The 115,343-nt window shown below is 47.5% G+C and carries 96 protein-coding genes, 11 tRNA genes, 6 rRNA genes, 1 other RNA gene and 1 riboswitch (2 of these 115 cut by a window edge); of the genes, 13 read left to right on the top strand and 101 right to left on the bottom strand.

Translation table 11 applies throughout. The features are described from left to right. The 50 genes from MHB43_RS00845 to rpoE all read right to left on the bottom strand — a co-directional run. Positions 1 to 1,590 carry the 5' portion of a tetratricopeptide repeat protein gene (locus MHB43_RS00845; protein ID WP_405131108.1) on the bottom strand. It extends 144 nt beyond the left edge of the window, so only the first 1,590 of its 1,734 coding nucleotides appear in the window; its start codon is at positions 1,588 to 1,590; its stop codon lies beyond the left edge, outside the window. A gap of 258 nt (positions 1,591 to 1,848) precedes the next feature. Next, positions 1,849 to 3,600, bottom strand: coding sequence for a hypothetical protein (locus MHB43_RS00840; protein WP_339181116.1), 1,752 nt, complete (start codon positions 3,598 to 3,600; stop codon positions 1,849 to 1,851). 265 nt (positions 3,601 to 3,865) lie between these two features. Continuing rightward, positions 3,866 to 4,816, bottom strand: coding sequence for a TIM barrel protein (locus MHB43_RS00835; protein WP_339181113.1), 951 nt, complete (start codon positions 4,814 to 4,816; stop codon positions 3,866 to 3,868). A 58-nt stretch (positions 4,817 to 4,874) separates the two neighbouring features. Then, entirely contained in the window at positions 4,875 to 5,747 is an 873-nt protein-coding gene (locus MHB43_RS00830; protein WP_076216878.1) for a carbohydrate ABC transporter permease, read from the bottom strand. A 70-nt stretch (positions 5,748 to 5,817) separates the two neighbouring features. Further along, positions 5,818 to 6,717 carry an ABC transporter permease gene (locus MHB43_RS00825; protein WP_405131107.1) on the bottom strand — a complete coding sequence of 300 codons (900 nt, stop codon included), beginning with the start codon at positions 6,715 to 6,717 and terminating at the stop codon, positions 5,818 to 5,820. Between the two features lie 123 nt (positions 6,718 to 6,840). Continuing rightward, positions 6,841 to 8,430, bottom strand: coding sequence for an extracellular solute-binding protein (locus MHB43_RS00820; protein WP_405131106.1), 1,590 nt, complete (start codon positions 8,428 to 8,430; stop codon positions 6,841 to 6,843). Positions 8,431 to 8,877: 447 nt separating this feature from the next. Then, entirely contained in the window at positions 8,878 to 11,139 is a 2,262-nt protein-coding gene (locus MHB43_RS00815) for a helix-turn-helix domain-containing protein (protein WP_405131105.1), read from the bottom strand. A gap of 254 nt (positions 11,140 to 11,393) precedes the next feature. After that, on the bottom strand, positions 11,394 to 12,341 hold the full coding sequence (locus MHB43_RS00810) for a ribose-phosphate pyrophosphokinase (protein WP_036616184.1): 948 nt from the start codon (positions 12,339 to 12,341) through the stop codon (positions 11,394 to 11,396). Between the two features lie 264 nt (positions 12,342 to 12,605). Then, positions 12,606 to 13,430, bottom strand: a complete 825-nt coding sequence (gene hisJ, locus MHB43_RS00805) for a histidinol-phosphatase HisJ (RefSeq protein WP_074092958.1) — start codon at positions 13,428 to 13,430, stop codon at positions 12,606 to 12,608. Positions 13,431 to 13,442: 12 nt separating this feature from the next. Then, positions 13,443 to 14,177, bottom strand: a complete 735-nt coding sequence (hisIE, locus tag MHB43_RS00800; protein ID WP_127546306.1) for a bifunctional phosphoribosyl-AMP cyclohydrolase/phosphoribosyl-ATP diphosphatase HisIE — start codon at positions 14,175 to 14,177, stop codon at positions 13,443 to 13,445. Beyond that, a complete protein-coding gene (hisF, locus tag MHB43_RS00795; protein ID WP_017691268.1) occupies positions 14,170 to 14,931 on the bottom strand; it encodes an imidazole glycerol phosphate synthase subunit HisF in 762 nt (253 codons plus the stop codon). The genes hisIE and hisF overlap by 8 nt, the downstream gene beginning before the upstream one ends. Before the next feature lie 30 nt (positions 14,932 to 14,961). Next, positions 14,962 to 15,696 (bottom strand): 1-(5-phosphoribosyl)-5-[(5-phosphoribosylamino)methylideneamino]imidazole-4-carboxamide isomerase, encoded by a 735-nt coding sequence (gene hisA, locus MHB43_RS00790; protein ID WP_405131104.1) that lies wholly within the window; start codon positions 15,694 to 15,696, stop codon positions 14,962 to 14,964. A 62-nt stretch (positions 15,697 to 15,758) separates the two neighbouring features. After that, on the bottom strand, positions 15,759 to 16,385 hold the full coding sequence (hisH, locus tag MHB43_RS00785; protein ID WP_237178351.1) for an imidazole glycerol phosphate synthase subunit HisH: 627 nt from the start codon (positions 16,383 to 16,385) through the stop codon (positions 15,759 to 15,761). Positions 16,386 to 16,388: 3 nt separating this feature from the next. Continuing rightward, the gene (gene hisB, locus MHB43_RS00780) at positions 16,389 to 17,018 is read right to left on the bottom strand and encodes an imidazoleglycerol-phosphate dehydratase HisB (RefSeq protein ID WP_260632859.1); all 630 of its coding nucleotides are present in this window, start codon (positions 17,016 to 17,018) and stop codon (positions 16,389 to 16,391) included. Further along, positions 17,011 to 18,315, bottom strand: a complete 1,305-nt coding sequence (hisD, locus tag MHB43_RS00775; RefSeq protein ID WP_339181099.1) for a histidinol dehydrogenase — start codon at positions 18,313 to 18,315, stop codon at positions 17,011 to 17,013. Before hisD ends, hisB begins: the two co-directional genes overlap by 8 nt. A gap of 152 nt (positions 18,316 to 18,467) precedes the next feature. Beyond that, positions 18,468 to 19,127, bottom strand: a complete 660-nt coding sequence (hisG, locus tag MHB43_RS00770; protein WP_036674770.1) for an ATP phosphoribosyltransferase — start codon at positions 19,125 to 19,127, stop codon at positions 18,468 to 18,470. A 1-nt stretch (position 19,128) separates the two neighbouring features. Further along, positions 19,129 to 20,328: an ATP phosphoribosyltransferase regulatory subunit gene (locus tag MHB43_RS00765; protein WP_339181096.1), complete on the bottom strand. Its 1,200-nt coding sequence runs from the start codon at positions 20,326 to 20,328 to the stop codon at positions 19,129 to 19,131. A gap of 408 nt (positions 20,329 to 20,736) precedes the next feature. Further along, positions 20,737 to 21,279 (bottom strand): DapH/DapD/GlmU-related protein, encoded by a 543-nt coding sequence (locus tag MHB43_RS00760; protein ID WP_339181093.1) that lies wholly within the window; start codon positions 21,277 to 21,279, stop codon positions 20,737 to 20,739. Further along, positions 21,276 to 21,932: a pyrophosphatase PpaX gene (gene ppaX / locus MHB43_RS00755; RefSeq protein ID WP_017691276.1), complete on the bottom strand. Its 657-nt coding sequence runs from the start codon at positions 21,930 to 21,932 to the stop codon at positions 21,276 to 21,278. The genes MHB43_RS00760 and ppaX overlap by 4 nt, the downstream gene beginning before the upstream one ends. Positions 21,933 to 21,938: 6 nt before the next feature. After that, a complete protein-coding gene (lgt, locus tag MHB43_RS00750; RefSeq protein WP_339181090.1) occupies positions 21,939 to 22,964 on the bottom strand; it encodes a prolipoprotein diacylglyceryl transferase in 1,026 nt (341 codons plus the stop codon). 121 nt (positions 22,965 to 23,085) lie between these two features. After that, positions 23,086 to 24,024 (bottom strand): HPr(Ser) kinase/phosphatase, encoded by a 939-nt coding sequence (gene hprK / locus MHB43_RS00745; RefSeq protein ID WP_017691278.1) that lies wholly within the window; start codon positions 24,022 to 24,024, stop codon positions 23,086 to 23,088. Positions 24,025 to 24,442: 418 nt separating this feature from the next. Further along, complete coding sequence (locus MHB43_RS00740; protein WP_017691279.1) at positions 24,443 to 25,570, bottom strand: ABC transporter ATP-binding protein; 1,128 nt, start codon at positions 25,568 to 25,570, stop codon at positions 24,443 to 24,445. 103 nt (positions 25,571 to 25,673) lie between these two features. Beyond that, a complete protein-coding gene (locus MHB43_RS00735) occupies positions 25,674 to 26,867 on the bottom strand; it encodes a PucR family transcriptional regulator (protein ID WP_405131103.1) in 1,194 nt (397 codons plus the stop codon). A gap of 143 nt (positions 26,868 to 27,010) precedes the next feature. Continuing rightward, positions 27,011 to 27,083 (bottom strand) — tRNA-Lys (locus MHB43_RS00730). 7 nt (positions 27,084 to 27,090) lie between these two features. After that, positions 27,091 to 27,176: transfer RNA gene (locus MHB43_RS00725), tRNA-Tyr, on the bottom strand. A 12-nt stretch (positions 27,177 to 27,188) separates the two neighbouring features. Beyond that, positions 27,189 to 27,261: transfer RNA gene (locus MHB43_RS00720), tRNA-Phe, on the bottom strand. 21 nt (positions 27,262 to 27,282) lie between these two features. After that, a tRNA-Asp gene (locus tag MHB43_RS00715) sits at positions 27,283 to 27,360 on the bottom strand. A gap of 9 nt (positions 27,361 to 27,369) precedes the next feature. Then, positions 27,370 to 27,445 (bottom strand) — tRNA-Thr (locus MHB43_RS00710). 5 nt (positions 27,446 to 27,450) lie between these two features. Further along, positions 27,451 to 27,526: transfer RNA gene (locus tag MHB43_RS00705), tRNA-Val, on the bottom strand. Between the two features lie 9 nt (positions 27,527 to 27,535). Then, positions 27,536 to 27,612 (bottom strand) — tRNA-Met (locus MHB43_RS00700). Positions 27,613 to 27,655: 43 nt separating this feature from the next. After that, positions 27,656 to 27,747, bottom strand: a tRNA-Ser gene (locus tag MHB43_RS00695). An 81-nt stretch (positions 27,748 to 27,828) separates the two neighbouring features. After that, positions 27,829 to 30,756, bottom strand: a 23S ribosomal RNA gene (locus MHB43_RS00690). A gap of 206 nt (positions 30,757 to 30,962) precedes the next feature. After that, positions 30,963 to 31,038 (bottom strand) — tRNA-Ala (locus MHB43_RS00685). 22 nt (positions 31,039 to 31,060) lie between these two features. Further along, positions 31,061 to 31,137, bottom strand: a tRNA-Ile gene (locus MHB43_RS00680). Between the two features lie 36 nt (positions 31,138 to 31,173). Next, positions 31,174 to 31,290: ribosomal RNA gene (rrf, locus tag MHB43_RS00675) — 5S ribosomal RNA — on the bottom strand. Between the two features lie 156 nt (positions 31,291 to 31,446). Beyond that, a 16S ribosomal RNA gene (locus MHB43_RS00670) occupies positions 31,447 to 32,999 on the bottom strand. The 16S, 23S and 5S rRNA genes sit together here with 10 tRNA genes alongside, the layout of an rRNA operon. Positions 33,000 to 33,347: 348 nt before the next feature. After that, the gene (locus tag MHB43_RS00665; protein WP_036607241.1) at positions 33,348 to 33,617 is read right to left on the bottom strand and encodes a pro-sigmaK processing inhibitor BofA family protein; all 270 of its coding nucleotides are present in this window, start codon (positions 33,615 to 33,617) and stop codon (positions 33,348 to 33,350) included. A 32-nt stretch (positions 33,618 to 33,649) separates the two neighbouring features. Continuing rightward, positions 33,650 to 33,877, bottom strand: a complete 228-nt coding sequence (locus MHB43_RS00660; protein ID WP_083657421.1) for a DUF2508 family protein — start codon at positions 33,875 to 33,877, stop codon at positions 33,650 to 33,652. A 228-nt stretch (positions 33,878 to 34,105) separates the two neighbouring features. Continuing rightward, the gene (gene recR, locus MHB43_RS00655) at positions 34,106 to 34,705 is read right to left on the bottom strand and encodes a recombination mediator RecR (RefSeq protein ID WP_036607246.1); all 600 of its coding nucleotides are present in this window, start codon (positions 34,703 to 34,705) and stop codon (positions 34,106 to 34,108) included. Between the two features lie 35 nt (positions 34,706 to 34,740). Then, entirely contained in the window at positions 34,741 to 35,052 is a 312-nt protein-coding gene (locus tag MHB43_RS00650; protein WP_036607248.1) for a YbaB/EbfC family nucleoid-associated protein, read from the bottom strand. Positions 35,053 to 35,093: 41 nt separating this feature from the next. After that, positions 35,094 to 36,839 (bottom strand): DNA polymerase III subunit gamma/tau, encoded by a 1,746-nt coding sequence (gene dnaX, locus MHB43_RS00645; protein ID WP_339181083.1) that lies wholly within the window; start codon positions 36,837 to 36,839, stop codon positions 35,094 to 35,096. Between the two features lie 172 nt (positions 36,840 to 37,011). After that, positions 37,012 to 37,279: signal recognition particle sRNA large type (ffs, locus tag MHB43_RS00640), an RNA gene on the bottom strand. Positions 37,280 to 37,427: 148 nt separating this feature from the next. Then, a complete protein-coding gene (gene rpmE, locus MHB43_RS00635) occupies positions 37,428 to 37,625 on the bottom strand; it encodes a 50S ribosomal protein L31 (RefSeq protein WP_036607255.1) in 198 nt (65 codons plus the stop codon). A gap of 102 nt (positions 37,626 to 37,727) precedes the next feature. Further along, positions 37,728 to 39,002, bottom strand: a complete 1,275-nt coding sequence (locus tag MHB43_RS00630; protein ID WP_091039190.1) for a radical SAM protein — start codon at positions 39,000 to 39,002, stop codon at positions 37,728 to 37,730. Positions 39,003 to 39,099: 97 nt separating this feature from the next. Then, entirely contained in the window at positions 39,100 to 40,425 is a 1,326-nt protein-coding gene (gene rho / locus MHB43_RS00625) for a transcription termination factor Rho (protein ID WP_036607258.1), read from the bottom strand. Positions 40,426 to 40,889: 464 nt separating this feature from the next. Beyond that, complete coding sequence (locus MHB43_RS00620) at positions 40,890 to 42,143, bottom strand: UDP-N-acetylglucosamine 1-carboxyvinyltransferase (protein WP_405131102.1); 1,254 nt, start codon at positions 42,141 to 42,143, stop codon at positions 40,890 to 40,892. A gap of 147 nt (positions 42,144 to 42,290) precedes the next feature. Further along, on the bottom strand, positions 42,291 to 43,145 hold the full coding sequence (fba, locus tag MHB43_RS00615; protein WP_036607263.1) for a class II fructose-1,6-bisphosphate aldolase: 855 nt from the start codon (positions 43,143 to 43,145) through the stop codon (positions 42,291 to 42,293). A gap of 260 nt (positions 43,146 to 43,405) precedes the next feature. Beyond that, a complete protein-coding gene (locus MHB43_RS00610; protein ID WP_017691292.1) occupies positions 43,406 to 43,792 on the bottom strand; it encodes a response regulator in 387 nt (128 codons plus the stop codon). Between the two features lie 229 nt (positions 43,793 to 44,021). Next, positions 44,022 to 45,626 carry a CTP synthase gene (locus MHB43_RS00605; protein ID WP_076217010.1) on the bottom strand — a complete coding sequence of 535 codons (1,605 nt, stop codon included), beginning with the start codon at positions 45,624 to 45,626 and terminating at the stop codon, positions 44,022 to 44,024. A 453-nt stretch (positions 45,627 to 46,079) separates the two neighbouring features. Further along, complete coding sequence (gene rpoE, locus MHB43_RS00600) at positions 46,080 to 46,646, bottom strand: DNA-directed RNA polymerase subunit delta (RefSeq protein WP_405131101.1); 567 nt, start codon at positions 46,644 to 46,646, stop codon at positions 46,080 to 46,082. A gap of 462 nt (positions 46,647 to 47,108) precedes the next feature. On the opposite strand from rpoE, the gene MHB43_RS00595 reads away from it, so the two are divergent. Then, positions 47,109 to 48,263 carry a S8 family peptidase gene (locus tag MHB43_RS00595; protein WP_221824824.1) on the top strand — a complete coding sequence of 385 codons (1,155 nt, stop codon included), beginning with the start codon at positions 47,109 to 47,111 and terminating at the stop codon, positions 48,261 to 48,263. A gap of 288 nt (positions 48,264 to 48,551) precedes the next feature. On the opposite strand, the gene argS is transcribed toward MHB43_RS00595, so the two are convergent. The 5 genes from argS to MHB43_RS00570 form a co-directional block, all read right to left on the bottom strand. Continuing rightward, complete coding sequence (argS, locus tag MHB43_RS00590) at positions 48,552 to 50,231, bottom strand: arginine--tRNA ligase (RefSeq protein ID WP_221824822.1); 1,680 nt, start codon at positions 50,229 to 50,231, stop codon at positions 48,552 to 48,554. Next, a complete protein-coding gene (locus MHB43_RS00585) occupies positions 50,228 to 50,653 on the bottom strand; it encodes a DUF1934 domain-containing protein (protein ID WP_017691299.1) in 426 nt (141 codons plus the stop codon). The genes argS and MHB43_RS00585 overlap by 4 nt, the downstream gene beginning before the upstream one ends. Positions 50,654 to 50,918: 265 nt before the next feature. Next, positions 50,919 to 51,188: a DUF6171 family protein gene (locus MHB43_RS00580; protein ID WP_237178610.1), complete on the bottom strand. Its 270-nt coding sequence runs from the start codon at positions 51,186 to 51,188 to the stop codon at positions 50,919 to 50,921. Further along, positions 51,188 to 52,669 (bottom strand): alpha-N-arabinofuranosidase, encoded by a 1,482-nt coding sequence (locus MHB43_RS00575; protein ID WP_339181074.1) that lies wholly within the window; start codon positions 52,667 to 52,669, stop codon positions 51,188 to 51,190. The genes MHB43_RS00580 and MHB43_RS00575 overlap by 1 nt, the downstream gene beginning before the upstream one ends. 218 nt (positions 52,670 to 52,887) lie before the next feature. Next, on the bottom strand, positions 52,888 to 54,075 hold the full coding sequence (locus MHB43_RS00570) for a hypothetical protein (RefSeq protein WP_339181071.1): 1,188 nt from the start codon (positions 54,073 to 54,075) through the stop codon (positions 52,888 to 52,890). Positions 54,076 to 54,467: 392 nt separating this feature from the next. On the opposite strand from MHB43_RS00570, the gene MHB43_RS00565 reads away from it, so the two are divergent. Further along, positions 54,468 to 54,599: a hypothetical protein gene (locus tag MHB43_RS00565; RefSeq protein WP_017691304.1), complete on the top strand. Its 132-nt coding sequence runs from the start codon at positions 54,468 to 54,470 to the stop codon at positions 54,597 to 54,599. Positions 54,600 to 54,907: 308 nt separating this feature from the next. On the opposite strand, the gene speB is transcribed toward MHB43_RS00565, so the two are convergent. Together speB and speE are read right to left on the bottom strand one after the other, a co-directional pair. After that, positions 54,908 to 55,777, bottom strand: coding sequence for an agmatinase (speB, locus tag MHB43_RS00560; RefSeq protein WP_237178613.1), 870 nt, complete (start codon positions 55,775 to 55,777; stop codon positions 54,908 to 54,910). Between the two features lie 16 nt (positions 55,778 to 55,793). Next, positions 55,794 to 56,621, bottom strand: coding sequence for a polyamine aminopropyltransferase (speE, locus tag MHB43_RS00555; RefSeq protein WP_017691306.1), 828 nt, complete (start codon positions 56,619 to 56,621; stop codon positions 55,794 to 55,796). A 412-nt stretch (positions 56,622 to 57,033) separates the two neighbouring features. On the opposite strand from speE, the gene MHB43_RS00550 reads away from it, so the two are divergent. Further along, positions 57,034 to 59,112 (top strand): transglycosylase domain-containing protein, encoded by a 2,079-nt coding sequence (locus tag MHB43_RS00550; RefSeq protein ID WP_405131100.1) that lies wholly within the window; start codon positions 57,034 to 57,036, stop codon positions 59,110 to 59,112. A 198-nt stretch (positions 59,113 to 59,310) separates the two neighbouring features. Here MHB43_RS00550 and MHB43_RS00545 read toward each other — a convergent pair whose 3' ends face one another. After that, positions 59,311 to 59,814 carry a YwhD family protein gene (locus MHB43_RS00545; RefSeq protein WP_017691308.1) on the bottom strand — a complete coding sequence of 168 codons (504 nt, stop codon included), beginning with the start codon at positions 59,812 to 59,814 and terminating at the stop codon, positions 59,311 to 59,313. 101 nt (positions 59,815 to 59,915) lie between these two features. Here MHB43_RS00545 and MHB43_RS00540 point away from each other — a divergent pair, with 101 nt between their 5' ends. The 5 genes from MHB43_RS00540 (at position 59,916) to MHB43_RS00520 (ending at position 64,982) form a co-directional block, all read left to right on the top strand. Further along, positions 59,916 to 61,907 carry a M1 family metallopeptidase gene (locus MHB43_RS00540; RefSeq protein WP_405131099.1) on the top strand — a complete coding sequence of 664 codons (1,992 nt, stop codon included), beginning with the start codon at positions 59,916 to 59,918 and terminating at the stop codon, positions 61,905 to 61,907. A gap of 10 nt (positions 61,908 to 61,917) precedes the next feature. After that, complete coding sequence (locus MHB43_RS00535; RefSeq protein WP_237178616.1) at positions 61,918 to 62,769, top strand: hypothetical protein; 852 nt, start codon at positions 61,918 to 61,920, stop codon at positions 62,767 to 62,769. Positions 62,770 to 63,014: 245 nt separating this feature from the next. Next, positions 63,015 to 63,152, top strand: a riboswitch (cyclic di-AMP (ydaO/yuaA leader). Positions 63,153 to 63,155: 3 nt separating this feature from the next. Continuing rightward, positions 63,156 to 63,626, top strand: coding sequence for a C40 family peptidase (locus tag MHB43_RS00530; protein ID WP_036607285.1), 471 nt, complete (start codon positions 63,156 to 63,158; stop codon positions 63,624 to 63,626). Between the two features lie 354 nt (positions 63,627 to 63,980). Then, positions 63,981 to 64,475, top strand: a complete 495-nt coding sequence (locus MHB43_RS00525) for a GNAT family N-acetyltransferase (RefSeq protein ID WP_339181058.1) — start codon at positions 63,981 to 63,983, stop codon at positions 64,473 to 64,475. A 150-nt stretch (positions 64,476 to 64,625) separates the two neighbouring features. Beyond that, positions 64,626 to 64,982, top strand: coding sequence for a cytochrome c (locus tag MHB43_RS00520; RefSeq protein ID WP_036607288.1), 357 nt, complete (start codon positions 64,626 to 64,628; stop codon positions 64,980 to 64,982). A gap of 77 nt (positions 64,983 to 65,059) precedes the next feature. Here MHB43_RS00520 and rbsK read toward each other — a convergent pair whose 3' ends face one another. The 4 genes from rbsK to MHB43_RS00500 all read right to left on the bottom strand — a co-directional run bounded on the left by rbsK (position 65,060) and on the right by MHB43_RS00500 (position 66,928). After that, on the bottom strand, positions 65,060 to 66,043 hold the full coding sequence (gene rbsK, locus MHB43_RS00515) for a ribokinase (RefSeq protein WP_237178618.1): 984 nt from the start codon (positions 66,041 to 66,043) through the stop codon (positions 65,060 to 65,062). Between the two features lie 44 nt (positions 66,044 to 66,087). Then, positions 66,088 to 66,384 (bottom strand): 4a-hydroxytetrahydrobiopterin dehydratase, encoded by a 297-nt coding sequence (locus tag MHB43_RS00510; RefSeq protein WP_062838136.1) that lies wholly within the window; start codon positions 66,382 to 66,384, stop codon positions 66,088 to 66,090. 30 nt (positions 66,385 to 66,414) lie between these two features. Continuing rightward, entirely contained in the window at positions 66,415 to 66,540 is a 126-nt protein-coding gene (locus MHB43_RS00505) for a hypothetical protein (RefSeq protein ID WP_405131098.1), read from the bottom strand. 94 nt (positions 66,541 to 66,634) lie between these two features. Then, a complete protein-coding gene (locus MHB43_RS00500) occupies positions 66,635 to 66,928 on the bottom strand; it encodes a hypothetical protein (protein ID WP_339181053.1) in 294 nt (97 codons plus the stop codon). 233 nt (positions 66,929 to 67,161) lie between these two features. Between MHB43_RS00500 and motA the strand changes: the two genes are divergently transcribed. Both motA and motB read left to right on the top strand, forming a co-directional pair. After that, complete coding sequence (gene motA / locus MHB43_RS00495; RefSeq protein ID WP_211085594.1) at positions 67,162 to 67,962, top strand: flagellar motor stator protein MotA; 801 nt, start codon at positions 67,162 to 67,164, stop codon at positions 67,960 to 67,962. Then, positions 67,949 to 68,767: a flagellar motor protein MotB gene (gene motB / locus MHB43_RS00490; protein WP_237178619.1), complete on the top strand. Its 819-nt coding sequence runs from the start codon at positions 67,949 to 67,951 to the stop codon at positions 68,765 to 68,767. The genes motA and motB overlap by 14 nt, the downstream gene beginning before the upstream one ends. 213 nt (positions 68,768 to 68,980) lie before the next feature. On the opposite strand, the gene MHB43_RS00485 is transcribed toward motB, so the two are convergent. After that, complete coding sequence (locus tag MHB43_RS00485; RefSeq protein WP_221824808.1) at positions 68,981 to 69,682, bottom strand: pseudouridine synthase; 702 nt, start codon at positions 69,680 to 69,682, stop codon at positions 68,981 to 68,983. Between the two features lie 18 nt (positions 69,683 to 69,700). Next, positions 69,701 to 72,040, bottom strand: a complete 2,340-nt coding sequence (locus tag MHB43_RS00480; protein ID WP_339181050.1) for a PAS domain S-box protein — start codon at positions 72,038 to 72,040, stop codon at positions 69,701 to 69,703. A gap of 332 nt (positions 72,041 to 72,372) precedes the next feature. Here MHB43_RS00480 and tadA point away from each other — a divergent pair, with 332 nt between their 5' ends. Both tadA and MHB43_RS00470 read left to right on the top strand, forming a co-directional pair. Further along, positions 72,373 to 72,873, top strand: a complete 501-nt coding sequence (tadA, locus tag MHB43_RS00475; protein WP_221824806.1) for a tRNA adenosine(34) deaminase TadA — start codon at positions 72,373 to 72,375, stop codon at positions 72,871 to 72,873. Positions 72,874 to 72,922: 49 nt separating this feature from the next. Continuing rightward, the gene (locus MHB43_RS00470) at positions 72,923 to 73,414 is read left to right on the top strand and encodes a GNAT family N-acetyltransferase (RefSeq protein ID WP_405131097.1); all 492 of its coding nucleotides are present in this window, start codon (positions 72,923 to 72,925) and stop codon (positions 73,412 to 73,414) included. Positions 73,415 to 73,747: 333 nt separating this feature from the next. On the opposite strand, the gene MHB43_RS00465 is transcribed toward MHB43_RS00470, so the two are convergent. The 13 genes from MHB43_RS00465 to MHB43_RS00405 all read right to left on the bottom strand — a co-directional run bounded on the left by MHB43_RS00465 (position 73,748) and on the right by MHB43_RS00405 (position 88,162). After that, a complete protein-coding gene (locus MHB43_RS00465) occupies positions 73,748 to 74,842 on the bottom strand; it encodes a hypothetical protein (RefSeq protein WP_405131096.1) in 1,095 nt (364 codons plus the stop codon). Between the two features lie 234 nt (positions 74,843 to 75,076). Beyond that, entirely contained in the window at positions 75,077 to 75,229 is a 153-nt protein-coding gene (locus tag MHB43_RS00460) for a small acid-soluble spore protein P (protein ID WP_036607296.1), read from the bottom strand. A 21-nt stretch (positions 75,230 to 75,250) separates the two neighbouring features. Then, positions 75,251 to 75,427, bottom strand: a complete 177-nt coding sequence (locus tag MHB43_RS00455; protein WP_017691325.1) for a hypothetical protein — start codon at positions 75,425 to 75,427, stop codon at positions 75,251 to 75,253. Between the two features lie 29 nt (positions 75,428 to 75,456). Continuing rightward, on the bottom strand, positions 75,457 to 75,795 hold the full coding sequence (locus MHB43_RS00450; RefSeq protein ID WP_339181043.1) for a hypothetical protein: 339 nt from the start codon (positions 75,793 to 75,795) through the stop codon (positions 75,457 to 75,459). Between the two features lie 192 nt (positions 75,796 to 75,987). Further along, positions 75,988 to 76,076: transfer RNA gene (locus MHB43_RS00445), tRNA-Ser, on the bottom strand. A gap of 194 nt (positions 76,077 to 76,270) precedes the next feature. Then, complete coding sequence (gene serS / locus MHB43_RS00440; RefSeq protein ID WP_405131095.1) at positions 76,271 to 77,554, bottom strand: serine--tRNA ligase; 1,284 nt, start codon at positions 77,552 to 77,554, stop codon at positions 76,271 to 76,273. A 273-nt stretch (positions 77,555 to 77,827) separates the two neighbouring features. Continuing rightward, positions 77,828 to 78,418, bottom strand: coding sequence for a pyridoxal 5'-phosphate synthase glutaminase subunit PdxT (pdxT, locus tag MHB43_RS00435; RefSeq protein ID WP_036671585.1), 591 nt, complete (start codon positions 78,416 to 78,418; stop codon positions 77,828 to 77,830). Positions 78,419 to 78,563: 145 nt separating this feature from the next. Next, complete coding sequence (locus MHB43_RS00430) at positions 78,564 to 79,952, bottom strand: D-alanyl-D-alanine carboxypeptidase family protein (protein WP_405131094.1); 1,389 nt, start codon at positions 79,950 to 79,952, stop codon at positions 78,564 to 78,566. A 415-nt stretch (positions 79,953 to 80,367) separates the two neighbouring features. Beyond that, positions 80,368 to 81,825 (bottom strand): IMP dehydrogenase, encoded by a 1,458-nt coding sequence (gene guaB, locus MHB43_RS00425; protein ID WP_237178627.1) that lies wholly within the window; start codon positions 81,823 to 81,825, stop codon positions 80,368 to 80,370. A 367-nt stretch (positions 81,826 to 82,192) separates the two neighbouring features. Continuing rightward, positions 82,193 to 82,309, bottom strand: a 5S ribosomal RNA gene (rrf, locus tag MHB43_RS00420). Between the two features lie 73 nt (positions 82,310 to 82,382). Next, positions 82,383 to 85,310, bottom strand: a 23S ribosomal RNA gene (locus MHB43_RS00415). Positions 85,311 to 85,616: 306 nt separating this feature from the next. Beyond that, positions 85,617 to 87,169: ribosomal RNA gene (locus MHB43_RS00410) — 16S ribosomal RNA — on the bottom strand. A gap of 441 nt (positions 87,170 to 87,610) precedes the next feature. Continuing rightward, entirely contained in the window at positions 87,611 to 88,162 is a 552-nt protein-coding gene (locus MHB43_RS00405; protein ID WP_405131093.1) for a hypothetical protein, read from the bottom strand. Positions 88,163 to 88,248: 86 nt separating this feature from the next. Here MHB43_RS00405 and MHB43_RS00400 point away from each other — a divergent pair, with 86 nt between their 5' ends. Continuing rightward, positions 88,249 to 88,839: a TetR/AcrR family transcriptional regulator gene (locus tag MHB43_RS00400; RefSeq protein ID WP_405131092.1), complete on the top strand. Its 591-nt coding sequence runs from the start codon at positions 88,249 to 88,251 to the stop codon at positions 88,837 to 88,839. Between the two features lie 85 nt (positions 88,840 to 88,924). Here MHB43_RS00400 and MHB43_RS00395 read toward each other — a convergent pair whose 3' ends face one another. The 24 genes from MHB43_RS00395 to spoIIE all read right to left on the bottom strand — a co-directional run. Beyond that, entirely contained in the window at positions 88,925 to 90,262 is a 1,338-nt protein-coding gene (locus MHB43_RS00395; RefSeq protein WP_405131091.1) for a TrkH family potassium uptake protein, read from the bottom strand. 202 nt (positions 90,263 to 90,464) lie between these two features. Beyond that, on the bottom strand, positions 90,465 to 91,976 hold the full coding sequence (gene lysS, locus MHB43_RS00390) for a lysine--tRNA ligase (protein ID WP_047844500.1): 1,512 nt from the start codon (positions 91,974 to 91,976) through the stop codon (positions 90,465 to 90,467). Between the two features lie 115 nt (positions 91,977 to 92,091). Continuing rightward, a complete protein-coding gene (greA, locus tag MHB43_RS00385; RefSeq protein WP_036606099.1) occupies positions 92,092 to 92,571 on the bottom strand; it encodes a transcription elongation factor GreA in 480 nt (159 codons plus the stop codon). 251 nt (positions 92,572 to 92,822) lie between these two features. Further along, entirely contained in the window at positions 92,823 to 93,842 is a 1,020-nt protein-coding gene (gene dusB, locus MHB43_RS00380) for a tRNA dihydrouridine synthase DusB (RefSeq protein ID WP_237178588.1), read from the bottom strand. 96 nt (positions 93,843 to 93,938) lie between these two features. Next, complete coding sequence (locus MHB43_RS00375) at positions 93,939 to 94,133, bottom strand: helix-turn-helix transcriptional regulator (RefSeq protein WP_339242857.1); 195 nt, start codon at positions 94,131 to 94,133, stop codon at positions 93,939 to 93,941. Then, positions 94,094 to 94,642: a 2-amino-4-hydroxy-6-hydroxymethyldihydropteridine diphosphokinase gene (folK, locus tag MHB43_RS00370; RefSeq protein ID WP_221825800.1), complete on the bottom strand. Its 549-nt coding sequence runs from the start codon at positions 94,640 to 94,642 to the stop codon at positions 94,094 to 94,096. The genes MHB43_RS00375 and folK overlap by 40 nt, the downstream gene beginning before the upstream one ends. 9 nt (positions 94,643 to 94,651) lie before the next feature. Beyond that, entirely contained in the window at positions 94,652 to 95,014 is a 363-nt protein-coding gene (gene folB / locus MHB43_RS00365) for a dihydroneopterin aldolase (RefSeq protein ID WP_036606103.1), read from the bottom strand. A 117-nt stretch (positions 95,015 to 95,131) separates the two neighbouring features. Beyond that, positions 95,132 to 95,995, bottom strand: coding sequence for a dihydropteroate synthase (gene folP, locus MHB43_RS00360; RefSeq protein WP_405131090.1), 864 nt, complete (start codon positions 95,993 to 95,995; stop codon positions 95,132 to 95,134). Beyond that, positions 95,992 to 96,876, bottom strand: coding sequence for an aminotransferase class IV (locus tag MHB43_RS00355; RefSeq protein ID WP_405131089.1), 885 nt, complete (start codon positions 96,874 to 96,876; stop codon positions 95,992 to 95,994). Before MHB43_RS00355 ends, folP begins: the two co-directional genes overlap by 4 nt. A 1-nt stretch (position 96,877) precedes the next feature. Continuing rightward, positions 96,878 to 97,453: an aminodeoxychorismate/anthranilate synthase component II gene (gene pabA, locus MHB43_RS00350; RefSeq protein ID WP_405131088.1), complete on the bottom strand. Its 576-nt coding sequence runs from the start codon at positions 97,451 to 97,453 to the stop codon at positions 96,878 to 96,880. 50 nt (positions 97,454 to 97,503) lie between these two features. Beyond that, positions 97,504 to 99,075, bottom strand: a complete 1,572-nt coding sequence (locus MHB43_RS00345; protein WP_405131087.1) for an anthranilate synthase component I family protein — start codon at positions 99,073 to 99,075, stop codon at positions 97,504 to 97,506. Between the two features lie 140 nt (positions 99,076 to 99,215). Further along, positions 99,216 to 100,154 (bottom strand): cysteine synthase A, encoded by a 939-nt coding sequence (gene cysK, locus MHB43_RS00340; RefSeq protein ID WP_036668448.1) that lies wholly within the window; start codon positions 100,152 to 100,154, stop codon positions 99,216 to 99,218. Positions 100,155 to 100,497: 343 nt separating this feature from the next. Continuing rightward, on the bottom strand, positions 100,498 to 101,448 hold the full coding sequence (locus MHB43_RS00335; protein ID WP_405131086.1) for a peptidyl-prolyl cis-trans isomerase: 951 nt from the start codon (positions 101,446 to 101,448) through the stop codon (positions 100,498 to 100,500). Between the two features lie 23 nt (positions 101,449 to 101,471). Continuing rightward, a complete protein-coding gene (hslO, locus tag MHB43_RS00330; protein ID WP_405131085.1) occupies positions 101,472 to 102,392 on the bottom strand; it encodes an Hsp33 family molecular chaperone HslO in 921 nt (306 codons plus the stop codon). Between the two features lie 73 nt (positions 102,393 to 102,465). Beyond that, the gene (locus tag MHB43_RS00325) at positions 102,466 to 103,236 is read right to left on the bottom strand and encodes a type III pantothenate kinase (protein ID WP_026081372.1); all 771 of its coding nucleotides are present in this window, start codon (positions 103,234 to 103,236) and stop codon (positions 102,466 to 102,468) included. 6 nt (positions 103,237 to 103,242) lie between these two features. Continuing rightward, positions 103,243 to 104,109 (bottom strand): carboxylating nicotinate-nucleotide diphosphorylase, encoded by an 867-nt coding sequence (nadC, locus tag MHB43_RS00320; protein WP_405131084.1) that lies wholly within the window; start codon positions 104,107 to 104,109, stop codon positions 103,243 to 103,245. Further along, complete coding sequence (gene nadB / locus MHB43_RS00315) at positions 104,106 to 105,746, bottom strand: L-aspartate oxidase (RefSeq protein ID WP_405131083.1); 1,641 nt, start codon at positions 105,744 to 105,746, stop codon at positions 104,106 to 104,108. Before nadB ends, nadC begins: the two co-directional genes overlap by 4 nt. Before the next feature lie 35 nt (positions 105,747 to 105,781). Beyond that, positions 105,782 to 106,720 (bottom strand): quinolinate synthase NadA, encoded by a 939-nt coding sequence (gene nadA, locus MHB43_RS00310; protein WP_036606114.1) that lies wholly within the window; start codon positions 106,718 to 106,720, stop codon positions 105,782 to 105,784. 299 nt (positions 106,721 to 107,019) lie between these two features. Next, positions 107,020 to 109,065, bottom strand: coding sequence for an ATP-dependent zinc metalloprotease FtsH (gene ftsH, locus MHB43_RS00305; protein ID WP_405131082.1), 2,046 nt, complete (start codon positions 109,063 to 109,065; stop codon positions 107,020 to 107,022). Between the two features lie 100 nt (positions 109,066 to 109,165). Next, on the bottom strand, positions 109,166 to 109,705 hold the full coding sequence (gene hpt, locus MHB43_RS00300) for a hypoxanthine phosphoribosyltransferase (protein ID WP_017691352.1): 540 nt from the start codon (positions 109,703 to 109,705) through the stop codon (positions 109,166 to 109,168). A gap of 52 nt (positions 109,706 to 109,757) precedes the next feature. Next, on the bottom strand, positions 109,758 to 111,197 hold the full coding sequence (gene tilS, locus MHB43_RS00295) for a tRNA lysidine(34) synthetase TilS (protein ID WP_339181006.1): 1,440 nt from the start codon (positions 111,195 to 111,197) through the stop codon (positions 109,758 to 109,760). Positions 111,198 to 111,241: 44 nt separating this feature from the next. Next, positions 111,242 to 112,189, bottom strand: coding sequence for a protein kinase domain-containing protein (locus MHB43_RS00290; protein WP_036668459.1), 948 nt, complete (start codon positions 112,187 to 112,189; stop codon positions 111,242 to 111,244). Beyond that, the gene (locus tag MHB43_RS00285; RefSeq protein WP_221825814.1) at positions 112,173 to 112,925 is read right to left on the bottom strand and encodes a VWA domain-containing protein; all 753 of its coding nucleotides are present in this window, start codon (positions 112,923 to 112,925) and stop codon (positions 112,173 to 112,175) included. Before MHB43_RS00285 ends, MHB43_RS00290 begins: the two co-directional genes overlap by 17 nt. Before the next feature lie 85 nt (positions 112,926 to 113,010). Beyond that, positions 113,011 to 115,343 carry the 3' portion of a stage II sporulation protein E gene (gene spoIIE / locus MHB43_RS00280; protein ID WP_221825818.1) on the bottom strand. 175 nt of this gene lie beyond the right edge of the window, so only the last 2,333 of its 2,508 coding nucleotides appear in the window; its start codon lies off the right edge, out of view; its stop codon occupies positions 113,011 to 113,013.

The following is a 115,343-nucleotide window of genomic DNA, read 5'->3' as shown; positions in this document are numbered from 1 at the left end:
TCCTGCAGCCCAACCCTCAATCTGCTTCGTACCTGGAACCTCCGGATGTACCCGGGATACATAATCCGTCCAGAGCCGTTCCATCTCTTGCTGCAACTCAGCCTTTGCTTCAGACATCTGTAACGCACGATCAACAACAGCCTGCCAATGGGAGGTTGATCCATTGTCCGATGGCTCTGAAGTGGATTGAACCTTCCCAATAGACTTCAAGGCTACAGGAGAAAAGGGTCGAACCACCTGAGAATTCCGATCCTCTTGTTCAGCCGATTTCAATCCGTTCAGTACAGCTTGTGCTGCCTCAAGCAGATCCTGTTCTTCTCCAGGCTCTTCAATAAAGGATTGCAGAGCCTGTTGCACCTCATAGTCACCGATCATCCCAAGCGCATGTATTACCTGTAGCTTGGTTGCCCGATCACCATGACGCAATGCCCAGAAGAAAGATGAGCGAATCAGTGGATCATTTTTCATTTCTTCAGGTATGCCACTACCATAGTTCTCCCACTGTCTGAACTGCTCATCAAATGGCAGATGATAGTGATAACTCAGCTTCTCCGGTTCCTGCTCGCCTTGTCTTACAGCCTCAAGACCTGACAGATAGTACCGGGATACTTCGGAACCCAGATCAAGCTTGGACACATGATGCCATAAACGCTCAGCAGCATCATACCGTTCTGTATTATAAGCCGCCACGGCTGCATAGTGAGCAAGTGCCGGATCAGCAGCTGTCTCTTCGTCCTTGAGCAAACGCCGGAAGTGAACATAAGCCGTATCGTGTTGGCCCAGAATTCCCATCGTTGTCGCCAGTTTGTAGACTTGTTCGTGCTGAAATGGCACGATGACCCGCAATTTTTTGATCAGAAGCAGCACTTGATCAGCCCGGTTCTCATTTTGATGGAAAATGGCCAGATTACAGAGTGCATGCAGATTACCTGGTTCCTGTTCAAGCACTTCGGCAATGGTCTCTTTTGCTTTGGGAAACAGACCCATATAATAGTAGGCGAGTGCCAGATTGTTACGGGCAGCCAAGTAATCAGGATAATCAGAAGACATGCCTTCAAGCAATTCAGCAGCCTGTGCAAATTTTCCTTCTTCCAGCAGTTCCCGTGCCTGATCGTGCTCCACTACACCTTTGCGTGATTTGATTCGATTCAGTTTGGTCGGACGATCCAGCTCATAATACAGAAGCTCCATCATCTCTTCGGCTTCCGTCATGAACTGACCTTGGGTGTCCTCCTCCAAATAGGTAACAAGTGCTTGCTCGGCTTCCTCAAACCGATCCATATTTGCATAATTGTTCGCCATATAGAAATAACATTCCGTCATTGACGGATCTACCACTTCCAGCACGTTAGCCAGAATGGCATTGGAGGCTTCGTAATCCCCCTTCTCCGATAATATACCCGCCATATTGCAATGATTTACCGGATTTTCCGGTTCGTATTCAACAGCTTTGCGAAAATATTTTAATGCCTTGTCGACATGATTTCGGTCCAGCGAGCGGACAGCTCTTTCAAAGAAGAAAGAAGCATCCAAGTGAATCGGTATAATATTGGCAAGGTGTCCCTCAGCCCGCACTAGCTTGCCCTTCATCTTCCAAGGCACCTCCTCTTTGCATTTCATTCATACTCTCCAGTATACCACATCTTAAGGCCCACTTCTCAATATGTAGTTTCATGTCGTTTATGAAAAAAATGCAAATAAAGACGACATTCCATCATACACGGATGAAATGCCATCTTTATTTTTTGTAAACAGATATTACTCAGGTAACTACATCAATTGAACCTGCATTAGATCAACTAAAACGATAGACTTTGTTAACATCCGAAGAATAGAGTCTCAATCGCCTTAATTTTTCAACGCCATCGAAGGTGAAAGTGAAATATGAAGGGTCTTATAAAAAGGCGTCATGAAATTGACCAGCACAACCTTACACTTGTCCGGCAGTTTTGCCTCACGTACCGTTGCCGCCAGATGACCCAGTTCGCCCCCGGTGATCTCCAGCCAGTCTTCTCCGCAGGTATAGCGTAATGTACCGCCTTTCCACAAATAATGACCCTCACTCGTTTCAATCGAGTCTTCACAGATCAGCTCACCTTCGCTTCCGAATACAAAGGATAACTGCATCATGATGTCCGCCGGTTCCTGTCCAGATAGATGCATGCTCCATCCGTTTTCCGTTGGCAGTAATTCTGCTCCTACACGGAAGGTCTGCTCATGAGTAAGCTGACGACTCTGATGAGGTAACAAGTACCATGGACTGATGGCTGATGCAGCCGATTCTGGCAGCAGGTTTGCAGGGATTGGGCCGTAGTAACCTTTTTTCTGCTCACCAGTTAGTCGATACCCTTCGGACAACCTCGTCATTTGCTGCATAGGTACATACCCTGGATTAAAGTAAGAAGCCAGTTGCACAGCCAGCAGGCGCACCTTGCCATGACGAAGTGCGAAGAAAGAAGGAACTTCTGTCATCACAGTCACACTAGTAGCGCCATCCCGAATTCGAGCTACCGGAGCACCAAAATCCGTATGCATCCGACTGTGAGAGATACGTCCGTGATGTCCTACCAAATCCATCTGCTCCAGATATTCTCCCCGGAGAAAATGTTCATTCAGCATGACCTCATACTGTTCCGGTAATGCATCAGGTGCCTCAATTGTCTGCTGAAGCTCAGGCTCAAGCATCAACCGAATGAGCGTATTCACTGAGCAAACTCCCGGATCTGTTAATGTATCTCCCGCCCAGGCTGCCATGCCAGCAAAGAGTGGATCACCGTCCAACCGCGCCAGAATGGCATACGGCAGATAGTAAGGTGACAGATCATGAACACTGCCCAGATCCTGTCGACCTGAATAGTCCGTAACAATCTCACCTGTAGGATGCACAAGGTACACCATCATGCGAAGATTGAGCCTCACCGGTTCAAGCAGTTCAGGACGATTGAGCAGACGCGCTGCATGAATTAACATGATGTCGCTAACAGCGCTGTATATCCCATTGCTCCGCTCCGTCCACTCTCCATCGGGTGTAATATCCATGCCTTCATCCATCCACTGCTCTGCGCGCTGCACAGCTTCCTCCAGATCAAATAGTTCATGCAGGAAACCAAGCGCCGCGCATAGCACCCAGCGATGATTTGGCGTATGACAGCCTCCCGTTAGCATGGTTGGGATTGTCCGTTCCAGAAACAGCCTCATATTGTCCAATACAGGTTGCAGCGGCTCCCATTCCTGTTGCAGAAGAAGCTGATACAACTGCGAATACCCTACAACGACAAATGCAGTATCCGGAGGGGAATGGTAATTGGTCCAGCCAGGTGATATTGAGCCGTCTTCATGCTGGAAGCGAAGTACATATTCCGTAGCTAACAGCAGTCGATTTAACAATGCCTCATCCCGGTAATAGACGGAGTCCGGATTGGAGATCGCAGCTCCCCAGTAACACATATCCGTGGGCGTTCCTGTCGTATGGTTGACCCAGGCAACACCTGTGAAGGGATCAATTGTCCCTCCATAGTAACGGCTTTCCGGATCAAGCATTTGCCGGGTTATGCCTCTTTCTACCGCTCTGTCATTACTGTCCACCAGTTGTTTGTACATGTGCAGTCCCTCCATACCAATGCATTCTCCCGATGTGCAAAGTATGTTGCTTCAGCTCTTCGATTCAGACCGGGAGCTGCTTCCCATACCGCCCGTAACGTGAGTTCATTTTTTCTCGTCTGTATTTATCATATTTTTACAAAAGTCGCTAGAATTCCGTCCTTGTTTCACCAAACTTCATGTGATTTTCATCACCGAGAAAACCGCCGTTCAACACACGTTTTTTAACACGCAGAATGTTCCTAACTTCAAGGCTCCTATTCTGCTACTCTGCCAATCCAAGCTTCTTCATAAGCAAGTCATGACTCTCGTGGATCTCTTCTGGCTTACAGGCAGACTTTAACTCGTATACCTTCACCTGTGCCCGGCGAATCATAGGCAGATAGGCATCATAGAAATTCATGTCCTTACTGTGTACATAAGGGCACCAGTGGTCAGAGAGACCCAGTGTCTCATGAATATGAACACCAACGATATCATCCATCAGGCCCTGCATTTCCCCTACACTGTCATAGAGGCCCAGTCGATCCATCATGATGGCATGACCGGTATCGTACCAGATACCAACTGGAGCCCCTTTAAGGGCCGTGATGATGGTCTTCGCTTCGTCCAGGGTAGGAATCTGTTGTGGTCTGGATCTTGTCTCGATTCCGAAACGAACATCCAGACCTTTGGCTGCAGCTCGATTACAGACCTCATCCAGGCTAACAATAATCTTTTGTACATAACCGGAGCTGAGTGCCTCCCGCCGTTCCATCAGTTCTGCCCATTTGCTTTGATACTTCGGGGAATCCGGCCCTTCCTCGTGATAGAGCTTTCCAAGATCTTTGCTGATATCCTCAGGAAAAGGTACTTCCCCAGGGTGTACGACTACAGCTTTAGCACCATAACGATGGGCACATTCTGCCGACTCAACAAGTAACTCTATTGCCCGCTGACGTTTAACCTCATCCTTGAATCCAAGCAGGACTGAATCCGTACCATAATCGGGATCAGGGTCATGTGGAAACGTATTATGGACACTGGAGATACCGATGTCTCCGCGTTCAATCATGGGCTCAATCGTCGTGAGCATTTCCTTCGTTACGTTATAGTTGAGTTCGACCTGGCGAAAGCCAAGTTCGGCAATCTCCCGAATCATGGCTTCCCCGACATCATGTTTTCGGATATTCCAGCATGTGGAGAACGAATATATACCCTTATCTATGTGCTGCATCTGTTTTCCTTCTCCTTCCCTCTGGCGAAATGGCTATAACTCTTGCACCAGCCTTAACTCAACCTTTTACCGCGCCAAGCATCGCACCACTGACAAAATACTTTTGCAGCCACGGATAGACGAGCAGAATCGGTACAGTTGCGAATACCACTGTTGCTGCCTTGAGACTTTCCGGAGTCAGTGGTGTGCGGTTAGCACCTTCCATTAATGTAAGCTCACTCACCATATTGTTTTGAACCATTTGGAAGAGCTTCAGTTGTAGTGGATACAACTTGGGATCATTAATATACAAAAGTGAATCTTGGAATCCATTCCAGCGACCAACCGCATAGAATAGCGCTAATGTGGCAAGTACAGGCATGGATAATGGCAGTATGATTTTGAATAGCGTGTGTACATGCGAGCTGCCGTCAATTTCTGCTGATTCTTCCAGACTTTCAGGAATGCCTCTGAAAAATGAGATCAGGATAATGAGGTTAAATGGACTAACCAGTCCTGGCAAGATCAGTGCCCAGACTGAATTAAGCATGTTTAGATCACGAATGAGCAAATACTCGGGGATCATCCCGCCACTGAAAAACATCGTAATGATGATGACATACATAAAGAGCTTGCGCCCTTTTAATTTTTTCTTGGTTAGCGGGTATGCAGCAGCAAGTGTGAATAACATACACAACACTGTAGTAGCCACTGTCAACACAGACGTAAAGCCCAATGAGTAGAGCATAGATTGATCAGAGAATACTTGAATATACGCATCCCAGTTAAATTCTTTAGGAAAAATGGTCACTTCTCCCGAAGTAATAGCCCGGTTAGAACTTAGAGATATCGCAATGGTGTGTAAAAATGGAGCCAGACAGAATATAACAAACAAACTGATAAAGGAGATATTAACGATATCAAAAATCCGATTTGAGGTGCGTTCACTCATATGCGCACAGCTCCTTTACTGATGGTCTATACATACAAGCCGATTGGCGTATCTTTCATGCTTTGATAACTTATAAAATGCCTTCGCCGGTTGCCCTTTTTGAAATATAGTTAGAGCCAAGTACAAAGATTAGCCCTACAACAGCCTGGAATAGTCCTACGACAGTTGCAAGCGTGTATTGTCCTGATTCAAGGCCGACCCTGTATACAAAGGTACTAAGTACATCAGAATATTCACGTACCGCTGTGTTACCGATAATATAAGGTCGATCAAATCCAATGCTGACCATATGTCCGAGATTAAGAATGAGCAAGGTCACGATGGTTGGTTTGATACTTGGCAGCGTTATGTGCCAGATTCTCTTCAGCCGCGATGCTCCATCGATCTCAGCTGCTTCAAACAATTCCTTGTTGACGCCGGTTAATGCGGCCAGATATAGAATGGTTCCCCACCCTGCACTTTGCCAGACACCTGTGAATAGGTACGTCACAAGCCATGGATTTTTCTCTGTCAAAAATGGTATCGAATTAAAGCCCATACTCTCCAGTACACCGTTAACCATACCGGATTGATTACCGAACAATTGGTATACAATTCCCCCGATGATAACCCAGGAGATAAAGTGAGGAATGTACAGAATCGTTTGCGATATTTTTTTGAACCATTTGAATCGAACTTCATAGAGCATGATGGCCAATAAAATTGGAGCAGGGAACGAAACAAGCAGGTCGAGGAAATTTAGCATAAAGGTGTTTCGCAATGTGGTGTAGAAGTCCCTCATTCCAAATACTTCACGGAAAGCATCGAAACCGATCCACTCACTCCCGTTGATGCCCTGAAACAAGTTGAAATCCTTAAAAGCGATCTGAACCCCGTACATTGGGCCGTAACGAAAGATCAAGAAGTAGATCAGAGGCAGTGAGATGAGCGCATATAATTGCCAATACCTTTTCAAGTATGTGATGGTCAAGTCGGTTTCCTCCTATCAACAGAGAAACGGCTGTGCCGCCATACTGGCGGCACACGTTCCTTCCAAAGTTATGCGGTAAATTACATATTGATTTAGTAATCACAAGATGAATCTGTTTAACGCTTACTGAAGTGCTGCTTCAAGTTCTTTCTTCAGTTCTGTTCCACCGAGTGACATGAAATCATTCATTTCTTTTTCATATACAGCTTCGAAGTCTGCCGGTTTAGCCATCGCAGTTTTCACAATAAGCACTTTCAACTTATCATTTAGCGCTGTACCATATTTAGATTCTGATTCAATTGGTTTGCTGAAGATAACCGGGCCAATCGTATCCGTATTAGCGATATCAATGGACTGTCTCATCAGCTCTTGGTTACGCTCTGGGAAGCCTGCAATCCATGCGGCTTCATTGGTTGCCTGATCTCCAACAACTTTACCGTTGGCAATAATGGCCATGTCACCACCGTTGTAGATACGATCTTTGACATCCTGTGGTGCATCATCTTTAACAACTGGAACACCATCAACCATATCGTAATTTTCACCTTCGACACCGGTGTTCATCTCCAGCAAGTTCGTTCCAGAAGCCATCCAGTCTAGGTATTTCACTGCTTCAACCGAACGTTTGCTGCTTTTCGGAATCATGATGTACATACCATTGCTGCCATAACGTGATTTGATGTGTTTGTTGTCCACATTCGAATTGGTGTAAGCGTCAACTGCTACAACTTTGCTATCCGGTACATTCTTTTGCAAATTATCAAGCATACCATCTGCATATAGAATCTGACCTACGTCCTCAGACATGTAGCCAATATTACCGTTCTGGAAGTCTTTGACCAATTGCGTTTTTTCTTCATCCAGACTGAAGTCTTTGCTGATCAGACCTTCATTGTAAAGTTTGTTAAGGAACTGCATCGCATCTTTGAAGCCATCATGCAATGGTAGTTCGTAACGCTGACTGTACGTAAGCCCATCTTGTACGGGTTTGATAAAGGAGTAAATCAATGTTTCGTACTGCGCTGGGGCAAGTGCCATACCCATTGGGATGTTTTTGCTGCCCAGATTGCCCGGATCTTTCTCTTTGAATGCTTTCAGCGTTTCGTACAGCTCATCCGTTGTCGTTGGAGCCTTCATGCCGACTTTGTCTAGCCAATCCTGACGAATATAAGAATTGTAGCGGGAAGTAATGGCACGTTTACCCGGAATAGCGAATTGCTGACCTTCAAGCTGACCGAATCTCAACAGGTCTTCGCCGAGATATTCTTTTAAGTTAGGTGCATGTTCATTAAGCAGTTCACCTACTTCAGTTAGACCACCTTGCTGAGCATAACGGTAGAACACACTGGAGTCGTATACAAACACTATATCTGGAACGTCGCTTGGGCTGGCCATTAACACGTTGAGCTTGGTTGTTTCTTCTGAACGTTGAACAGGTACGAATTGCACATCAATGTTATTCGGATCGCCGAATTTCTCTTGAACAAATTTAGTTAAATAGTTGTTCGTGATCGTATGTGGAGAAGGACTGTTACCACGATCGAAAACCTCCACTTTCAAAGTAACACGCTCACCATTAGTTGTTGCCCCGCCTTCTGCTGATTCTTTTTCTGATGCAGACGAGCACCCTGCAAGTAAGGACACTCCCATTACCATCGTAAGTGCCAGACCCATCCATTTCTTCTTACTCCCCTTGGTTGCTTTTCCAATCATTTTGTCATCCCCTTTTACTTTGCGTGAATGTTAAGGCTTGCTCCGAGTATTCCACATCTTTCCGAACTCTAGCAATAAACCAATTTCGGAAGCGCTTACAAACGGAATTTAGTTTATGCATTAAGCCCATTTTCTCAGACTGATTATTTTCCCGAAGCTGTGCCGCTCTAGGCTGTAATTGCTCTCAACGCCTCACGACCTGGAAATGCCTGTCCCAAGTCGGATAAACCATTTTCACACACTGCCTATATTCGTAAACGGGAAAAAAACAGGAATATTAGCTTGCTATCCTGCGAAAACAGTTGCATCCGATCTCGGGCAGCAGAGAACTGTTCAACGAAAACAGGGCGAACCTCTGCAAACCTCTCTCCTAAGTGGAAAGTGACTGCATGAAATTCACCCTGTGTTATCCTGATGTACAATTCTCAGAATATGTTCACTTTTGCGTTACTCTTCGGGTTCTCGATGTTCACGTTTCAAACGACGATAATCTCCTGGTGTAATACCCGTTACCCGCTTAAATACACGTCCCAACGTAATTCCATTTGCATACCCAACCTTCAGGGCAATATCCTGCAAAGAGTGATCGGTATTGAGCAGAAGCTGCTCCGTCTCCTTCATGCGCAGCTCTGTAACAAAATCAACAAACTTCATGTTGAATTCTGTCTTGAACAAATAACTCGCATGTTTGCCCGTAATCTGGAATCGATCGCTCAGATGTTTCAATGAAAGATCAGGATTTGCAAACTGTTCTTCGATATAATTTTTCATTTCATTAACCATGGCTTTGTAACTCTTGGTTTCCGTTACCGCTACATACGTTCTGAACAAGTCCGTCAGACCATCAAACAAAAGACTTTTCACATCGGTAAGCGTCACTGCCTCTTCCACAGCACTCAACCATCTGTTGATGTTTTCTTCGGACAGCTCTTCCTGGAGTCCTTCCGACATCATGGCCACTTCTCGGCTAAGCATCTGTAACATGGCCTGAATCAGAGAACGAATCTCATCATCCGGCAGTTTGTTCTGTTCAAATGCCGTAAAGATCTCCTCCAACTGTTCCCGCCACTGTCCACTCGACATCCGGAATCGCTTAACAAAGTCCGCAATCATCTGCAGATAGGTATAGGTATCCAGCAAAGGATGCTGTGTTTCACCGCAGTCGGCTTGGCCGACATCTCCATTCATCAACAGTTTACGCTGCATTACCGCTTCTGCAGCTGCATAGGAATCTCGTATTGCACCGATTCCCTGAGCAATAGGTCCAATGCCAAAGCTTAAGGAAATGCGTAGATTTTGTTCTACCCAAGATTTGCATTCCTCAGCTACAACAAGAATCTGCCCAGACATATCCATGTTGTTATCATTCTGTTCTTTGAACACAAAAAGGATTGCAATTCGATCTACACTAATCCATTCCGTCCAGCATTGGACTCCCGTATTACGTGACAGCTCTTGCAAAACGTTCATCAAGGCAAACTTCAGCGTATTTTGTTCGCCTCTCGTGTATCTCTCCTGAAATCCCTTCTCATAACGGTTAATCTCTCCAACAACAACGACAAAACGCGACGAGTCACGCACTTCATTCAGTGGTGAGAGCTCTTTTAATTGCTCTGCTGCATTTTCCATGTGTTCACCATGCAACAGGGCATTGAACAACTTGCTGCGCTGCATGAGTACATTTTCCCTGCTTTTTTTGTCATAATCCATCATATGATTAATCAGATTCTCAAGCACACCGTCAATCATCTTCATCTCATCCGTGCGAGCACCTGAGTGTTCAAACGCCCGAATCTGATGAGACTCAATACGGTTCATGATGATCTGAATGGGTTTATAGTTACGGCGAGTAATGTACACGATATATACAATTGCACAGATAACAGTCACAATAGCAATGATTACCCATACATAAGATATAACAGATACCCAGCCAAATAAGTTGCCGGCCTTAATTCCACTGGATATTGTCCAGCCCAGTCTTTCTAGCGATAGCCTATTCAGTTCCTGACCGTCTATCGAGCCCTCTTGGTCCGAGTGTGCATTATACACAACCTTACCGTCCCGATCCGTAATCGTCAGGAATGAGAGCTGACCATTAACCATACTATCTACACTCTGTTCAATGCTGCTCATCTTGATATTAATGACCAATGTGCCCTGCGAGCCAAAAGGCAAAGGCATGTCCTTGTTCACGGTTAATACGCGAATAGGAGTACGTTGAACAGAATCCGCATCAAATTCCCGAACCGGCTGCCAGCCCGAACCTATAGACCCGTTAACCATTTGATCAATCCATGCGTTATCCGAGTAACTTTCTGCTTCTTTGGAACCACTTACAGTCAGAACATGTTCATTTCGCTTGTCATATAGATAGATGGACTGAATCCATGAGGACGAATTGGATAGCTCACGTAAATTCTGCGCAATTGCATACACCGTGTCCGAGCTGGTCAGGTTTGTGTTATTAAAATAGAGTTTGTATGCCTGCTGACTCTGTACCGTTTCCAGGATGGATAGTTCAATATCCCTGATTGTGCGATCCACTGTGTCGATCATATAACTGGAGGAGATCCGGTCTGCTTTTTTTGTTTCTTCTTTAGAGATGTCATTGATGAATACAAACGCGATGAAAATGAGTATGCTCACCGTAAGAAAAAAAATTGGGAAATACGAAAACAATAACCGGTAGTACCAATTACGAGACAATAGACCCCACTCCTCACTCCACGATGCCAATGTTCTCAGCCGTGGTTCTACTGTTCAGCATCCATCTCACCTTAGAGGCTGAATACTATATGATAACGCTATCATAACTGATTTTATGTTATTATAGCACAAGCCTCTGAGCAGCAAAGCAAGAATTGAATTCAAAGAGCCAAAACAAAAAAACCGTGCTGAGCAGACAACAACTCAGACACGGGACAGTTCATCTGGCAGCACACCGTTATATCCTCGATGCTCTAAATGCCAGAATCCTTAAACAATGTGGCCATGGAGCCACCATCCACAATAATGCGTACGGCGCGGGCCAGCATTGGTGCAACAGGTAACACTTTGAAGCATTCAGGGTGGTCATCTGGCAGTGCGATCGAGTCCGTAACGACCACCTCTTCAATTGACGGGTGATTCAATTTACTCACTGCCCCATCGGAGAACAATCCGTGTGTTGCACATACATATACATTTTTGGAGCCACGTTCCTTCAACCCTTCCACAACATTCAGAATGGTTGTTCCGGTGTCGATCAGATCCTCAATAATAATAGGTGTCCGTCCTTCTACATCACCAATGACATGGGTAATCACCGATTCATTATGGCTTGGACGTTTCTTGATCATAATGGCAAATGGAGAATCCAGGCGGTTCGCCAGCTTCTCTGCCATCGATGCTCGTCCCGCATCCGGGGAGACTACAACAGGGTTCTCGATTCCTTTGCTTAACAGATAATCACTAATCAGATCCAGTGATGTCATATGATCAACCGGAATGTTGAAGAATCCCTGAATGGCCGCTGCGTGCAGATCGATCGTTACCACTCGATTGGCGCCAGCTGTCGTTAATACATCTGCTACCATCTTGGCCGAGATCGGTTCCCGTGGAGCAGATTTACGCTCTTGACGAGCATAGCCATAATAAGGAACAATGATGTTCACAGTGCGTGCGGAAGCCCTCTTTGCGGCATCAATCATCACAAGCAACTCGACAAACAGCTCATTGATCGGATGAGACAACGACTGTACCAGAAACACATCACAATTACGGATCGTTTCTTCATAATGAACGTATATTTCTCCGCTCTTGAACCTGGACAGCTTGATCTTGCCCAGTTGTACACCCAGCTTGTCACATACCTGTTCTGCCAGCTTAGGGTTCGATGAACCGGAAAAAATACGTAACGAATGCTGCATAATGCCCTCCCGAGGGTTGAAATCCCTATATAATCCCTTATCTAAAAGCGAGTGTTCAAAAAGACCGGATTTCAGTACCGAGAAGATGGGATAAAGCTAGAAATGGAGTAGCGGAGCGTAGGGAAAACTACGTGAGCAACGGACATTTCGGCTGAATTCCATCTTCGATGCTGAAGATGCCATTAGGCATCCTTCGTAATCAAAGGCGGACTTTTTGAACTACCTCTAAAAGGTTATTTCCTACCCTCATTATACTCTAATGGCTTATACATTTAAAGGAATGAACGAGCGATGACGGCCTTCGAAAACAGCGACTTCCGTACAGCCCAACTCATGTAAAAGTGCTTCAGCTTCAGGCAAATAATCGCCCAGCTTCATTGGGTCATGTGCATCAGAGCCCATGGTTAATGGAATACCCAAGCGAATGGCTTCCGTCAGCATTCTGCGACTAGGGAACATCTCGGCACAAGGCTTCGATAACCCGGAGGCATTCAGCTCCATGGCGCAGCCACTTTTGGCAATAGCCTGCAGCGCTGCGTTCTCCAGTGAGATACGTTCTTCTGTCTGCTCTGTTGAAGGAACAAAACCAAACCGTTTAATGACATCCGTATGACCCATAATATCGTACATGCCCGTGGCGGCTGCTTTGCTTACGGCATCGTAGTACTGACGATATACCTCAAGGATGTCTTTGCCCTCCCAGTGATGGGTCTGGCGGAAATCCGTAATGTCCCATTCCCCGAGGAAATGAACAGAGCCAATCACATAATCCCATGGATAACGCTCAATGATTGCACGGATCTCTGTTTCCCAGCCTTCAATATAGTCACCTTCCAGACCAACACGTACGTCAATCTGCCCGCGGTAACGTTCTTTCAGGGAGAAACACTCCTCCACGTAACGCGGCAGTTCATCCATAGGCATCGCCATTTCCGGATAATATTGAGCCGGATCGACATGCAACAATGGCATGTGATCGGACAATCCAATCTGGGAGAGTCCGATCTCCACACCACGCTGCACGTACTCTTCCAGTTTGCCAACGGCATGTCCACACCGCTCATGGTGTGTATGATAGTCTATACGCACGAAACTCGCCTCCTAATCGCGGCGAGGCCGTTCATGACGGCGGCTTAGCTCTGACATAATGTCGTCCAGCGGCAGCTTGCGTTCTTGTAACAGGACGAGCAGGTGATACATCAGGTCACTGACTTCCAGACGAAGCTCGTCATTATCTTTATTTTTGGCGGCGATGATTGTCTCGGACGCTTCTTCACCGATTTTTTTCAGTATTTTGTCTACACCTTTATCAAACAGATACGTTGTATATGCACCCTCAGGACGCTCACGTTCACGCTCTGCAATAACGGATTCCAGTTCAGCCAATACCTCAAAGCGACTTTCGGAACCGGAACTTGCAGAAGCAGATGCCGCACCCGCTTCATCCGAAGCCTTGTCTGCCGATTTCTCTGGTAAGCCAATGATCTCATTATGGAAACAAGTTACCGCCCCTGTATGGCAAGCCGGACCGTTCGGTTTCACCTCAACCAACAAAGTATCGCCGTCACAATCATATTTTAGGGAAGTAATCGTCTGCACATTACCAGATGTTGCTCCTTTATGCCACAACTCCTGACGCGAGCGTGACCAGAACCACGTTTCACCGGATTCAAGCGACAACTTCAGAGATTCGCGATTCATATAAGCCATCATTAAGACTTCCCGAGTATCCACATCCTGCACAATGGCAGGAACCAAACCATCACTCCAACGAATGTGTTCCACAACCTGTTCCAAGGACAACTGTTCCTTGATTTCATCGCTCACTTTAGTCACGGATCTCCACCCCTTGTTCTCTCAAATGTTGTTTTAACGCCGGTACGGCGATTTCTTTGTAATGGAAAATTGTTGCGGCTAGCCCTGCGTCCGCTTTGCCTGTAGTAAATACATCATAGAAATGAGATTCCTTGCCCGCACCGCCCGATGCGATGACTGGAATACGCACAGATTCGGATACCGCTGCCGTCAGCTTCAGATCAAAGCCGTCTTTTGTTCCGTCCGCGTCCATACTGGTGAGAAGAATCTCCCCCGCGCCCAAGCTCTCAGCCTGTTTAACCCATTCCAGCGCCTTGATCCCGGAGGGTTTCCGTCCACCATGGGTATAGACTTCCCATTCGCCCCAAGCTTCGTTATACTTGGCGTCGATCGCTACCACGATACACTGCGAGCCAAAGCGACGTGCACCATCTGCAATCAACTGCGGGTTAAGTACCGCTGCTGTATTCACTGCAATTTTATCCGCTCCCGCACGGAGGATCCGCTTCATATCCTCTACTTTGGAGATGCCACCACCTACCGTAAAGGGAATAGCGATCTCACCCGCCGTCTGCCGCACGACTTCTTCCATCGTTTCGCGACCTTCTACCGAAGCAGAGATATCGAGAAACACCAGTTCGTCCGCGCCCTCGCGGTCATATAGTGCCGCCAGCTCTACCGGATCACCCGCATCGCGGAGATTAACGAAGTTGACGCCTTTGACGACCCGGCCGTCCTTCACGTCCAGACAGGGGATGATTCTTTTTGCCAGCATGCTACCTCTTCCTCTCTATCCGAATATCCCTTACTTATTTACCGCACGTACTGCTTCAGACAGATCAATACTTCCCGTATACAGTGCTTTACCCACGATTGCTCCACCAACACCAACATCCGCGTGGCGACTCAGACGAAGCAGATCATCCATTACACTCACACCGCCGGAAGCAATAACCGTACGTCCGCTTGCCTTGGCTAGAGACACAATCGCTTCCACATTAGGACCCTGCATCATACCATCACGGGAAATATCCGTAAAGATAAACGTTTCTGCCCCATATGCCGCCAATTCCTTCGCGAGTACCTCTGCCTGTACTTCCGATGTTTCAAGCCATCCGCGGGTTGCCACGTAACCATTACGAGCGTCGATGCCAATTGCCACTTTGTCGCCGTAACGTCCCAGTACTTCCTCTGTAAAAGCACGATCCTCAATCGCTGCTGTTCCAATGATCAGCCGGCTAACACCCAGACCCAGCAAACGTTCTACATCCGCTACCGTACGAAGTCCGCCGCCTACCTGAACGGGTACGTTCACAGCAGAGGCAATCCGTCCGATCAGCTCATCGTTAACAGGATGACCCGCTTTCGCACCATCCAGATCCACCAGATGAACGTATGTACCGCCTTGTTTCTCCCAGGATAAAGCCACTTGAACCGGGTCATCGTTATACACGGTCTCCTGATTATAATCTCCCTGCACCAGTCTTACACATTTGCCGTCCCGGATATCAATCGCCGGATATAGGATAAAAGATGACATACAAGGCCTCCTGAATATGAATTAGATTTGTACGCTTTCTATAGTTAAGAAGAGATGATATTTTACCTTTGTACAGGTGATCCTGTCAGAGCCAAAAAGTTGCCGAGCAGCTTCATACCAAGCTCTCCACTTTTCTCCGGGTGGAATTGCATGCCAAAGTTGGATCCTCTGCCTACAATGGCTGTCACCGGATGTCCGTAATCCGTTACTGCCAGCAGATCGTCCCTGTTTTCAGTAAGCGCATGATAGGAATGGACAAAATAGACGTGACCTGCCTCAAGCCCTGTAAATAGCGGATTTTCCGCGTGCAGGAATTCCAAACGGTTCCATCCCATATGAGGAACCTTCAGCTCTCCTGGTGCGAATCGCACCACTTTACCTGGCAAAATATCCAGTCCTTCATGCTCGCCATGCTCTTCACTTGAGCTGAACAACAATTGCATGCCCAGACAGATACCGAGCAGTGGCTTGGACCCGGCAGCGGCTTCCTTCACCACCGTATCCAGTCCACTCTCCCGCAGATGAACCATCGCATCACCAAAAGCACCTACGCCTGGCAGAATGACACCATCTGCGCCAAGAATCTCTTCCCGGTCACCCGTGACCAGCGCTTCGTAGCCAAGACGTTCGACCGCTTTGCCGACGCTGTGCAGGTTACCCATACCGTAATCGACAATTGCAATCGCCATCGTCTACAGCACTCCCTTCGTGGAAGGCACACCTGTTACACGTGGATCAATCATCGTTGCTTCATCCAGTGCACGTCCCAATGCTTTAAAGATCGCTTCAATCATGTGGTGGGTGTTCTGACCATAGTGCACAATGACATGTAACGTAATCCGAGCTTCCAGCGCCAATTTCCACAGGAATTCATGTACCAGTTCCGTGGAGAAACTGCCTACCTGTTGGGAAGGGTATTCTGCACGGTATTCAAAGTGAGGCCGGTTGCTCACATCAATAATGACCTGAGCGAGTGCCTCGTCCATCGGCACAAAAACACTGGCGTAACGCTTGATGCCGCGTTTGTCACCCAACGCTTCTCGCAACGTCTGTCCCAGACAGATCCCGATGTCTTCAACCGTGTGATGATCGTCGATATCAATATCTCCACGGGCCTGCACGTTCAGGTCGAATTGCCCGTGCTTTGTGAACAGATCCAGCATATGGTTCAGGAAAGGTACATCCGTTTCAATCGTGGATTGTCCTGTTCCATCTACATTAAAGGCCAATTGAATATTGGTCTCATTTGTTTTGCGGTCAACCTCTGCTTGGCGCACTGCACCTTTGGTTTCAAGTTCCACACCATTATTTTGCTTATCCATTGTCCGATTCCGCCTTTCCTTCCTGTTCTAACCGTACAGCAATTGCACGGGCATGCCCTTCAAGACCCTCATGGCGGGCCAACTCTATAATAGCCGCTCCGTTCTTCAGCAGCGCTTCTTTACTATAATAAATCAGACTCGATTTCTTGATAAAATCATCCACGTCCACTGGCGAACTGAATCGCGCAGTGCCATTGGTCGGTATAATGTGATTGGGTCCTGCAAAATAATCCCCTACCGGCTCCGAGCTGTACGGGCCGAGGAAGATCGCACCGGCATTTTCGATCCGGCCAGCGTAAGCCATCGGCTCCTGCACCATGATCTCCAGATGCTCCGGTGCAAGCCGGTTCACCACGTCGATTCCCTCATCGATGGAATCAACCACAATAATAGCGCCATACTGCTCCACGGATGCAGCAGCGATATCCCGCCGCGGCAGCACTTCAAGCTGCCGCTGCACTTCGCCCTGCACGGCTTCCGCCAGCGTGGCCGAATTCGTGACGAGAATGGCCGATGCCATCTCGTCATGTTCCGCCTGCGACAACAGGTCGGCGGCGACATACACCGGATTCGCCGTATCATCGGCGAGCACCACAATCTCACTCGGCCCGGCGATACTGTCGATATCGACCGCACCGTACACCTCGCGCTTCGCGAGCGCCACGTAAATATTGCCCGGTCCACAGATCTTGTCGACCGGTGCAATACTCTCCGTGCCGTAAGCCAGGGCGGCGATAGCTTGAGCGCCGCCAACCCGGTACATCTCGCTCACGCCTGCTTCCGCAGCAGCAACGAGGATGTACGGGTTAATACCTTCGCCACCGTTCGTAGACGGCGGCGTCACAAGAACGATCTCCGGCACGCCTGCCACCTGTGCCGGAATCACATTCATCAGCACAGACGATGGATACGCTGCTTTGCCGCCAGGTACATAGACGCCGACCCGCTTCAGCGGTCGGATGACCTGGCCCAGCAGGCTGCCGTCCGGCTGCCAATCCATCCACGAGTTGCGTTTCTGTTTCTCGTGAAACGCACGAATGTTGGCGGCGGCTTGCCGAATCGCCGTCACAAAGGATGGCTCCACGGCTGCATAAGCCGCCTGCAGCTCTTCCTGCGGCACGCGCAAATCCGCGGCCGTCAGCTTTGTGCGGTCCAGCTGCTCTGTGTAACGCAGCAGGGCCGCATCACCCTCACGGCGAATGTCGCTGACAATGCGCCGTACCGTCTCATTTTGCTCCGGCGTGCCATACTCCACTTCCCGCTTCAGATCAAACTCCCGTGCAGGTACAATTTTCATACGTACAACCTCCTCATCCTCTGTAATACCTGCCTTCTTGTGGCCGATTTGCTTCTTTATTTTGTCTCTTACTCTTTATTTTGTCTCTTACTCTTAATTTTGCTTCTGCTTCTGCTTTGTATGTTTCTCATCTATGTTTCCAACGCAGTACTTCATCCCCGAAAGCTTCCCGCAGAAATCTCATTCGATGCCGGAATGACCTGTTGAAGTGCATCACACAAAGCCTGGATTCGTGCATTTTTCATCCGATAACTTACCCGATTGGCGATAAGACGGCTAGTGATGTCCAGAATGCCTGTCATCTCCACCAGTCCGTTCTCGCGCAGCGTCTGACCTGTCTCCACCAGATCGACGATCCGGTCTGCCAGACCAATCAAAGGCGCCAGCTCAATGGAACCATTCAGCTTGATCACCTCGACCTGCTGTCCCTGCTCCCGGAAATACTGTGAAGCAATCCTTGGATACTTCGTTGCAACACGTTGCTGGATGCCTGGCTTCCAGTCTGGAAGTCCGATCACAGACATACGGCACTGAGCGATTCCCAGATTCAACAGTTCGTACACATCCCGATCTTCCTCCAGCAGCACGTCTTTACCAACAATTCCGATATCGGCAACACCGTACTCCACATATGTTGGAACATCTACTGGCTTAGCCATAATGAATTCCATTCCCGCTTCCGGTACTTCGATGACCAATCTGCGTGTATCGTCTACGTCTTCTGGAATATCCAGCCCCGCTTCACGAAACAATTTGGAGGCTTTTTTATAGATCCGGCCCTTCGGCATGGCCACCTTCAGAATATCCGACATCTCAGCGTCCTCCTTCTTCAGATCCGTAAGTAATAACCTGCTCAGCCTCAGCGGTTCTTGCTTCAACCGATACGGCACTTGCCCCAGCCCCGTCTTCAGGAAGAAGGAGTGTCACTACATTTTGTCCCATACTGCGTAATCTTGCCGCTTCTGTTAGTGCCTCAGCCCGACGTTTCGGGGTATATTGGATAAGTACCGGTTTTTTCTCTTCAATCGTAATGCCATGAACACCATCAATAATCCGGTTTGTTTTCAGTGCAAATCCTGTAGCTGGCAATGAACGACCAAACTGTTGTAACAGATTATCATACCGTCCACCGCTACATACCGGAGATCCCAGTTCGGCTGCATACCCTTCAAATGTCATGCCCGTATAATAGGAGAAATCACCGATCATCGTCAGATCAATCAGCACATGATCGGATACACCGTACGCTTCCAATACTTCGAATACGGCACACAGATGTGCAATTGACTGTGCTGCTTCAGCACTTGAACTTAGCTCTACCGCATGTGTGCATACTTCCTTGCCACCACGCAGACGAAGGATCGCTTCGAGCTGTTCTTTCAGCTTAGGCTCCAGATTCAATGCTTCAATGGACTGGCGGTAGCCGACATAATCGCGTCCGAGCAGACCTTCCTTCAATTGCTCCTGCTCAGCGGTCTGACCTGGAATCACTTCCTCCAGTAATCCGTTCAGGAATCCCATATGGCCCATCGCTATTTTAAAAGAAGACACACCCGCTGCCTGCAAAGAGGCAATTGCTAACGCAACAACTTCTGCATCCGCCTCAGGTGAGTCGTCTCCAACCAGCTCCACGCCCGTCTGGAAAAATTCAGCCTCACGCCCAGCTTCCTCTTCAATAGAACGGAATACATTCGCATGATAGGATAAACGCAGCGGCAACTGCTCATCTTTGAGCATGGATGAAACGACGCGTGCAATCGGAGCCGTTAGATCCGATCTGAGCACCAGCGTGGTTCCCCGGCTGTTTAGCAATTTAAACAATTTTCGATCTGATGTAGAGCTTGCCACACCTACCGTGTCGTAATATTCAATCGTTGGTGTGATGATCTGACGGTAACCCCAGCGTTCCATACATTCCAGTACATTGCGTTCAATCGTCCGCAGCTTGGATACTACATGTGGTGTATAGTCGCGGAATCCGGTCGGTTTTTCAAAACCTTTTGGTTTGGACATTGGTAATATTCACCCCGAGTCAGTAGTTTAAGAGTAGTGCTCGTTCTATTTCAACAGGATTTATGTAGTGTAAATCCCCATTCTATCTTGTAATCCTGAATCACCGTATTGTTGCAAAAACCTTCAACTATTGGTTTAGTTCAACCTTTATCACGTTAAATTCCCTCGAAATACTTTCACATGGTAAAGTGCTAACAAACTAAAGGATATGGGATATGATAACATGAAATCCGCACTACCGTCAACAATACCAAAGCTTGATTGCCCATGGAATGACATATCGTTTTATATACACACCGTTACGCCTATCAATCGGTATTTATATACGAAAAAAGCTGCCATAAGCAGCTTTTTACTTCAACCCATCTTCATTCCTTACTTACTTTATTGGCTCATTACTTTATTGACTCAATGCACACTACCCTGAGAAGAATCATCCGTGTTAAAGACCGTTTCTTCCGTAGAAGCTGCCGCACGGGATAAATCACGAAGTGGATTACCTCCAACAAAAGCTCCTGGTGCAACATCCTTATGTACGACTGCTCCAGCAGCCACAACGGCTCCATCTCCTATGGTTACCCCGGGAAGAATCGTTGTGTTAGCACCAATCAGTACATTTTCGCCGATATTCACCTCACCGAGCCTGTACTCCTTAATGAGATACTCATGAGCGAGAATCGTTGTGTTGTAACCGATGACCGAGTTTTCGCCGACCGTTATTTTCTCCGGAAAAAACACATCGACCATCACCATCAGGCCAAAGGCCGTGTGTTTTCCCACCTTCATACCGAGCATTCGGCGGTAAATCCAGTTCTTCACCGATAGGATCGGACAATAGCGTGACAACTGGATCCAGATAAAATTACGAACGCCCTTCCACGGACTCACTGTCTTGTAGATATGCCAAAGTGCATTCTGGTCCTCTACCGGATAGCGGGTTACTTTTCTCATGAACGTCCCGTTTCAATACGGATGAGTTTCAACAAATCTCTCATGTCGTGCAACATATGATCGGGTCCATATCCGTTCAGGATTGTTTCCCCTTTAAGGGACCATGCAACCCCCGCCGAAAGAGCGCCCGCATTTTGTGCCGATTGGATATCCACTGGACTGTCACCTACCATCAGCGTTTTAGCAGGATCTGCACCCAGTTCCGTCATCGCTTTCAGTACAGGTTCAGCGTGCGGCTTTGGATTCGTTACATCGGTCACTGTTACAATTGTCTTCATATATTTCAGTAGATCAAAACGTTCTAGCACCTTTAATGTGGATGGGCGAATTTTGGTTGTGACCACACCCATCACAATGCCGGCCTGATGCAGCGCCTCTACTACCTCAATAACATGTGGAAAAGGTCTAACCATCGCTTCATGATGGATATCATTATAAGCACGGTAACCTTTCACGTACTCGGAGACTTCCTCCTGGCCAGAGAAAGTGCGCATTTGCTGCTCCAGTGTGCCACCCATATGTGGAATGATCTGTTCCCGTGTCCATGGAGCTGAATGCTCCCATCCCCCCATGACATGCTGGAATGAGCTGATAATCAACTCATTGGTATCAATAATCGTTCCGTCCAGATCAAACAATACCGTGTCAATCATGTTGCATTACTCCTTTTTATCATCAACTTGCTTGGATTCATCTTTGGCTGGAGGTGTTATCTTGTTCTCTTTGCCAGCAACTGTTCCCGTATGCTCCATATCATCTGAGGTAACTTTGGACGATACAATCGGATCACTATAACGAACATCTGCTTTACCTGTCACTCTTCTCACCACAATGAATACAACAGCAACAATAATGATGCCAATCGCGAGCAGTTGCGAGATTCTTACGTTACCGTAAGCAGGATCAAGATATCCTTGTTCAAAGCCCATTGCAGTCATTGGAGACCACAGCCCGTTCACTAATGAAGCAACCCACTGCGGAGCCTGAAAGCCCAAACTGTCTGTACGTAAAGCTTCAATGAAGAAGCGACCGATAGAGTACCAGATGAAATAAGACATGAACAGTTCACCTGAACGCAGAAACTTCTGACGACGCAGAACCAGCAGCAAGACCAGACCAACGAGACTCCACATCGATTCATACAAAAATGCAGGATGGTGGAATACGCCTTCTACGTTCATTTGATTCACAATAAAGTCCGGCAGATGAAGCTTGTCTCTTAAAAATGATTCTTCTACAGGACCGCCGTAGGCTTCCTGATTCACAAAGTTCCCCCAACGCCCGATCAACTGTCCAACGAGCAGTCCAGGCGCACAGATATCGGCCATACGCCAGAAGTTATATCCTTTACGACGGAAGAAAATAACTGCACAGATAATAGCACCAATAAGTGCACCATAGATGGCAATACCGCCATTCCATATTTTAAAGACATCCCAGAAATTATCCCTATAATCTTCCCATTTAAATGCGACATAGTAGATGCGGGCACCAATGATGGCAGAAGGCACACCCAGCAGGACCATGTCCATGAACACTTCCTGTGGAATATTGTATCGTTTGCCCTCCCGGATCACGAGCAGGAGTCCTATAAGTGCCGCGGCACCAAGAATAAGCCCGTACCAGTGAACCTTTAACGCTCCAATAGAGAACGCAATCGGGTTCAACAGTAATAATGTATCCATTCATTCACACTCCTATTTATTCAATCAATCGCACGCATGACGAATGGTTGGCATGCCCTGCGCCTTAAGAGAAGCAGTACATGTCAACCATTTATCTTCATTTCCTTGTATAAAATATTTCTTAATCCATGTCTTCCATATCTTCCGAGATGGTTGCTGTCAGCTTGTTTGTAAACTGCAGTGCAGCATTAAGACCCATCTGTTTCAGGCGATAGTTCATACCTGCCACTTCAATAATAACTGCCAAGTTCCGTCCCGGACGAACAGGAATCGTAACGAGAGGTACATCCGTATCAATGATACGTGTAGTTTCTTCATCCAGACCCAGACGATCATATTGTTTATCCTGCTGCCATGCTTCCAGACGTACAACCAAGGTAATCCGTTTGTTATTCCGAACCGCACCAGCCCCGAACAATGTCATGACGTTGATAATACCGACACCTCGAATTTCGAGTAAGTGGCGGATCAATTCTGGTGCAGTACCGTGCAGCTGAAAATCTGACGTTTGGCGGATCTCTACCGCATCATCGGCAATCAATCGGTGTCCACGTTTCACCAGTTCAAGTGCTGTTTCACTCTTACCAATACCGCTACTACCTGTAATCAGCATACCTACACCATAGACATCACAAAGTACACCATGGATGGTTGCTGTTGGCGCCAGTTTCTTCTCTAGGAAACCGGTAATCCGGCTGGATAGAATCGTTGTTGCCATATTGCTGCGAAGTACAGCCAGATTCTGTTCTTCACTGATATCAATCAGCTCTTGCGGAACTTCCAACCCACGCGTGACAACGATACAAGGCGTCTCTTCCGTACAAAGACGTTGCATACGATCGCGCCGCTCTTGCTCAGGTAACATTGCAAAGAAAGCTAACTCCGTTCTTCCAAGCAGCTGTACCCGTTCTTGTGGATGATATTCAAAATAACCGGCCATTTCCAGACCAGGACGGTTCAGGTCATCTACCGTAATGACTCTTTTCAATCCGTGAGATCCAGAAACAACCTCCAACTGAAATTGCTGCACGAGTTCAGATACTTTCACTTTTTTCGCCATTTGTCTCTTCCTTTCAGCATTAGCTGTCCCTCTATGTACATCAGATCGTGTATCAGTTATTTCCATTATTAGCGCATTCACAACATGGGGTACAGACGCATACCCTTCCAACAGTCGATTCTCTCAAATATATGAAGACAGACCTTCAAATAATCTTAAATGAATTCCGGGATGAATGCAATCGCAGTCTCCGACGACCATTAGTAAGAAAAGTCTTCTGATCGAAGCACCTTCTAGGATACTACATTCGCAGTTTAGCGGCCGTTTTTCTTGCGGTTATTAATCCTTCAACTCCGCCGAAACTTTTAATTCCAATAATCTTAAAAAAAGCCCCTTCCAGCAATAACGGAAGGGGCTCTCATTACAATGTATAATTGCAATAACTGTCAGGTTCCATCGTCACCGAGGAATCCCAGTATTATTTGTCTTGAAGAAGTACGTTCACTTCAGTCTCTTTGTCAAAGATATGAACTTTGTTCATGTCGATGGCCATTTTAACTGTGGAACCATCACGAGTGTTAGAACGTCCGTCTACACGTGCGATTGTTGTATCATTACCAACACCGCTCAAGTAGAGGAGCATTTCGTGACCCAGGTTCTCTGTAACATCTACGTGTGTAGAGAATACGGAGTTCGGGGATGCTTCCAGGAATACTGGCTCTTCGTGAATGTCTTCTGGACGAACACCCAGAATCACTTCTTTGCCAATGTATCCTCTAGATTTCAACACTTGTGCTTTACCTTGCGGGATTTCAACATCCACACCAGGAGCTATGAAATGCATGCTAGTACCTTGCTCAGCGAGTTTACCCGAAATAAAGTTCATTGTCGGGGAACCGATGAAACCAGCTACGAACAGGTTAGCCGGCAGGTTATACAACTCTTCCGGAGAAGCTGCTTGTTGGATGATACCATCCTTCATAACAACGATCCGATCACCCATCGTCATAGCTTCGATCTGGTCATGCGTTACGTAGATAACAGTTGTTTCCAAACGTTTCGCAAGTTTAGTGATCTCTGCACGCATTTGACCACGCAGTTTGGCATCCAAGTTGGAGAGAGGCTCATCCATCAAGAACACTTGTGGATCACGGACAATCGCACGTCCCAAAGCGACACGTTGACGTTGACCACCGGACAATGCCTTAGGTTTACGCTCAAGCAAATGCTCGATATCCAGGATTTTAGCTGCTTCACGTACACGTTTGTCGATCTCATCTTTTTTAACCTTACGCAATTTCAAACCAAACGCCATGTTTTGATATACGCTCATATGCGGATACAAGGCATAGGATTGGAATACCATCGCGATATCGCGGTCTTTAGGTGCAACATCATTAACGACACGGTCACCGATATAGAGTTTACCTTCAGAAATTTCTTCAAGGCCTGCGATCATACGAAGTGTTGTTGACTTACCACAACCGGACGGACCTACCAGTACCAGAAATTCTTTATCTTTAATGTCCAGGTTAATGTCAACTACAGTTGCTTTATCAGAACCCGGGTATTTTTTGAAAATATGCTCTAAACGTACTCCAGCCATGATTGTTGCCTCCTCAGAGATCATTTTGTAATCGAATACAATTTGTATTTTTATAATACCCTATACACATGAGGTTTGACTATTCGCAAACTGCACAAAAATATCAATGCTTTTTCGTCACTTTGTACATTAGTAGTAAAAACTGCACTAGAACAGCACTTTCGAAGTGCCTCACATCATAGCCAATCTCCTGTTTGATCTTATCCAGACGGTATACCAACGTATTACGATGAATGAAAAGTCGTTTTGCGGTCTCGCTGACATTACAGTCCAGACTAAAAAAAGTCTCCAGCGTAGCAAGTGTCTCACTGTCATTGAAGATTAACGTGTCTTTGCCTGTTTCCTGTATAAAACGTGTACGCTGCTCATCTGGAATGCTCGCAACCAACCGCTCCAGGTGAAGATCCCATGGGAGATGGATATGCTGCGTAACATGGAATGCTCTCCCCAAGTGAACACTTTCTTTAAGAAGAGTTGTGACCGATACAAGTTGTTGCGCAGGAATGCATGGCAGAGATGCAGACAGATGGAACACCCCAGCCCACTCACTGGCAACCAATTCATGCAACCCCAGACAAAAAGCGTTCAGTGAATCCTTTTTGGCCTCCGTTGTATCTTCCTCGGCTTCTTCTGTAACAATTTCTTTATCACCCATGAAAATCCACTCTTGCTCCCCCAAAGGAATCAAGACAATCTCTTCACCAAAGTAACTCTCAAGCAACTTGTTGAGCTCCTTGGATCGTAAACGATGTGCATCCGGTGTATCCCCTTGCAGCAAGAACAGAATCTTCTCCGTATTCAACTCTGCTGCCACTACAAAGCGATCAGGGACCGCTTCAGATTTCTGCTTGGTTGGTTCTTCGATCTGCTCTTTAAGCCAGAGACCCAATTCAGTCAAATACTGCTCCCTATCATTCTCATATATAACAGGTTGTACCTCATCGGGTAGAGCCGTGTTAGTACGGATTACAAGCTCGATCAATTGTCGTGTTTCCAAGGTAATAGATCTTGCAGCGCATCCCCAACACACAACGTTCTCTTCTTTCTCATTCATCCGAACCTTAAAAAATATACGCTTTCCCGTATTTAAACTGATCACATCGGATGAAATTGGAGATGCAGATTGATCAGATAACTCCTGACGCTCACCTTCATCACCAAAGGTCTCTAAATTTTCATGATTACCAACTAGATTGGCAACAGATTGCATCCATTCTTCTATTGTAATTTCATATTCGTCCAAATTTGTGCCTATAATGACTTCAATTTGCTGTTTTAGATCAGGTATGAGCTTCATATAATGAACGTCACCACTCTGCATGTTTTCTATTAGTTTATCATATCTTGCCGAGTATTAATAAAAATCCATATTGAGTTAAAATCACATAACAAAAAAGAGCGACTAATCAAATTAATGATTAATCACTCTTTTTTTAAAGATGAGTCATGAAGGGCTCGAACCTTCGACACCCTGATTAAAAGTCAGGTGCTCTACCAACTGAGCTAATGACTCATAAAACTGGTGGAGGATGATGGATTCGAACCACCGAACCCGTACGGGAGCAGATTTACAGTCTGATGCGTTTGGCCACTTCGCTAATCCTCCAGGGATTAAAGGTGGCTCGGGACGGAATCGAACCGCCGACACGAGGATTTTCAGTCCTCTGCTCTACCGACTGAGCTACCGAGCCATATTTAATTTTTAGGATTAATGGCGGAACCGACGGGATTCGAACCCGCGATCTCCTGCGTGACAGGCAGGCATGTTAGGCCAACTACACCACGGTTCCAGGCATTAATGGTGCCGGCGAGAGGACTTGAACCCCCAACCTACTGATTACAAGTCAGTTGCTCTACCAGTTGAGCTACACCGGCGTATATGGTGGAGGCTGAGGGGATCGAACCCCCGACCCTCTGCTTGTAAGGCAGATGCTCTCCCAGCTGAGCTAAGCCTCCTGGGTAATATGGTAGCGGCGGAGGGGATCGAACCCCCGACCTTACGGGTATGAACCGTACGCTCTAGCCAGCTGAGCTACACCGCCATATTAATTGTGTCTTGATTGCTTGTCCACCTTTAGGTAAAGATGGCGGAGAGAGAGGGATTCGAACCCTCGCACCGCTTACGCAGTCTAACCCCTTAGCAGAGGGTCCCCTTATAGCCACTTGGGTATCTCTCCGAATAACAATCATCAACATCATTCAAGGATTGCTCCCTGAAAACTAGATTCGAAACGAAACATGCGAATTACAACTTGCTATTGGATAAGCCCTCGACCGATTAGTACTGGTCAGCTCCATGCATTGCTGCACTTCCACCCCCAGCCTATCTACCTCGTCGTCTTCAAGGGGTCTTACATACTGGGAAATCTCATCTTGAGGGGGGCTTCACGCTTAGATGCTTTCAGCGTTTATCCCGTCCGTACATAGCTACCCAGCGGTGCTCCTGGCGGAACAACTGGTACACCAGCGGTACGTCCATCCCGGTCCTCTCGTACTAAGGACAGCTCCTCTCAAATTTCCTACGCCCACGACAGATAGGGACCGAACTGTCTCACGACGTTCTGAACCCAGCTCGCGTACCGCTTTAATGGGCGAACAGCCCAACCCTTGGGACCTACTTCAGCCCCAGGATGCGATGAGCCGACATCGAGGTGCCAAACCTCCCCGTCGATGTGGACTCTTGGGGGAGATAAGCCTGTTATCCCCAGGGTAGCTTTTATCCGTTGAGCGATGGCCCTTCCATGCGGTACCACCGGATCACTAAGCCCGACTTTCGTCCCTGCTCGACTTGTAGGTCTCGCAGTCAAGCTCCCTTATGCCTTTGCACTCTTCGAATGATTTCCAACCATTCTGAGGGAACCTTTGGGCGCCTCCGTTACTCTTTAGGAGGCGACCGCCCCAGTCAAACTGCCCACCTGACACTGTCCCCGCACCGGATTACGGTACCAGGTTAGAACCTAGATACGATCAGGGTGGTATCCCAACGTTGCCTCCATGCAAGCTGGCGCTCACACTTCAAAGGCTCCCACCTATCCTGTACAGATCGTACCCAAATTCAATATCAAGCTGCAGTAAAGCTCCATGGGGTCTTTCCGTCTTGTCGCGGGTAACCTGCATCTTCACAGGTATTAAAATTTCACCGGATCTCTCGTTGAGACAGCGCCCAAGTCGTTACGCCATTCGTGCGGGTCAGAATTTACCTGACAAGGAATTTCGCTACCTTAGGACCGTTATAGTTACGGCCGCCGTTTACTGGGGCTTCGGTTCACAGCTTCGGGATTACTCCCTAACCACTCCCCTTAACCTTCCAGCACCGGGCAGGCGTCAGCCCGTATACTTCGCCTTACGGCTTCGCACAGACCTGTGTTTTTGCTAAACAGTCGCTTGGGCCTTTTCACTGCGGCCCCCTCGTGCTATTCACACTACCGGGGCACCCCTTCTCCCGAAGTTACGGGGTCATTTTGCCGAGTTCCTTAACGAGAGTTCTTCCGCGCGCCTTAGAATACTCTTCTCGCCTACCTGTGTCGGTTTGCGGTACGGGCACCATCACCTGGCTAGAGGCTTTTCTTGGCAGTGTGAGATCATGACCTTCGCTACTATAATTTTCGCTCCCCATCACAGCTCAGCCTTACAATGTGCGGATTTGCCTACACATCAGCCTCACTGCTTAGACGGACATCCATCAGTCCGCGTCACTACCCTACTGCGTCCCCCCATTGCTCATAACGGCTTACGGTGGTACAGGAATTTCGACCTGTTGTCCTTCGACTACGCCTTTCGGCCTCGCCTTAGGTCCCGACTTACCCTGAGCGGACGAGCCTTCCTCAGGAACCCTTAGGCTTTCGGCGGATCAGATTCTCACTGATCTTTTCGTTACTCATACCGGCATTCTCACTTGTATAATGTCCAGCGCTCCTTACGGTACACCTTCAACCCTTATACAACGCTCCCCTACCCCTGATGCAAAGCATCAAGCCATAGCTTCGGTGGTGTGTTTAGCCCCGTTACATTTTCGGCGCAGAGTCACTCGACCAGTGAGCTATTACGCACTCTTTCAATGATGGCTGCTTCTAAGCCAACATCCTGGTTGTCTGTGCAACTCCACATCCTTTCCCACTTAACACACACTTGGGGACCTTAGCTGATGGTCTGGGCTGTTTCCCTTTTGACAATGGATCTTAGCACTCACTGTCTGACTCCCGGAAGTAAGTCTATGGCATTCGGAGTTTGACTGAGCTTGGTAACCCTTGCGGGCCCCGCACCCAATCAGTGCTCTACCTCCACGACTCTGTTTTCCGAGGCTAGCCCTAAAGCTATTTCGGGGAGAACCAGCTATCTCCGAGTTCGATTGGAATTTCTCCGCTACCCCCACCTCATCCCCGCATTTTTCAACATGCGTGGGTTCGGGCCTCCAGTGCGTGTTACCGCACCTTCACCCTGGACAGGGGTAGATCACCCGGTTTCGGGTCTACGTCCACGTACTATGTCGCCCTATTCAGACTCGCTTTCGCTGCGGCTCCGGCTCTTCACCTTAACCTTGCACGGGAACGTAACTCGCCGGTTCATTCTACAAAAGGCACGCCATCACCCCTAAAACGGGCTCTGACTTTTTGTAAGCACACGGTTTCAGGTTCTATTTCACTCCCCTTCCGGGGTGCTTTTCACCTTTCCCTCACGGTACTGCTTCACTATCGGTCGCTAGGAAGTATTTAGCCTTGGCAGATGGTCCTGCCGGATTCATACGGGGTTTCACGTGCCCCGCACTACTCGGGATCCGTCTCGGAGGGAACAGACTTTCAACTACAGGGCTTTTACCTTCTTTGGCGGGCCTTTCCAGACCTCTTCGCTTAACCGGTTCCTTTGTAACTCCATGTGAGACGTCCCACAACCCCAAAGAGCAAGCTCTTTGGTTTGGGCTTCTCCGCGTTCGCTCGCCGCTACTGACGGAATCACTATTGTTTTCTCTTCCTCAGGGTACTTAGATGTTTCAGTTCCCCTGGTATGCCTCTACACAACCTATGTATTCAGTTGTGAGTAACTGGAAATTACCCCAGCTGGGTTTCCCCATTCGGACACCCCCGGATCAAAGCTTGCTTACAGCTCCCCGAGGCAGTTTCGTTGTTCGCCACGTCCTTCATCGGCTCCTAGCGCCTAGGCATCCTCCGTGTGCTCTTAGTAGCTTAACCATTTTGTTCCGGTTTCGGTCGCTCGCTTCCCTTGTTTTGCTTGCGCAAAGCCAAAAGTCGCTCTCACCCGATACCATCACAAAAGCAATTTAACTACCTTTATACACTTGACTTGTTTGCACAAGTTCAGCTTAAAGGAATGTTCTAATTCGCGTTTGTTTCGTTTCGATATCTAGTTTTCAAAGAACAAACTTGTAAAACATTTTTGGTGGAGCCAAGCGGGATCGAACCGCTGACCTCCTGCTTGCAAGGCAGGCGCTCTCCCAGCTGAGCTATGGCCCCATATAAAGTTTAAAGGTATAGATGGTGGGCCCTGGTGGACTCGAACCACCGGCCTCACCCTTATCAGAGGTGCGCTCTAACCAACTGAGCTAAGGGCCCACATTACATATACTATTTGAACCCAAAATGGGTTACGCTTGGCGGCGTTCTACTCTCCCAGGACCCTGCGGTCCAAGTACCATTGACGCTGAAGGGCTTAACGGTCGTGTTCGGGATGGGAACGTGTGGAACCCCTTCGCTATCGCCACCAAACGTTTGAGAGTTTGAACTCTCAAAACTGAGCAACGAGTGAGTTGCTTTGCTCTTCATTTCATCCACACCGAAGTGATAGACCAAAATGAATCGCTGTTGTAGGTTCTAAGAACCTACTTATTTGAATGTTTCCACTCGGGAAACGATTCTCCATAGAAAGGAGGTGATCCAGCCGCACCTTCCGATACGGCTACCTTGTTACGACTTCACCCCAATCATCTATCCCACCTTCGGCGGCTGGCTCCTTGCGGTTACCCCACCGACTTCGGGTGTTATAAACTCTCGTGGTGTGACGGGCGGTGTGTACAAGACCCGGGAACGTATTCACCGCGGCATGCTGATCCGCGATTACTAGCAATTCCGACTTCATGCAGGCGAGTTGCAGCCTGCAATCCGAACTGAGACCGGCTTTGTTGGGATTGGCTCCATCTCGCGATTTCGCAGCCCGTTGTACCGGCCATTGTAGTACGTGTGTAGCCCAGGTCATAAGGGGCATGATGATTTGACGTCATCCCCACCTTCCTCCGGTTTGTCACCGGCAGTCTATCTAGAGTGCCCACCCGAAGTGCTGGCAACTAAATATAAGGGTTGCGCTCGTTGCGGGACTTAACCCAACATCTCACGACACGAGCTGACGACAACCATGCACCACCTGTCTCCTCTGTCCCGAAGGAAAGATACATCTCTGTACCGATCAGAGGGATGTCAAGACCTGGTAAGGTTCTTCGCGTTGCTTCGAATTAAACCACATACTCCACTGCTTGTGCGGGTCCCCGTCAATTCCTTTGAGTTTCAGTCTTGCGACCGTACTCCCCAGGCGGAGTGCTTAATGTGTTAACTTCGGCACCAAGGGTATCGAAACCCCTAACACCTAGCACTCATCGTTTACGGCGTGGACTACCAGGGTATCTAATCCTGTTTGCTCCCCACGCTTTCGCGCCTCAGCGTCAGTTACAGCCCAGAGAGTCGCCTTCGCCACTGGTGTTCCTCCACATATCTACGCATTTCACCGCTACACGTGGAATTCCACTCTCCTCTTCTGCACTCAAGTCACCCAGTTTCCAGTGCGATCCGGGGTTGAGCCCCGGGATTAAACACCAGACTTAAATGACCGCCTGCGCGCGCTTTACGCCCAATAATTCCGGACAACGCTTGCCCCCTACGTATTACCGCGGCTGCTGGCACGTAGTTAGCCGGGGCTTTCTTCTCAGGTACCGTCACCTTGAGAGCAGTTACTCTCCCAAGCGTTCTTCCCTGGCAACAGAGCTTTACGATCCGAAAACCTTCATCACTCACGCGGCATTGCTCCGTCAGGCTTTCGCCCATTGCGGAAGATTCCCTACTGCTGCCTCCCGTAGGAGTCTGGGCCGTGTCTCAGTCCCAGTGTGGCCGATCACCCTCTCAGGTCGGCTACGCATCGTCGCCTTGGTGAGCCGTTACCCCACCAACTAGCTAATGCGCCGCAGGCCCATCCCCAAGTGACAGATTGCTCCGTCTTTCCAGTTTCCTTCAGGCGAAGAAAACAATTATTCGGTATTAGCTACCGTTTCCGGTAGTTGTCCCAAACTTGAGGGCAGGTTGCCTACGTGTTACTCACCCGTCCGCCGCTAAGTATCAAGGAAGCAAGCTTCCTATCAACTCCGCTCGACTTGCATGTATTAGGCATGCCGCCAGCGTTCGTCCTGAGCCAGGATCAAACTCTCCAATAAAGTATTGAAAAGAGCGATAAGCTCATTTTGAATCTGACGAGATTAAAAATCTCATTTGTGCTCCAGTCGATTCAAGCCAAGGCTTGTCTCCAACTTTTGCGTTCATTCTGCAAGCAAAATGTTTACTCACTCGTTGTTCAGTTTTCAAAGATCAAACTCGTTTTTTCGTCACCATTTTCTCTCAGCGGCGACTTTTATAATATATCATACTTCGTTTGTTTTGGTCAAGTGTTTTTTTGAAATTCTTTTTCGAAGTTCGTAATGAACTCCTTCATTTCATCTAAAGCATCTAACCAAGCAAGCAAAGCAACGAGATATAATGTACCATATAAATATCCTGCGAGTCAACTATCCGAACAAAGAAATTTTTAACCCTAATAATAGCCCCACACCTGGCAATCCCAAAACAGTTACAGTCCCTATCGTTGCAGGGTTCAGCGGGATGTAGGTTCCTGTAATCCAGCCAGAATAATTCACGATATATATCCCTACTGCAGCCAACACCAGATGAATTCCAAATGACGTGAAAAACGATAACCCTATCCGCTTTCTGAATAAAATAACGATAAGCCCCAGTAATGATATAACCAATACACTTCCCAGTATGATACTCTTCATATGTTACACCTCCATGTTTAATGTAAACGCGTCTACATACTAATCCCCCGTTGTGATGTAACATCATCATTAGCTCTGGCTCGCTTTGCTCTTCTCAAGTGGATCTGGTACTTCCGCTCAGCTGCCTCCAATACATAAATGGCATAATCAATCTCATCCTGCCCCTGCGCATCTTCAAACTGTCTCATAGCCCGTTCCCATTCCTGCTTAGCCATCTGAATATCTGCATAGATCTGATCCGCCTCAAGTTCCTTCAACATTCTGTTGTGTTTCTCTACCGAGTTCCGTGTATTTCGCCACAAAAACATAAACTCTCCCCCTCCTGATCAGCACAGCATATTCTCATACTTATCAGGGAAAGGACAAACTTAGAACTCGGACATTCATTTTCTTCATAAAAAAAAGAGAGCCCTAAGGCTCTCTTTGCACATCGAAACTTATTTAGCATCCGAAGTTACCAAGGAAGTCCGCTGCGTAAATTGAACACACTAACGCATCTCCCTGCGCCCTTCCAACGCTTTGGAAAGGGTCACTTCATCCGCATACTCAAGATCGCCACCTACAGGCAATCCATGCGCAATCCGGGTCACACTGATCTCAAATGGACGCACCAAGCGGGAGATATACATCGCTGTAGCCTCCCCCTCAATATTGGGGTTTGTCGCCAATATGATCTCTTTTATACGTTCATCACTTAATCGAACCAAGAGTTCCTTCAAACGAATATCGTCTGGGCCAATTCCCTCCATAGGTGAAATCGCGCCCTGTAACACATGATAGTACCCATCGAATTCCTTGGTGCGCTCCATGGCCACCAGATCTTTCGAATCCTGAACTACACAGATTACAGATACATCCCTGGACTTATCCTGACAGATGCGACATGGGTCCGTATCAGTGATATTACAACATACAGAACAGTAATGAAGATTACGTTTCACACTTACGAGCGCTTTGGCAAAATCGATAACGTCATCTTCCTTCATGTTAAGCACATGAAAAGCTAAACGCGCTGCTGTCTTGGGACCCACACCCGGCAACCGGGTGAAGGCATCAATCAGCTTGGCTATTGGTTCGGGATAATACAATCGATTGTGTCTCCTTTGACAGGATCAATTTTTAATTAAAATAATCCCGGAATATTCATGCCGCCTGTGAACTTGCCCATATCCTTGTTGGCAATCTCATCGGCTTTGGCCATTGCATCATTAACAGCTGTCATAACGAGATCCTGCAACATTTCAACATCTTCCGGATCTACCGCTTCAGGTTTGATCGTGATAGCAAGCAATTTCTTGTGTCCGTTAACTTCAGCCGTCACTACACCGCCACCAGAAGTACCTTGGACTGTTTTGTCCGCCAGTTCCTCTTGTGCTTTCAGCATTTGCTCCTGCATTTTCTTCACTTGTTTCATCATTTGGTTCATGTTGTTCATAATTGTTCATCTCCTTTGTTATGGTTATCGCGCTATGCGCATTATTCTTTGATCACTACAAGGTCCTCACCAAAGAGCTGGATGGCTTCATCAATCCAAGGCTGTTTGTTGCCTGAACCGCCGTCTTCATGCTCAGGTTCAAGCTTAAAGTCCTCCTTTGGCGCTTCAGAAGCTCCCTCCATTGCTCCGGTCCAATCTTTGAGCATCATCGTCACCAATCGTGCAGGACGCCCAAGCTGTTCCGACAACACCCGCTCAATGACTTCACGGTTAGCCTGCTTCTCCGTTGTTTCACGGTGAATGTTGTTTTTAAAAGCAACCAACACATTATCTTCAAGCAATGATACCGGCTCACCATCCACAAACCAGGCGTGAACGGTAACCCTCTCTTCCTTCACTCGTTGCAGGATCTGACTCCATTTTTTGCTGATCTCCGCGAACTCAGGGGCTCCCTTGCGCACAACATACTGATCCAACTGTGCAGGAAGCTTCGCGGGCGAGTTGCCTCTCGATACAGGGGCCCTTGTTGCCGGACGAGATGGAGCACTCGATGCACCTTCTCCACCAGACAAACCACTTTTCAGTGCACGATCCAACTTCTTCTCCAACTCAGCAAGCTGCTGCTTCAAGCGGTTGATCTCTCCTCCATCGGCAGGTGCTGCATGAGCTGAAGCTCCCACCTGAATAGAAGCCTCACCTTGAGCTGGAATACTACACAGTTTAAGCAATGCAACTTCAAATAATGTCTGTGGTTGTACTGCATATTTCATTTCACTCTGGTACCGATTAAGGGTGTCAATCATGTGGAACAGTTGTTCCCTGGTGAATGACTCCGCCATATCACGGAAAGATTCCGGATTAAGTACCCGGTCCGTCAGTTTATCTGCATCAGGTACCATCTTAATCATAAGCAAATCACGGAAATAATACAGCAAATTCTCCATACACTTGTCTGCACTCTTTCCTTCATGCATGAAACCTTCAATCATCTGCAAAATATGACCAACATCACCCTTGAGCAGCGAAGCAGCCAGTTTGGCAAATTGCTCTGAAGCAATCCCACCCGTCATGTCCATGACCTGCTGGTACGTTACCCGTCCATCCGTAAATGAAGAGATCTGATCCAGTACACTAAGTGCATCCCTCATTCCACCGTCCGATAAACGGGCAATGTATTGGAGCGCATCCTGGTCAGCTTCCATGCCTTCCTGTTCACAGATCAGTGTAAGTCTTGCTGTCTGCTCTTCCAGGGATACCCGGCGAAAATCAAATCGCTGACAGCGCGATATAATGGTAGCCGGAAGGCGGTGCGGTTCCGTTGTTGCCAAAATAAACATCACATGTGGTGGCGGCTCTTCCAATGTTTTGAGCAAAGCATTGAATGCCTCCGTTGTCAGCATGTGCACTTCATCAATAATATAGACTTTCTGCCGGACCTCGGTTGGCGCATATTTAACCTTTTCCCGAAGATCACGGATTTCTTCAACGCCCCGATTGGATGCAGCATCAATCTCCTGCACATCCATCACAGCGCCAGTCGTAATTCTGCGGCAAGCTTCACACTCGTTACAAGGTTCAGGCGCAGGCCCACGTTCGCAGTTCACAGCTTTGGCCAAAATCTTGGCGGCACTTGTCTTTCCCGTTCCTCTGGGCCCGCTAAATAAGTAGGCATGGGAAGTCCGCTGTTCACGAATCGCGTTCTGCAAGGTCTGAATAATATGCTGTTGCCCCACCATATCTTGAAACGACTGGGGACGCCAAGCCCGGTATAACGCGATATGCTCCATGATGCGTTACCTTCCTTCCACTTCGCATTCGAGTCCTTTGTCGTTCCCCTATTATACTATATTCTAGGGTGAATCCAAACTTTATCTGACTCATTCATGCGGTTTATTAAGACATATCAAAAAGACCTCTGCATACATACTACTGCAAAGGTCTCTACATTTAAAAGGTAAGCCGTGCACCTGCTATCGATATTTGCGATCCAAGTGGCACCCCTGAACAATAGCTCGGGCTAGGCAACCCTCCGGCACAAGAGTGATCTCACTTATGGCTGCTTCCTTCCGGACCTGACCAGGTTCATGAGTACTCATTGCGGAGGACCCAACCGTCAACACCACGTTTAGGGACCAAACCTCACATCGGCAAAACCTCTAGCAGGAATTCAACCTCGCTATAGCGGATTGCGAGTTACAGGGCACCGCTACCTCCCCATCTAGCACGGTAAGAAATAGTATAACGTAAGGTTATCCAAATTGCAACCAGAGGAACTCGTAAGCAAACATGCTTACCTATAAAATATATAAAAACCCCTGCCAGATCAGCAGGGGTGTGTTGGATGCAATTAGCAGACAACTCCAAGAATTGTCCAATTAGATTCCGTATTTCTTCTTGAAACGATCAACACGGCCGCCAGCATCGATAAACTTCTGTTTACCTGTGAAGAACGGGTGGCACGCGGAGCAAATCTCTACACGAAGTCCGTCTTTAACCGAACCTGTCTCAAAAGTATTCCCGCAAGCGCAAGATACTTGACCAATCGTGTAATTAGGATGAATTGCTTCTTTCATTACCTTTCACCTCTTTCCGCCCTGAGCCTCAAGCGGACCCAGAGTAAATGGCACAACTCTGAGATTATAACACGGCCTTGTGCCTGTTGCAATCCATTATTGTTATGAGGTAATCAACCGTTTTGGACGTGCCATTCCAGCGGGTGGAACATGGGTATACGATCCGATCACAACATCAGGCAGCTCGTCTTCAAAAATCTCAATCATCTGCTTCATGCCCAAGATATCACCTTGAGCAGGAGGAATTAATTCCAGATAGCTCTCTGGATCAATATTGAGATTACGCATCTGAATCAAGCGTAGATCGGTTCTTCTCGCAAACTCAATCATCGCCTCAATCTCTTCTTCACGATCTGTTACGCCCGGGAAGATCAGATAGTTAATGGACGTGTATACACCCTGCTGCGCTGCGTACTTCATCGACTTCTCAACGTTGGCTAAGGTATAACCACGCGGTTTATAGTAGGCGTTATAATGGTCATCCAGTGCACTAATTGTACTTACGCGCATCAGATCCAATCCAGCATCTACAATACCTCTAATGTGATCATTCAGACCAGCATTGGTATTAATGTTGATATATCCCATGTCCGTTACGGAACGCACTTCGCGAATTGCTTCAATAATCAGCTTGGCCTGCGTGGAAGGCTCCCCTTCACAACCTTGTCCAAAACTAATGATAGACTCCGGCGTCTTCAGGTGTTCCAGCATAACCTCCACAATCTCATCCACACGTGGTCGGAAGTTCATACGTGTCTGCGGAGAAACAAATCCGCTATCATCCGGTTGCTCGGAGATACACCCGAAACAGCCCGCATTGCATGAATAGGATACCGGCACTCCACCTTCCCAACGATTCAGGAACGTGTTTGATGAAGTTAGGCATTCATATCCAAGCGCACAGTTGGATAGATGGGTATAAAGACGGTTCTCAGGATATTGCTCCGTCAACCGTTTAACTCCGGAACGCACATCGTCACGATCACAGTTCAGAGGATTCCATTGGTCAGGACTATCCGACTTCGCAGCCGTGACATAGAAACCGCCATCCTTCCAAACCACTGCGGAATAACCGAATAACGGCAATTTATACTCTTTATCCGTCTTCACATAACCAGGGAGACACAAACGAGTGAATCCCTGTGGAAGCAACGCACCTACAGCCTGTGTGTCCGTTGGCATTGGTAGCATCTCACCGGTATCCGGGTCCATACCAATGGGCCGGGTGCTCGGGAGTCCAACCAACGTTGCACCCTCTGGCAAAGGGATGAGTTCGTCTTCCATAATCTCAACGATCATATCTCCACTGCGGGCAAGCCCGTACAGGGAAGGATGATCAAATACATTACCTTTTTCATCTGCGTATACTAAATACATGATGTTCTCCTCACATCTAATGGGTTAAACCTAACGACGAGTGTATTGTAACATTCACAGCAATGCTGCAAAAAGAAAGTGATTAGTCAAACGGCAATTACGTCGATGTACCTGACGTAGCTGTCTGTCTAGGTGAACGACGGGTTGTTGTTGTCCCGGAATTGCTTGTTGGACTATTACCAGCTGAATCAAATGCCGCCAAAAACTCTGCATTTGTCTTGCTGTTACGAAGTTTTTTCAGGAATCCTTCAACAAAGTCATGGGAATCATTCATGTTTTTACGAATCGCCCAGATTGTATCCAACTCTTCCTTGCTAAGCAACACTTCTTCACGACGTGTACCCGAACGACGAATGTCGATTGCCGGGAATATGCGGCGCTCTGCCAGACGACGGTCTAGATGAAGCTCCATATTACCTGTACCCTTAAATTCTTCATAGATGACGTCATCCATACGTGATCCAGTATCAATTAATGCCGTTGCCAAGATGGTCAAGCTTCCGCCTTCTTCCACATTCCGGGCAGAACCGAAGAAACGTTTCGGACGATGGAATGCAGCTGGGTCAATACCACCACTAAGCGTACGACCGGATGGTGGAATAACCAGGTTATATGCACGGGCAAGACGTGTAATGCTATCCAGCAGGATAACGACATCCTTTTTGGCCTCAACCAAACGAAGCGCACGTTCAAGCACCAATTCCGCCACCTTAATATGATTCTCAGGCAGTTCATCAAATGTTGAAGCCACAACTTCCCCTTTTACCGAACGCGACATATCCGTTACTTCCTCTGGACGTTCGTCAATCAACAGGACAAACAGTTCAATTTCAGGATTGTTAGTTGAGATGCTGTTGGCAATTTCTTTGAGGAGAAGCGTTTTACCCGCTTTGGGAGGTGCTACGATCAATCCGCGCTGTCCCAATCCTACCGGGGCGAGCACATCCATAATGCGTGTGGACAAATGGTTGGGGGATGTTTCGAGAACCAGTTTTTTCTGCGGATACAGTGGGGTTAGTGCCGGGAAGTGAAGTCGCTCTGCAGCCGCCGATGGATTCTCACCATTTACAGCGTTGACTTGCAACAAACCGAAGTATCTCTCATTTTCCTTAGGCGTTCTACACTTACCTGATACGAGGTCACCTGTTCTGAGGTCAAACTTGCGAATCTGAGAAGCTGAGATGTAGATGTCTTCCGTACTTGGCAAGTAGTTGATAGGTCTTAAGAATCCGTAACCTTCAGGTAAAATCTCGAGTACGCCTTGCATGAACATCAGGCCACTCTGTTCAGCTTGTGCACGTAGTATAGCAAAGATTAATTCTTTCTTTTTTAACGTACCATAGTAAGGTATCTGATATTTTTTGGCCAGTTTGTAGAGGTCCGTTAGTTTCATTTCTTCCAAATCGGAAATTTGTAGATCCATATAATAACCACCTATTCAATTAATAAGTCCGTGTGAAATGGATAGTTTCGCTAGATGTTCCGGCTATAGAGCGCAGCGTCTGCCACAATCTCTTCTGTCCATTGTACGGAATGTAACCGTTATAATGCAAATACTTGTCTTTGAGTGTAAGTTTCCGGGTGGGCTGGCCAACATTCGGCAAGATCCGCTATTGAGTGAACGATGCATTGAGGCGATCAATCCGGATAGACCGGCTGTGGAGCGCAGTTCAAACAAAACCGGGGGTTGGGGATGAGAAATGATGTTCTTACAGCCATATGAAGTTTAATTCAAAAAAAGACCCTCCGGTAAAGGAAACAGAAACATTTCGTCTTATGCCGGAGAGACTGAGAACTCTATTAAAACAGGTTTACCCAATCAACAAAAAGATATGCAGTTCAGTTAAAAAAACATGTGTAGGACCGAACTATGCATAACGCTTCCTATTAATCAGTTTCCCGCCATACATCTGCACCGAGCAGGCGCAGATTAGTCACCAGATGATCATAACCGCGGTTGATATATTCGACCCCCGTTACTTCAGTCACACCTTCACTGACAGTGAGACCTGCAATTACCAGCGCTGCCCCAGCGCGAAGATCGGATGCTTTTACTTTGGCTGCGTTTAATGCACTGCCTTCAATAATCGCTGACCGTCCTTCTACTCGAATCTTTGCACCCATCCGCACTAACTCAGGCACATGCTTGAACCGATTACTGTATACAAAGTCGCTCAGGACGCTCACACCGGTTGCCTGTGTCAAAACACTGGTCATGGGTGACTGTAGATCCGTTGGAAAACCAGGATATACAAGTGCCTTCACGTCAACGTGGTTATAGCTTGGTTTACCAATGACACGTATACTTTCATCCAATTCCTCAATACCAACACCCATTTCCAGCAGCTTTGCCGTTAAAGCTTCCAGATGTTTGGGAATCACATTGTCAATCAGAACATCTCCGCGCGTCGCCGCTGCAGCGATCATATACGTACCTGCTTGGATACGGTCCGGAATGATGGAATGACGGCAGCCTTTAAGCTCCGAGACCCCTTCAATACGGATCGTTTCGGTACCTGCACCCTTGATGCTGGCACCCATGGAATTCAGAAGTGTTGCTACATCTATAATCTCAGGCTCTTTAGCCGCGTTTTCGATAATTGTAGAGCCTTTGGCACGAGTAGCCGCCAGCATGATATTAATGGTTGCGCCGACACTGCTTACATCAAGATAGATTTTTGCTCCGCGCAGCTCTTTGGCATGCAAATGAATGGAGCCATGTTCGTTTGTTACTGTTGCGCCAAGCGCTTCAAAACCTTTGATATGTTGATCAATTGGCCGAGGCTCAAAATTACAGCCCCCTGGTAAACCTATGGTCGCTTCTTTGAAACGCCCTAGCAATGCACCCATCATATAATACGAAGCGCGAAGCTTCTTCACGGGACCATTCGGCATAGGAATGGATTTGATGTCAGAAGGGTCAATCTTCATCTGACTGCCTTCCCAAGTCACACGTGCTCCGAGTTCCTCCAAAATTTCTGCATAAACCGCCACGTCACTCAAAAGCGGCAGGTTGTCCAACACGACTTCTGACTCGGCAAGCAATGCTGCAGGAATAAGCGCAATGGCGCTGTTCTTGGCGCCGCTTATAGTTACAGTTCCCTGTAACGGACGTCCGCCACTAATCATCAATTTTTCCATAAAGCTTAATGTCCCCCTACGTGTTTTGCAGCCGATGAACGGCAATACGTGCTGTTGGCTTCCGATGTAGAAATAAGGTGTGAAAATGGAAAGACACCGGCTAGGCGGTGTTTTTCCATTTCACAGTATGGAACTGGTAAAGATAAATTACGCTTTGTTGTTAGAACCAAACTCGCGGATTTTACCTTTAACGGTTTCTTTGATTGCTTCACGGCCTGGTACGATGAATGTACGTGGATCGTAAGCATCTGGTTTAGCAGCAAGCACTTCACGAACCACTCTTGCAAAAGCAATTTGGTTCTCTGTGTTTACGTTGATTTTGGATGTACCCAGGGAAATGGCTTTGTCGATGTCGTGTTTAGGAATACCTGTACCACCGTGCAATACGAGTGGAACTTGTACCGCGTCACGAACTTCTTCCATTTCTTTGAAGCCCAGGTTAGGCTCGCCATGGTAAGGACCGTGTACGGAACCAAGAGCTGGTGCCAATGTATCAATACCTGTTTCTTTAACGATACGGATACACTCGTTCAGGTCAGCATACATAATGCCGCCGATAACGTCGTCTTCTTGTCCGCCTACAGTACCTACTTCAGCTTCTACAGAAACGCCTTTAGCGTGTGCATATTCAACAACTTTTTTAGTCATTTCGATGTTCTCATCGATAGAGTGGTGGGAACCGTCGATCATAACGGATGTGAATCCAGCATCGATCGCTTCTTTACACTTGTCGAAGCTTGAACCGTGGTCCAGGTGAATTGCAACTGGAACGGTGATTTTCATGTCGTGAATGAGTCCTTCTACCATTTTAACTACAGTGTAGAAGCCACCAATGTGACGTGCTGCGCCTTCGGATACACCCAAGATTACTGGGGATTTCTCTTCTTCAGCAGCACCAAGAATCGCTTGAGTCCACTCAAGGTTATTGATGTTGTATTGACCAACTGCATATTTTCCTTCAAGTGCTTTGTTCAACATGTCTGTCATAGATACTAATGGCATGGTTTCAATCCTCCTAGGGGTTTGGGTTGTGTCTATGGTTTTTAGCCGAAATCACATACGGGCTTATTATACCACATCCCATGTCAAATACTAAACAAGCATTTGCAAAAATGCTGTGCTTTGCAGCACAGTTTTCATAGACACCGCTTTATAACTTCCACATTTCCAATATTCCCCGGATGTAGGAGTGAAATACCCAATTCTCCCACCAAGCACCTTCTATGTTCTCCACACGCAAAAAAATCCTGTATCAACAGGATTCAGCTGCATTTATTGGCAGTACCATTGCGAAGTTGCATATTCACAGCCACTCGCATCTCATCGATATCAAACGGTTTCGTAAAGTGCATGAGCGCTCCGAGATCTGTTGCTTCCTTAATCATGTCCAGTTCACCATAAGCGGTCATCATGATCACCTTGATACCCGGATCAATCTCTTTAATATGCTTCAGGATTTCAAGACCGTCCATCCCAGGAATCTTCATATCGAGCAATACCAAGTCAGGCTTGTCATTATTCACAATCTCCAGAGCAACCTTGCCGTTGGGTGCTTGAAACGTGTTATACCCCTCACTGCTGAACACTTCCATTAACAGGATTCGAATACCATTCTGGTCATCAACAATCAAAACTTTTTTATCTTCCACTCTGTAACCTCCTAGAATTAGGAAAGCATGCACATCATCGAATCTGGATAACTATCCCATAGTCGTCATGATAAGTATTCTACCTCTTCCATTAAAATCCTGCTACCTTCACAAAATGACAAAAAGCATTTCCACCTGCTCTTTATACAAAAAAAGGGATGTTCCGGCAGCCGCTATGGTTGCCAGGAACATCCCCAATAATCTATTACATTAACACTAAAAACATGTATTACTTCTGCGCATTCTCCAGAGAAGCTTTTACAAACTCACGGAACAATGGTTGCGGACGGTTTGGACGGGAAGTGAATTCCGGATGGAATTGTACCGCCAGGAACCATGGGTGTCCTGGAAGTTCAACGATCTCAACCAGACGTCCATCCGGAGATGTACCCGAGATAACCAGTCCTGCTTTTTCGATCGTTTCACGGTATTCATTGTTGAACTCATACCGGTGACGGTGTCTCTCATATACCAGTTCGTCATCATAACAAGCCATCGCCAAAGAACCTTCTTGAAGCTTACAAGGATACAGACCCAGACGCATCGTTCCACCCAGATTCTCGATATCTTTTTGCTCAGGCAACAGATCGATCACCGGGAATTCCGTGGCCGGATTAATCTCGGAACTGTTCGCGCCATTCAAACCAACGATGGAACGTGCATATTCAATAACGGAAACCTGCATACCCAGGCAAATACCGAAGAACGGGATTTGTTTCTCACGAGCATAACGGATTGCCGATACTTTACCTTCAATACCACGATCTCCGAATCCGCCAGGAACAAGGATACCGCCAATACCATGCAACAGGTCGCCTACATTCTCATCCGTAATATCTTCAGAAGGAACCCAGCGGATTTTCACATCGGCATTGGATGCAAATCCTGCATGAGACAACGACTCAACAACACTCAGGTATGCATCATGAAGCGCTACATATTTACCAACAATAGCGATCTCAACTGTATGCTCCAACTTGTTGATCCGGTCAACCAGTCCTTCCCACTCGCTCATATCCGGTGCAGGAGTAGTCAGTTTCAGGTGATTTACCACGATCTCATCCAAACCTTCTTCACGCAGGTTCAGAGGTACTTGATACAACGTGTCTGCATCACGACATTCAACCACGGCATTCTCATCAATGTCGCAGAAGAGAGCGATCTTGGCTTTCATGTCTTTAGACAATTCATACTCTGTACGGCATACAATCACATTTGGTTGAATACCGATGCTTCGTAATTCCTTAACACTATGTTGCGTTGGTTTTGTTTTCACTTCACCAGCTGCTTTGATATAAGGAATAAGTGTTACGTGGATATACATCACATTGTCGCGACCTACATCACTTTTGATCTGACGGATAGCTTCCAGGAAAGGCAAACTCTCAATGTCGCCCACTGTTCCGCCAATTTCCGTAATAACCACATCCGAACCCGCTTCACGCCCAGCGCGGAATACCCGCTCTTTGATCTCGTTCGTAATGTGTGGGATAACTTGTACCGTTCCGCCCAGATATTCCCCGCGCCGCTCTTTGCTGATGACGGAAGAGTATACTTTACCAGTCGTGACGTTGCTGTTTTTGGAGAGATTGATATCAATAAAACGTTCATAGTGGCCAAGGTCCAGATCCGTTTCCGCGCCATCATCCGTTACAAAAACCTCGCCATGCTGATAAGGACTCATTGTCCCTGGGTCGATGTTAATATATGGATCAAATTTCTGGATCGTTACCTTAAGCCCTCTGTTTTTCAGCAATCTGCCCAGAGAAGCAGCCGTAATCCCTTTGCCCAGGGAGGACACAACTCCGCCCGTCACGAAAATATACTTTGTCACTGTTATTACCCTCCTAATATAAGTACAGAAATTCAGGCGATATATGGTGTTATCGTAACCTGTTTCCCAGGTAATCATCGTTAAAAAGAGCAATGGCAGAAATTCCCTGCATCTGCGAACTGCTCTTTCTGCGAAGACGGTTTAAATAAACATTGTTTTACAGCAAAAAATGGTGCAAACATTCCGGTAGCCTTCATTCCATTTCGTGTTTTTGATATACAAAAACGGGCCACGAAATGTTGGCCGGGAGCATGTGGAATTGAAAACATTTTGCAAAATTATGCCTCTAAAAATACAAAAAAAAGTACTCCCGCAGGACGGGGCACCTTCTATAAAAAACATAAATATATTGTCGCTCATTCATAAGCCCATGCAATAGTTTACCCGTTACCCCGTCTGCTGTCAAGGCTGACTATTCCGGGGAAACGGGTAAATTATAGACGTCAAAAATGACTACCGATTATCAGAATCGTCGTCAAATTCATCCTCGTTTTCGGACTCTTCTTCGTCTTCTTCGAGGTCTTCATCTTCCAGATCATCATCTTCAACCAGCACTTCTTCTTCGCTGTCTTCTTCGTCAAAGATGTCATCTTCGTCTTCATCTTCTTCGTCTTCTTCTTCTTCTTTATCCGTGCTGTCGAAGTCTTCATCACTGTTATAGCTGTCTTCTTCACCGAAGTCTTCATCTTCCAGATCATCGTCTTCATCGTTGATGATACGCGGACGCTTCGCACCCGTCATGGAATCTTCTGTTCCAGCTACCGGATACCAGCGCTTCAAGCCCCACAGACTTGTACCGACGCAAGCAAAACGACCATCGATATTAATCTCGGTATATAGCTGGGCGATAAACTCGTTGATTTCTTCATCAGTCATTCCGCGCTGCTTCGCTACCTCATTCATCAAGTCACGATAGTAATACGGCGTATTAGCCGCTTTCAGCACCATAAAGGCAAGGTCCACCAAAGGGATCTCTTTTACCTTTTCTTTATCAATTTTCAAATTGAGCGAGGTACTCACTGCAGACACTTCCTCTCACACAAAATTCACTTTTTAACCCCTACGAACTGGACTGTTACGTATAACATATCCATTAACAAACCTAAGTAAAACCTATTTAGCGTTAAAAAGCAAGTTTTTATGTACGGATGTGACGCAAATGCGGAGAGCAGCAACAATATGTCCATATATTAAACGTGAAGTGGCATCGATCCCACAGAAATATCCTCTATTGCCAAAGAGACAACTCCATCATAAAAAAGACGGAGTCCCCTCCGCCTTCTGACTGTATACCCTTGGAGGATTACTCCTCACCAGGTTCCCCGCAAGAGCCCTCTAGCTCTCCATCCATCATATGTCTCTGCGCCCGTTTTGACACGAAGAGAATGTGTTTTTGTAAAAAAAGGGCAAGTTCCCCATGCGGCGGGATGAGCGCATTCATAGAATACCTCAGCATGTTCATCCCGAAGGGGGCTGCCCATTATGGACTATACTGGTTTATTGCATCAATTGATTGACGGAATGCGACGCCCTGAACCAGAACAAGGAGGGCGATATTTGATCCGATTTGCCAAACCGCAGCAGTACGAGGCCTGTCTCGTAGAATTGTCCCGAATGCGGAATGAATTCACCGATCTTGGGGTTGTCCGTTCCTCGCGACTGGCTCGTTCCATTATCGCTCCAGTCCAACGCCCGGAGGACCTATACCGCTATGGGGATGAGATTACAATTGAAGCAGACGTACCCATCTCCCTCCATGCCACCGCACTCCACAGCAAACCAAGCAATGCCCAGGGCATACCCTGGGGAGTGAAGCAGATTCGGGCGCCCAAAGTATGGTCTGTTTCTACCGGACACCGGATTAAAATCGGTGTGATTGATACAGGTGCTGATTATCACCATCCTGATCTTCGTTATTCCCTGGCACGCGGAATCAATCTGTTAAACCGCAGCCTGCTTCCTCATGATGATAACGGACACGGTACCCACATTGCAGGGACTATCGCTGCTGCCAACAGTACCGCAGGCATGATTGGTGTAGCGCCACGCTCCCTGATCTATCCAGTAAAAGCATTTGACCACAACGGATCGGCTTATGTATCCGATATTGTACTTGGCATCGACTGGTGTGTGCGCAACAAGGTCGATATCATCAATATGAGCTTTGGCATGAAAACACGCAGCAAGGCGCTTCTTGACGTTGTCAATCGTGCGTACCATGCTGGAATCGTTATTGTTGCTTCGTCAGGAAATGACGGCAAACGCCGCAGTATTGATTACCCTGCACGGTATCCCCAGACCATATCTGTTGGGGCAACTGACAAAAACAGACGTATTGCATCCTTCAGCAATCGTGGCGCATATGTGGATGTCTATGCACCCGGTGATAAAATTGTCTCCTCCTGGGTACAAGGCAAACATCACGAGATGAGCGGCACATCCATGGCGACGTCCCATGTGAGTGGCGCTATCGCCTTGCTGCTCTCCAAACATCCGGGGTTATCCCCTAGTGAAATCAAGACACTCGTCAAACGTGCTACGATCCCGCTGCGCGCCCGCAAGACCACCACCGCAAAAAGCAAGGTGCGCGGTGGTGAGATTGATGCCCTGAAGCTAATGCAAGAGGGCGGTGAGTGAGCCAGCTCTGTCAGCCGTCAGCAGAACTTGATTGAGGCTCGTGGCGAAACGCAGTAGCCCGGCCCAGGCAGTACGCACGAGGGAGTATTACGGAGCGGCTGAGACCCTAGATTACGCCTGCTATGATGTCAGGGCAGGCTAGTGTGCCTTGGATGGGTCAGGCATTCCGTTTTCTTCAACTCAGGGTACACAACAAAAAAAGTCTCCATGTACCACGTTGAAGGCACTCAACGTGGACATGGAGACTTTTTGCCTTAGGCAGAGCGGGATAGGCCGCGAGCCTGGAATTTACATTTTGTCAGGAGCGGTCACGCCTACCAGACGAAGCGCTGTTGCGATAACGGTACGTACAGCACCGATCAGTGCCAGACGTGCTTGAGTTTGCTGCGCATCTTCCGTAATGACACGTTCTGCACGGTAGTAGCTGTGGAACAGGGATGCCAGCTCGTATACATAACGGATGATACGATGAGGCGCATATCCTGTTGCTGCTGCCGAGATTTCCTCAGGCAGCTCTCCCATTTTGCGGAGAAGGTCATACTCGTGCTCTGTTGTCAGCTTGGACAGGTCAATCTGTGCCAGTGGCAACAGCTCAATACCCTGTTCTTCAGCCTGACGATATACGCTGCATACACGGGCATGCGCATATTGTACGTAGAATACCGGATTCTCATTGGATGTCGAAATCGCAAGGTCCATGTCAAAGTCCAGATGGGAGTCCATACTGCGCATTGTGAAGAAGTAACGGATGGCATCAATGCCGACTTCATCCATCAGATCTTCCATCGTTACAGCTTTACCTGTCCGTTTGGACATCTTCACTTTTTCACCGTTCTGGAACAAGCTCACCATCTGTGCAATCAAGACCACCAGTTTCTCAGGGTCATTGCCCAGTGCTTGCATCGCGGCTTTCATCCGTGGAATATATCCATGGTGATCGGCACCCCAGATGTTAATCATCGTGTCGTATCCACGAGCATATTTGTCGCGGTGATAAGCAATATCTGGTGTCAGATAAGTATACGTGCCATCGTTCTTGATCAATACACGTTCTTTGTCGTCACCGTACTGCATCGTTTTCAACCAAGTTGCTCCATCTTGCTCATAGATCTCATTGCGGTCACGCAATTCATCAAGTACTCGCAGCACTTCTCCGTTGTCATACAGGGAAGTTTCGCTGAACCAGATGTCAAAGTTAACACGGAAGCGATTCAAGTCACGTTTGATCTTGTCCAGTTCCTTCTCCAGGCCAAAGTCACGGAAATAAGCCGCACGGTCACCCGGATGCATGGACAGCAATTCGTCACCCTTTTCAGCAACAAGTTGCTTGGCGAATCCTTTGATATCTTCACCGTGATAACCGTCTTCAGGCATCTCAGCATCCTGACCCAGCTCTTGCAGATAACGAGCTTCAATGGAACGAGCCAGATTAAACACCTGATTACCTGCATCATTAATGTAGTATTCACGGGTTACATCATATCCTGCGTAGTCAAGGATGTTACATAGTGCATCACCTACAGCTGCTCCACGGGCATGGCCCAGATGCAAACTGCCTGTCGGATTGGCACTGACAAACTCCATCTCGACTTTGCGTCCTTCTCCGATGTTAATTCTTCCGTAGTCTTCACCCTGCTCCTGCACAAGCGCAAGTACTGGGTAAAGGTAACTCTTGTCCAATTTGAAGTTGATGAATCCTGGACCAGCAATCTCAGCCTTCTCGATTCCGGCTTCTGCCAGATTCAGATTGGCAATGATCTCTTCAGCAATCTGACGCGGATTGCGCTTGGCAATCTTGGTCAGCTGCATGGCAGCATTGGTTGCCAAGTCCCCATGTGTTTTCTCGCGCGGCACTTCCAATGTGATGGCTGGCAATTCCTCCTGCGTAACAATTCCGGCCGTCACAATGGCGTTGCCGATGGCCGTGCTTACCCGTTCGTTAATCGTATCTAGTGGATTACGTGTCATGAAATTGGTTCCTCCTGTATATGCAAACTAATCGCGAAATGTCCGGATTCTTCATCAAAGCGGTAAAAGTCGTAGCTCCACGCTGCGCGTGCGCTCAATCCCTGAATGGAAAGTTCCAGCTTCTGTGTATGCGTGGACAGGGCAAATGACATGTATGGTGATCGGTAGAAACCAGGAAGCTTCCGATTCAACTCAAAAGTCTGCTCCGATTCCACCTCACCGTGACGTATAATCTTGATGGATTGTCCGCCCAACTTCAATGTTGTACGGGTTGTACCTCCCTCAGGTCCAACCTGCGGTTCTTCATAACGAACATAAAGAACGGACCCTTTTAACACAGCTTCACCCTGCATTTCCTGCAGCACATCTTCACCTTCATAACGGCTGTGCAGCCGGATGTGTACCGGTCGCATGTTCGACATGAATGTTAACCTCCATTATATTCGAGGCGACGCAAAATCAGGCACGGCTGGTGAGAACAGCCCTTCCCGTATTGTTGTGTCGCTATACGCGCTCATATTCCCGGATAGCTCGCTATCCTACACTCTACTGTATAACTATATCCAGTTCCCTCGCTCAATTCAAATCCAAATTCAGAGTTTTTTCCTCATCAAGCCAAAAAAGAAGAGCCGCACCTGTAAAGTGCAACTCCCTTTTGCTTCATTATAATAAGATTCGTTCATCCGATCAGGCCCATTGCGATTCATAAGGAAAAGGACATGTTGACTCACTCAGCTTCGCTCGTACCTGTACGAGACAACCACAATGCCGACAAGTTGTGCCATATTGCAATCCCGGACAAGCAGAGCAGATGGAGAGCCGACGTTCATATTCCTCATCCTGTACCGTCGGACGCGAACGCGAGGCAATCTCCACAAGTCTGGCCATTTTGGCATCGCTAATCTTCACATCGTACTGATCATTACAGCCCTTGCAAGGTTCCTGCCTTTTCATCATTAACCCTCGACAGCGATGACCCCAACCGATGCTGGTGGAAGGACAAAACGCAAGGTGTTATTCTCCAGTGTGAGTCCTTCCCACGCCACAGGCTGAACTCGGTTCGGCTGTTCAAAGGTATTGAATGCACCAAAATCAGTATGGTGCAGAATCTGCCCGGTTACTTTAGCGGCTTGAGCTGCGTCCAGCTGGCATACAACTTCCAACTCATCCGTGTGGCTAAGATTACAAGCCGTCACGTGAATGACCCCATCCTTGTTGCGGGAGGCTGACAAGCTGAGCTGAGGAATGGTTTCTTCTCCGAAGGTATACCCAGGGCTTTCATAATTCAAATCCAGTCGCTGCGCATCCATATGAACCTGATACATATCAAATACATGATACGTAGGGGTCAGGAGCATTTTGTCCCCTTCCGTGAGCACAAGCGATTGAAGCACATTGACGATCTGCGCAAGATTTGCCATGTGTACCCGTTTATTATGTTGGTTGAAAATATTCAGATTAACACCTGCAAGCACAGCGTCCCGCATCGTGTTCTGTTGATATAGGAATCCTGGATTGGTTCCCGGCTCAACGTTATACCACGTACCCCATTCATCCACAATAATGCCGACTCTGCCCTCTGGATCATATTTGTCCATAATCTCGGAGTGCTTCACCAGTAATTCATCCATATGGAGCGTTTTTTTCAAGGTGGTAAACCATTCAGCTTCACCAAATCCTGTAGCTGCGCCTTTATCATTCCACTCTCCTGTAGGGATAGTGTAATAATGAAGACTGATTCCATCCATAAAGCGAGCAGCCTCCCGCATCAGGACTTCCATCCATTCATAGTTACCTTCGTTCGGTCCGCAAGCGATTTTATAAATCTCGTTTCCGGAATAGTTACGTACATATGTAGCATACCGGCGATATTCATCCGCATAATATTCAGGGCGCATATTGCCGCCGCATCCCCAGTTCTCATTTCCCACGCCAAAATACTTCATTTTCCACGGTTCTTCCCTACCATTACTCTTACGCCAGTTCGCCATCGGGGATTCGCCGTCAAATGTGATGTACTCCACCCATTCCTGCATCTCCTGCACTGTACCGCTACCCAGGTTGCCACTAATATATGGCTCCGTGCCGAGCAACTCACATAATCTCAAGAATTCATGTGTACCAAAGTGATTGTTCTCTTCCACACCGCCCCAGTGTGTATTGATCATACGAGCACGCTCACTCTTCGGACCTACACCATCTTTCCAGTGATATTCATCGGCAAAACAACCGCCTGGCCAGCGAAGTACTGGAATATTAAGCTTCTGCAAGGCCGTTAATACATCATTTCGAATCCCATCCGTATTCGGAATAGGTGAATCTTCTCCTACCCACAGCCCCTCATAAATACAACGTCCCAAGTGTTCGGAAAAGTGACCATATATATTGCGATTTATTAATCCTTTATCAGAATCCGCCTTTAAAATAACATCAACCATGATTTCAACCTCCATATAATGTATTGTTATCGCTTACAATAACTCGTTTTAGAGTAGGTTTCAACCGTTTTTATTTCTACACAAACAAGCCTCTTCCTGTGTAATTGATTAGGAAGAGGCTTGTTTGTTATAGAAATTCATACAGAGACTTACCAAATTGATTTTTATACATTTCTAATTTGGATTTGCCCGTTTATTATTTCAGAATAAGAGACTACTTAATCCTGCTCTGAAGGCAACAACATTTTTTGTGTCCACGTCGTTCCACCATCTGTAGTCTGATAGATCACAGGAGAGTTATCACTTGTGACTACGAGCCAACCCGTCTTGGCCGATGGGAACGAGATACGGGAACTGTATCCCGGATCTTTCAGGTCAATATTTTTCCACGTGGAACCTGTATCATAAGAACGTCCAATACCCACTTTGCCAGCTGCGGGTGAACCTGCAGACAGATACGCCGTCTGATTACCAATCAACGCCATGTTGCCGGGATGACCACCCGGGTTGGCTGGTCCGTTTCCTTTGCCCGTACTGTTTGTACCCGGTGCAGGACCTCCCCCTGCTGTGGATTGTGCAAATACTTGGGTCCAGTTCTTGCCTTGATTACCGCTCGCATAGAGGGAGTACGATTGTTGGGACATGCCTGCATCACCATACAAAAGGGCCCATACTTGCTGGCCATGTGCATACAGATCCCCTCCGCTCCATGTGTCTGAGACAACTCGAAGAGAGGTTGTCCAGTTCTTGCCGCCATCACTCGTTTGCTTCAGATGATATCCCGATCCAGGTACAACCACGACGGCATACCCTTGTTTCTCTGTTGCAAAGGCAGCTGCACGCGTGTTGGCAGGTGTATTCATTTTACTCCAGGTTACCCCGCCATCCTTCGTCTGATATGCACCATTATAGGTGTAACCATAACCTACATCTTTATTGCGAAAATCAATTCGCTTGAATTGAATGCCCGGCGTATCGAGCCGCGTCCAGTGCGATCCCCCATCATGGGTACGGATCAGATAGGTTGCAGGTGAATCCTTCACTCGCGCCAGCGCATATCCGTTCACATTATTCGGAAAATCAAGCTGAGTGAATTGCCACTGCCCGGTATATATGGACTGCCACGTACATCCTGCATTCGAAGTACCGATCAGGAAGCCTTCACCCCCAGCTCGTCCAGTCGTATCATTAAGAAAATCAATGTCAGTAAATTGCAGGTGTTGCTCTTCCACACCGCTACCCTTTTTTAATGTAGCAGATAGTCCATGATCTCCCTTTCCACATGCCTGTGAGGATGCAGCGTTAGCACCTGATAGCGTATGTACCGGACCCATCCCCCAAGCCAGCGTTAACGATAATGCGAGTGCACCAATCCGTTTCCATGTCATTGTACTCTTGGTTGTCATCGTAACACCTCCTTCTATGGTTTTACCCAAATTTGATGGTTCTAACGTAACAATCTGATTAACCCCGATGACAATTTCGCAAGAAAAAAACCACCTTTACCCATGATTGGATCATGTAGGCAAGGGTGGTTGATTACTAAACGTTGTGTACTCTAAGTTAAATGGGAAATGTCCTGATACCAAGGATAACAAAACTGATACTTAAGAAAAGGCATAAATATTAAGATGGAGTCATGCCAAGGCAGGAAACCTGCATATGCGAGCTATACTAACACAAGCAAAAAATGGTAGAGACAAGGGAACATACGTGCTATAATTAATGTTATGGACTTTTGAATATCGGTGGATGTTTTCCAGACCACGGCGCAGCTTCCCGAAAGGGGGTGACGTCGTTGGTCAAACTTGTGGCGTTGCTTGATGTAATCCGATGGATTGCTGCGATCCTCAGTATTGTACTGAGTGGGCGAAAGCTTTACCGTTGGTTGCGCAAAAAGTTTCGTAGCAAGCGAAAACCCACCTCATAAGGTCGGAAGCCTGACGGTGGGTTTTGCTTGAATAGCATTATTTAGTTCATGCGCGCCGTGGCAATCCACAGCCTTTCGGGTCCTAAGAGTCTTTACCGTTGGCAGCGGTAAAGGCTCTTTTTAGTATATGACCGAACCCGATCACCATATACTTCACGAATGTAATATATCAATTAATATACTACTGAATACTTATGTAGTCAGTATAGCACAGCTCTGTACAAAAGTTAACAATACAAAACGCCCTCCCCTGCGCAAAGTTGAACCCGCGCAGACAGAGAGCGTTATACTTATCGATTATTCTGTGATTATTTCACGAATCCAAGCAGCATTTCACGGATCAGCTTTGCAGCTACAATCTGTGTCTGTTGTGTTGGATCATAGATTGGTGCAACTTCAACCAAGTCACAACCAACGACATTCACATCAGATCCTGCGATCATATGAACGGCTTCCAGCAGTTCCTTGGACGTAATGCCGCCCGCTTCTGCCGTACCTGTTCCTGGTGCTGCTGACGGATCAAGCACATCGATGTCGATAGTTACGTATACCGGACGATTACCCATCTTCGGAAGAGCTTCCTTCATCGGAGCTGCCACTTCAAATGGATAGAAGTTGATGTTCTCGCGACCATACTGGAACTCCTCACGGGAACCGGAACGGATACCGAACTGATAGATGTTTTTGCCCCCCATCAACTCAGCCGCTTTACGCACTGGTGTGGAGTGGGACAATGGCTCGCCTTCATAGTTTTCACGAAGGTCAGCGTGAGCATCAATATGAATCAGGATAAGATCCGGGTATTTCTTGTACATCTGTTGGATGACTGGCCAAGTTACCAGATGCTCGCCACCGAGTCCCACTGGGAATTTGTCGTCAGCGAGCAGACTGCCGATGTATTCATGAATTACCTCAAGGCTGCGTCCCGCGTTACCGAAAGGCAAGAGCAGGTCTCCAGCGTCAAAGTATGTCATGTCTACAATGCTTTTGTCGAGATATGGGCTGTACTCTTCAAGTCCAACCGATGCCTGACGGATATGAGATGGGCCGAAGCGGGAACCCGGACGGAAGCTGACGGTGTAATCCATTGGCATACCATAGATAACCGCTTTGGAGTTCTCATAATCCTCAGAGCTGCAAATAAATACGTTTCCTGAATAAGCTTGATCCAGTTTCATTAATGATTTCCCCCTTTTATTTCGTTAAATCTTCCACGAATTTAGGAAGTACAAATGCTGCTTTGTGCAGACGCGGAGAGTAATACTTGGTATCCATCTCCGGGATTTGTGTCTCATCCACTTCGAGCGGGTCATGTTTCTTGCTACCCATGGTGAATGTCCACAAACCACTTGGATAGGTTGGAATATTACAGCCGTACACATGTACGATCGGGAAGATTTCTTTGACGTCTTTGTTCACCTTCTGGATCAGATCGGCCTTGAACCAAGGGTTGTCCGTTTGGGCAACGAAGATTCCGTCTTCTTTCAATGCTTCGTAGATGCCTTGATAGAACCCACGCTCAAACAATGGCGCAGCCGGGCCTACAGGCTCCGTCGAGTCTACGATGATCACGTCGTATTCATTTTTATGTTCAATAATATGCATGTAGCCGTCGTTTACGAGCACTTCAACATTAGGCTCGTCCAACTTACCGGCGATTTCAGGCAAATATTTTTTGGAGTATTCAATAACTTTACCGTCGATTTCGACGAGAACTGCTTTTTCTACAGCAGCATGTTTAATGACTTCACGAATGACTCCGCCATCGCCGCCACCGACAACCAGAACTTTTTTCGGATTCGGGTGAGTGTTCAGCGCAGGGTGTGCCGCCATTTCGTGATATACGAATTCGTCTTTTACAGTCGTCATCACCATGCCATCAAGGAGCAACATGTTACCGAATTCTTCGGTCTCTACCATGGCCAAATCTTGGAAATCCGTTTTCTCTGTAACATAGGTCTGCTTAATCTTCGCGGTGATCCCGAATACCGGGGTCTGTTTCTCCGTAAACCACAATTCCATAATCTCTACCTTCTTTCCGTAAAGTTAATGATCAGCCATACCCGATCAAGCGCTGTGCACTATAATCGGTTCGCCCAAGCACGTCCAGCGTTCGGCGCCATATCGCGTTATCATTGCTGGCCTGCGGGAAAGGTCCGCGGTTCACTTCATTATATAGATTAAATTGACCAGAGCGTGCAGAGCGTCTGACTAATCAATGAATCAATGACCATTCGTCTGTTCGTCCTTACGCGCTTTAGTATCTTGTGCCGAATCTTACCTTTTCATTACCCTTTTGCATTATACGCGATTGACGTTTATACTGCAAAACGGTTTTTAAGGCGAAAATGCTACATTTTGTTTGCTTATGCACCCGATTGAATATCCCTGCCAATCAAGTCCCATACTGGAAGAAAAGAGAGGAGCCCGTTCCATGACCAAGCCAAATCAAAAGACCCGCAAACGCGGGTTCCCTGTACGAAAATTCATTAAAAACCTGTCTCTGCTCGCCGTGCTCGCTATACTTGCTACCGCTGCAGGATTAGTCTATCTATACGCAACCAGCCTGCCCCTCGCAGACTCTGACCGGAATTCCAGATTACTGGACAGTCAAGGTGAAGTCATCGCTACCTTCTCCGCAGGTGGCAAAGACTCTGTACCCGTTCAACTGGAGGATATAGCTCCAGATCTGGTCAATGCCACTCTGGCTGTAGAGGACCGCAAATTCTATAATCACTACGGGTTCGACGTCCAAGGGATGGGACGGGCTGTGCTCGTTAACCTCGAACATATGCAGATGTCGCAGGGTGCGAGTACATTGACTCAACAGCTGGCGCGTAACCTGTATCTGTCTCATGAGAAAACATGGACTCGCAAAGCCAAGGAAGCCATGTACACGGCGCAATTGGAGATGAAATACAGCAAGGATGAAATTTTGCAGATGTATTTGAACGAAATCTATTATGGGCATGGTGCGTACGGAATCGAAGCAGCTTCACGAATGTATTTTGGCAAATCAGCCAAACAGCTGGATCTCGCAGAGAGCGCCATGCTGGCAGGAATCCCGAAAGGACCTACCTACTATTCACCCTATAACCATATGAAGAATGCCAAAGACCGGCAGAAGATTGTGCTGAATGCCATGGCGGATATCGGCAAGATCACCCAGGCTGAAGCCGATAAGGCCTATGAGAAAATGCTTTCGTTCAAACCGGAAAGTGAGCGTAAAACGGTGGAAAGTGCCCCGTATTTCCGTGACTATATCCGGAGTCTGGCCATCAAAGAGCTGGGAATCAGTGAAGCGATGCTGGATCATGGGGGATTAAATATCTACACCACCCTGGATCTGCGTGTACAAAAAGCAGCTGAAGACGCCATAGCGAAGGGTATGGATGCCAAAAGCGAGCTGGAGACGGCTCTCGTGTCCATCGACCCTCGTACAGGCTACATCAAAGCCATGGTAGGCGGCAAGAATTACCGCACCAATCAGATTAACCATGTACTGGCGACCACACGCCAGCCAGGTTCGGCGTTTAAACCCATTATGTATCTGGCAGCCCTGGAATCCAAGCAGCTCACCAGCGCATCCATATTTAACAGTGAACCTACCCTTTTTCACTATGACAATGACCGCAAAACCTATAAACCCGGCAACTTTGGAGACAAGTATCTGGGTGAGATTGATCTAAGACAAGCGATCGCCGCTTCAGATAATATCTATGCGGTGAACACCATTATGCAGATCGGTCCTGAACAGGTTGTGAGTATGGCGAAAAACCTTGGCATTACAAGCAACCTGAGCGCCGTACCTTCTCTTGCACTGGGAACGTCACCTGTCAGTCCGCTGGAGATGGCGTCAGCCTTTTCCGTCATTGCTGCTGGTGGACAACGGACGCCACCTGTCGCCATTCTGCAAGTAACAGATTCCGCAGGACGTGTACTCTATGAATCGCCTCAAACCAAGGCTGAGACCGTCGTGGAACCTGCAGCAGCTTATGTCCTGACTCGTTTAATGGAAAGTGTCTTCGAAAATGGAGGAACGGGTAACCGGGTGTCTAAGGCGATCAAACGTCCGGTTGCCGGAAAGACGGGAACGACCAATACGGATGCCTGGCTGGTTGGGTTCACACCCGAGCTCTCCACCGCTGTATGGGTAGGGTACGACCAAGGCAAAGCCATCTCGACTTCGGATGGTCGCCGGGCGGCGCCGATCTTTGCCCAATTCACAGAGCAGGCTCTTGCGAGCGTACCACCCAAAATTTTCACCGTACCTGATCATGTCGTAAGTGTCTATATTGATCCGGAATCCGGCAAGCTGGCAGGCAACGGTTGTGAAGAGAAACGATTGGAAGTTTTTATTGATGGCACTGAACCGACAGAGGTATGTCATGGTACGGCGGATGATTCGGATTCTGGAGAAGATGAGAAGACCCGTCAGGTACAGAATCAACAAGGCATACAGGAAGAGAAACATTCCTGGTGGGGAGATTTCAAACGTTGGTGGGTAGAATGACGCAAATACGCGATGACTTAGTTACGTCACCTTTGACCTCTGATTATATTGATCATTTGGAAATTCACTTCGGATGAAAACTCATAATTATTCAGATCGATGAATACTGTTAATGAACAAGCAAAAAGGCCCCAACCGAATTTTCCGGTTAAAGGGCCTTTTGCTTTTTTTCTTTTATACTGTGTTGAATGATCTAACTTAGGCAAGTGCTTCCTTCAATACGTCCGGAGAAGCATTCCACCAGTCTTCGTTGTGTGAGATCAACAGTGTCTTAAGTGCAGCTCGAGCTTCGGGTCCAAGCTCATCCAGCATGAAGCGACGCTTCAAGGCATAATCCATGCGATTCACATGTTCGGCCAGCAGTTTCCATCCACGTCTTGCTTCCGTATCAATCCACATCTCACATGCCGTTGCTCCACCATACAGTTGGCCTTCCTCCGTGCGATCGACAGCTACCCACACCAGCCATACCTGGCGTCCGTTGGGCACATCCTCACGATTGGTAGAGAACTTGATATTGCGTTCCACTTTACTCTTCGCATGCATCGCACCAATATCGATTTTGGCTTCGCCATTATCAATAATGACCGGGGAAAGGTTATTCAGTTCAATGGAGCCTGCACCGAAGCCTTTATGCTTGCTTTTTGCACTAACGATATTCAAGGCAATCTGTTTTTTGCCGTTTTGCTCGTTTTGGTCCATGTTTATAGCCTCCAAGGGTTGATACAAATATTTTAACTAATAATTGCCCCATTGCAAACATATACATGCTGTAGATGCTTGTCAACGGGAGGTATTTAACGATGATTCCACGACGCGCCAAGAGCTGGCTCACTGCATCCCTGGCCCTGTGTGTACTTGCCGGAGGGATATGGATCACTCTGGGTTATAATCGCTCAACTCATTCTGAATTGCCAGTACTCGCCCCCGAATCGGGCAAGCCCAAGGCAATAGCTCCAACTCCAGCACCTCCAGAAAGTGTACAGACCCCTACAGCCGAAGTGTACAGCAACCGTGTTGTGGAATATCACATGGATGTGAAGCTGGTCGAAGGAAACGTATTGGAAGGGACTCAGACGATCACCTGGACTCATCCAGGCAAAAAAACCGTCAACGAGCTTTACTTTCATATGTATCCCAACGCCTTCTCTTCTGCTGACACCACCTTTATGAAGGAATCCGGCGGAAAGCTTCGGGGTGATGTCATGCCTACCAATGGTTACGGCTCCATGAACATTACCGAAATGAAAACGGAGGACGGGCTCTCTCTGCTGCACCGGATGCAGTATGTGCAACCAGATGACGGAAATATCAAGGACACCACCCTCATTAAAGTACGCCTGCCCAAACCCGTCAAAGGCGGGGAAAGTATCACACTCCACACCCGATTCGAAGTGAATCTGCCAAAGATTTTTGCCCGGATGGGAACTGCTGATCATTTTGTCATGGCAGGTCAATGGTTTCCCAAATTAAGTGCCTATGAACCTGTAGGCAGGCGTGGACGAACAACAGAAGGCTGGAATCTGCACCAATACCATGGCAATTCAGAGTTTTACGCCGACTTCGGTATATATAGTGTGCGTATTCGGGTGCCTGAAACATACAAAGTGGCTGCTACCGGATTTCCGACGCAGCAAGCCGTGATGAAGAACGGAGAAAAAGTCTATCAATTCTACGCCGATGATGTGCATGACTTCGCATGGGCAGCCTCACCCGATTTTGTGTACGCAGAGGAGCCATTCTCCGCACCCAATGTGCCTGGTGTACGAATCAAGTTATATCTGGACCCAGCTCATCAGGATCTGAAAGAACGTTATTTCCATGCTGCGAAGGCCGCTCTAGCCAATTATAGCAAATGGTTTGGCCCGTATCCTTACGCTACCTTATCCATCGTAGTTCCACCCAAAGCGGGGAACGGTGCTGGAGGTATGGAATACCCTACGCTAGTTACGGCCTTTGGAGCCGATGACACTACGCCAGGTTATGACCTGGAACGTACCGTAATCCACGAGATCGGACACCAGTACTTCTACGGCATGGTTGCCAGCAACGAATTCGAGGAGGCCTGGCTGGATGAGGGATTCACCTCTTATGCAGAAGACAAACTGATGGAGCAGGAATACGGATTGATTCCGAATCTGCCGGTACAATCGGGACTGATTACGTCTCCTTCATCCTTAACACAAGAATCTTGGAAGTTCGATTCACAGAATGAGTACGCCGCCAATGTCTATACACGTGGCAAGCTTGTATTGCTTGGTATCGAACATCAAGTCGGTGCCAAAAAGATGGAACGCATTCTCTCTACCTATGTGAAGAAATACCGCTTCAAACATCCCACTTCGGCTGATTTCCAGAACGTTGTGGAACAAGTGACCCGCACTTCCTGGTCTGATTATTTTGATCAATACGTCTATGGTAACGGGATGGCTGACTTTGCTGTAGAGAAGATTCGTGTTACGCCCGTACAGAAAGACGGTCAAACATTGTACGAGTCATCCGTGACGATCGCAAAAAAGGGCAGTGATTACAGCGCCGTTCCTGTTCGCATTGCTTTTGAAGACGGGCATATCCTCACCAAGCAATGGAATGGACAAGAAGATCGCATCACGTATAAATTAACTCACACATCCCCCGTATCCTGGGCCATGACCGATCCCCTGTACTCGATCGTGCTGGAGAACCGCCATATGAACAATTTCCTGAAATCCGGACTGGATGAGCAGGCAAAGTCCCGCTGGAGCATGAGTGTAACCAAACTAATAGAAGCCATATTCGGAGGTCTGTCATGGTGAGGTGGAAACGGTGAAAGCGAAAATACGTGAAGGCTGGTTTCTCGTCCGTCAGCATATGTTCATTGCCGCACTCTTATTTCTCTATCAACTCATTTGGGGATATTTCTTCTATCGAATGGTACAGTCGGCGGTCATCCCACTACTCCTTCGCTATCCAGATGCTGATGCCGGTGAGCTGAGTACACTTTTGTTCAAAATGGAAAGTCAACTTAACCTGTCTACCCATCCGGAGGTTCATCGTTATCTATGGATTCTAGGGGGCATGCTGCTAGTTCGCATGTTGATCAGCCCCCTCATTCAGGCAGGACTGCTCTACTCACTTCAGCACTTTAATTCTACAGAAGAGCGCATCCCCTTTGTCCGCGGAATCAAAAATCTGTGGAAACCGATGCTGCTTCTCCACACTATACGTACATTATTGATACTTCTGCCCGCCTACTGGCTCATACCGAAGCTCTACTCCATTCTCATGGACGGATTTCATTCCCTTCAATTACTGTTGCCTGGTATACCTTATGTTGCTGCCTGGATTGTATATGGTTGGATCATCCACCATGCCATACTCTACATGCAGTTCGGTGTGTCGGCACCAGAAGGAGAAGGCGGGGCTCACGGTACCCTCAAAGCACTCTGGATTGCAATGCGTCATCTCATCGCTGTAATCGGCATTGCACTCCTGCTGGGCGGAGTACACCTGCTCGTCTTTGGGGCCTTCACTTCAGCCTCATGGTTATTAACGGGACTTACCGGACTTATACTACAACAGACGTATCCACTTGCCAGATGTCTATTGAGTCTGTGGAAAATATGCAGCCATTTTCGATTATGGCAGTCCAAAATATCCAAAGGTGAGAGCAGATAGTTTAAAAATTGTTACCATCACATGTTAAACTCATGGCCTAAAATGCACTTATAAATAGGCAAACCTCAACCTTTCCCCGTCAAAGGTCGAGGTTTTTTTTGCTAAATTTGTTGCTAAACGTTGCCAAAGCCGTACTCCTCTGTTACAATAATCGCAGTGAGTTTTTAGTAACAACTTTGTAATCTTTACATTCATATTTGTAACTACTTAAAATTAAATCGTCATTTCTTGATTTCGCAGGTGCATAACTAGCATAGCCAAATTCCTGGCACCTGGGAAGCGGGGGAACCAGTTATGGGTGAATTGATCTTGCTACAGAGGGGTCATAGGGGACCTTCAACCGAATCCTTAAGCTAACCTCGCAGGCGTTGGAAGGGGAATATCTCTTGTTCAAGAAGAAATTAACCGCAGCTGTACTTAGCATCACATTCGCATTATCACTTGGTGCAGGTAGCGCATTCGCAGATTCAAAGATGGACACAGTAATTGATTCAGCAATGGGAACTACATACAAAAGTGGGGGAACAACGCTTAACGGCTTTGACTGCTCCGGATTTACACGGTATGTATTCGACAAGTTGGGTATTGATTTGGCACGCCAATCCAGTTCCCAATTCGACATGGGCGATTCCGTATCCCGCATGGAAATGAGAGCTGGGGACCTGGTGTTCTTTAATACAACAGGTAAAGGCGTATCTCATGTAGGAATCTTTGTAGGGGATGGAAAGTTTGCACACTCCTCTTCTTCCAAAGGCGTTACGATCAGTGCATTGAGTGAAAACTATTGGGCCAATCGTTATGTTGGCGCGAAACGGATTATGAGCACGGACGCATATGAATCACTGGCCCTTGACTAGGGACAAGCTGAGCAACATGATGCTGTAACCATTAACCATACTGGAACGAAGCAAGAAGCATAACAGAACCGCCCGGTACATTCTCCGCAGGAATGTATCCGGCGGTTTTTTTGTGCTTCAATCCTTATTCATGTTGCAAGTTATACTCGGGGCATATCCTGCGACATCAACAGGTTCATTTTGCGTTCGTTCGTCCGTGCCCTTATGATGTTTTTACCCATCCCGTTATAATATAAACGAAATTACCGGAACTTTTGTTTCATTTTTTTCTAGGGAAGGAAGACTTGCTAAATGAACATCACTTTTGTAGAGTGGACAAAGAGTTCTGTTTCAAGGAAAGGAGCATGCAGGTGTATGAAGGAAACCCCTGTGACGTTTCACGTTGTACCCATGCGAGAAGAACATGCGGAGCTTATCTGCAGTTGGCAGTATGATCCGCCTTACAATATCTACAGCTGGCTCCCCTGGGAGCAGATGAAAGCTCTGGAAGTCGAATTCGGAGATGCACAGCTGCGGCAGGAGCAATATGCAATCGTCCTGGATCAGAACGATCGTATATTCGGGTTCGCTCAATACTTCCCACTTCAAGGGGTAACCCGGATTGGCCTTGGCATGCATCCAGAGCTGTGTGGTCAGGGTCAAGGGACAGCTTTTGTCACTGCCATTGTACAGGAAGCCATTCGCCGAAATCCCACGAATGAGATTGATCTGGAAGTACTCACTTGGAATGCTCGTGCCATTCAAGTCTATCTGAAGAGTGGATTTGTCACCCAGGATACATACGAACGACAGACCCCAAGCGGCTTGAAGCCCTTTCACTGTATGGTTTATGAAGGGCCTCGCGGTTAGAATCCATTGCAAAACAACCAAATTTGCCCCTTGTTATGTGATTAGTTCAAAAAATTCCCACAAAATGCTATGATGTCAGTACAGGTTCCGTTATAATGATATGGATAGTTTCAGGTTAGATGATCTTTCATTCTGGAGGGGACATAAGGGATGCACAAATGGATCATGAGCGGAGTATTTTTTGCAGCATGCGCTTTAGCTATTGTTTTAATGTTTACGCTTCCAGGGAAAGAAGAAGTGGCTGAAGAAGCCAAACCAACCATGCCGGAAGTAACATTGGATGCCGGACAGGCTGAGGCACTGGTCAAAGCCAATTGTATCTCCTGTCACGGGGATCAGCTTCAAGGTGGCGTAGGACCTGCTCTGGCAAACATCGGCAGTCAGGATGATCTGGAGAAGATCTATTCTACGATTGTCAAAGGTAAAGGTGGTATGCCTTCCTTCAAGGGCAAACTGCAGGATGAAGAGATTGCAAATATCGCCATGTGGCTGTCAGAGAAGAAATAATCTCTGCACGAACTACATAATGAAGAGGCCCTTAATCCCCTTTTGGGAGAATAAGAGCCTCTTTGTTATACCAATTATTAGGCATCTGCCGCGTGCTCAGCCAGAAAGGCCTCAACTTCACTTGCGGACGGCATCCCGGACTGGGCGCCGAGCTTCGTCACGGATAACGCGGCCGCACCCATGGCGAAGCCTACGGCCGCGTCCAAAGTCTCACCGCGCGCGAGGGCTACCGCCAGCGCGCCGTTGAAGCAATCGCCCGCGCCGGTCGTATCGACGGCGCTTACGGCGTAGCCGGGCGCACGGCACGCGCCGGCACGCCCTGCTTGTACGCGGCCACCAGGCGCCGCCGCGTATACAGCCCCCTCGGGGCCGAGCGTCGTGACGACAGCGGCCCCGAGGGATGCGGCGAGCTCTGCGACTGCCGCATCCAGGTCTTCCGGCCGGAGATGATCCCGGCCGGTAAGCACGGCAAGCTCACTGCGGTTCGGCGTGACAACGTCGACGCACCGCAGGAGCTCCTGGGGCAGACCCGGCACCGCGGGAGCCGGGTTGAGCACCACCAGTGCGCTGCCTTCAGCCGCCAGTTGGGCGGCGCGGGTAACCGCTGGCAGCGGGATCTCCAGCTGTAGCAGCACCGCTGCGGCTGCAGTCAGGCTTTTTACCGTATCCGCCTCTTCCAGCATCTCAGGCACCACTTGCCCATTCGCACCAGGAATAACAATAATCCGGTTGTCTCCCCTAGAGAGCCAAATGGACGCCGTCCCTGTAACCGTGTCTTCCAATACGCGAACCTGCGAGGCATCTGCACCACTTTCCGTCAGACTGTGCAGCAGACGTTCGCCAAAACCGTCCGATCCCACCGCACCAATCATCGTAGTCTGTCCACCCAGACGCGCAGCAGCAACAGCCTGGTTGGCCCCTTTGCCACCAGCGAGATAATGCAGTTCCTCACCGCTCACCGTCTCTCCCTCTTCCGGAATCATGTCTGTCTTCACCACGAGATCCATATTGAGACTGCCTACGACAGCAATGAGAGGTTGTTTCTGATTATAGTCTGACATGTATGGTTCACTCACTTCTGGCCGCGCGATAATAACTGACCTCGTTATTCCGACCTCATTTTGTCATAAGCTTCGTTATATTGTCCTGCTTCCTTGATATCTACAGATGTGATACCACCCGCATCCCATGACGTCAGACGCAGCGTAACCGTTGTATAGTCAATCGTAATAAAAGGATGATGATTGAATGCTTCCGAGATCGCAGCGACCTCATCCACAAATGCAATCCCTTTCATGTAGTTGGAGAACACGAATTTACGTACAATCCACCGTCCCTCTTCCAGTTCCCAGCCTTCCAGCCTCCCTAGATGAGCTTCGACTTCCTCTTGCGAAAAAACCATGCGTTATCTTCCTCCCCATAGGATGGTACATTACAGACGTATGTCCGTATAACCACCGACACCTTCGGTGCGATCAACAGCAACCTCAAAGGCCAGGCTCACCGCCATGCGGTTGGCCCATTTCACGACTAACATCTTACCACGGACAAGCTTCAAAATCCAATCACCTACATGGCATAGAACCAATAACCATAAGGCTTTGAGGAAAACTCCAGTTCCATTTATACCCCTGAAAATGCATATAAACATACTAAATTAAAGGTACAAACGTCAACTCTTCTTCCCCGATCAAAATATGAATGCGGTGCTGCTCCTTATCATGGATGACCACGCCACTTCCAACCGGAATAACAGACTCCTCGCCCAGCGCATAGAACAAATCCTCCGCCAATGCCTCATCCACTTCAAGTTGGTCAGTTGCAGCCAGTCTCTCCCACTCTTCCGAGTCCATTTCAAAGAAAACATACCGATCCGGTATGCGCCCGATTGCCGTTGTCAGATCTGTCAAAATTCCTTCATAATCCCGTCCATGCTTTACGCCCATTGGCTTTTCACTCCTATTCGGCCCCTAAGGAGCGGATTTGATCTTATTATACCTGAAAATAGCCCTTAAAAAAAAAGGCCTTCTGGTCGATAAATACATATATGACCGTTTTAACTGTTTTAGCAACCGTAAGGAATGCCTAACATTGAACGGATTGCGGCCAAAAATTCGTCCGGAAGCCCGAACACGGCCGCTTGAAAGGATTCAATTTTATCTCATGGATGAGGTGTATGATGAACATTTCAACGATTATTGGACTAATTTTGGGGCTGGTCTCCCTTGTATTTGGTATGTTCTTGAAGGGTGCGCCCTTAATCAACCTGGTTAACAATCCCGCAGCCTACATTATTATCTTTGTTGGTACGGCAGGAACCATCTTTATCGCATTTCCGATGTCTGAAGTTAAAAAAATCCCTAAGCTTTTCGGGATTGTTTTCAAAAATCAAGTACTTATTGATCGCGTATCCCTGATCGGCACATTTATGGATTGGGCTTCCACTACCCGTCGTGAAGGTTTGCTTGCACTGGAATCAAAAGTAGAAGAGATTGACGATCAGTTCCTTCGTGGCGGTATGCGTATGATTATAGACGGCAACGATCAGGAATTTGTAAGTGATGTACTCATGGAAGATATTCATGCTACAGAGGAGCGCCACCGTGGCAGTGCCTTGATCTTCGCTCAGGCGGGGATGTACGCACCAACGCTCGGGGTTCTCGGGGCCGTTGTAGGTCTCATCGCAGCACTTGCCGATCTCAGTGACATGGAGAAACTCTCCCATGCGATTGCGGCAGCATTTATCGCAACACTCCTTGGTATATTTAGTGGTTACGTGTTATGGCACCCGATGTCTAACAAGCTGAAACGGATGTCCAAGCAAGAAATGGAGATCAAGCTGATGATGGTTGAAGGACTGTTATCCATACAATCCGGTGTCTCCACCATCGCCATCAACCAAAAGTTATCCGTATTCCTGACACCTTCCGAACGTAAACAACTGGAAGAGAAGGAGGGATCATCAGGTGAAAAAGGCTAAGAAGCACGAACCACATGAAGAGCATATAGACGAGAGCTGGTTGCTTCCCTATTCCGACTTAATGACCTTGTTGCTCGCTCTGTTTATTGTATTGTTCGGCATGAGTTCAATCGATGCAGCTAAGTTTGAGCAGATGGCTTCCGCACTAAACAGTGCATTAAATGGAGGTTCCGGAATTCTGGACCATTCGTCCATGAATCCGGATACGCCAGGTGCTGATTTGGGTAAGAACAAACAGGAACCTACAGAAATCACCAAGAAAACACCAGCTCAGATTACAGATGCACAGATGGCTAAGAAAGAACAAGAAGACCTGGAGAAACTCAAAGAGCGACTCGACAAATATATCTCGAAGAACGGGCTCTCGGACCAGCTGAACACCAAGCTGAATCAGTCTGAATTGAAGATCACCATCAGTGATAACGCCCTGTTCTCCTCAGGCCGAGCAGATGTGAAGCCTGAATCACGATCCCTGGCCAAAGCAATCTCAAGCATGCTGCAGGAGTTCCCTGAATATGAAGTGGTTGTATCCGGTCATACCGATAATATTCCCATTTCGAACAACCAATATAAGGATAACTGGGATCTAAGCGCAGATCGTGCGCTCAACTTCCTGAAAATCCTGTTGCTGAACACGCAATTGGACCCTTCCAAATTCACACCAAGTGGTTATGGAGAGTATCACCCGATTGCCAGCAATGACACCAATACCGGACGGGCACAGAATCGCCGTGTAGAGGTATCTATCATTCGGAAGTATCAAAGTAACAATACAAATGTAAAAGCCGTTGGCGAAGGAAACTAGCGGCCTGCAGCGATTCATTAACCAAAGACCGTTCTCCAGGTACAAGGAGAACGGCCTTTTTGGTTTATATAATGCTTATGCTTTGGTTTATCTCTACATTTTTTCACACTATTTGCAAGATTCACCTGTCGTCATTGACCCTATACCAAAAAGCCCTGCGCTCCTTTTCGGAAAGCAGGGCTTCAATCAGTTAATTAGTCAAAGTCGAATCAACTATTCCAGTGAATAGTCCAACAGACCGCCCAGCTCCGCTTTTTCAGCAGCGGTAAGCTCTCTCCATGAACCTGTCGCCATTTCTCCAAGATGAATGTTCATGATCCGAACACGCTTCAACTTACGAACCTCGTAGCCAAAGGCACTACACATCCGCCGAATCTGACGGTTCTTTCCTTCAGTCAGGATGATACGGAATACTCGATCCGTCATCCGGGTCACTGTACAAGGCAGGGTCATTTCACCCAGGATCTTCACCCCAGTGCTCATACCTCTAAGGAAACTCGGGGTTACAGATCGATCAACAGTAACGATATACTCTTTCTCATGGCGTCCTTCTGATCTAAGAATCCGGTTAACGATATCACCATCATTGGTCATCAGGATCAAACCTTCTGAGTCCTTATCCAGGCGCCCAATTGGAAAGATACGTTCATCGTGTCCGACAAAATCAACGATATTGCCCTGAATATGCTGCTCGGTTGTGCTTGTGATCCCGATCGGTTTATTCAGCGCGATATATACGTGTTTTCTCTTTTCCTTGATTGGCTTGCCGTTGATTCGTACATCGTCGCCTTCTTCTGCCTGACTGCCCAGTTCAGCCTTAACTCCATTAATGGTTACCTGACCACTATCCACCAACTTATCTGCTTCGCGCCGGGAGCAGTAACCTGTTTCACTAATAAATTTATTAATACGCAAAAGGTAATCTCACCTCATCTATTTCTCTTCATCTGTAAATGGTTCATCCGTTATCTGATCTACCTCAATAACTTCCGGTTGTTGCTCGGATGCAGGCAGTTCAATAATAACCGTTGTTCCCTTGTTCATGATGCTTTTAATATCCATCATGCCCTTATGTGATTGAATAATGCGCTGACTGACCATCAGGCCAAGCCCTGTCCCAGACTCTTTGTTCGTAAAGAAAGGCTCCCCAAGCTTGGGCATCATCTCTTCCGGGATACCAATGCCTTCATCCCTGATCTCAATTCTGACGCGTTTCAACTGCTCGTCATGCTTGAGCTTGATATGGATGCTTCCTCCATTTGGCATGGCCTCCATACCATTTTTCAGCAAATTGATGAATACCTGCTTCAATTGGTTCTCTTCACAGTGTACCATAGCCGAATCGGATGAGGCACGCAGTACAAATTCTACACCATGCAGATGCGCCTGACTATCCAGTAATGAGATGACATCGCCAAGAATAAAACGAATATCCCGATTCTGAAAATGAACCGCCTGCGGTTTTGCCAGAATCAGAAATTCACCAACAATAAGGTTGATTCGATCCAGCTCCGATAACATCAGATCCAGATGACGATGATTCAGCTTGTTGCTCTCTTGCTGTAACTGTAGGAATCCACGCAGCGTGGTCAGTGGATTACGAATCTCATGTGCCACACCTGCTGCAAGCTGGCCCACGGTTGTTAGCTTCTCAGAACGCCTGAGCAACTCTTCCATCCGATTACGACTTGTAATGTCCCTGGAGACGCTAATCAGCGCGGTAATCTCTCCAGCCTCGTCTCGCACCGGAGCCGTACTGACACTGACCTCTACTCGGGTCCCGTCTTTCTTCATCCAGGTGGTTTCGTTGGACGTAATGGACATCCCTTCAACGAGTTGGGCATGCTGACGTTTCATTTCTTCTTCTGCTTCTGGCGGGATGATCTTCAGATTACGACCTTCCACTTCACGACTTCGAAATCCATATAATTGTTCAAATGCCCGGTTAACCCGAAGCACCTTTCCTTCAAGATCCGTAATGTGAATGGCATCCGCTGTCTGATTGATAATGGACTCCAGATGTTCTTTCACCGCCCGATTCTCTTCATACATCTGTTTCAGACGGCTCGTATAATGGCCTAGATTACGAATCATGGCATTAATACGATTGGCCAGTTGACCAAGTTCATCCTTCCTCCGGACTTTCAGACGGAAATCAAAGTGCCCTTCCGCTACATCATTCACTTTGCCCAGTATGGATTGGATCGGACGCGTAATATACCCTGCGAGCAGATAGCTGCCAAAGATCACGATCTCCAGCAAAACCAAGGATATGGAGGCATGGCTCACCAACTGCTCAGATACCATGGAGGATATTTGCTTATAGTCCATGACAATACTGATCACATAGGAAGACTGATTGGGTGTGAATATGGGAATAAAACTCTTCAATACCTTCTGTTCGTGCGTTTCACTGACAAAAGATACATTTTGCCCTGTTCGAATGGCGCGCACCACAGCACGATGATCCTCATCCGTAGAACCATACTGGTATGTACCAAAACGAATCGGTCTGTTATTCAACTTGCTAAAGTTCGAATCTCTTCCGTCATCACCCATGTTCGGGCTGCCAAAAGTCAACGGATTGATGCCTGTAATCTCCAGAATGGAGGGATTGACCTCACGAATTTTATTTAAAATCTCATCCGAACTAGAGATTTTCACATAGTCATCAACTTCCGTATTATTATAGAAAGGATTGATTATGTAGTTTCTCTTTCCATCATGGTAGTAACCCCAGATATCAATATCCGAAGGACTGGAGGTTGAATATTCGAATCCATCTGACCAGAAATGCTCCAACTTCTGCCCTTGGGGAATCGTCACCTGTTGTTTTTCAAACAACTGCTTAAAGGCCTGATACCAATAGGTCATGGATTTGGTGGACAGCCCGATTTCTCTCGGATCCGAAGAGCGGCTAACAACGATGTCATCATCCGTCTGCTCCATTAACGATATATGTGAGACGCCGACCTTTTGGCTCAAGCGTACAAGTTCTTCATTTGTGATATTATTAATATCCGGGTCCAACTCTTCCGCTGCCATGACAGCAGCAAGCCACAGATTGTTTCCAATCTGCCGTTTTACATAATCCGAACTGTATTGATTCTGTTCGACAGAAATTGCAATCTGCTTTGCAGTGAGCACCATCTTGTTTTCACTGTCCTGCCTCAGATTCTCTTCTGTAGTATAATAACTCAGTGCGATATTCAACACTAAAATAACGAGCACTGAGCACGACATAATCATGGATAATTTCGTTTTAATAGACAAGTTTTTTTGTTCACCTCTCGGCTTGTACCCTCTGGCGATATATGGCAAAACCTATCTCCATCATAACGCTTGTATGTCTTTTTGAAAAGGATAATTGACCTGTGCCCAAAAGTTACCGAATGACTGAAAAGCTCGAAATTCGTTGTTTTTTGCATTTTCGAACTCTACAATGAAATGAATCACTATATTTATCCACATACCCACAGGCTTGTGGATAGTTTGTTTATAACTATGTGAGCAACTACACGGTTATCCACAATTCTATACACAACATGTTAACAACCCGAATACTTGTTCGCTGAATAAACGATTTTGGAAGGAGTTATATAGTAATGACTGACCATTCTCTCCAGCCCTATCTTGGGAATTTATCGGAGGAGGCTCAACATGAGCACTGGATGCGGGAGGCCATTGCCGAGGCCTACAAAGCTGAGGCTCTTGGGGAAGTGCCGATTGGAGCTGTAATCGTACAAAATAACCAAATTATCGGTCGGGGATACAATCTGCGTGAAACTACACTGGATTCCACCGCCCATGCAGAGATGGTGGCTATTCGTCAGGCCAGTGAGACCATCGGAGCTTGGCGTTTGTTGGATTGTTCTCTGTACGTCACACTGGAACCTTGTCCGATGTGTGCAGGTGCAATTGTACAATCCAGGGTCCCCCGCGTAATCTATGGAACGGCTGATCCCAAGGCAGGCTGTGCAGGTACACTGATGAACCTGCTACAGGAGCCTCGTTTTAACCATCGCACTGAGGTGATCCCGGATATCCTTCAGCCTGAATGCTCCACGATGCTAACTCAATTTTTCAGACGTCTGCGAAAAAAATAACACTAATCATTGAATATCGACATTCCAATCGGAAAGGAAGTGTGCTGTAATGGCACTAACACTCTATGATACAGCCCACGGCATAAGCCTTCGGTTGCTCACACCCCAGGATACACAGTCCTATCTGGACCTGATTCAGGTCACACGCGTCCCATACCAGGCTGTAGAACCCGTGCGAGACGATGAATTCTATACACTGGATGCTCAGACTCGGCGGATTGAGGATCGGGTCAAGGCAGCGGAAGAAGGTACAGGATATCAATTTGGAATCTATACCATTAAAGACAGTCTGCTGATTGGACAAGTAAGTATCAACAATGTCGTACTGGGCGTTGCCAATTATGCGGATATGGGTTACTTTATCCATCCAGATTATCAGGGTGGCGGACGAATGACAGCAGCGGTTAAACTGGCCGTAGCTTATGGTTTCCGTGCACTGAAGTTAAATCGGGTTCAGGCTGCGGTATTGCCCTCCAACAAAGGTTCACAGCGCGTACTGGAGAAGAACGGATTCCAGTTTGAAGGTACTGCTCGCAAATAGCTCAAGATCAACGGCAAATATCAGGATCATCAGATCTACGCTGTACTTGCTGAAGACTTGGATGAACTTACAAACTAATTTTAGGAGCTCCCCGCACAACGGTCTGCATTTCCAATTCAACAATATAAAAATTTAATGTACAAAACCGCACTACTCTAGTTATGTAGAAGAGGGTGCGGTTTTATTTGTATAGATCACCAGCCACGATTCAACTTCAAAGATCAATTATTTTGCGGATATCCCCTTACGCTGTGTAGCAAAAAAAACCGCCTGTACCCAAGCGGAAGGAGATTATCCCTCACTTGAATCACAGACGGTTTGAACTCAGCGAGATTAGTATCCGTATGAAGCGTTCATCAGTTCTTCGAACTCTTGCATAGTAATTACGTCATCGCCAGTAGGGATGTTGATTTTGAATGCTGCTTTTTCGTTAATCTTGGTGTACGTATTGGAACCGGTAAATGCCAATTTCACTTCGTCTTTTGTATCTTCTGGCTTGATCAGTACATCAGCGACCATCTTTTGATATACCGGGAAGTCGTTTTTGTCCAATGCGAAATCGATGTTGAATTGGTTAATTGTCAGAACATCTTTCAATTTGTCCAAGTCTTTAGCCATTTCAGCCTGATCTGCTTCAGTGATCTTCAGATCTTCTTTAGCTTTGTCGATATCAGCCTGATCCATTTGCAGCATTTCACGATATTCCTCTTTGGACAGAATATCCAATACTTTAGGCATAGCTTTTGTTACCAGTACAGTAACTGCTTCTTTAACATTGTCATTATTCACCGAGAACTGTACAACCTGCTTCGCATCTACACCTTCAGGAAGTTGTGCATCTTTGGTGTCTAGATTTTTGAAGAATTTAGCTTGATCGTACTCGCCCAGCACTGCGTCCATGACTTCGTTGCTCAGCTTTTGCGTTTTGGCTGCGTCCATAGCATCCGGGTTCCATTCCGTACCCTCTTGCTCAGCCAGTTCTTTCAGGTCAAGTTCCAGGAATTTGCCTACAACGTTCTCCGGAATCGGGAAGAACGGAATATTCGGCACTTTCACATAGAGTTTCTCTGCCGTCATCACCATTGGAATGTTAAAGGTCATACCCATATCACCTTTAAGCTCGATGCCAAGAGTCATCTCGGTCTGCATTGGCTCACTTTGGTATACACCTGTTACATTCAACTGAGCATCCTTCAGCATGCTCATAAACTGAGTCATAGTAGGATCAGTTTGTGAAGTATCCCCAGGTTTATAGCTCAATTCATTAATTGTAAAGTTGGAACTCATTTCATACGAAGTCAATTTGGAAGCATTGGCCGCAGCCGTCTTCAATGCCTCTTTTGGTTCCTGCTTGCTGCTACATGCTGTCAATGCCATAGATACGGTCAACAGCAACGTAAGAAGAAGCGCCCCCATACGTTTAGTCATTTGTTTCTCTCCTCTCGTGATAACCCCAAAAAAAGTAATTCAATATCAATGATATACCATATCGTCAGATACCGAAACCTAATTTGGGAAAAATGTGATCTTTCCTCTTTAAAATGGCTACAAAGACCTATGTCAGCTTTGGGAATAAGCATGTCCTTGTCTTTATATATGTATGAATACGCAAAAAGCCCCTGTTAGGTAACAAGGGACTTTTGCGTGAATCTGTTTCTTCTATTAACCTTGGGGATTCAAATGATCCACATGATTTTGATTTTTTACTTTTTTGGAACCGGATAATGGTTCCTGCATGGAAGAGCGTTTGGATGAATGACGATGCTGTTCGGATGCTTGCGCTTCCGGTACGGGAATTGTTTTTGGTTTACTCATATTATTGCCCCCTCATCATTGTTAGGAATGGGATGGGTCCCTATCTTCCGTTTTGTCATGATTCAGTGCATCCTGATGACGGCGATCATTAATATCTTGCTGAATTTGCTGGGCATGATGACTGTTTACGGCAGGCTGCTCCAGATCATCGACTACATTTTGCAGGTTTTTGTCTACTCCCGCTTTGGCTTTAGTCAATTGAGTTCACTCCTTCAGATTTCAGGCTATTATCTCGTCTGGGATTGTAACGACTGGGCGCATTCATGAATGTGCCGTGTATAATCGTGAGCCAGTTCCTGAATCGGTTCTGTACGCTCATCCGTGGTTCGTCCATCCCGTTCCACATCAATCAGCTGTACGCTGACTTCACGGGAATCGACATATGCACATTTGAAATCAAAAGAGTACATCTCGTGCCCAGCTGTAGCAATGTGTATCCGAATCGCCTGCTGATCGGCTTCATCGGCCATTACCTGAGCCTGGTCTCCAACATTCAGGACTTGAGGCAAACGTTCTTGCCAAGCCCCTACAAGCTCTGTCTGATTGATGTTTAACTCGCGGTTCATCTTACCACCTCCACTCCTATAAAGTGCGGCGATGAGGATGTTTTTATACATATTAAGCTTATTCAAAATATAACGTTGTACTGTGCAACGTATACATCAGTCACCAACCTGTATACTCACTACGTTTAACAAACTCACAACGCAAAAAAGGACCCGAGCGAGATCGCTCGAGTCCTTGTTATAAGTGTAGTATGGCGGAGAGGGTGGGATTCGAACCCACGTGGAGTTGCCCCCTAACGGTTTTCAAGACCGCCCCGTTATGACCGCTTCGGTACCTCTCCAGGGAATTAACTTTTATAAACTTGCCACGAAAAGTATCATACCACATCTCGACATTATAATGCAACCTTTTTTATATTAAAAATGATGATCCTGTATCAGACAACTGCCTCCGTTATACAAAACACTCCAATCCGCCATTCAGAAATGACGGATTGAATTTGTATTCCTCTTGATGAGGATGGTTAACTAACGCTTAAGAGCGACGTGCAATTACACTTGTGCCACCCATATAAGGACGCAATGCTTCAGGAATAACAACCGTACCATCTTCCTGTTGATAGTTCTCCAGGATAGCGGCTACCGTCCGTCCAACGGCCAATCCTGACCCGTTCAATGTATGAACAAATTCCGGTTTGGCTTTTGGCTCTCTGCGGAAACGGATATTGGCACGACGTGCCTGGAAGTCCTCACAGTTGGAGCACGAAGAAATCTCACGATAGGTATTGCTCTCAGGCAACCATACCTCAATATCATACGTTTTAGCTGAAGTGAAGCCCATATCAGCCGTGCACAATGTCAGAACGCGATACGGCAAGCCCAACAATTGAAGCACACGCTCCGCATTTTGAGTCATTTGCTCCAGCTCTTCATACGAAGTCTCTGGAGTAGAGAGCTTGAGCAGCTCCACTTTGTTAAACTGATGCTGACGAATCAATCCACGTGTATCCCGTCCAGCGGAACCGGCTTCAGAGCGGAAACAAGAGCTGTATGCCACAAAGTGCTTAGGCAATTGATCTACATTCAGAATCTCTTCGCGATGGTAGTTCGTTACTGGAACTTCAGCAGTAGGGATCAGATAATATTCAGTATCTTTTAACTTGAACAGATCTTCTTCAAACTTAGGCAGTTGACCTGTTCCAAACAAGCTGTCCCGATTAACGATGTATGGAGGCAGAATCTCTTCATATCCATGTTGATCACTGTGCAGATCCATCATGAAGTTAATCAATGCACGTTCCAGACGCGCACCCAGACCTTTATAAAAGGTAAAACGGGAACCTGTTACTTTGGCAGCCGCCTCAAAATCAAGAATATCGAGATCCTGCGCAATTTCCCAGTGTGCTTTCGGTGCAAAAGTAAATGACTTCGGCTCTTCCCAACGACGAATCTCAACATTGTCGTCTTCAGAAGCTCCAGTAGGTACCGTTTCGTTAGGAATGTTCGGAATCGCCATTGTGAGATCATTGATCTTCACTTCCAGTTCCCGAACTTCTTCGTCCATAGCTTTGATTCGATCAGAGACATCGCGCATCTCCACAATCAGATCATCAGCATTCTCACGATTCTTCTTCAGTCTAGCAACTTCTGCGGAGACTGTATTCCGACGACTCTTCAGCGTTTCACTCTCTTGAAGCAATTCCCGACGCTTGGCATCCATCTCGGTAAATCCAGCGATAAGATCCAGCGATTTGCCACGTTTAGTCAATGCTTCTTCTACACGTGCATACTCATTCCGCAATATTTTCACATCAAGCACGATATACCCCTCCTAAATAACCTCACAACGTGAAGCCTTATGTTAAATCCATTCTCAAAACTCTACTGTATATACCTTACTATATACTTATCGGAACCTGTAACCCAAAAAACAACCTATATCCCCGGTGTCACCCTCCGCTGCGATTCCCGCTTTGAAGCAGATACAGGCAACATCAGGCATCCGTTCAGATGCAACCGCCATCCAGCGGCCTTACAAGGCTTCTGGGGAAGTGATCCGATGACCGGGAGATCATAGATTGTACATCATGCATTATTTAGAGTCTACCGTATGTTTGTAGGATCTGGCCATGTCTACAAAATAAGTATGCAGACGATAGTCATCCGTCAATTCCGGATGGTAGGAGCAAGCCAGCAAATGCCCTTGACGAGCAGTAACAATCTCATCCTTGTATGTGGAGAGAACTTCGACCTGGTCTCCGACACTCTCGATCAAGGGTGCCCGTATAAACACAGCTCTTACCGTTTCCTCAATGCCTTTGACTGGCAAATCCGTCTCAAAACTTTCTCTCTGCCGTCCAAATGCATTTCGTGATACAGTCATATCCATTAGCTCCAAATGAGCTTCTTCCTGCCCTGCAATGTGTTTAGCCATAACGATCAAGCCAGCACAGGTACCAAATACCGGTTTGCCCTCAGCAGCAAACGCGCGAATGGCATCCATAAACCCATACTTGCGCATCAGTTTACCGATCGTTGTGCTTTCCCCGCCAGGAAGGATAAGACCGTCCAAGTCCTCCAATTGCTGAACCTGTTTGATAGCTATACCTTCTGCTCCAGCACGTTCAATACTTCGAATATGCTCTGTTACAGCTCCTTGAAGTGCTAAAACGCCGATCTTCATACGCTCATTCCCCTTCTCTTACCAGCCACGATCTTGCATATGGTAAACGAACATTGTACTTTTTTACTTCATCATACGTGAATTCTAACTTGATATTTTACCGGAAAAATTGTAAATATACAATCCATCCGGTCGGAAATATAGACTAAAAGAGATTTTTGATTCCGTCAAAGAGATCCACGAAGAAATCTTTCACAGCACGGAAGAACAAACGGAACCATCCGCCTTTTTCAGCCTCTTCAGCTGTGATCAAGTTCACTGTTTTTTCCTGAGGTTCAATTCCTTCTGCTTTATACGTGTACGTTACTGTACCAACCTTTGTACCTGCCTTGATTGGTGCTACCAGCTTGTCAGCCTCAGTTACGTTAGCTTTGAAGGTCACATCCAGGTTCTGAGTACCTTTGGGAACAACGAAACTTACCGCATTATCTGTTACAACAGGAACCGTTGTTTCTTTCCCTTTTTTCAAAGGTACCGCTTCCCAGCCCGTCACTTTGGTCTTGCCTGCAACAGCCTGCTTCACTTCAAAGTTGTTAAATCCATAGTCCAATACCTTTTTAGTTTCTCTGAAACGTGCGGATTCCGAATCTGTGCCCATAACAACACTAATTAGACGCATACCGTTACGTTCTGCTGTACCTGTAAAGTTATTACCTGCGTTCGTGGTATGGCCTGTTTTCATTCCATCCAGACCTTCATAGGCATAGCTTTTGAAATTGGTTATATTTTTATTCGCTTCCAGCATCCAGTTGTAATTGATAATTGGGGCTTTATCATTGGGACGGAACTTATAGGATTGAATAGTTGTAAAATCTTTGTAGTCCGGGTGATCCATGATGATATATCTGCACAGAATCGCTGCATCCAGTGCGGACATTACTGTTTCTTTATCTTCCGCCGGGCGGAAGTCGGCAGGCATATCTGCTCGATCCAGACCGGAAGAGTTGATGAAGAACGTATCCTTCATGCCCATACGCTTCGCTTCATCATTCATCATTTTCACGAAAGCTTCTTCCGAACCGGCAACATGTTCAGCCAAAGCAACCGTAGCATCATTGGCAGAGCCAACAGCCATAGCAATATAGAGATCCTTAACTGTGTGCTGGTCACCTTCCGCGAGGAAAATTCGCGACCCGATACTTTGTGCAGCATTCTTTTTGACAGTTACAATATCGTCCCAGCCGAATTTACCTTGTTTGACCTGTTCTGCGACAATGTACTCTGTCATCATCTTGGTCATACTTGCAGGTGGCATCGCTTTATCCGCATCAACATTTAGTAGAATCTGTCCCGTTGAGGCTTCCATAAGCACCGCTGATCTAACTTCAAGCCCAAGTGAGTCTACCCCAGGGACTTGCACAGCTTTCTCCGTCTTCGTTGTTGTTGCCGCAGCAGTCAGAACCTGACCGGAGTTATCGGCAGCAGCCATGACCGGCATTACTGCAGACATGCAAAGCATGTTAATTAGCATTACCGAGGCTACGCTCTTTTTGAGCATTTGGCGTTTCTTTTTATTCATGTGTTTGGCTTTCAATGATGAATACTCCCTTCGATCCAAAGCATTATTAATTGCTTCAGTGCAGCTTATGCTGCGATTTTCTTGTTCCCTAACCTCGTGGTTGATGTATGAGATGTGTGCTATATGCGCTGTATCGAACGAGCAATATTATTGCTCCTAAAGTTCGTTATCGATTGTCACTTAGTCCGCATTTTGCAAATGCTTATGTAAAAGGACGTCCGCGCTTCTGTTTAACTGGCAGCCTTTTCTGGCACTGCATTTGCTTTTCAAAACCATATTCATAGATTCACGTCAAATAGCCGCCGCAACGCCTTAATCCACCCTTGGATCGTCACCGCTTGTTCTATTCTATCACAGGGGTATCTGCAAAAAAAGACAGACCCGGTGAAAATCACCGAGCCTGTCTTGGAAATGATTAACTCTCTTCCGATTACAACGAGTAGTTAGGTGCTTCTTTGGTAATCTGTACATCATGGGGATGACTTTCGCGCAGTCCCGCACCTGTAATTCGGATAAAGCCTGTATCGTTACGAAGTTGCTCCAAGTTACTTGTACCACAGTATCCCATACCCGAACGCAGACCACCAATCAGTTGGTGGATCGTATCAGACAGTGGTCCTTTGTAAGCGACACGACCTTCGATTCCTTCCGGAACCAGTTTCTTGTCATCATCTTGGAAGTAACGATCTTTACTACCTTGTTTCATTGCAGCCATTGAACCCATACCGCGATAAACTTTGTAGCTACGTCCTTGGAAGATTTCAGTTTCCCCCGGGCTTTCCGCTGTGCCGGCAAACAAACTTCCCAGCATCACCGCGTGTGCGCCTGCAGCCAGTGCCTTCGTAATCTCACCAGAATATTTAATTCCGCCATCCGCGATAATCGGAACTCCATATTCGCGTGCCACTGTTGCACAGTCGTAGACTGCAGTTACTTGAGGTACACCAATACCAGCGATTACACGTGTTGTACATATCGAACCTGGACCAATACCCACTTTGACTACCGAAGCCCCTGCTTCGATCAGATCACGAGTGGCTGCGCCAGTAGCAACGTTACCTGCAACGATGGTCAGGGTAGGGAAACGTTCACGAAGCTGACGTACAGCTTCAATGATATTGATGTGGTGTCCGTGCGCCGAGTCTACCGTAATCAGATCGACACCAGCTTGTACCAAAGCATCTGCACGTTCAAATGTATCTTTGGAAATACCAATCGCTGCACCAACCAACAAACGTCCTTGAGCGTCTTTGGCTGCATGAGGGAATTGAATGGCTTTCTCAATATCTTTAATCGTGATAAGACCTTTCAATGTGTTTGTCTCATCAACTAATGGAAGTTTCTCAATCTTGTGCTTCTGAAGGATACCCTCAGCTTCTTGTAATGTGGTGCCAACAGGAGCGGTGACCAGATTCTCACGAGTCATGACTTCGCTAATTTTGATGCCGTAATCATGGATAAAACGCAAATCGCGGTTGGTCAAAATACCAACCAGCTTCTGATCTCCTTCAATAATAGGTACACCGGAGATCCGATATTTCGCCATTACTGCTTCCGCATCAGATACCAGATGATCTGCAGTCAGTGAGAATGGATTCGTAATAACACCACTCTCCGAACGTTTAACACGATCTACTTCTTCTGCCTGTTGTTCAACCGACATATTTTTATGGATAATACCGATACCGCCTTCACGTGCAATCGCAATAGCCAAGGTCGCTTCAGTTACCGTATCCATACCCGCACTGATCAAAGGAATATTTAGCTTTACAGTATCGCTCAAACGAATAGATACATCTACTTCTTTAGGCAGTGTCTCGGATTTCCGTGGCACTAGCAATACATCATCAAAGGTGAGGCCTTCCTTACCAAATTTATCTTCCCACACGCAAGTGTTCCTCCTTATGTTTGCTCAGCTTTACGGTCCAAAACCCGAAGATTCCAGGCTGTATTTTACGCCGAAAATACGTTTTCTGAAAAATTTATTATTGCCATCTTAGCAAAGCGATATTTAGACTGTCAAGGAAAAGTACTTGGTTATATCAGGTGTATTGCCTGATGAACACAACTGTTTTTCCAGAGCGGACAAGTCTAGTTATTACGCAAAAAAACGTCAATTCTTATCGAATAACGTTACTTTTATACATACTATTGTGCTGATAAATTACCTAATTCAATCTGTATTTTAATCCCATACTGCATAATATAACTATATAATAAAAACCACCACCGAATAACATCGGCAGTGGTTCTTTGCTTGGCGGCGTCCTACTCTCCCAGGACCCTGCGGTCCAAGTACCATCGGCGCTAGAGGGCTTAACGGTCGTGTTCGGGATGGGTACGTGTGGAACCCCTCCGCCATCGCCACCAAACGCGTAGCTTACATTTCAGAGTTGTTCTCTGAAAACTAGATTCGAAACGAAACATGCGAATTACAACTTGCTATTGGATAAGCCCTCGACCGATTAGTACTGGTCAGCTCCATGCATTGCTGCACTTCCACCCCCAGCCTATCTACCTCGTCGTCTTCAAGGGGTCTTACATACTGGGAAATCTCATCTTGAGGGGGGCTTCACGCTTAGATGCTTTCAGCGTTTATCCCGTCCGTACATAGCTACCCAGCGGTGCTCCTGGCGGAACAACTGGTACACCAGCGGTACGTCCATCCCGGTCCTCTCGTACTAAGGACAGCTCCTCTCAAATTTCCTACGCCCACGACAGATAGGGACCGAACTGTCTCACGACGTTCTGAACCCAGCTCGCGTACCGCTTTAATGGGCGAACAGCCCAACCCTTGGGACCTACTTCAGCCCCAGGATGCGATGAGCCGACATCGAGGTGCCAAACCTCCCCGTCGATGTGGACTCTTGGGGGAGATAAGCCTGTTATCCCCAGGGTAGCTTTTATCCGTTGAGCGATGGCCCTTCCATGCGGTACCACCGGATCACTAAGCCCGACTTTCGTCCCTGCTCGACTTGTAGGTCTCGCAGTCAAGCTCCCTTATGCCTTTGCACTCTTCGAATGATTTCCAACCATTCTGAGGGAACCTTTGGGCGCCTCCGTTACTCTTTAGGAGGCGACCGCCCCAGTCAAACTGCCCACCTGACACTGTCCCCGCACCGGATTACGGTACCAGGTTAGAACCTAGATACGATCAGGGTGGTATCCCAACGTTGCCTCCACACAAGCTGGCGCTCATGCTTCAAAGGCTCCCACCTATCCTGTACAGATCGTACCCAAATTCAATATCAAGCTGCAGTAAAGCTCCATGGGGTCTTTCCGTCTTGTCGCGGGTAACCTGCATCTTCACAGGTATTAAAATTTCACCGGATCTCTCGTTGAGACAGCGCCCAAGTCGTTACGCCATTCGTGCGGGTCAGAATTTACCTGACAAGGAATTTCGCTACCTTAGGACCGTTATAGTTACGGCCGCCGTTTACTGGGGCTTCGGTTCACAGCTTCGGGATTACTCCCTAACCACTCCCCTTAACCTTCCAGCACCGGGCAGGCGTCAGCCCGTATACTTCGCCTTACGGCTTCGCACAGACCTGTGTTTTTGCTAAACAGTCGCTTGGGCCTTTTCACTGCGGCCCCCTCGTGCTATTCACACTACCGGGGCACCCCTTCTCCCGAAGTTACGGGGTCATTTTGCCGAGTTCCTTAACGAGAGTTCTTCCGCGCGCCTTAGAATACTCTTCTCGCCTACCTGTGTCGGTTTGCGGTACGGGCACCATCACCTGGCTAGAGGCTTTTCTTGGCAGTGTGAGATCATGACCTTCGCTACTACAATTTTCGCTCCCCATCACAGCTCAGCCTTACAATGTGCGGATTTGCCTACACATCAGCCTCACTGCTTAGACGGACATCCATCAGTCCGCGTCACTACCCTACTGCGTCCCCCCATTGCTCATAACGGCTTACGGTGGTACAGGAATTTCGACCTGTTGTCCTTCGACTACGCCTTTCGGCCTCGCCTTAGGTCCCGACTTACCCTGAGCGGACGAGCCTTCCTCAGGAACCCTTAGGCTTTCGGCGGATCAGATTCTCACTGATCTTTTCGTTACTCATACCGGCATTCTCACTTGTATAATGTCCAGCGCTCCTTACGGTACACCTTCAACCCTTATACAACGCTCCCCTACCCCTGATGCAAAGCATCAAGCCATAGCTTCGGTGGTGTGTTTAGCCCCGTTACATTTTCGGCGCAGAGTCACTCGACCAGTGAGCTATTACGCACTCTTTCAATGGTGGCTGCTTCTAAGCCAACATCCTGGTTGTCTGTGCAACTCCACATCCTTTCCCACTTAACACACACTTGGGGACCTTAGCTGATGGTCTGGGCTGTTTCCCTTTTGACAATGGATCTTAGCACTCACTGTCTGACTCCCGGAAGTAAGTCTATGGCATTCGGAGTTTGACTGAGCTTGGTAACCCTTGCGGGCCCCGCACCCAATCAGTGCTCTACCTCCACGACTCTGTTTTCCGAGGCTAGCCCTAAAGCTATTTCGGGGAGAACCAGCTATCTCCGAGTTCGATTGGAATTTCTCCGCTACCCCCACCTCATCCCCGCATTTTTCAACATGCGTGGGTTCGGGCCTCCAGTGCGTGTTACCGCACCTTCACCCTGGACAGGGGTAGATCACCCGGTTTCGGGTCTACGTCCACGTACTCAGTCGCCCTATTCAGACTCGCTTTCGCTGCGGCTCCGGCTCTTCACCTTAACCTTGCACGGGAACGTAACTCGCCGGTTCATTCTACAAAAGGCACGCCATCACCCCTAAAACGGGCTCTGACTTTTTGTAAGCACACGGTTTCAGGTTCTATTTCACTCCCCTTCCGGGGTGCTTTTCACCTTTCCCTCACGGTACTGCTTCACTATCGGTCGCTAGGAAGTATTTAGCCTTGGCAGATGGTCCTGCCGGATTCATACGGGGTTTCACGTGCCCCGCACTACTCGGGATCCGTCTCGGAGGGAACAGACTTTCAACTACAGGGCTTTTACCTTCTTTGGCGGGCCTTTCCAGACCTCTTCGCTTAACCGGTTCCTTTGTAACTCCATGTGAGACGTCCCACAACCCCAAAGAGCAAGCTCTTTGGTTTGGGCTTCTCCGCGTTCGCTCGCCGCTACTGACGGAATCACTATTGTTTTCTCTTCCTCAGGGTACTTAGATGTTTCAGTTCCCCTGGTATGCCTCTACATAACCTATGTATTCAGTTATGAGTAACTGGAAATTACCCCAGCTGGGTTTCCCCATTCGGACACCCCCGGATCAAAGCTTGCTTACAGCTCCCCGAGGCAGTTTCGTTGTTCGCCACGTCCTTCATCGGCTCCTAGCGCCTAGGCATCCTCCGTGTGCTCTTAGTAGCTTAACCTCGTGCTCCGGTTTCGACTGCTCGCTTTCCTTGGTTTGCTTGCGCAAAGCCAAAAGTCACTCCCATTCGATACCATCGTACGTGCAATCTACCGTTTTTATTGAAACTTGTTTAACACAAGTTCAGCTAAAAAGGAATGTTCTAATTCGCGTTTGTTTCGTTTCGATATCTAGTTTTCAAAGAACAAGCTCCATGCAAAAGCAAGCTGTTTGAGAGTTTGAGCTCTCAAAACTGAGCAACGAGTGAGTGTTTTGCAGCTAAGCTGCAGTTTTGAATGTTTCCGTTGCAGGAAACGATTCTCCATAGAAAGGAGGTGATCCAGCCGCACCTTCCGATACGGCTACCTTGTTACGACTTCACCCCAATCATCTATCCCACCTTCGGCGGCTGGCTCCTTGCGGTTACCCCACCGACTTCGGGTGTTATAAACTCTCGTGGTGTGACGGGCGGTGTGTACAAGACCCGGGAACGTATTCACCGCGGCATGCTGATCCGCGATTACTAGCAATTCCGACTTCATGCAGGCGAGTTGCAGCCTGCAATCCGAACTGAGACCGGCTTTGTTGGGATTGGCTCCATCTCGCGATTTCGCAGCCCGTTGTACCGGCCATTGTAGTACGTGTGTAGCCCAGGTCATAAGGGGCATGATGATTTGACGTCATCCCCACCTTCCTCCGGTTTGTCACCGGCAGTCTATCTAGAGTGCCCACCCGAAGTGCTGGCAACTAAATATAAGGGTTGCGCTCGTTGCGGGACTTAACCCAACATCTCACGACACGAGCTGACGACAACCATGCACCACCTGTCTCCTCTGTCCCGAAGGAAAGATACATCTCTGCATCGATCAGAGGGATGTCAAGACCTGGTAAGGTTCTTCGCGTTGCTTCGAATTAAACCACATACTCCACTGCTTGTGCGGGTCCCCGTCAATTCCTTTGAGTTTCAGTCTTGCGACCGTACTCCCCAGGCGGAGTGCTTAATGTGTTAACTTCGGCACCAAGGGTATCGAAACCCCTAACACCTAGCACTCATCGTTTACGGCGTGGACTACCAGGGTATCTAATCCTGTTTGCTCCCCACGCTTTCGCGCCTCAGCGTCAGTTACAGCCCAGAGAGTCGCCTTCGCCACTGGTGTTCCTCCACATATCTACGCATTTCACCGCTACACGTGGAATTCCACTCTCCTCTTCTGCACTCAAGTCACCCAGTTTCCAGTGCGATCCGGGGTTGAGCCCCGGGATTAAACACCAGACTTAAATGACCGCCTGCGCGCGCTTTACGCCCAATAATTCCGGACAACGCTTGCCCCCTACGTATTACCGCGGCTGCTGGCACGTAGTTAGCCGGGGCTTTCTTCTCAGGTACCGTCACCTTGAGAGCAGTTACTCTCCCAAGCGTTCTTCCCTGGCAACAGAGCTTTACGATCCGAAAACCTTCATCACTCACGCGGCATTGCTCCGTCAGGCTTTCGCCCATTGCGGAAGATTCCCTACTGCTGCCTCCCGTAGGAGTCTGGGCCGTGTCTCAGTCCCAGTGTGGCCGATCACCCTCTCAGGTCGGCTACGCATCGTCGCCTTGGTGAGCCGTTACCCCACCAACTAGCTAATGCGCCGCAGGCCCATCCCCAAGTGACAGATTGCTCCGTCTTTCCAGTTTCCTTCAGGCGAAGAAAACAACTATTCGGTATTAGCTACCGTTTCCGGTAGTTGTCCCAAACTTGAGGGCAGGTTGCCTACGTGTTACTCACCCGTCCGCCGCTAAGTATCAAGGAAGCAAGCTTCCTATCAACTCCGCTCGACTTGCATGTATTAGGCATGCCGCCAGCGTTCGTCCTGAGCCAGGATCAAACTCTCCAATAAAGTATTGAAAAGAGCGATAAGCTCATTTTGAATCTGACGAGATTAAAAATCTCATTTGTGCTCCAGTCGATCCAAGCCAAGGCTTGTCTCAAACTTTTGCGTTCATTCTGCAAGCAGAATGTTTACTCACTCGTTGTTCAGTTTTCAAAGATCAAACTTATTTTGTTACCGAGCGTTGTTCTCCTCAGCAACTTTTATATCTTATCACATCCGAACCAACTTTGCAAGCTCTTTTTTTAAGTTTCTTTCGAAGCTTATTTCATTCGCTTGCCGCACCGTGTAAACTGTGTTTTCTTGGCCGGAATTAGAATATACCATGTACAGATTTGCATTGCAAGTCTTTTTTTGAATCTTATATTAACAATCGGTTTGATTTAATGCGGGGCGTACATACGGGATTCTCCCAACTTAGCCAGTTCGTATGCACGCTCACCCAGCTTTTTAATGTTTAACATTCCTAACAGGAACCTTTCTTGGCCATAAACTATAACTAAAGCTTATCAGAAAATCGATTCCGAGTATCATTCCCCACACTCTGATCAGATTATTGAAGGCAGCTGTACGTTCAGCATCTCCGATCCACCATATCATGGCGAATAGAAAAGCACTTCCTATAGCCCAAGCCAATAGATGTCTAAACCATCCACTACGCTCACGACTCGCATGTTCTCTACCATATAACTTGTTGCTGCGAGGATTCTCTGCACCCTTGAACCAATATAAGAAATATCGATCCGCCCAAGCGATCATCTGATGACCATAAGCAATGCTTGCTCCTATATACACCGCAGCTATGCCATGAATCAAACTTGCTGTAGCTCCTCGCTGTAGATCCATAACTGTAGCTACCAGCAATAACAGATCTATAACCGGCGTCGCCATTAACAAACCGATACCTAACCGCTTCATGCCAAGGAGATACCTGACACTCAGACCCGTGAACACAAACACCCAAAAGGCGATCTCACAACCTATAATGAAATAACCAATCATTTCAGCCTCTCCTTTTTTGATACAAATGTATTAGATTTAATTTAGCACGTGTGTACTATAATAATCAACAGTGATATAATATGCCTATGCCTAAAATTGTTGATCACGATAAACAGCGTATGCTCGTAGCCGAGGCAGCATGGCGTATTATACGGAGAGATGGTATGGAACAAGCCTCTGTTCGGAATATCGCTGAAGAAGCTGGAGTTTCGGTCGGTTCGATGCGTCACTACTTTTCTACTCAATCGGAATTACTACTATATGCTATGAATTTGGTATCTGAACGAGTGTCTCAGCGAGTCCAACAAATGTCTTTCACTGGCTCTCCCATGGACAATATGAAATGCTTATTGCTCGAGTTCTTACCAAACACGGAAGAAAAGCTGGCCGAAATGGAGGTATGGTACGCTTTTACAGCCAGATCGAAAACCGATCCTACACTCAAGGGACTTGCTAATACCGTATATGATGAACTTAGAAAAGCTGTAGGTTCTGTTATCACCTACTTGATTAAACTCGATCTCTCCAAACCTGATCTGGACAAAGAACTGGAGATCGAAAGATTGTATGCACTGGTGGATGGCTTGGGTATCCATACCGTGCTTAGACCAGATCAGATGAATGGCAGGCTCATGGATGATGTTCTCACCTTACATCTTGCTTCCTTGTGTCGTTAAACCAAAAAAACCGCAGCACATTCGTTGTGACTAAGGCCCGTTACGATAACAGGAGTTAGTTCTGAATGTCTGACGGTTTTTCTTTTTATCCGATAATGATCCGGCCTTCCGGATGACGATACAGTTTCTTCTCTTTGCGCGGACGAAGGGCATACGCGATGGTTAATGGCCCAATCCGACCTACAAACATGGTAAAGGTAATAATGATTTTTCCCCAATTGGTCAACTCATCAGTCACTCCCACAGAAAGACCCACAGTACCGATTGCGGATGCAGCTTCAAACATCAGTGAAAGGAACGGCGCATCCTCTGTCGTAAGCAGAAGCATCACCACGATCATGAATATGATCAGAGAAACCATAATAATGGTCAGCGCCCTCATTAGCAGTTCTTTCGGAACACGCTGACGGAAAAACACAATATCCTTATTCCCCCGAATCATGGCATACACTGCACCAATCATGATCAGGAATGTAGTCGTCTTGATCCCACCCCCGGTCGATCCCGGGGAAGCGCCGATGAACATCAGCAGAATGAAGAAAAATTGGGTAGCCTGCCTCATCTCCGTGATATCGATTGTACTTGTTCCCGACGAACGTGTAGAGACAGACTGGAAGAAGGACGCATAGATCTTCTCGCTCCAGGTAAGTGAAGCCAGTGTATGTCCATTGGTGAATTCGAAAACAAACAACACAATCGCTCCTATACCAATCAGTCCTCCGGATACAGACAGCACCAGTTTGGACTGAAGAGACAGACGGCGACGTTTGCGATACTCAAACAAGTCATTCAATACTACAAATCCAAGTCCACCAGAGATAACGAGCACAGAAGCAGTCACATTGAATAGCCAGTCTCCGGTGTAGTATTGGAAGCTGTTGCCGAACAGATCAAATCCGCCATTATTAAACAGGGAAACGGAATGGAATATTCCATAGTATATAGCCTGACCAAATGACATCTCCGTTGCCCAGCGCAGCGCCAGTATGACGGCAGCCACCCCTTCAATGGTAAAGGAGAAAATCAACACTTTGCGGATAATGCGTACTATCCCTTCCATACTGTCTGCATTAATGGCTTCTTTGAGCAACAGCCTGTCCTTGAGCGAGATTCGTTTGCCCAACACTAGCGCAAAGAGAGTAGCCATAGTCATGAAGCCGAGTCCACCAAGCTGCATTAATACCATAATGACGATCTGACCAAACAAATTAAAGGTCGTCCCTACATCCACAACGACAAGTCCAGTCACACAAGCGGCAGAGGTTGATGTAAAGAGCGCATCAATAAATGCCAAATGCATACCGCTTTGGTTGGAGATGGGCAACATGAGAAGCACCGTTCCCATCGCAATGATAAGCATAAAACCACCCACCAGAATTAACGGAGGAGATAAGAATTTGGCAAAGTGAAGCCTGAACTTCATGAAGGGCACCTCTTTTAACAAAAATACGAACAGGTAATCTTACAAATTCAAGACGCGGTGTTACCCTAATGGTGCACTGTGAGCAAGGGCCTTCTGACAAACTTTATTTTAGCGTCTATGTAAACCTAAAGAGGAACTTGCCCCAGCATGATACTGAACGGCAGGTTCCTCTTCTATTATGAACGTATTCTACGTTCCTTATTTAATCTTGCGTACGAGGACGCATGTGTGGGAAGAGCAGTACGTCACGAATCGACGGGGAGTTAGTAAGCAGCATGATCAGACGATCAACCCCGATTCCCAATCCGCCTGTTGGTGGCATACCATATTCGAGCGCACGGATGAAGTCGTCATCCATCTCATGAGCTTCGTCGTTCCCATGTTCTTTCTCCAGCATCTGTGCTTCAAAGCGCTGACGCTGATCGATTGGATCATTCAGCTCTGTGAAGGCATTGGCATGCTCGCGTCCAACGATGAACAATTCGAAGCGATCCGTGAAGCGTGGATCTACATCATTTTTCTTCGCCAGTGGTGAGATTTCAAGAGGATGTCCCATGATGAACGTCGGTTGAATCAACGTCTCTTCTACAAACTCTTCAAAGAACGCGTTCAGGATATGACCAAATGTCATATGTTTCTCAACCGGAACCTTATGTTCCTTCGCCAAGTTATGTGCTTCCTCATCCGTCATGTGTACGGAGAAGTCTACACCCACAACTTCCTTAACTGCATCCACCATCGTAACACGGCGCCACTGCGGCGTAAGATCCACTTCATAATCTCCATACTGGATCACTTGCGTACCCAGTACTTCCTGTGCAATATGAGCAACCAGGTTCTCCGTCAATTGCATAATATCCTTGTAGTCGGCATATGCCTCATACAATTCAATCATGGTGAACTCCGGATTGTGACGTGTGGACATACCTTCATTCCGATATACACGGCCGATCTCATATACCTTCTCCAGCCCGCCAACAATCAGACGTTTCAGGTGAAGTTCAATCGCAATCCGCATGTACAGTTCCATATCCAGCGCATTGTGATGTGTGATGAACGGACGTGCTGCCGCTCCTCCTGCGATCGTATGCAACGTAGGTGTTTCCACTTCCAGATATCCAAGGGAATCCAGGTAACGACGCATCGATTGAATGATTTTGGAACGTGCGATAAAGGTCTGTTGTACGTCCGGGCTCATAATCAGGTCAACATAACGCTGGCGGTAACGCAGCTCTACGTCGGTGAGACCATGGAATTTATCCGGAAGCGGATAGAGCGATTTGGACAGCACTTCAAGATCTTTCACTTTGACAGAAGTTTCACCTGTTTTGGTCTTAAAGATCACTCCCGTTACCCCAACGATATCGCCAAGGTCCAGCAGGCTAAATGCCGCATACTTGTCTTCAGGCACGCTATCCTGACGAACATAGATCTGGATTCTGCCGCTCAGGTCCTGAATATGTGCGAAGCTTGCTTTACCCATTCCCCGCTTCGCCATAATCCGTCCGGCAATACTGACTTCGATGTGCTTCTCTTCCAGCTCTTCCTTGGTCAGTTCTTCATACTTCTTCAGAATGGAGCCGGCTTCTTCGGTACGTACGTATTTTTGGCCAAAAGGGTCGATTCCCAATTTGCGGAGCTCGTCCAATTTGTCACGGCGAATTTGTAAAAGCTCGCTAAGTTCGGTTTCCTGATTCAAGACTTCATCCGTCATGATCTGTATTCATCTCCTTATTTACATTGCAGGCATCGCGAGAGGCGTTTTTCCTCTAATGTTGAAAAAGCTTCCCTAAGGAAGCTTTTGTTTACCGCGCCCAACTGCTTCGTTGCTATAGCTTTTTAATGTCCATAATTTTATATTGAATTACGCCAGCAGGCACACTTACATCAACCACTGTACCTTTTTTCTTGCCGAGAATCGCTTTACCTACAGGACTCTCATTCGATATCTTGTTCTGAAGCGGGTCTGCCTCCGCAGTACCTACAATCGTATATTCCGTGATGTCACCAAATTCCAGATCTTCTACAGTGACGGTTGCACCCACGCTTACGGCATCGGTATCGATCTCGTCGCTGTTAATAATCCGCGCGTTACGAAGCAATTTCTCCAACGTGATTACACGTCCTTCAATGAAAGCTTGCTCATTCTTCGCGTCTTCGTATTCAGAGTTTTCACTGATATCTCCATACCCGATGGCTACCTTAATCCGTTCAGCCACTTCGCGGCGCTTCACTGATTTCAATGTTTCCAATTCTTCTTCCAGCTTCTTGAGTCCTTCTGGTGTAAGGATAACTTCCTTGTCGCTCATCTCAACCGATTCTCCTGTCATGGGAATAAATTTGATTGTACGGCAACGGAATCAGTGCTTGTTACAGAGCTCCGCCCGCATACATCTTCAAAACTATATGAAGTTCTCCAGAGAAATAGAATATTCCTCCTGATGCTATAGCCTTATTAACGCACATGGCGAATTTATACTGAGAAATTATAGGGGAACGATCTCGAAAAGTCAATGTTACGCCCCCTATAGGTGTAAACGTTTTACAGATGCGTTTATAATTAAGATGCATTTCCGGCGATTACCGGTTCTGACTCCAAATTACCTTCGCTTTTCAGCTGACTCACAAAGTTCTCCAGAATCTGTACCATCTCATCCCGCTTGGTACCTTCCATAATAACGTCCTTGATGCGAGCTGATCCTTTCAAGCCTTTCAAATACCAAGCCAGATGTTTGCGCATCTCGCGTACGGCAACTGTCTCATTCTTCAATGCGATCAGTCGATCCATATGCAGGATGGCAACACGGATCTTCTCTTCGCCATTCGGGTCAGGAAGCAATTCACCCGTGCTTAAGTATTGAATGGTACGATACAGCATCCAGGGGTTACCCAGGGCGGCACGCCCAATCATAACTCCGTCACAACCCGTTTCATCCAGCATACGGCGTGCATCCTCTGGTGTATGGACATCACCATTGCCGATCACCGGAATAGAGACAGCCTCTTTTACATCTTTGATATGTGACCAGTCAGCTGTACCTGTATAGAGTTGCTCACGCGTGCGTCCGTGTACACTTACCGCCTGTCCACCCGCACGTTCAACCGCGAGCGCATTCTCCACCGCAAAGATATGTTCGTTATCCCAGCCGATGCGCATCTTGACCGTCACCGGCTTCTCAACTGCGTCCACTACAGCGGATACCATCTCATAGATTTTTTTCGGATCAAGTAACCAGCGTGCGCCTGCATCACATTTCGTCACTTTTGGCACGGGGCATCCCATGTTAATGTCGATGATGTCTGCATTGGTTTCTTGGTCCACGATTTTGGCTGCTTCTACGAGGGAATCACGATCTCCCCCAAAAATCTGAAGGCTCAGCGGTTTCTCACGCTCATCTACGAACAACATCTCACGTGTACGCTGGTTGCCATGGACAATGGCTTTGCCACTCACCATCTCCGCGCATACGAGGCCTGTTCCGAATTCTTTTGCGATCAAACGAAAAGCCGGATTACATACGCCAGCCATCGGCGCAAGTACGACCTGGTTTTTCATTTCAATGCCACCAATGTTAAGCACGGTAGTCGTTCCACTCCTTTTTTAATTCTGTATATATCACGATATTAAGTTCGATCAGTGTCTTGGTTGTTGTAACATGACGAAACCGAAACAGTCCTAGTTGCCCTGCAACTCCTCGATACTGATTGCCAGCACACCAGCAATTCGATCAAGCTCTTGCTGTGATACCTTACGGTTTCCCCGTTCAATGGTTCCCAGAATGGCCAGCGAGATGCCGGTCTCGGCCGCAAGTTCATGTTGTGTTAAACCTTTCAGCTTCCGGAATGCCCGGATTCGATTGGCCAATTGCATGTTTTCCAAAGCTGTATTCCATCCTTTCCATCCAGTACAGACAACGATGAGTGTACAAAGGTATACAAACCTGAAATCTCGCCTTCCGGCACGATATCCGACAGTGGCACCAGTACAAAAGCGCGTTCTCCCATACGGGGATGAGGCAATTGAAGTAATTCGGTATCTCGCGTCTCACCTTGCATCCAGAGCAGATCCAGATCAACGGTGCGCGGTCCCCAGCGAATATCACGAACACGTCCGAGCCGGTTCTCGATATCCAGTAATTCCGTGAGCAATTGCTCTGGTGTCAGCATCACCTGTACGGCGACTGCCATATTCAGAAACGCAGGCTGATCTACATATCCTACAGGCTCCGTCTCATATAGTGCAGAACAACGCAGAACGGATATATGAGGGTGTTCATCCAGCAAAGACAATGCTTCAAATAGCGTCTGTTCCCGGTCACCCAAATTGGCCCCTAAAGCAATATAAGCCTCTGAGAATTCAGAGGTCGAATGTGCAATCATGATCGGTTCTCACTTTCTTGTGCGGCGAAGCTCTACCGTTACGCCCTCAAAATGAATATCGAATGGCGGATGTGGCTTCGTCACCTTGACTGTCAATGCATTGATAATAGTATAAGTGTCTAGTAAAGAAGATGCAATATGTTCGCCCAAAGCTTCAATTAACTGGAATGATTTATTCTCAACAATCTGTTTTACCAGCTCATGGATCTCCGCATAATTAATCGTTTTGGTCAGATCATCGTTACGTCCGGCCTCACCCAGGTCCATATCAATCTCCAGATCAATATAGTACCGCTGCCCAAGCTTCCGTTCTTCTGCAAAAACACCATGATATCCGTAGTACTCCATACGATGCAATACCATTCTATCCATACGATCCGCCTACCCTCTATATATATTGAAATTTTAATCTATTTGAAGTTATCCCTTAGCTTCGCCTTTGAAAAACGCTACGCTTCCACTGGCCAGGTCACCAGGGACCCGCCAGCATTATTTCCTCCGTATACCCGGAGAAGCATACAACATGGCATCACACATGTCTGCCGTCCGCCGAATCGGCTTCACATCATGAACCCGAACCATCTGGCACCCTTGGGCAATGCCAAATGCAACGGTCGCAGCCGTTCCTTCCAACGCATCATCCGCCCCGACATCCAGAGTGTTCTGGATGAATCTTTTGCGTGAGGTGGCTAGCAGAACGGGATATCCCATTTCATTGAGCAAACCGAGCGATGACATGAGCTTCAGATTTTCTCCGAGATCCTTCACAAAACCAATGCCCGGGTCCAGGATAATTTGGTCTGCTTTCACGCCGGCTGTTAATGCAATCTGTATGCTCTCCTGCAAATCACTGACGACATCACTCAGATAATCGGTATAGTTTCGCTCCTGCCGATTATGCATCAGAATGATGGGACACCCCAGCTCTGCTGCCGTGCGGGCCATATCTGGATCTGCCTTGGCACCCCACACATCATTAATGATATGGGCACCGGCTAGAATAGCTTGACGCGCAACATCGGCCTTATACGTGTCTACGGATATTGGAATATGCGGGGCTTGCTGATGCAATGCTTCAATAACCGGAATGATCCGGCTAAGCTCTTCATCGGCGCTCACGACATCTGAACCTGGCCGGGTAGACTCCCCGCCGATATCAATCAAGTCCGCTCCATCCTCCATCATCTGCTTGGCATGGGCAACCGCCCGCTCCACGTTGGTATAACGTCCGCCATCTGAAAATGAGTCAGGCGTGACGTTAAGAATGCCCATAATCTGTGTTCTTGTACCCAGCTTTAATTCAGCTGGCCCCCATGCATATTTCCGTTCATAGATGATCGGTGTAAGTGTCATGAAGTATACCCCGCTTTCTGCCGGTACATACCCAGAAGGACTGCTGTAACCGGGCCTATATGTCCGTTGCTGATTATTGTTTCGGCTCCATCCTGATCCCGCAGAGTTGTCACCGGAACCAGTTCGGCCACCGAGCCTGTTAGAAATATTTCATCTGCTTGCAGGAGATCCTCCCAGGCAGCTAACGTTTCTATGCAGGCAATTCCTTGCTGCGTGGCGATCTCAAGTACCACAGCTCTAGTGATGCCCGGCAGAATGCCGGTTGAGAGTGCTGGCGTGTAGAGTACATTTTCCCGTACCCAAAACACATTACTGACGATCCCTTCCGCTATATGACCATCCCGGGTTAATTGTAGCCCTTCTGCACCCTGCACATGCTGCCCGTATCCATTAAGCTCCCGTTTCGCCAGAATGCTGTTCATGTATTGCAGCGACTTGAACCGAACTTCTCCTTCGGGCGTATTGCGAGGTGTAGACAACCGTTGAAGCATTTTGCCATTCTCATATAAAGAGGGAGAAGGTTCAGGTAATGCTTTTGCCAGTACAATATGATTCGGCTTCGAATAATCACCAGAAGGTAGGCCTAGCGGCGCTTCACCCGCTGATACCGTGTAACGCACGTAGGCATCCTGAAGTCCGTTCGCATTCATCAAACGTTGAATCCAATCCGTCACCTCTGCCGCGGTCGTTCTAAAAGGAATGCCAAGTTCCTTACAACCCGAGGCCATGCGCTCCAGATGCCGTTCCAACAGATATGGGACACCTCGATACGTCCGGAACGTCTCAAACAGTCCCAGTCCGTACAAAAAGCCGTGATCCGTTACAGGAACCACGGCCGCCGCCATATTGACCAACTCTCCATTTATCGCGGCATATTGCATGTTATACCTTCACTTGTTGGGACAAAAAGTTACGAAGCATCTGATGACCATGGTCTGTAATAATGGATTCCGGGTGGAACTGAACACCTTCAATCGCATATTCTTTGTGACGCAAACCCATAATCTCACCTTCAGCTGTCTCCGCTGTAATCTCCAGGCAGTCAGGCAAGCTGCTGCGCTCGATAATCAGGGAGTGGTAACGGGTAGCTGTGAATGGAGATGGCAATCCGGCAAATACCGATGTCCCATTGTGGTGCATCTCGGATGTTTTGCCGTGCATCATGCGCTCCGCACGAATGACATTGCCGCCAAACGCTTGTCCAATGGACTGATGCCCCAGGCACACACCAAAGATCGGAATGCTTCCCTTGAAATGATCGATGACTGCCAGGCTAATACCCGCTTCATTTGGTGTACACGGGCCCGGAGAGATCAGAATATGATCAGGTGCCAGTGCCTCTATGCCTGCCAAATCAATCTCATCGTTGCGGCGAACTTCCACCGTCTCGCCCAGTTCACCCAGATATTGAACAAGGTTGTACGTGAAGGAATCGTAATTATCGATAACCAGTATCATATGCCTGCTCCTCCTCATCTTCCGTCAATGCAAGTGACGGTTGCTTCGTTTTATTTTATTTTAACAGCTTCCGCCTCTTCGCTGTAATTCACAGCTCTCATCATGGCTCTTGCCTTGTTGCGGCATTCCTTGTATTCCCGATATGGATCGGAATCAATGACAATTCCTGCACCGGCCTGTACATAACCAATACCATCCTTGATGGCAAGTGTACGAATGACGATGTTCAATTCCATATTTCCACTGTAATCCATCCACCCGATGGAACCCGTATAGGGTCCACGCCGCACAGGCTCAAGTTCCTCGATAATCTCCATGGTGCGGACTTTCGGCGCTCCGGTAATCGTTCCACCCGGGAATGTCGCAGCAATCACATCAAATACGGATAACCCTTCTGCCAGCCTGCCTTCCACCTGGGAAACGAGATGCATGACATGGGAATACTTCTCGATGGTCATCAATTCAGGTACATGAACCGAACCATAGGCCGCAATCCGTCCGATATCATTACGTTCCAGATCAACGAGCATAATATGCTCCGCCCGTTCTTTCTCACTGCTGAGCAGTTCATCCGCCATAGCCTTATCTTCTGCTGCATCACGGCCCCTTCTTCGGGTCCCTGCAATGGGACGTGCACTGACTTTGCCATTCTCCACTTTGACCAGAAGTTCGGGAGATCCGCTAACCAGTTGGAAGTCTGGACTACGCAGCATACCCATATACGGCGATGGATTCACAAGGCGCAGCCATTCATAAATATGCTCAGCGCTCGAATGAAGCCGCTTCTCCTGTCTCAAGGACAGATTCACCTGGAACACATCACCCTGCTTGATATATTCCTGCACCGTGCGTACAGCCTGTTCAAAGTCCTCTTGGGGAAAGGATGTCTCCCATCCTTCCGATTCCCTTTCCGCATCTTCAGGCTGCGGTGTACGATTGACCTGCTTGTTGCGGCGTTCCAGTGCCTGCTGTTGTTCCTCGGCCTGTGCAGCCCCCATAATATGAAGCCAACGTTTCTGCATCGCTGTTGCTCGTGCTTCTGCCGCTGAATATAGGCTACCGATATTAGTTTCGTTAAGGTTAGGATCTATGGCCAGATGAACCATGCAGAAAAGCGCCTGCTGTTCATGGTCATACGCCCATATTTCTTCAAAGCGCATCCACCAATAATCCGGTAGGGACGGATTATCTTCAGCCAAGACTGGAAGCTTCTCCAATGATCTTGCTACATCGTAGCTGAGATAACCTGCGTATCCACCCCCAAAGTCTGGAGCCCCATTAACCTTGGGTGCGTTATATGGGGCAGTCCATCTCTTCAATACATCAAGCGGCTTGCCGCTGTCCGTCGAGGTGGTTCCTTGCGTCACATCATGAATAACCGCTTCTTGACCTTTACCGGAAATAACGGATACGGGGTCTAACCCCAGAAATGTATATCTCCCGCCTTTGCCATTCTCCAGCACAATTGCATAGGGTGACGCCTGCTCCCAGGCTGCCTCCCACGATAACGGTAAACCGCCATGATACGGCCCCTCATCCGACTTGGTGATATAGGGCATCATGGTCCAGCCTTGTTCAGCCCACTCCATCCAGTCGGCGTATGTTGTCATCAGGTGTGTCATTGCGGTGTGCCGCCCTCCATCTGTCGCTAGTTCTATTGTCTGATAGTATACTAAAGCGTCGTGCCTTTTAAAAGCATTACACCAAAAATCCTCCATACCCATCATACGGGCAAGGAGGATTGGTTTTGTCATTTGTAGACTTAGCCTTCGAAGTTGTAAAGAGGTGTGCTGAGGTAACGTTCGCCGTTACTTGGCACGATTACGACCACGCGCTTGCCTTCACCCAACTGTTTCGCAACCTGAAGACCTGCACGGATCGCCGCACCGGAAGAAATACCAGACAGAATGCCCTCTTCCTTCGCTACCTGACGAGCCGTCTCGAATGCATCATCATTCTCAATGTGAATGATCTCATCATAGATTTCCTGATCCAGAATCTCAGGGATAAAGTTGGCGCCAATCCCCTGGATCTTATGTGGTCCTGGTTTGCCGCCCGCCAGAATTGGCGAAGCTGCTGGCTCAACCGCAACAATTTTAATACCAGCAAAAGCTTCTTTCAGCACTTCGCCTGTACCTGTAATTGTTCCACCTGTACCGATTCCTGCAACGAAAGCATCCAACGTACCGCCTACAGATTGAATTGCTTCAACAATCTCAGGGCCAGTCGTTTCACGGTGGATCTTCACGTTGGCTTTATTTTTAAATTGCTCAGCCATGAAATAGGAAGGGTTTTCTTTCAGCAGCTCTTCGGCTTTTTTAACAGCACCATTCATACCTTCAGCTCCAGGTGTAAGCACAAGCTCAGCACCATACGCACGAAGCAAGTTACGACGCTCCAAGCTCATCGTCTCAGGCATTACAATAACGGACTTGTAGCCTTTGGCTGCAGCCACCATCGCGAGTCCAATTCCCGTGTTACCACTTGTTGCTTCAATAATGGTATCACCTGGTTTTAGCTTGCCTTCTTTTTCCGCTTCTTCCACAATGCTAATTGCGATACGGTCTTTCACGCTTGATCCTGGATTCTGGTACTCCAGCTTCACGAATACTTCAGCACTGCCTTCAGGTACGATACGGTTCAGACGAACAAGCGGAGTACCTCCGATGAGTTCTGTTACGTTATTAACTACTTTAGCCATATGAATGCCCTCCTTAGTGGATGAATAAAACTTGAGTCCTGTTAACCTATCCTGTGCGGCCGGTAGCCTCTAGCTGTTATAGAAGAACTGCGGAAATCCTGTTGATCCTATCCCTTACTGCCAAGATTTCTAGCAGGGCGGAGGTTTCCGAAAGTTTCTTTGTTCATAAATTAATCTTTTATATCCGAGTAAACGAGTAGGTATTTATTATTTTCATCTTATCAACGTTAACCCTTATTGTCAATATGAGTACTCAAAAAAAAACTCTGCCTTTGGCCCTAAGACCGCAGACAGAGTATTTTTATCAAGATGCAGCAGTACGATACAATCTTTTCCATTGAATTCAGGAGGCAGGAATCTCGGACAGGATGACGGCTTCATACTTGTTACGCAGCATTTGCTCTACCTGCGGCAACGGATCAGCCTGACTCAGAGCCAGTTGCATTCGAATCTCCTCACGGACCTCTTCGGCCGACTGCACCTGGCGTTCTTCTTTATCATTAAGTCTGATAATAACATAACCTTCTTCCACTCGAACTGGTCCGGCAATATCGCCTACTTCCAGCCCGGCAGCAAGTTGAAGGATTTCTTCTGACTGGAATGGATCATTCCGCTCAATCCACCCCAGCCTCCCACCAGCATCACGAGAGAAGCTGTCTGTCGATTGCTTGCGAGCAGCTTCTTCAAAGTCCTCCCCCTTCTCCAACGCATCCAGTAAGGAATCGGCTTCATCTTCTTCCTTCACTACGATGATGGACAAGTCATATTTCTCGGGGGAAACGTAATCCTCACGGTGTTCAGTCAAGTAATGCTCAATATCTGCATCCTTGATCTGTATGCCGATCGTTGCGATTTTCTCAAGCAGAAGCCTGTAGCCGGCTTCCAACTCAAGTTCCTGTTTTGACAGGCCCAATTGAGACTTCATTTCGTCAAAATATGATTTCTCTGAATCGTACCCATCCATCGCGGCGGCAAGTTCTCTTGCAATCTCTTGGGGAGTGACAATCAGCTTGCGTTCAATTGCTTCGGCATATACTGCTTTACGGTTTAACATCTGGAGTAATAACTCACTGCCGTAACGTCGTTTCAGCGCATCGGTCCACTCTTTGTCCGTGATAACTTCTCCGTTGATCGTCGCTACGGTGCTTCCTTCTTCCGTATTGGCATCATGGGATGCATCTGCCTCGTCTCTGCCCTGTCTGAGACCATGCATAGCCATCACCGTACCCATGACCAGCATACCTAGCGTCAAGACAATTACAGCCGTCCACAACCCTTTTTCCTGTCTTGTCATTCCGCATCCCGTCCCCGCATAGATCAGTTCTTGGCTTGCTCTAGGATGGTCTCAAGTTGTTCTTTGTTAAAGTCATAGGCTTCATTACAGAATTGGCAGACCACTTCAGCCTGGCCCTCTTCTTCAATTAATTGCTCCATCTCCGTTTGGCCCAGGCTGATTAGTGTCTTCTCTACCCGCTCACGTGAACACTCACAGCTAAAATGAATATCCAATCCTTCCATCACTTGTACATCTGGCAATAATCGGCGAAGCAACTCTTCCAATTCAAGTCCCTGCTCCAGCAACGTCGTCACTGGCGGCAACGTACTAATGGCGTTTTCGATCGCCGTGATCTCTGGATCTGTCAATCCCGGCAACAGCTGCATAATGAATCCACCTGAGACAATAACGGAATTATCCGTATCAACGAGCACACCAACGCCTACAGCAGAAGGGGTTTGCTCCGATTGCGCAAAGTAGTACGTGAAGTCATCGCCCAGTTCTCCTGAAATAATAGGCACACTGCCACGATATGGTTCTTTCAGTCCCAAATCCTTCGTTATGTTGATGAAACCTTCCGTTCCAACCGCGCCTGCAACGTCCAGTTTACCCACACTATTGCTTGGCAAATGTACATGCGGATTAGAAACATATCCTCGTACTTCGCCTTTCGCATTGGCATCAGCTACAATCTGTCCAATGGGCCCATCACCGTTGACTTGTACCGTTAACTTCTCTTCACCTTTGAGCATTGCACCCATAATGGCTGCTGTTGTAACCGTACGCCCCATGGCAGCTGTAGCCGTGGGAAACGTATCGTGTCTTCTGCGTAGTTCCTCAACCAGTTCCGTAGTCTGGATAGCAAAGGCTCTTACCTTTCCATTCATTGCTGTACCACGAATTAACCGGTCATGCTTGTTGTTGTTTTCCAAGTCATTCAGCCTCCTTTGGCGTATCTCCATAATAGTCGTAACACAGAAAAAACGGCACAACACTTAAGCTGTAATCTCAGCCCGCTGTATGCCGTCACTATGCTCACCTTTCCCGGTTCCGCTCATATATAATACGCAGCCCTTCAAGCGTAAGCAGCGGATCAACTTCCTCTATACTACGGGTTTCTTCTGCGATAAGTGTAGCGAGACCACCCGTCGCGATAACTCGGGGCTTCGCTCCCATCTCCTCGCGAATACGTTCTACAATACCATCTACCTGCCCTGCATAGCCAAATATAATACCCGCTTGCATGGCATGAATAGTATTACGGCCAATGACCTTTTTAGGTTTCTCCAGCTCTATACGAGGCAACTTGGATGCCCGCTCATAGAGCGCTTCAGTGGCGATCTGAATGCCAGGTACAATAGCTCCCCCCAGGTAGTGACCTTTCTCGTCAATACAGTCAAAAGTCGTTGCGGTACCGAAATCGACCACGACGAGAGGGCCGCCATACTTCTCAACGGCTGCCACTGCATTAACAATACGATCTGCACCCACTTCACGAGGGTTCTCGTATCGCAGGTTCAAGCCAGTTTTGATACCAGGCCCAACGAGCAAAGCTTTTTTGCCTACATACTTCTCACACATCGCTTCAATTACATTCACCAGTGGCGGAACCACAGATGAGATGATGACACCTTCGATGTCACTTGCCCTGATGCCGGACATATGAAATAAATTATAAATCAATACGCCGTATTCATCCACTGTTGACTGACGTGATGTACTCAGACGAAAGTGGTGCAGCAATTCCCGGCCTTGATATACGCCGAGCACCATATTGCTGTTCCCCACGTCTACAACTAGAATCAAAGAGGTTCACCCCTCTTTCTTTTCATTTAAATCCAGACTAATATCCAGGCTCTCAAAGGAATAGGTTAACCTGCCAACCGAAATTACATCCACACCACTCTCTGCAATGCCACGAATGGTCTGAAGAGACACGTTACCGGATGCTTCAACCTTTACATGAGGAGCCTGTTCACGAATAAGTTCAACCGCTTCACGCATCCGCTCTGGATGCATGTTATCCAGCATAATGATATCTGCCCCGGCTTGCAAGGCTTCTCTCACCTGCTCCAGATTTTCAGTCTCCACTTCAATCGTCATCGTATGTGGGATAACGGTTCGCGCACGCTGTACCGCCTCGGTGATTCCGCCTGCACCCTTGATGTGGTTATCCTTAATCATAACGGCATCGTACAGTCCAAATCGATGATTCGCTCCACCACCCACGCGCACTGCGTATTTCTCAAGTAATCGGTGGCCCGGCGTTGTCTTACGTGTATCCACGAGCCTAGTCTCAAGACCATCCAGAACATCCACGTAGGCACGCGTACACGTAGCTATTCCGGACATACGTTGCAGCAAGTTAAGTGCCAGTCGTTCCCCCGTAAGCAGTGAATGTGTACTTCCCTCTACCTCGGCCAAAATCGTGCCATGGGTAACCTTGTCTCCGTCTGTTACCTTTGGTGTAAATACAAGATCAGGATCAACGACTTGAAATACAAGTTCAGCTACGGTCATGCCTGCAATAGTACCATTGTCTTTGGCGTGTATAATGGCCTTGGATTGGTTGCCAGCTGGAATCGTCACACTTGTTGTAACATCACCTGCACCAACATCTTCACGAAGCCAGTTTTTGATTGATTCGATAAGCCCTTCATTATATCCATTCAGTATCATGACATCAACTCCTCCACAATCGCTTGTTCTCGCTGCTGCAGACTATGCTTCTGCCACACGATATCATCACGCGCCGGGAAATCCTCACGATAGTGAGCCCCCCGACTCTCCTCGCGGTGTAATGCTCCGCTGGTAACTAACCAGGCACAGATCAGAAGGTTGGCATACTCCAGCTCTTCCTTATGAGTGAGTGTCTGATCAACAAATTGCAATTCCTGTTGCAGCTTGTCCATGGCCTTCTGTAGGTCCTCACCATTCCGGCGCAAGCCCACCTGACGAACCATCATTTTCTGTAATCGTAAGCGTCTTTCGGATACCGGCTTTTGCTCTTCCGTGATCTTATTGATCTTTTTATTCATGTCCACAGATGAAGGCGCAGCCCCTCTTGCTTGTAATAAGCCAAGTGGAGGGAGTGATTGAATACGATCAACAATTCTCCGCCCAAATACAATCGCTTCTGATAAAGAGTTGCTCGCCAGGCGGTTAGCTCCATGCACTCCTGTAGAAGACACCTCGCCACAAGCAAATAATCGGGAGATGCTGCTCTCTCCACTTAAATCCGTTTTCACTCCACCCATCATGTAATGGGCAGCAGGTGCAACGGGAATCCAGTCCGTAGTCATGTCCAATCCATAACGCATACAAGTCTCATATATGGTAGGGAACCGATGCTTGATCATCTCTGGCTGTTCATGTGTAATGTCCAGGTACACAAAGGTACTGTTGGTGGACTCCATCTCACTAACAATCGCTCGTGCCACGATATCGCGTGGGGCCAATTCAAGCTGGGCATGATAACGATCCATGAAGCGCTCACCCTTCACATTGCGCAAATATGCTCCTTCGCCACGTACGGCTTCTGACACAAGGAAGCGCGGGGCTCCAGGGTAACATAGAGAGGTGGGGTGGAATTGGATAAATTCCATGTCACGAACAATAGCCCCAGCCCGATAGGCCATGGCTACACCATCGGCAGTAGCTACATCCGGATTCGTCGTGTATCGGTACAGCTGCCCTGCTCCACCAGAGCAAAGAACAGTTGCCTGTGCCTTCACGAACACTTGAGATCCGTCATCCTTCTGAACCAGAGCACCAATGCATTCCCCTCGATCTCGATCTGTAACCAGGTCAACAACAAAATGCTCATCCCATACTTCAATCCCGGGATGCTCATTCACTTCAACAGCAAGCGCACGCACAATCTCATATCCCGTTGCATCTCCGTTGGCATGCAAAATACGGCGGTGGCTATGCGCACCTTCCTGCGTCAACGCCAACTCGCCGTTCTCCAGATCAAATAAAGTACCCAAACGAATCAGTTCCTTCACTCCGTCCGGACCCTCATTCACCAATACCCCTACCGCTTCGGAGCGGCATAAGCCCGCTCCTGCTACAAGTGTGTCCTGCAAGTGGTAAGCAGGTGAATCATCCTCAGTAATAACCGCAGCGATGCCTCCCTGCGCATATCTGGTGTTGCTTTCAAGTAATGACTTCTTCGTGATCATTAATACACGTTGTTGTTCACTTGCCTTAATGGCAGTAAACAAACCAGCAATCCCTGAGCCTATAACCAGTACATCCGTCTCTACCATGGGTAGTGCAGACAGATCAAAATCAACTAAATATTGCGGTATCATGTTATTCACCTGTCTTGGAGCAAGAGTAGCGCATCCTACTTTACCAACAACATGCGCTCTAGTGATTCTCTGGCTTTGTCGGCAACGGCCGGTGGCACGTAGATTTGCGGCTTCATCGTTTCCAGGCATTTCACCAGTTTCTTCAAGTTGTTCACCTTCATGTTGGGACATACGAGGAACTTGGTAGCAAAGTGGAACTGTTTATCCGGACTATCCAGACGAAGCTGATATCCTGTACCATCTTCGGTACCTACGATAAATTCCTTCGCTGATGAATTTTTGCAATACTCTAGGATAGCTGTTGTGCTGCCTACAAAATCACCCATTTCTACAACCTCAGGGCGACACTCTGGATGGACAACAAACTCTGCATTGGGATGCTTGGCTCTCATCTCCACCACATCTTTGACTGTAAGCATATCGTGAGTGTTGCAGTAACCTTCCCAGATAATCATTTTCTTGTCTGTATGCTGCTGCACATAATGTCCCAGGTTTTTATCCGGTACCCAGATAATTTCGTCGGAATCCACCGATTGAATAACCCGGACTGCGTTCGCCGATGTACAACAGATGTCAGTCTCTGCTTTGATCTCAGCCGAGGAATTGATATACGTAACCACCTTGGCATTAGGATGTTGTGCTTTCAATTTGCGTAGTCCATCCACATTCACCATATCTGCCATTGGGCAGCCCGCACGTTCGTCCGGGATAATAACTGTTTTATTTGGTGCCAGAATTTTAGCGCTTTCACCCATAAAATGAACACCACAGAAAACAATCACATCCGCATCTGTCTGTGCTGCCTTCTGGGCTAACAGAAACGAATCTCCACGGAAGTCGGCAACCTCCTGTACTTCGTCACGTTGATAATAATGGGCAAGAATAATGGCATTACGTTCCTTCTTCAACACCATAAGCCGCTCACGCAGCTCGCGGTTCATCTCAGCCTTGCGCTCTAAAGCCAGAGCTTCCACCTGTGATCCTCTCCTTTATCGGGACAGCGTCATGCGCTGTTTCGTGGGCTAACCTAAGTCGTTATCTTCGCTTGAGAAACGAATCACAAGCGGTTTAACAACTAATTTACACAACGTTCACGACTCTGTCAATAAATGAAAAAGGCCCGGAACAGCGCTGTAACCACCTGTTTGCTAACTGGTTCGCCATCTAACTCCCGTTTATCTTTATCTATCCTCTTTTAAAATAATGAATAAAAAAAGAGAGCCCCGAGGGCTCTCTTGATTTCACCTGCTATCATAGCCAGATGTATTGTGCATTAAGACGTTGGCTTCGTTCCGCCATCATCCGGGTTATTGTTATTACCCTTTTCCAGATTCGGAGCTTCGTTTGGAATATCTCCGGCTGGTGGCTCAGGCGTTTCATCTTTACCTTGAATACGAACACGCACATCACCGATGGTGTCGATGATTGGCTCTCCGCCTTCAGTTGGTGTGCCTTCACCATCATTGTCATTCTCTGCTTTTGGAGTCAAAGAACCTGTTTCGATCAATTGCTTGATCTGATCCATTTCCAAAGTCTCAACCTCAAGCAAAGTTTGAGCGATCAGGTGCATCTCTTTTGAATGTTTAACAAGCAAGTCCTTACACTTCTCATAACAGTCGTTGATAAAGCGTTGCATTTCCTGATCAATCTCGTAAGCAATGGAATCCGAGTAATTCTGTTCATGACCGATATCCCGACCAAGGAATACCTGTCCTTGTGAACTTCCGAATTGCATAGGTCCCAATTTCTCACTCATACCGTATTCCATAACCATGCTGCGAACAATACCTGTCGCTTGCTGGAAGTCACTGTATGCACCAGTACCAATTTCTCCGATGAACAATTCTTCAGCTACACGACCCCCGAGAAGTCCGGTTACTTTATCCAGCAATTCTTGCTTGGTAACCAGCATACGGTCTTCTTTTGGCAACATGATTACATATCCACCCGCACGTCCGCGCGGAATAATGGTCACTTTATGTACCATATCAGCATGTTCGAGGAAGTATCCTACAATGGTATGACCTGCTTCGTGATAAGCAACGATTCGTTTCTCGCGCTCACTGATGACACGGCTTTTCTTCTCCGTACCAACGATGACACGGTCAATCGCTTCGTCAACTTCCTTCATGGAAATATCTTTACGGTTACGACGCGCTGCAAGCAATGCCGCTTCGTTCAAGAGATTCTCCAAATCCGCACCAGAGAAACCTGTTGTACGCTTCGCGATAATATCCATCTTCACATCTTTGGTCAGTGGTTTATTACGGGAATGTACTTTGAGGACAGCTTCACGACCTCTTACATCAGGGCGGTCAACCGTAATTTGACGGTCAAAACGTCCAGGACGCAGCAAGGCAGGGTCCAAAATATCTGCACGGTTCGTTGCAGCTATGATGATAATACCTTCGTTAACTCCGAATCCGTCCATCTCAACGAGCAACTGGTTGAGTGTCTGTTCACGTTCATCGTGACCACCACCGAGACCAGCACCACGCTGACGTCCTACAGCATCAATCTCATCGATAAAGATGATACATGGGGCATTTTTCTTCGCATTTTCAAACAAATCACGTACACGTGATGCACCGACACCGACAAACATTTCCACGAAGTCGGAACCTGAAATTGTGAAGAATGGTACACCCGCTTCACCGGCTACGGCACGAGCGAGCAATGTTTTACCGGTACCTGGAGGCCCTACGAGCAATACGCCCTTAGGAATCCGCGCACCTACTGCTGCGAATTTCCGAGGGTCCTTGAGGAAGTCTACAACCTCAACAAGTTCCTGTTTCTCTTCGTCAGCACCCGCAACATCTTCAAATGTAACCCGCTTCTTCTCTTCGTTGTAGAGACGAGCACGGCTTTTACCAAAGTTCATTACTTTACCGCCGCCGCCTTGAGCCTGATTAAACAGGAAGAAGAACAGCAGGAACATAATGATCAAAGGAATAAAGGAAGTCAGCAACGTCAACCAGATGCTGTCACCTTTCATTGGCTCCTGATGATATTGGAAATTGTTAGTTTCACTTGCAGCTACAAGCTCACTAATTGCCTCATCCGTAGGAGGAATATACGTTGAGAAATTTTCTGATTTGGCGCCATCAGGTGCCTTCTTGTATTGACCGGTCACGAGATACGTTTGACCGTTGAATTGAACCGTCAATTCAGAGACATTGTTGGCTTTGATCGCTGCACGCAACTGATCATATCTAGGATTATCGGTGGCTTCGCCGCCATTGCTGACGAACTGGACTATCCCCACCACAACTAAAAAAAGAATCAAATAAAAACCAGAATTCCGGATGAACCGATTCATCCCCTACCTCCTCTCGAGACACTTTAATTATTTTAACATAGCCCGACATGGCTTCTCAACAGAAGCCAAGAACAGCTCAAGGCTTGGGTCGGGCAGGATATTAGCTACTATAGACTTCCGGCTTCAAAATCCCGATATAGGGCAGGTTCCGGTACTTCTCCGCAAAATCCAAACCGTAACCAACGATGAACGCGTCAGGAATGTCAAAGCCTGTGTAATGAGCTTCCAACTCAACTTTACGGCCTGAAGGCTTGTCGAACAGCGTAACCACACGCACCGACTCGGCACCGCGGTTTTCTAGCAGTTCAATCAGATAGCTGAGTGTAAGTCCGCTGTCGATAATATCTTCGACAATCAGAACTTCCCGTCCTTCAACGGATACATCCAGATCCTTAATGATTTTGACAACACCTGATGACTTGGTGGAAGCGCCGTAACTGGATACCGCCATAAAATCCATTTCAACAGGTACCGTTATGTTTTTAACCAAATCAGCCATAAATATAAACGCACCCTTGAGCACACAAATGACCAAAGGATTGCGATTTGCATATTCGGCACTTAGTGTTGCGCCTAATTCCTTGACTTTACTCTGAATTTCTTCTTCACTGATCAATACTTCCTGAATGTCGTTCTGCAACTGTGCGAACCTCCTAAGTTATACTATGAAAGCCTTACCTGAACCATAACCACTACCCCTGAATCGCTGAATCGCCTACAGTCATGTACAGGATTGCGGAAGTGCCCTCCCTGACAGGAGCCACATTGGACCGTCGAACACCCGGTAACCAGATGATCTGACCTGCTCCATCACATACCACAGGAATACGTGGACGGACAGATGGGGGGATTTTCTCATCGATGAAAATATTTTTCACCTTTTTGCTTCCGTTTAATCCCATCACTTTCATGGTATCTCCAGGTAACCGTGAACGCACAACCAGCGGCATAAGCAGTTGATCCGCATCAAACGCGGCTTGATCCGCCGATTCCGGTACATGATAGTCCTCGGGACTCACCGTCATCAACCGAATATACCGGTTAATTGGGGTGAGTGAAAGCTCATAAGTTCCACTCCATTGCGCAAGACGATACTCGTAAGATTGATCCTGTACGTCCGTCCGTATGCCAAAAGAAATCAGATTATACTCCCGAGTGCAGGCGAGTGTCTGTCCTATATCCAGGCTCCAGGTCGTCACATGGGTCTCCATGACCTTGTGCCGAATGGTTTCTATACGGGTAAAGTCGACAAAATCACTGTCCAAAGGCAGATAATTCAATATTAGTTTAATCAACCTTCGTTGTAAAGCGACATGTAACTTCAAGAAGGAAGGCACCTCAAAGGTTTGCCTTCCGCCGTTCACCTGCACTAGACACCTGTATGTGTCATATGCACTCTGCTCCATGAAATCGTCTTCATCACCCACAATTTCGGCAAGCCGATTCAATGACGGCGTGAGTTGTCCATTATACTGCCCCAAAAAAGGAAGCACATCCAAGCGAATGGCATTACGCCGATATTTACGCAGGGCGTTGCTCTCATCATTGAAATACATAAAACCCTGGGTATTACAAGCTTCTACAAGGTCTGTCTTGTTTATACGAAGGCATGGACGAATAAGTTCCACATTTTTTTCTCGTCTTTTAAACTTCATTCCTGAGAGTCCCGACAAGCCGGTTCCACGAAGCAAATGAAGCATGACCGTCTCCGCCTGATCATCGGCATGATGTGCCAAAGCGATGCTTGCCGCATTATATTTGGAAGCCACTTCGTGCAGAAAGGCATATCGCTTGTTGCGAGCTGCTTCTTGTGGTCCTTGACCCGTAAGCTCCATATATGAAGGTACATCGGCCTTGGTCCATTCAAATGTAATACCAAGCTGCTGTGCCAGTTCCATCATTTTCTCCGCTTCATCATCAGATTCACTCCGGAAGCCATGATGCACGTGGGCACAGATCAATTCAAGTGGCACATGCCGCTTGCTGATCTCGTGCATGATATGCAAAAAAGCTACCGAGTCCGGCCCGCCCGATACTGCGACGACAATCCGATCCCCGGGAACCCATAACTGATGCTCTTCCGCTGCATCCAGCACATTCTTCACCAGCATGTTCCAGCGTAAAGCCTCCATACCTGTTCCTCATTCCTTGCGTTATGTATATGCACTCTCACAGATCAGAAAAGTAGTGCATAGATGAGCACTCCAATAAGTAATATCACAGATACAGCGAATGCATTTTTAAGCCAGCGCGGTGTTGTACTTTTGGAACGACGGCGGAGAGGCGTGGGGCGTGCCATCATTTCCTTCCACCCTTGTGCCGCATGACCTGCATCACGAAACTGACCTCGTAATGCCTGAGTCGTCCAATTGCGAAAAGGACCCAGTCGTTCACTGCGCTCCACCAGCGCTACGAGCTGATTCACACTTCGCAGTTGCGGTAATCCCTCGGCCGCCAGTGCCTTGAGCGCGTCTGCTTCAAGTACATGAATCAATAATAATGCAAATGCAAATACATCATAGGTACCATCTGCCGTACGGCTGCCTGCATTCCAGAAGCCCCGATCATACCATTCGGTGAACTGTTTGACGCTTCGACCAATCGACGTAACTCCGCCGTAGTCGATCAATTCCACCTGCCCATAGTCGGATACCAACACATTCTGAGGTTTGAGATCACCAAACACCCATCCCGCCTGATGCAACTGTGCCAGCTTCTGCAAAAGTCTAAGTCCCACCAGAAGTGTCCAGTCTGTTCCCTGACGCCGAATGAAGTGATGAAGTGCCTCACCTCTAACGTAACGCATCACATAAAAGGGAATATCCCGGCCACGAACGGCATAGTCATCCACATCTTTAAGATAGGAAGGAATGCCGCTCTGCCGAAGGGCCTCATGATTACGCTGTAGTTGAAAGGATTTGAGTACATTAACTTCCGATTGCAGATCAACCGGATCAAATCCCATTTTTAGCGCGTAGTGTTTGCCATTTTCACCCCGTTGGACAAGAAAAACGATGCCATTAGCTCCTTTGCCCAGTAGTTTCCGAATCGTGTAACGACTGCGATTCCATTTCCCTGTAACCACTGTTCCTGGCGGGAAAGAGGCGTCAGACAACGTTGTCACCGAGCATCCCTTCTCTTTCAATGCGATAGTTCCCTTCTATTTCCTGCTGTTTCTCCAGTGTACCATAACGGTAAAAATCAATCACCTTCTGAATTGCAGGACCTGTCGGCGTTGCACCCTTCATCTGCAACCTTCCAAACAAGGACCGAACACGGCCTGGATCCGTTGTCCAGTCAATATCCATTACCGCATCTTCGCCACTGTGTCGCCCCGGAAAATGAAATACGGAAAGCTTGCTCTGACCTATACGCGCCTGCAAACTTAACATTAAATCACGAATGCCTTCTTCTACCGCAGCCAGTTTGGGCTTCATGCTGGCACTTACGTCGATTAACAATATAACCTGTAAGGCTGTAGTTTCAGCCATATCATCCATCACTTCCACGACCCGGGCGCGTTGTGAAGGCTCCAGATCCGTTACCGTTTTGGGCTCCTTCTCTCCCAAAATTTGTGTTAACTCTCTATTAACCGCCTGCTGAATAGTCTGAACCACCGTTTTCCTTGTCATCATCTGCATGGTATGGGCAAGCTGACGTGTACCTACAATTTGGCTGATTCCACCTCCGGCTCTGGCAATATCCTCAATCTCCCGACTACCCAGCTCACCAATGGTTCCATAATCAATCACGCCAACCACATTAACCGTAATCCCCTCTTCCAGCGCTTCGGCCGCTGCCAGCACCGGACTTGGTCCTACATTGGAACAACCGTCGGTGATCAATAAGATTTGCTTCATCCGATATCCCTCCGTTATTCGTTACTCTCCAACTCTATGACTAGCATTGCCAGAATGAAGAGACTTCAAACAGAAGAATATGCAATTAACTGACGGTCCGTGGACGCTCCATCCGGTTGATGCCAGGCACACGCAGTGTGGCCCATTCAGGGCGGAAATGCTCTACTTTTCCAACAACAACGGTCATATCATCCAAAATCTCATGCTGCTGATATCTTATAACACTTTCAAGCAGGCAATCGGCCAAATCTTGCGGATCCTCTGTATCAATCTCTTGAATGAGCCTTTTCATCCATAACTCTTTGTTCACCGCATACCCCGGTGCGTCATAGATGCCATCCGTCATCATAATGAGGATATCCCCCGGCTGAAGCTGTACCGTTACCAGATCCACTTCAATATCTTTAATAATACCGATTGGCAAATTGCTGGCCGAAACCTGAATAACCTCCTGTCCTCGTTTGATAAAACTTGGCGTCGATCCGATTTTCATAAACGTGGTCTCTGCCGTATATTCATCGATCAGCGCCATATCCACTGTGGCATACATCTCTTCAGGGGAGCGCAGCATCAGAACGGAGTTCACGGATTTGATCGCCAGTTTCTCATCCATGCCGGACTGTAACAACTGTTCCAATATGTTCAGAGCCGCGCTGCTCTCCATGCGTGCCCGTTCCCCATTGCCCATTCCATCACTAAGCGCCACCGCGAATGTACCGTTGCCTAACTCAACCGTACTGAAGCTGTCGCCTGACATCACATCTCCCCCTTTTGCGGCGGCAGCAACACCCGTGGTTACCTCGAACGTTTTGGCTGAACCAAACGTAACGGTCGCCAATCCCTGACGAGGATCGGTCATGGTCTCATGCAAGACGGCAATATGCTCGTCCAGTACATCCGAGATCAGCGGAGCAATCATTTTCCGGCACTCATCAAATCCACGTGTATATGCATGTACAATCTCAATCTCTACATTGCCCGCTTCCAGATTGATGATCTCAATGGAGTGAATGGACAAGCCCAATGACTCCAGTGCGTCCCGAATCTGCTCCTCCTGCTGTACCATCTCATCACTTTCCCGCTGAATTTCTTTGGCCAGGTCCTCCATGACCTGAGATACACCGGACAATTGCTCTGCAACCAGCTGCCGGCTATCAATAATTTGACGCTTCCATTGCATGTTATGTTGATGCAGTCCATACTGGGCACGCATGACTTCAAGGACCTCTTCCGGTTTCGCACACACCCTGTTCCAGTCCACTGGAATCTGCTTGCCTGAGATCTCCGGGTTTCCTTCAATCGTACTCATCACGTCCGTCATATATTTGTAGGTTTGAATAAACTTTGCATCCCAGCATTGTGTACGCTTGAAGCAGCTTGCACATGTGCCCTCGGCAACCGCATTCATGAAATGGTCCATTCCACCTTCTTTCTGTACCTGCTCCCCTGCACCGGACATCTGATCAAAGCTACGTGACAGTTGACGGAATACCTGTGAGAACCGGGTTACCCGTTCTGCCGTGATATCCCGTATTCGTTTGGCATACTCATGCTGCGATTTGGTATGATCCTGCGTACCCGGTACATATTTGGATATCGCCGTCATCAGGCTTTTAGGTGTTAACATGAATAGTACGATAGCTGCACACGTCTCCCATAATGAGTTCATCACATCGCCCGGTCCGCCCAGATATATGGATAGAATGGACGAACCCAGCAGCATGCCCAGTGCAACCGCCGCACGTTTGCCTTCTCGAAGCATACCCGCCAGCATCCCGGCAAAAGCAAGCAGGCTCATCTGATACACCGCTGACATGTCAGCCAGACTCAGAATCAAGCCGGTAATGACCCCAACTGAGGCTCCAAGGGGGGCTCCGCCCACCAGCGCAAAGATTAATATGAGATAACGGGAGAGCATATGCTCGACGGATAAAGACTGAATGGTCCACCCTACGGCTCCCGTCATAACGGAAGCGAGCAATATGATCAGGCAGAGGATCTCCTCGTTCTTTAGGCTGAATTTTTTTTTGCGGTAGGTGAAGATCGGTATGGCTTGTATAAAAACTAGGGTGAGCACGAAACTTAATACCGAATCCATCGTGAGCATCAGCATCGCGTACCAGCTGAAGGATGGTCCAATCACAACCGCGAATAATTTGACCATAAATGTAGTCGTAAACACCATCGTTGGCGCATAAGATAATTCAGCACGATCATACGATTCCAGTCCACGGAAGAGCAGATAAAAGATGGCGATCTCCGATGCAACAATGAGTGGTACCGGAAACGGTGCAAAGAGACTGCCTGCGAGAAGTGCAGCGCCTACCGGAATGATGTAATCCCTGCGCATGAAAGCAATTACAGCGAAATAAGCAATGGCAAAGGGAGATAACTCATTTAGGATCATCGCCTTTCCGA

The sequence above is a fragment of the Paenibacillus sp. FSL H8-0317 genome (assembly GCF_045040685.1).
Classification (GTDB): Bacteria; Bacillota; Bacilli; order Paenibacillales; family Paenibacillaceae; genus Paenibacillus.
This window is presented reverse-complemented; position numbering and strand designations above follow the sequence as displayed.

Excerpts from the sequence above, each read along its gene's own strand:
- nadC (WP_405131084.1), bottom strand. The coding sequence starts at position 104,109 with ATGATACTGAATGGATATAATGAAGGGCTTATCGAATCAATCAAAAAC.
- lgt (WP_339181090.1), bottom strand. The coding sequence starts at position 22,964 with ATGGATACATTATTACTGTTGAACCCGATTGCGTTCTCTATTGGAGCG.
- MHB43_RS00540 (WP_405131099.1), top strand. The coding sequence starts at position 59,916 with ATGATTCCACGACGCGCCAAGAGCTGGCTCACTGCATCCCTGGCCCTG.
- MHB43_RS00830 (WP_076216878.1), bottom strand. The coding sequence starts at position 5,747 with ATGAGTGAACGCACCTCAAATCGGATTTTTGATATCGTTAATATCTCC.
- cysK (WP_036668448.1), bottom strand. The coding sequence starts at position 100,154 with ATGGCTAAAGTAGTTAATAACGTAACAGAACTCATCGGAGGTACTCCG.
- MHB43_RS00840 (WP_339181116.1), bottom strand. The coding sequence starts at position 3,600 with ATGTACAAACAACTGGTGGACAGTAATGACAGAGCGGTAGAAAGAGGC.
- rbsK (WP_237178618.1), bottom strand. The coding sequence starts at position 66,043 with ATGTCAGACTATAATCAGAAACAACCTCTCATTGCTGTCGTAGGCAGT.
- speB (WP_237178613.1), bottom strand. The coding sequence starts at position 55,777 with ATGAAACTGGATCAAGCTTATTCAGGAAACGTATTTATTTGCAGCTCT.
- MHB43_RS00835 (WP_339181113.1), bottom strand. The coding sequence starts at position 4,816 with ATGCAGCACATAGATAAGGGTATATATTCGTTCTCCACATGCTGGAAT.
- folP (WP_405131090.1), bottom strand. The coding sequence starts at position 95,995 with ATGACACTTACACCGATCATCTATGAACGGAAATATGCATGGGGGCCA.
- MHB43_RS00740 (WP_017691279.1), bottom strand. The coding sequence starts at position 25,570 with ATGGCTGGAGTACGTTTAGAGCATATTTTCAAAAAATACCCGGGTTCT.
- MHB43_RS00510 (WP_062838136.1), bottom strand. The coding sequence starts at position 66,384 with ATGGTTTTTTCGCAAGAGGAAGTCGAAGCTCATCTAGGGAGGCTGGAA.
- MHB43_RS00285 (WP_221825814.1), bottom strand. The coding sequence starts at position 112,925 with ATGAAGCAAATCTTATTGATCACCGACGGTTGTTCCAATGTAGGACCA.
- MHB43_RS00575 (WP_339181074.1), bottom strand. The coding sequence starts at position 52,669 with ATGGTTGATGTTATTTTAAAGGCGGATTCTGATAAAGGATTAATAAAT.
- folB (WP_036606103.1), bottom strand. The coding sequence starts at position 95,014 with ATGGATAGAATGGTATTGCATCGTATGGAGTACTACGGATATCATGGT.
- MHB43_RS00810 (WP_036616184.1), bottom strand. The coding sequence starts at position 12,341 with ATGCAGCATTCGTTACGTATTTTTTCCGGTTCATCGAACCCTAAGCTG.
- speE (WP_017691306.1), bottom strand. The coding sequence starts at position 56,621 with ATGGAATTGTGGTTTACGGAGAAACAGACCCCGGTATTCGGGATCACC.
- tilS (WP_339181006.1), bottom strand. The coding sequence starts at position 111,197 with ATGGAGGCTTTACGCTGGAACATGCTGGTGAAGAATGTGCTGGATGCA.
- hisD (WP_339181099.1), bottom strand. The coding sequence starts at position 18,315 with ATGAAAATTGTACCTGCACGGGAGTTTGATCTGAAGCGGGAAGTGGAG.
- MHB43_RS00470 (WP_405131097.1), top strand. The coding sequence starts at position 72,923 with ATGGCACTAACACTCTATGATACAGCCCACGGCATAAGCCTTCGGTTG.
- MHB43_RS00405 (WP_405131093.1), bottom strand. The coding sequence starts at position 88,162 with ATGATTGGTTATTTCATTATAGGTTGTGAGATCGCCTTTTGGGTGTTT.
- MHB43_RS00580 (WP_237178610.1), bottom strand. The coding sequence starts at position 51,188 with ATGATGAAAAGGCAGGAACCTTGCAAGGGCTGTAATGATCAGTACGAT.
- hisB (WP_260632859.1), bottom strand. The coding sequence starts at position 17,018 with ATGGATAAGCAAAATAATGGTGTGGAACTTGAAACCAAAGGTGCAGTG.
- MHB43_RS00570 (WP_339181071.1), bottom strand. The coding sequence starts at position 54,075 with ATGACAACCAAGAGTACAATGACATGGAAACGGATTGGTGCACTCGCA.
- MHB43_RS00525 (WP_339181058.1), top strand. The coding sequence starts at position 63,981 with ATGAAGGAAACCCCTGTGACGTTTCACGTTGTACCCATGCGAGAAGAA.
- hslO (WP_405131085.1), bottom strand. The coding sequence starts at position 102,392 with ATGGAGATACGCCAAAGGAGGCTGAATGACTTGGAAAACAACAACAAG.
- MHB43_RS00465 (WP_405131096.1), bottom strand. The coding sequence starts at position 74,842 with ATGACTAAACGTATGGGGGCGCTTCTTCTTACGTTGCTGTTGACCGTA.
- MHB43_RS00585 (WP_017691299.1), bottom strand. The coding sequence starts at position 50,653 with ATGTCGAACATGCGACCGGTACACATCCGGCTGCACAGCCGTTATGAA.
- MHB43_RS00460 (WP_036607296.1), bottom strand. The coding sequence starts at position 75,229 with ATGAGTAAACCAAAAACAATTCCCGTACCGGAAGCGCAAGCATCCGAA.
- MHB43_RS00550 (WP_405131100.1), top strand. The coding sequence starts at position 57,034 with ATGACCAAGCCAAATCAAAAGACCCGCAAACGCGGGTTCCCTGTACGA.
- MHB43_RS00760 (WP_339181093.1), bottom strand. The coding sequence starts at position 21,279 with ATGAGAAAAGTAACCCGCTATCCGGTAGAGGACCAGAATGCACTTTGG.
- MHB43_RS00500 (WP_339181053.1), bottom strand. The coding sequence starts at position 66,928 with ATGGGCGTAAAGCATGGACGGGATTATGAAGGAATTTTGACAGATCTG.
- lysS (WP_047844500.1), bottom strand. The coding sequence starts at position 91,976 with ATGACGGATGAAGTCTTGAATCAGGAAACCGAACTTAGCGAGCTTTTA.
- MHB43_RS00620 (WP_405131102.1), bottom strand. The coding sequence starts at position 42,143 with ATGGAAAAATTGATGATTAGTGGCGGACGTCCGTTACAGGGAACTGTA.
- hisH (WP_237178351.1), bottom strand. The coding sequence starts at position 16,385 with ATGGCGATTGCAATTGTCGATTACGGTATGGGTAACCTGCACAGCGTC.
- MHB43_RS00335 (WP_405131086.1), bottom strand. The coding sequence starts at position 101,448 with ATGACAAGACAGGAAAAAGGGTTGTGGACGGCTGTAATTGTCTTGACG.
- folK (WP_221825800.1), bottom strand. The coding sequence starts at position 94,642 with ATGATTGCACATTCGACCTCTGAATTCTCAGAGGCTTATATTGCTTTA.
- MHB43_RS00820 (WP_405131106.1), bottom strand. The coding sequence starts at position 8,430 with ATGATTGGAAAAGCAACCAAGGGGAGTAAGAAGAAATGGATGGGTCTG.
- MHB43_RS00400 (WP_405131092.1), top strand. The coding sequence starts at position 88,249 with ATGCCTAAAATTGTTGATCACGATAAACAGCGTATGCTCGTAGCCGAG.
- MHB43_RS00345 (WP_405131087.1), bottom strand. The coding sequence starts at position 99,075 with ATGACACACCTGATGACAACATACGCCGACTGGATGGAGTGGGCTGAA.
- MHB43_RS00765 (WP_339181096.1), bottom strand. The coding sequence starts at position 20,328 with ATGTCCAAACCAAAAGGTTTTGAAAAACCGACCGGATTCCGCGACTAT.
- MHB43_RS00355 (WP_405131089.1), bottom strand. The coding sequence starts at position 96,876 with ATGCAATATGCCGCGATAAATGGAGAGTTGGTCAATATGGCGGCGGCC.
- MHB43_RS00450 (WP_339181043.1), bottom strand. The coding sequence starts at position 75,795 with ATGAACCGCGAGTTAAACATCAATCAGACAGAGCTTGTAGGGGCTTGG.
- MHB43_RS00520 (WP_036607288.1), top strand. The coding sequence starts at position 64,626 with ATGCACAAATGGATCATGAGCGGAGTATTTTTTGCAGCATGCGCTTTA.
- hisA (WP_405131104.1), bottom strand. The coding sequence starts at position 15,696 with ATGTCATCTTTTATCCTATATCCGGCGATTGATATCCGGGACGGCAAA.
- hisF (WP_017691268.1), bottom strand. The coding sequence starts at position 14,931 with ATGCTGGCAAAAAGAATCATCCCCTGTCTGGACGTGAAGGACGGCCGG.
- motA (WP_211085594.1), top strand. The coding sequence starts at position 67,162 with ATGAACATTTCAACGATTATTGGACTAATTTTGGGGCTGGTCTCCCTT.
- MHB43_RS00395 (WP_405131091.1), bottom strand. The coding sequence starts at position 90,262 with ATGAAGTTCAGGCTTCACTTTGCCAAATTCTTATCTCCTCCGTTAATT.
- MHB43_RS00650 (WP_036607248.1), bottom strand. The coding sequence starts at position 35,052 with ATGAACAACATGAACCAAATGATGAAACAAGTGAAGAAAATGCAGGAG.
- ppaX (WP_017691276.1), bottom strand. The coding sequence starts at position 21,932 with ATGATTGACACGGTATTGTTTGATCTGGACGGAACGATTATTGATACC.
- hprK (WP_017691278.1), bottom strand. The coding sequence starts at position 24,024 with ATGGCGAAAAAAGTGAAAGTATCTGAACTCGTGCAGCAATTTCAGTTG.
- MHB43_RS00665 (WP_036607241.1), bottom strand. The coding sequence starts at position 33,617 with ATGAAGAGTATCATACTGGGAAGTGTATTGGTTATATCATTACTGGGG.
- fba (WP_036607263.1), bottom strand. The coding sequence starts at position 43,145 with ATGCCATTAGTATCTATGACAGACATGTTGAACAAAGCACTTGAAGGA.
- MHB43_RS00595 (WP_221824824.1), top strand. The coding sequence starts at position 47,109 with ATGGACTATACTGGTTTATTGCATCAATTGATTGACGGAATGCGACGC.
- MHB43_RS00630 (WP_091039190.1), bottom strand. The coding sequence starts at position 39,002 with ATGTATTTAGTATACGCAGATGAAAAAGGTAATGTATTTGATCATCCT.
- nadB (WP_405131083.1), bottom strand. The coding sequence starts at position 105,746 with ATGATACCGCAATATTTAGTTGATTTTGATCTGTCTGCACTACCCATG.
- MHB43_RS00375 (WP_339242857.1), bottom strand. The coding sequence starts at position 94,133 with ATGCAATTGGCCAATCGAATCCGGGCATTCCGGAAGCTGAAAGGTTTA.
- MHB43_RS00660 (WP_083657421.1), bottom strand. The coding sequence starts at position 33,877 with ATGTTGAAGGAACTTGAGGCGGATCAGATCTATGCAGATATTCAGATG.
- greA (WP_036606099.1), bottom strand. The coding sequence starts at position 92,571 with ATGAGCGACAAGGAAGTTATCCTTACACCAGAAGGACTCAAGAAGCTG.
- tadA (WP_221824806.1), top strand. The coding sequence starts at position 72,373 with ATGACTGACCATTCTCTCCAGCCCTATCTTGGGAATTTATCGGAGGAG.
- rpmE (WP_036607255.1), bottom strand. The coding sequence starts at position 37,625 with ATGAAAGAAGCAATTCATCCTAATTACACGATTGGTCAAGTATCTTGC.
- argS (WP_221824822.1), bottom strand. The coding sequence starts at position 50,231 with ATGACACGTAATCCACTAGATACGATTAACGAACGGGTAAGCACGGCC.
- dnaX (WP_339181083.1), bottom strand. The coding sequence starts at position 36,839 with ATGGAGCATATCGCGTTATACCGGGCTTGGCGTCCCCAGTCGTTTCAA.
- pabA (WP_405131088.1), bottom strand. The coding sequence starts at position 97,453 with ATGATACTGGTTATCGATAATTACGATTCCTTCACGTACAACCTTGTT.
- ftsH (WP_405131082.1), bottom strand. The coding sequence starts at position 109,065 with ATGAATCGGTTCATCCGGAATTCTGGTTTTTATTTGATTCTTTTTTTA.
- MHB43_RS00545 (WP_017691308.1), bottom strand. The coding sequence starts at position 59,814 with ATGGACCAAAACGAGCAAAACGGCAAAAAACAGATTGCCTTGAATATC.
- pdxT (WP_036671585.1), bottom strand. The coding sequence starts at position 78,418 with ATGAAGATCGGCGTTTTAGCACTTCAAGGAGCTGTAACAGAGCATATT.
- rho (WP_036607258.1), bottom strand. The coding sequence starts at position 40,425 with ATGGATCTACAAATTTCCGATTTGGAAGAAATGAAACTAACGGACCTC.
- hisG (WP_036674770.1), bottom strand. The coding sequence starts at position 19,127 with ATGTCGGATATTCTGAAGGTGGCCATGCCGAAGGGCCGGATCTATAAA.
- MHB43_RS00735 (WP_405131103.1), bottom strand. The coding sequence starts at position 26,867 with ATGAAGCTCATACCTGATCTAAAACAGCAAATTGAAGTCATTATAGGC.